The sequence below is a fragment of the Corynebacterium frankenforstense DSM 45800 genome, assembly GCF_001941485.1.
Lineage (GTDB): Bacteria > Actinomycetota > Actinomycetes > Mycobacteriales > Mycobacteriaceae > Corynebacterium > Corynebacterium frankenforstense.
Genome location: NZ_CP009247.1, coordinates 856047 through 969704, shown reverse-complemented (window position 1 = coordinate 969704; position 113658 = coordinate 856047). Strand labels below are relative to the sequence as shown.

Genomic DNA, 113658 nt, shown 5'->3' with positions numbered 1-113658 from the left:
ATGCGGCCGCGGTGCATGACGACGAGGTGCTCGGCGCGTTCGGCGGCCAGGCCCAGGTCGTGGGTGATGAACAGCACGGCGGTGTGGTGCTCGCGGGCCAGCCGGCCCAAGTGGTCGAGGATGCGCTTCTGCACGGTCACGTCGAGCGCGGAGGTCGGCTCGTCGGCGATGAGCAGGCGCGGGTTGGCGGCCAGGCCGATGGCGATCAGCGCGCGCTGGCGCATGCCGCCGGAGAACTCGTGCGGGTACTGGCGTGCCCGCCCTCCCCCGCCCTCGAGGCCGGCCTCCTCGAGCAGCTGGTCGACGCGGTCGCCGATCTCGGAGTGCGGGACGACGTTGTTGGCCTTCAGCGCCTCGGCGACCTGGGTGCCGATGCGCCAGACCGGGTTGAGGTTGCTCATCGGGTCCTGGGGCACCAGGCCGATCTCGGAACCGCGGTAGTGCTGCATTTCCTTGTCGGAGAGCCCGACGAGCTCCTCGCCGTCGAAGCGGATGGAGCCGCCGGTGACCTTGCCGGTGCCGGGCAGCAGGCCCAGCAGCGACATCGCCGCGGTGGACTTGCCGGAGCCGGACTCGCCGACGATGGCCACGGACTGGCCCGGGTAGACGGTCAGGTTGAAGCCGCGCACGGCCTCGACCACGCCGGTCGAGGAGGTGAAGGAGACGTGGAGGTCGTCGACCTCGAGCAGCGGGGTGTCCGGGGCCGGCTCCCGCGTGGCCCCCTCGGGTGCGGTGCGCGTGGTGTTCGCGGAGTTGCCGTTGTCGATCGGGTGGCTCATCGCTGCCTCGCCTTCGGGTCCAGGGCGTCGCGCACGACGTCGCCCATCATGATGAAACTCAGCACGGTCAGGGCCAGCGCGATGGCCGGCCAGAACAGCACCATCGGCTGGGTGCGCAGGGAGGCCTGCGCCGCCGAGATGTCGCCGCCCCAGGAGACCACCGTCGGCGGCAGGCCGATGCCCAGGAAGGACAGCGTGGCCTCGGCGACGATGAAGGTGCCGAGGGCGACCGTGGCGTAGACGATGATCGGCGCGGCGGCGTTGGGCAGGATGTGCGAGCGCAGGATCGACATCCGCGAGGCGCCCAGTGCGCGGGCCGCGGTGACGTACTCCTCGTTCTTGACGCTCATCACCGCGCCGCGGGTGATGCGGGCGATGTTGGTCCAGCCGAAGAGCGCCAGGACGACCACGACGGTGACGATCGTGCGGTGCTCCTTGAACATCTGCATGACCACGATGGCGGCCAGCACCAGCGGCACGGCGAAGAAGATGTCGGTCAGACGCGACAGCAGGGTGTCGAGGAAGCCGCCGAAGAAGCCGGCGGCCGCGCCGATCGCGGTGCCCAGAATGACCACGGCGATGGTGGTCAGCACGCCGACGGACACCGAGGCACGCGCGCCGTGGACGGTGCGCGCGTAGATGTCGCAGCCCTGGCGGTCGAAGCCGAAGGGGTGGCCGGAGGTCGGCCCGCCCAGGGAGTTGGCCAGGTCGCAGGCGCGCGGGTCGGCCCCGGAGAGCAGCCCCGGGAAGGCCGCGGTGACCAGGGCCAGCAGGATGAGCACCGCGGAGATCCAGAACAGGGGCCGGCGGCGCAGGTACTGCCAGGCGACGACCCACTGGGAGGCGGGTGCGGACTCGTCGGCGACGGCGTCGACGGCGCCGAGGCCCGCCTCGTCGCCGTCGGCGATGAAGTGCTCCTGGCCGCGGCGGGCCGCGAAGAACTGCTCGTCGGCGACCGGGGCGCCGGCGTGGACGTCGGTGCGGGCTTCGGTCTCGGGAATGTCGTGACGGTCAGGCATAGCGGATCCTCGGGTCGAGCACGGCGTAGATGAGGTCGACGAGCAGGTTGGCCACGATGTAGACGATGACCAGGACGGTGGTGAAGGAGACGACGGTGGTCGGCTCGCCCTTCAGGATCGCCTGGTAGATCGCGCCGCCCACACCGTTGATGCCGAAGATTCCCTCGGTGACGATCGCGCCGCCCATCAGGGCGCCGAGGTCGGCACCGAGGAAGGTCACCACCGGGATCAGCGAGTTGCGCAGCACGTGGCGGACCATGACCTGCCCCTTACCCAGGCCCTTGGCCCGGGCGGTGCGCACGTAGTCGGCGCGCAGGTTCTCCGAGACGGACTGGCGCGTCAGGCGCAGCACGTAGGCGAAGGAGAGCGCGCCGAGGACGACCGCCGGCATGAGCAGGGAGATGAAGTCTTCGTGGTTGCCCACGGTCACCGGCAGCAGGTCCCACTTGACGCCGACGACGAACTGGAGCACGAAGCCGATGACGAAGGAGGGCACGGCGATGACGAACAGGGAGACGACCAGCACGGTCGAGTCGAAGATCCCGCCGCGGCGCATGCCCGCGAACAGGCCGAAGGCGATGCCGAAGACCGCCTCGAAGATCAGGGCCATCACCGCCAGCTTGATGGTGACGGGGAAGGCGTTGGCCATCGCCTCGGAGACGGGACGACCGGAGAAGGTCGTGCCGAAGTCGAGGGTGACGATGCCCTTCAGGTAGAGCAGGTACTGGACGAGGAACGGCTTGTCGAGGTTGTACTCGGCGGTGATGCGCTCCCGCGCGGCGTCCGACAGCCCGCGATCCCCGCCGAGTGCCTCGACGGGGTCTCCGGGCATCAGGAACACCATCGCGTAGAGCAGCAGGGTCGCCCCGAAGAACACGGGGATCATCTGCAGCAGCCGCCGACCGGTGTAGCGGAGCATGGTCGACCTTTACAGCGGGGGTGTTACTTCTTGGTGATCTGGTAGTAGAGGGGCACCTGCTTCCAGGAGAAGACGACGTTGTCGACGTTCTCCGAGTAGCCGCCGACGATGTTGGAGTACCACAGCGGGATGGCCGGCAGGTCCTGGAGCAGGATCTCCTGGGCCTCGTTGTAGGACTGGTCCGCCGACTCGTCGTCGGTGGCACCGGCGGCCTGGCGCAGCTTGTCGTCGAAGGCCTTGTCGGAGTAGTCGCCGTCGTTGGAGCCGCCGTTGGTGGCGTAGAGCGGCTCGAGGAAGTTACCCAGCGAGGGGTAGTCGGCCTGCCAGCCGGTGCGGAAGCCGCCCTTGACGGTGCGGTTCTCGACCTCGTCGCGCATGGTCTTGAAGTCCGGGGTCGGCGCGCCGTTGGCGTCGATGCCCAGGTTGTTGCGCAGCTGGTTGGTCACCGCGTCGACCCACGCCTGGTGGCCGCCGTCGGAGTTGTAGGCGATGGTGAACTCACCGGAGTACGGGGAGATCTCGTCGGCCTTCTTCCACAGCTCCTTGGCCTTCTCCGGGTTGAACTCGAGGACCTCCTTGCCCTCGAGCGAGTCGGAGTGGCCCGGGATGACCGGGGAGGTGAAGTCGGTCGCCGGGGTGCGGGTGCCCTGGAAGATCGTGTCGGTGATCTCCTCGCGGTCGATGGCCATCGACAGCGCCTCGCGACGCAGCTTGCCCTCCTCGCCGGTGAAGTGCTCCTCGTCGGAGTTGATGGTGAAGGACTGGAAGATCGCGGCCGGCTTGTTCACCGAGCGGTCACCGAGCTCCTGCTCGTAGTTGGAGAAGGCGCTGTCCGGCACGGCGTCGAGGACGTCGAGGTTGCCGGAGAGCAGGTCGGCGTAGGCCGCGTCCGGGTTGGTGTAGAAGACGAACTGGACGCCGTCGTTCTGGGCCTTGCGGTCGCCCTCGTAGTTCTCGTCGGGCACGACGGTGGCGTCCTGGTTGTGGTTCCAGGAATCCAGCTTGTAGGGGCCGTTGCCCACGGGGTTCTCGCCGAAGGCCTGCATGTCGTCGTAGGCGACCTCGGGCAGCGGGTAGAAGGCGGAGTAGCCCAGGCGCGTGGCGAAGTCGGACTCCGGCTGGGTCAGCTCGATGGTGAAGGTGTGGTCGTCCTGGACCTTGAGGCCCTCCATGGACGAGGCACCCTCCTCGAAGCCGAGGATCGGCTCGAAGAAATAGGCGGACTTCTGGGAGTTCTCCACGGCGTAGTTCCACGCCTTGACGAAGCTCTCGGCGGTGACCGGGGTGCCGTCGGAGAAGGTCTCGCCGTCCTTGATCTTGACGGTGTAGTGCTGCGAGTCGTCCGACTCGATGGACTCGGCGACCTCGTTGTGCACCTCGCCCTCCTCGTCGTAGTAGACGAGGCCGGAGAAGACCAGGTCGATGATGTTGCCGCCGCCGACCTCGTTGGTGTCGGCCGGCAGCAGCGGGTTCTGCGGCTCGGTGCTGAAGGTGGTCACGTAGTCGCCGCTGCCGCCGTTGTCCCCGTCACTGGAGCAGGCGGCGATACCGAACACGAGCGCGCCGGCGGAGAGCACCGTCACGATCTTTCTGAGTTTCATGGTGCTTTTCTCTTTCACAGTCATAGGGAGACGGATCGGGATTAGGGGGAATATTACTTTTCGCTGTGACCGGGGGTAAAGGCGTTAGGCCCCGTACGCACGGACATTTCCGGTTGTGCCCGGTTTAGCTGGGAAAATACTAGTAACACCATTTAATGCTTCACACACATCCGGGGGTGATTTAATCTAGCTCACATTCTGCTATGCGGAATACCACATCTCTCCCGCGTGCCGAGAGCCCCACGCCCCGTTCCCCCGGAGCGACATCCCCGGCGTGCACGTCCCCGGAGCGACAGCTCCGCCCCCGCTCCCCCGGCGTGCGCGCTCCCTCGGCGTGCGCGCTCCCCCGGCATGCGTTCCCCGGCCGTGAGCATCCGCCGGCCGCATCCGTCCCCGGGTGGGGCGGCTCCCCGGGTGTGACGGCGCAGCCGTCACACCGACGGCGCAGCCGTCACACCGGCGACGCAGCCGTCACACCGTCACGCGCCCAGGAACCGGAAGGTGCCCGCCGACATGGCCGCACCCAGCGCCAACGCCGGGACGATGACGCAGACGGCGAGCAACGCGGCGTCGGCAAGCGAGACCGTCGAGGTCCGCGCCCACGTGCGCCTGCCCGCACGCCCGAAGCCGCGGGCCTCCATGGCCACGGCGAGCTTCGAACCGCGGCGCAGTCCGATGACCAGCAGGCCGAAGGAGAGGGTCGCCAGGTGGCGCAGGCGGCCGCGGTCGGCGATGCCGCGTGCCCGGCGCGCCCGGGACATCGAGACCCAGTCGTCGCGGAAGAGCGTGATCAGCCGGGCGCCGGCGATCGCGGCGATGACGAAGCGCTCGGGAAGGTGCGCGATCTGGGCGAGGCCGTCGCCGAGGTCGGTCGGGTCGATGTGCGCGACGAGCACGACCACCGGCAGCGCGACGGCGCACACGCGCAGGGTGACCGCCAGGGCGAGCTCGAGGGAGTTGTCGGTGACGTGGGCGACGAGGAAGGAGAAGTACTCGTGGCCCTGGGGCCTGCCGAAGAGCGCCATCGAGACGCCGGCGACGGGCGCGACGGCCAGGATCGGCCAGCCGCGCTTGGCGAGCGTCAGCGGTCCCACGCCGCACAGCGGGGCGAGTGCGACGGTGAGCACGAGCGCGACGGCCGCGGAGAGCCAGTCGACGCTGATCAGCAGCGGGGTCGTCATGAGCGCGAGCCCGGCGACGCGGGTGACGGGGTTGGTCTTCGAGATGAGGTTCACGCCCGCTCCCCCGTCCCGGCGCCGACGGTGACGCGGTGGTCGCCGAGGGCGGCCGCGAAGTCCTCGTCGTGAGTCACGGAGGCGACCGTGACACCCTTGTCGGTCAGGGCGCGCAGCATCTCGACCAGGCGGGCGAAGGTGCGCGGGTCCTGGCCGTAGGTCGGCTCGTCGAGAAGCAGCACCTGCGGGGCCGCGGCCAGCGCGGTGGCCACCGACAGGCGGCGCTTCTCCCCGCCGGAGAGCGTGAAGGGGTTCGCCGCGCGCAGGTGCGTCAGGCCCAGGGCGTCCATGAGCTCCTCGGCGCGGGCGTCGGCGGCCGCCTCGTCGAGGCCGGCCACCCGGGGGCCGACGGCCAGCTCCTCGGCGACGCTGCGCGCGACGAACTGGTGCTCGGGGTCCTGGAACACGGTGCCGATGCGGCGGGCCAGGGCCGCCGAGCGCCAGGTGTGCGGGGCGCCCTCGACACCGCGCAGACGCACCTCGCCGCGGCGGGGCCGGTCGAGGCCGCCCAAGGCGAGCAGCAGCGAGGTCTTGCCGGCGCCGTTGGGGCCGGTGATCACGGTCGAGCAGGCCTCGGGGAGCGCGACGTCCGGGGCCGCGCCCGCGCGGGTGACCAGGCCGCGGCCGGTGAGCACCGGCTCGGCCTGGGCACGTCCGGGGCGGGCGGCGGGCAGTTCGGGGCGGCCGGGCAGCTCGGCGGCGGTGATCTCGCGGATGCCGCCGCCGGCCTTCGGGGCGGCCAGGTGCAGGAAGCGGGTGGCCAGCGGGGCCCACAGCTCGGTGCGGTGCTCGGCGACGATGAGGCCCGCGCCGGTCTCGGCGCACACGCGCCGCACCGCCGCGGCGACGTCGCGGGCGCCCTGCGGGTCGAGATTGGCCGTCGGCTCGTCGAGCAGCAGGGTGCGCGCGCCCATGGCGATCACGCCGGCCAGCGCCAGGCGCTGCTTCTGCCCGCCGGAGAGCCGGGAGGTGGGGTGGTCCAGCGGCAGGTCGAGGCCGACGAGCTCCAGGGCGCGGCGCACGCGCGGCCAGATCTCGTCGGGGGCGACGCCGAGGTTCTCGCAGCCGAAGGCGACGTCGTCGCCCACACGTGAGGCGATGACCTGGCTCTCCGGGTCCTGCAGGACGAGCCCGACGGTGCCGTCGGTGTCGATGGTGCCCGTGCGCTCGCCCTCGTCCGCGCCGCCGAGCACACCTGCGACCGCGGCGAGAAGTGTGGACTTGCCGGCCCCGGAGTCACCGGTGAGCAGCACGCGCTCGCCGTCGGCGACGTCGAGGTCGACGTGCTCGAGGGCCGGGGTGCTGCGGGTGGCGTACCGGTAGCCGAAGTCGCGGGCGACGACGCTCACGCGCGGACCTCGCGGCCGGCCGCGAAGCGGTCCAGCGCACCGGTGCGCGCCAGCGCGCGGACCAGGGCGTGGCCGAGCAGGCCCGCGAGGACGGCGCCGGAGACGATCACGCAGCCGGCGTAGATGAGGTTGTACTCCAGGGTCTTGGCCAGATTGGCCGCGGTGAACAGCTCCAGGACGATCGCGCCGACGCCGGCGCCCGCGCCGGCCAGGGCCGCGGATACCGGCCCGAAGCGGCGGTAGGCGAAGGCGGCGAAGATCAGCTCGGCACCCAGGCCCTGGGCCAGGCCGGAGTAGACGGTGCCGATACCCCACTGGTTGCCCAGGGTCGCCGAGACGACCGCGGCGAGCACCTCGACGAACAGGGCGGCGCCGGGCTTGCGGATGACCAGGCCGCCGACGGTGCCGCCGAGCAGCCAGATGCCGATGGCGATGCCGCCCAGGCCCGGGGTCAGCGCGTCCATGGTGGTCGTCCAGGCGTAGCCGACGGAGTTCCACACCCAGAAGATCAGGCCGCAGGTCACGCCGAGCACGGCGGCGACGATGATGTCGACCACGCGCCAGTTCAGGCGGCCGGGGGTCTTGTCCTGCTTGTCCTTCTTGCCCCACTTGTTCTGCCTGGCCCGCTCGTTCTCGTTCTGGGCAGACTGGACTGGTGCCGCGTTCGCGGCAGGCGTGTTTTCACGCATGACGGACGGAATCCTTTCCTCGCGCCGGTGCTAACCGGATCAGGTTCTACGGTTCGCCGGGCCTTACCGGCATCTCAGCCCCTGCTTCCGGGGCTCCCGCGGATGACGCGTGTCACAGTAGCAGACCCCACCAAACCGCCCGTCCGTTAGGCTGGTCCGTCGTGAGTCTGAATGCACCGACGACGGCCCTCGTCCTGGAGGGCGGCGGCATGCGCGGCGTCTACACCGCCGGTGTACTCGACGTGCTGCTGGAGAACGACGTGCGCGTCGGCTGGGTCGGCGGCATCTCCGCCGGGGCGACCAACACCGTCGCCTACCTGGACGGCGACCGCCGCCAGCTGCACCGCAACTTCGTCGAGGCCGCCCAGGAGCCCGAGTTCGCCGGGCTCAGCTGGTTCCTGCGCGGCAAGGGGTTCTTCCACTCCGAGTACATCTACGCCGCCGACCGCTTCCCCGAGCGGCCCCGCCCCGAGATCCCGTTCCGCATCGGCGCGGTCGACGCGCAGACCGGCGAGCACGTCTACTGGTCGGCCGACGACGTCGACGGGATGGTCGACCTCTTCCACCGGGTGCGCGCCTCCTCGTCGCTGCCGGTGATCATGCCGCCCACCGAGATCGACGGGCGCGAGTACGTCGACGGCGCGCTCGGGCCCTCCGGCGGCATCCCCGTCGACGCCGCGGAGGCCGACGGCTTCGAGCGCTTCCTGGTGATCCTGACCCGTCCCCCGGGATTCGTGCGCCCGCCGCTGGGGCACCCGCGGGCGATCCGCACGCTGCTGCGGCGCCGCCCGGCGGTCGCCGAGCGGCTGCTGACGCGCCACGAGCGCTACAACGCGACGATGGCGCACCTGCGCGAACTCGAGGCCGAGGGACGGGCCTACCTCTTCGCCCCCGAGGGCGAGCTGGTCTCCTCGCGGGAGCTCGACGAGGCGCGCCTGAACGCCGCCTTCGACTCGGCGCGTGCCCAGGCCGAGCGCGAGTGGCCGGCCATCGCCGAGTTCCTCACGCGCGGCGAGGGCCCCGGAGACCGCGGGAACCCCTAAGACGGCGACGGCGCTTAAGACGGCGTGTGCCCTTCAGACGGAGACGGCGCCGGAGGCGGAGACCGCCCCGGCGCCGCAGACGCACACTGAGTGCCCTAGGCCTTCGGCTCCCCGTCCGAGGCACCGTCGGCGGTCTCGGAACCGGCGGCGCCGGCCGAGCCGGCGGCGTCGTCTGAGCCGGCCGAACCCGCGACGCCATCCGCGTCGTCTGAGCCAACCGCACCAGCCGGCCCCACGGCGTCATCCGCGTCCGCCGAGTCCACGGCACCGCTCTCCCCCTCCTCGGGGTCCCAGCTGCCGTCGGTGGCGGCGGAGTCGTTGACCTCCTCGAGGTACTCGCCGGTCTCGTAGTCGTAGCCGACGCGGTTGCCCTCCTCGTCGGTGCGCGCGTACCACTCGGTGTACTCGGCGGCCGTCGAGTCGAAGGCCGCGCCGGCGGCGTAGTCCTCGTCGGCGGTGCCCTCCACGGAGATCATCCAGTTGTCGCCGTAGTCGCGCACGCCGTGCAGCACGGCACCGGCCAGCGCCTCCTCGCCGAAGCGCTGCCGCAATGCCAGCGGGTCGCCGCGCAGCTCACGCAGCAGGGCGAGCATCATCAGGATCAGGATCACCGCGAAGGGCAGCGCGGTGACGGTGACGAAGTTCTGCAGGCCCTGCAGCGCGTTCTCGTTGCCGGCGAGCAGGATCACCGCGGCGATGCCGGCCATGCAGATCGCCCAGAAGGCGGTGACCAGGCGGTTGGGGTTGGGGTTGCCGCGCTGGCTGAGCTGGGAGTTGACCAGCGAGGCCGAGTCGGCGGTGGTGATGAAGAAGACGGCGAGCATGACCAGCACCACCGGCGCGACGATCTGGGCGCCGGGCAGGTGGTCGAGCACGATGAAGAAGATCTCCTCGGCCGGCGGCATGTTCGCCGGGTCGTTGCCGGGCACGATGTCACCGCTCTCGCGCTGCAGCCAGATGGCCGTGCCGCCCAGGATGGTGAACGCCAGGATGATGATGCTGCCGGGGATGAACAGCACACCGAGGACGAACTCGCGGATGGTCCGTCCCTTGGAGATCTTGGCCACGAAGACGCCGACGAACGGCGACCAGGAGACCCACCAGGCCCAGTAGAAGGTGGTCCAGCCGGAGAGGAACTCCTGCATGTCCTCGCCCTGGCCCATGTTCGCCGAGAGCGCCTCGGGCAGGGAGCCGACGTAGTCGACGACGACGGCCGGGATCATGTTGGCCAGGAAGGCCGTGGGCCCGACGACGAAGAAGAAGATCGCCAGCCCCATGGCCAGCACGAGGTTGATGTTGGACAGCCACCGGATGCCCTTGGCCACCCCGGAGGTCGCCGAGGCGATGGTGCCGCAGGTCAGCACGACGATGATGATCAGAGCGACGGTGTTGCCGGTCGTCGACCAGCCGGTGACCAGCTGGAATCCGGTGCCGATCTGCAGGGCACCCAGGCCCAGGGAGGCCGCGGTGCCGAAGAGGGTGGCGATGATGGCCAGCCCGTCGATGATGCGCGCGGGCAGCGAGTCGGTGTCCTTGTTGCGGAACAGCGGCGTGAGGATCGAGCTCATCAGCGGCACGCGCCCGCGGCGGTAGGAGACGTAGGCGACGGCCAGGCCGACCACGGCGTAGATCGCCCAGGCGTTGACGCCCCAGTGCAGGGCGGACTGCGCCAGCGCGCCGATGACGGCCTCCTGCGTCGCCGGCTCGTAGGCGCCGGGGCGGGGGCTCAGGTAGTGCGACATCGGCTCGAAGGGGCCGAAGAAGATGATGGCGATGCCGATGCCGGCGGCGAAGAGCATCGCCGCCCAGGACAGCGTGGAGTACTCGGGTTTCTCGTCGTCGAGTCCGAGCGGGATCTTGCCGAAGCGCGAGAACGCCAGGCACAGCAGCACGATGGCCATGCCGATGGCGACCACGGTGAAGATCCAGCCGAGGTTGACCATCAGCCAGTCGAGCGCGGCGCTGGAGACGTCGAAGACGTTCATCGGGGCGACGATGCCCCACAGGACGAAGGCGATGATCAACCCGCCGACGGTGAGCACGATGGGCCGGTCGACGCGGTAGCGGATCTTCTGGTCGTCGACCGAGACACCCGGCACCAGCGCCGGGTGGATGCTGTGCGGGTAGGTCACCTCGCGGAGGAACCGGCGGGCGCGCTCGACGTTGCGGTGCGTGCGCGGCCGGTCCTTCCCGGAGGCGGGTGAGGCTTTCGATTCCACGGAATCGTCCTTTCACTCGGCGGTCAAAATGACGTGAACCTCAATCAACGTTACGCGCGGCGGGCCGCATATATCGGCGCAGGGGGCCCGCTCCCTCCTATGGTGGAGAGGCATGTCCGACGTTTCACCGAACACATCCCGAAGTCACCACTTCGAGCGCAAGGTCCCGGGCGGCAAGCTCGTCGTCGTCGACGCCGTCGAGGACGGCGAGGCGATCACGGAGGTCTCCGTCTCCGGCGACTTCTTCCTCGAGCCCGAGGAGGCGTTCGAGGCGATTCACGACGCCCTGGTCGGCGCCCCGCTGTCCGAGGACACCGACGCGTTGACGGCGCGCCTGGAGCGCGCCCTGGCGGGCATGGACGTGCAGTTGCACGGCTTCACGCTTCACGACGTCGCGCAGACCACCCGGCGCGCCGTGCTCGGCGCGCGCGACCTCACCGACTTCGACTGGACCGTCATCCGCGGCACGGTCCAGCCCAGCCCCGTCAACGTCGCCCTCGACCAGCTGCTGCTCGAGCAGGTCGCCTCGGGCGAGCGCGGCCCGACGCTGCGCTTCTGGGAGTGGGAGGACCGCGCCGTGGTCTTCGGCAGCTACCAGTCCTACGCCAACGAGCTGGACCAGCGGGGCGTCGACAAGCACGGGGTGACACCGGTGCGACGCATCTCCGGCGGCGGGGCGATGTTCATGGAGGGCGGCAACTGCGTCACCTACTCCCTCTACGTGCCCGAGGAGGCCGTGCGGGGCTTAAGCTACGAGGAGTCCTACCGCTACCTCGACCAGTGGGTGCTCGCCGGGCTGAAGTCGCTGGGCGTGGAGGCCTGGTACGTGCCGATCAACGACATCACCTCCACCGGCGGCAAGATCGGCGGCGCGGCGCAGAAGCGCGTGCGCGGGGCCGTGCTGCACCACACGACGATGAGCTACGACATCGACGCCGACAAGATGACCGAGGTGCTGCGCATCGGCAAGGTCAAGATCTCCGACAAGGGCATCCGCAGCGCAAAGAAGCGCGTCGACCCGCTGCGCCGGCAGACCGGCGTGCCGCGCGAGCAGGTCATCGACGCCCTCATCGAGGCGTTCATGTCGCGCTACCCGTCCACCTCCGGCGAACTCGGCGAGGACGACCTCGCCGCGGCCCGCCGCCTGGTCGACGAGAAGTTCGGCACCGACGCCTGGACCCACCGCGTCCCGTGAGCGGCGCGACAGTGAAGGGAGCCCCGCGCCGCCCCTCCCCGCTCGGCGGGCGTCGGCCCACCCGTGCCGAACTCGACGACTTCTCCGGGATGCCCGACGGCGTCGACGACCTGATGCCGGCCGACCCCGATACGCCGGTCCGGCTGCTCATCGTCGGGATCAACCCGGGTCTGTGGACCGCGGCGGTCAACGCGCCCTTCGCCCGGCCGGGCAACCGCTTCTGGCCCTCGCTGACGGCCGCCGGGCTCGTCGACGGCGAGGTCGACGTGGCCGCGGGCATGTCCGAGGACCAGGTCGAGGCGTTCCTCTCGCACGGCCTGGCGCTGACCAACCTGGTCGCCCGGGCCACGGCACGCGCCGACGAGCTGACCCGCGACGAGCTGCGTACCGGCGCCGAGCGCCTGGTCGAGCGGGTGTCCCGGATGCGGCCGCGGGCGGTGGCGATCGCCGGGATCACCGCCTTCCGCGACGCCTTCGGGCGGCGCAAGGCCAAGATCGGCCGCCAGGACCCCGAGGGCATCGCGGGCTGGCCGGAAGACACCGCACTGTGGGTGGTCCCCCAGCCCAGCGGGCTCAACGCGCACTACCAGATCCCGGACCTCGCGCGGATCTGGAAGGAGGTCTGGGCGGACACCGAGTAGGCGCCGTTCAGTTCAGCGTCGGCGGGTCCCCTCCCCCACGAGCGAAGGCGGGCCGGTTGCCCGTGAGCGGCGGCGGAGCCGCCGCTCAGCCGCCGCTCAGCGCAGCCGGCGGGCGTTGCCCTCGCGGCGGGTCAGCCCGAGGGTGTCCATCTGCTCGAGCAGCGGCACCGCGATGCGCCGGGTGGTCTCCAGCGCCTTGCGCGCCTGCGAGAGCGTGAAGGGTGCGGGCAGCCCGGCCAGCGCCTCGACGGCGCGTGCCGGGGCGTCGGGGAGCAGGACCACGGAGCGGTCCGGCCCGATGCGGATGATGCGGCCGGCCTTCTCGGCGGCCGCCAGCTCGCGGGCGCCGAGGCGCAGGTCGGCCAGCTCGTCGGCCTCGGGGGCGCGGAAGGGCTCCTCGCCGAGCCACTCCTCGATCTGGGCGACCGACTCCTCGGCCGCGCCCAGGTCCACCTTGCGGGCGGGGTCGACCACGCGGCCGTCGCGCACGGTCAGCCCGGCGGCGGCCACCGCGGCGTCGAGAAGCCCGCCGTCGGGCAGGCCGAGCAGGTCGACGGCGGCCTTGCGCGCCACACCCGGGTTCATCCGGTCTGCGCCGGCCACGGCCTCGCCCAGCTCCTCCGCCCAGCGCTTCAGTGAGGCGGAGTCGATGAGCCAGCCGTCGCGGCGCTCGACGCCGGCGGGCGCCTCCTCCGGCACCCGCCAGCCCATGGTCGCAAGCGTCGCGGCGCGCACCGCCCCGCGGCGGGCGACCTCGGCGGCCAGGTTGAGCCCCGGCAGCTCGACGGCACGCCGGCGCGACGCACCGCGGCCTGCGAGCTCCGGCGGGTCGACGTCGAGGACTTCCACACCGGCGAGCACCGCGTGGTCGCCGGGGGCGCGCAGCACGAAGCGGTCGCCGCGGGTCAGCGGGAGCCTTCGCGGCAGGGTGAGCCGGGCGTGGGCGTCGTCGAGGCGACGCAGCCCGGCGTTGAGCTCGGCGGTGCCGATGTGCGCGGCGACCTCGCGCGGGGCGTCGGAGAGCCCCTCTCCGGTCACCACGCCGACGTCCACGGTGTCGGTCAGCCACCAGGCGTTCGGCGTGAGCAGGGCGTCGCCGCGGTGGATGCTGTCGGCGTCCTCGCCGCGCAGGTTGACCGCGACCCGGTTGGTCGGGCCGACGCGGCCCTCCTGGATCTCCTCGGACTGCAGGCCGCGCACGGCGACCTCCCGCGCGCCGTCGCGGGCGGCCAGGGTCAGCCGGTCGCCCTCGCTCAGGGTGCCGGCCGAGAGCGTGCCGGTGACCACGGTGCCCGCGCCCTTGATGGTGAAGGAGCGGTCCAGCCACACGCGCACCCGCGCCTGCGCGTCGGTCGCCGGCAGCCCGGCGAGCACCTCGTCGAGGGTGGCTCGCATCTCGTCGAGGCCCTCGCCGGTGACGGCGGAGACGGTGACCAGCGGGGCGTCGGAAAGCCCGGTGGGCGCCAGGCGCTCGCGCACCTGGGCCGTCGTGGCGGCAATCTGCGCGGCGTCGGCGCGGTCGGCGCGGGTGAGCACGACCAGGCCGTGGCGCACGCCGAGGGCGGCGCAGGCGTCGAGGTGGTCGGTGGACTGCTGCTGCCAGCCCTCGTCGGCGGCGACGACGAAGACGACGACGTCGACCGGGGCCAGGCCGGAGAGCATGTTGGCCAGGAAGCGCTCGTGGCCGGGCACGTCGACGAAGGCGACGTCACGGCCGGAAGGCAGGGTGGCCCACACGAAGCCGAGGTCGATGGTCAGGCCGCGGCGGCGCTCCTCCTCCCAGCGGTCCGGCTGCATGCCGGTCAGCGCCTGGACGAGGGTGGACTTGCCGTGGTCGACGTGTCCGGCGGTGGCGACGACGTACACTCAGGCCTCCTTGTCGGTGTCCGGGTCGGTGTCCGGGCCGGTGCACGGGGATTCCCGGAATTCCGGCGTGAGCGACTCGCGCGCGGCGCGCACGGCGGCCGCCAGTTCCGCGTCGCGCTCGGCGGGCACGCAGCGCGGGTCGACGAGGACCGCGCCCTCGTGCAGGCGGGCGAGCACGGCCGGCTCCCCTGCGCGCAGCGCGGCGGCCAGCTCCTCAGGCGACCCGGTCAGACGCACCGCCCAGCCGGGCAGCGGCACCCCGGGCGCTCCCCCGCCGCCGACGCGGCCGTCGTGGACGACGACCTCGCCGCCGACCGCGGCGGCCAGCGCCTCGGCGCGCCCGCGCAGCTCCTCTGCGTCGGCGTGCAGGTAATCGGCGACCGGGACCCGCGAGCCGGCGACGGTGGCCTCGAGGGCGGCGAAGCGCAGCTTGTCCATGCGCAGGGCACGGTAGAGCGGGTGGCGGCGCAGCCGGACGATCGCCTCGGCCCGGCCGAGCAGGACGCCGGCCTGCGGGCCGCCGAGCAGCTTGTCTCCGGAGGCGATGACCACGTCGGCGCCCTGGCGCAGCGCGGTGTCGACGTCCGGCTCGTCCGGGATCGCGGGATCGGGGGTCAGCAGCCCGGAGCCGACGTCGGCGATCAGCGCCAGATCGTGGTCGTCGGCGATGCGGCGCAGCTCGGGCAGGTCGACGCCGGCGGTGAAGCCCTCGACGCGGTAGTTGGAGGGGTGGACCTTGAGGATGGCGCGCGCCTCCGGGCGGGCGGCCGCGGCGGCGTAGTCGGCGGGGTGGGTGCGGTTGGTCGCGCCGATCTCGTGGAGGGCCACGTGCGCGGACTCGATGAGCTCGGGCAGACGGAAGCCGGCGCCGATCTCGATGAGCTCGCCGCGCGAGATGGCGGCTTCTCCCCCGCCGGCCAGCGCGGCGCACGACAGCAGGAGGCCGGCGGCGCCGTTGTTGACCACCACGGCGTCCTCGGCGGCCGGGCAGGCCGCCAGCAGCGCCGCCACGGTCGCGGCCCCGCGCTTGCCCGAGCGTCGGCCGCTCTCCAGGTCGAGCTCAACGTCAACGTAGCCGGCGGCGCGCTGCAGCGCCGCCACGGCGGCCTCCGAGAGCGGGGCGCGGCCCAGGTTCGTGTGCACGACCACCCCGGTGGCGTTGAGCACCGGGTGCATGGAGGTGGTGTCGAGTTCCGCCAGCCGCCCGGCCAGCGCCTCCTCGGCGCGCTCGGGGGCGAGCTCACCGGCGCGCACCGCCTGCTGGATCCCGCGCACCTCGGCGCGCACCACAGCTTCGCGGTGGGCGGCGAGCGCCGCCTGCGCGGCCGGGCCCGCCAGCAGGGTGTCGGTGCGTGGCACGCGCCGACGCGGGTCGGTACCGCCGGCGGCGGGCGACGCGGCGTCGGAAATCTCTTTCGTGCTCCTCCTGCGCCTGGACATCGCGCAACCCCTTTCAAGCGTGGCGGAGACGGACGGGAATCGAACCCGCCAGGCCGAGATGCTCGGCCTCACCGGTTTTGAAGACCGGGGCGCCCACCAGGACACGTACGCCTCCGCCGCCGGAGTCTACCAACGGCGCCCCCGCGACCACGGCGCGGGAGGCGGCGGTGAAGGTAGCGTCGGGGCCATGAGCACTCAACCGGTTGACCCGCACGACATCGCCCTGACCTCGTTCGCCGCCGGCGGCGGCTGCGCGTGCAAGATCCCGCCCGGACAGCTCGAGGACGCCGTCAAGGACCTCGTCGGCATGCAGGACCCGAACGTCATCGTCGGCCTCGACGACGGCGACGACGCCTCCGCGGTGCGCATCAACGACGACCAGGCCGTCATCTCCACCACGGACTTCTTCACCCCGGTGGTCAACGACCCCTACGACTGGGGCCGCATCGCCGCGACCAACGCGCTCTCCGACATCTACGCCATGGGCGGTACCCCGGTGACCACCATCAACATCGTCGGCTGGCCGCAGGACACCCTGCCGCTGAACATCCTGACCGAGGTGCTGCGCGGCGGCATGGACGTCGCGAGCGCCGCCGGCATCGCCGTGACCGGCGGGCACTCCATCAAGGCGCCCGAGCCGTTCTACGGGCAGGCCGCCACGGGTCTGGCCGACCCGGACAAGATCATGCGCAACGACGCCGCGGAGGCCGGGCTGCCGATCACGCTGACCAAGCCGATCGGCATCGGCATCCTGAACAACCGCCACAAGAAGACCGGCCAGGTCTTCGAGCAGGCCATCGACGTGATGACCACGCTCAACCGCGACGCCTCCCGGGCCGCACTCGACGCGGGCGTCCGCGCGGCGACCGACGTGACCGGCTTCGGCCTGCTGGGCCACCTGTACAAGATGATGCGCGCCTCGGGGGTCTCCGCCGTCATCGACCACACGAAGGTGCCGGTCATCGAGGGCGTGCGCGAGTCGCTCGCCGAGGGCTTCATCCCCGGCGGTTCGCGCTCCAACCTCGACTGGGTGCGCCCGCACCTCGAGGTCCCGGAGGGGCTGGCCGAGAAGGACCTGATCCTGCTGGCCGACGCGCAGACCTCCGGTGGCCTGCTCGTGGTCGGCGAGGTGCCCGGCTACCCGGTCATCGGCGAGACCGTCGCCGGGGAGGGCACCGTCACCATCCGGTGACGGGTGCCTAGGACGCCGTGGTGATCGAGTCGACCACGTCGCCGGCGGCCCGGCGCTCGGCCAGGCGCCGCTTCTGCGGCACCACGGTGTAGCGGGGGTTCTTCACCGACTCGATGCCCGCGCCGAAGATACCGAAGCGGGTCAGCACGGAGGCGGCCACCAGGCTCGCCCCGGCCAGCGCGGCACCGGCGCGGTTGCGGCCGACGACCACGGTGGCGCACGCGCCGGTGATCGCGGCGACCTCGGACCAGCGCAGCAGCGCACCGGGGTCGCCCTCGTGCATCGGCTCGGCGGCGACCGGGTCCATGGACTTCTCCAGCGCCTGCATCGCCGCCAGCTCGCAGGCCGCCCCCGCCACGGCCAGGCCGCGCGCGGGGCCGGTCTCCTTCACCGGGGTGGTCACCATCGCCAGGCCCGAGGCCGCGAGCGTGGCCGAGCTGACGAAGACGTAGGGCAGGCGGTGGCGCATCGCGTTCCACGTCGGGTTCGAGGTGTCCGCGAGCAGCACCGAGGTGTAGACGGCCAGCGGGCCGCCGAGCACACCGGCGCCGACGGTCGCGGGGCCGGCCACGGCGTGGACGGCCTTGCGCACGAGGCGCGGCAGCGGCAGCTTCCTCCCCGTCAGCTCGTCGAGCTCCTTCAGGCAGGCGATGCCGGACATGCCGCCGAAGCCGCCGAGGATCCAGGAGCCGACCGACATCGGCGAGGAGAGCTTGAACACGCGGAACATGTTGAGCAGGCGCTCCGGGCGGCCGAGGTCGGCGACCAGCATCAGCGAGCCCGCGGCACCGGCGGCGATGGCCGCCAGGCGCGTGGAGCGCAGCATCCTGCGCCGGCCGGTGGCCATCGCGCCGCAGGCCAGCAGCGCGGAGCCGCCGGCGATGCCGCCGAGGGCCAGGTAGGTCGGGATCGGCCACTCCCACGGCGGGGCCTTGACCACGGGGCTGCCGTAGTAGGACTCGAACTCGAAGGTCGGCAGGATGCTGTCGCGTCCGCCGCCCATGCGCTTCGGGTTCTTGCGCTTCCGCCTGCGGCGGGGCTCCTCCGGCGGGCGGTAGGAGTCGAAGTCGTTGGCGCTCACTTGCGTCCTCCCATCACGAATGCCAGGGCCATCGCACCGACCATGCCGGCCGCGGCCTTCAGCGCGGTGGCCGCCATCTGCGGCAGGTCCGCGGTGGGCACGCGCGGGTCCGGCGGCAGGCCGTAGACCTCGGGCTCGTCGAGCAGCAGGAAGATCGAGCCGGTGCCGCCGACGCCGTCCTCGGGGTTGGCGCCGTAGAGGCGCGCCTCGGTCAGGCCCTGGGCGTGCAGCTCGGCCACGCGCGCCTTGGCGCGGCGCAGCATCTCGTCGTGGTCGCCGAACTGGATCGAGGTCGTCGGGCAGGCCTTCGCGCAGGCCGGCGTCTCGCCCTCCTTGAGGCGGTCGTAGCACAGCGTGCACTTCTGGGCGACGCCGACGTTCTTGGCCGCGGCCTGCTGGCCGGGCGTGAAGTCGGCCCCGCCGCGCTCGGCGCGCACGTTGACGCCGCCGTCGGTGCGTCGTTCGATGACGCCGAAGGGGCAGCCGGCGACACAGGTGCCGCAGCCGTTGCAGACGTCGTCCTGGACGACGACGGTGCCGAACTCGGTGCGGAAGAGCGCGCCGGTCGGGCAGACGTCGAGGCAACCGGCGTTGGTGCAGTGCTTGCACACGTCCGAGGACATCAGCCAGCGGAAGTCCGGGGTGTCCGGCGGGGTGGTGTCCACCCCGCCGTCGGGGCCGAGGTTGCCGGCCGCGGCGGCCGCCAGCGGCGAGCCGCTGCGCGGGCCGGGGTTGTGCCGGGTGCCGGACATGTCCGCGCCCGGGGTCGCCGCGCCGACCTGCCCGGCCGCGAGCGCGCCGACGGCGTCGGTGGGCGCTCCCCCGGTACCGGTCTGCGTGGGCGCGGCGCCGTCGGCGGCCTCGGCGGCGGCGCGTGCATTGGCCGCCGCCTCGCTTGCCGACGTCGCGGCACCCGCGGCGTTTCCGGTGGCCGCCGACGACGGCATACCGGGCATGCCGAGGTCGATGAGCGCGCGGCCGGAGGCGCGCGCGGCGTCGATGCGCGGCTTGGTCTGCTCGATGAAGGCGACGTGGCGCCAGGTGTCCGCGCCGAGGGCACCGGTGTTGTCGTAGGACTTGCCGGTCAGCCGGTACTCCTCGACGGGGTTGCGGTTCCACTCCTTGCAGGCGACCTCGCAGGCCTTGCAGCCGATGCAGATCGAGGTGTCCGTGAAGAAGCCCTTGCGGGCGCCCTCCTCGTAGCCGACGTGGCGGGGCCACTCGGTCAGCCGGTTGACGAACACGTCACTCCCCTTCCTTGTGCTGCTCGCCGGGCCGGGCGTCTCCCGGGCGGTCGTCTCCCCGGGTGGTGCCGCGCTCCCCGGCGTTGGGGCGCGCCGCCATGCCGTCGGTCTCGCCGTCGGCGCCGGCCAGGGCGTCGTCGGCGACGGCCTCGGCCTCCGCCTCCCGCGAGACCAGCTTGTTGCCGGTCGCCGGGGTCAGGCCGGCGCGCTCCTGGTACTGCAGCACCAGCATGCGCGCGGCGCGGCCACGCGGGCGGCGGCCCGAGCGGATGTCGCAGGCGCCGACCTTGGAGGCCTGGATCGACACGTTCGGGTCCAGGGTGATGCCCAGCAGGTCGTTGGGCGTGTCACCGGAGACCGGGGCGTCGTCCGAGCGGCCGAAGTGGAACGGCAGGCCGACCTGGTGGTACTCGTGGCCGCCGACCTTGAGCGGCTGGATGCGCTCGGAGACCAGCACGCGGGCCTCGATGACCGCACGCGGCGAGACGATCGTCGCCCAGCCGCCGTTGACCAGGCCGCGCTCCTCCGCCAGCTCCGGGGAGACCTCGCAGAAGAGCTCGGGCTGCAGCTCCGCGAGGAACGGCAGGCGGCGGCTCATCGCGCCGGAGGTGTAGTGCTCCGTGAGCCGGTACGTCGAGAACACGAACGGGTAGACGTCGCTGCCCGGCTGCCCCGGCTCCGGGGCGGACAGGTTGCGCTCGCCCGGGAAGACCAGGCGGGTCGGCGACTGCTGCTGCTCGTAGAGGTAGTTCGGCACCGGCGACTCGTGCGGCTCGTAGTGGGTCGGCAGCGGGCCGTCGACCATGCCGGTCGGGGCGAAGAGCCAGCCTTTGCCGTCGGCCTGCATGATGAACGCGTCCGTGCCGGAGAGGGCCTTCGGGCCCACCGCGTCCGGCTCGGGGCGGTACTCCGGGTCGAGGGTGGCCGGGAAGTCCGGCACGTCCGGGCCGACCCAGCGCTTCTTCTCGGCGTCCCACCAGATGTAGCGCTTGCGCTCCGACCACGGCTTCCCGTGCGGGTCGGCCGAGGCGCGGTTGTAGAGCATGCGGCGGTTGGCAGGCCAGACCCAGCCCCACTCGGAGGCGACCTCGTCCTGCTCGGAGCCGGGCTTCTTGTTCTGCGAGCGGTTGACCCCGCCGGCGTAGACGCCGGTGTAGATCCAGCAGCCGCCCGAGGTCGAGCCGTCGGCGCGCATCTCGGTGAACGCGGGCAGCAGCTCGCCGGCCTTCTCGCCGGTCAGGTAGTAGCCGTTGATCTCCTTGAGCACGTCCTCGGCGGAGATGTCGCCCTTCTCGTCCTCCGGGTAGTCCCAGGTCATGTTGAGCAGGGCCCAGTCGCGCGGGTCGGTCGAGTCGGCCAGACGCTGACGGATCCTCTTGCCCAGCTGGTAGAAGAAGTCCAGCTCGCTCTGGGCGTCTCCCGGCGGCTCGATGGCCTGGAAGCGCCACTGCAGCATGCGCTGGGTCTGGGTGAAGGTGCCCGACTTCTCCACGTGGTTGGCCGCCGGCAGGTAGAAGACCTCGGTGGCGATGTCCTCGGTGCGCAGCTGACCGGACTTGATCTCCGGGGAGTCCTTCCAGAAGTTGGCGGTCTCGATGGTCTGGAAGTCACGGACCACGAGCCACTTCAGGTGGGCCAGGCCCATGCGCTGCAGGTGGCCGTGCGACTGGGCGACGGCCGGGTTCTGGCCGAAGACCATGTAGCCGTCGACCTCGTCGCGCAGCATGCGCTGCAGCGTGTGGTAGGTCGAGGCCGGCCCGTTGAGCTTGGGCAGGTGATCGTAGCCGAAGTCGTTCTCCGGGGTCGCGGCGTCGCCGAAGTAGGACTTGAACAGGCTCACGGCGTAGGAGTCGCCGATCTGCCAGAAGCCCTTCTGGTCCGGCGCGTTGACGGAGGCCAGGTAGTCCTGCAGCGTCGGCTCGTCCACGCTCGGCATGGGCAGGTAGCCCGGCAGCAGGTGGAACAGCGTCGGGATGTCCGTCGAGCCCTGGATCGAGGCGTGGCCGCGCAGGGCCATGATGCCCGAGCCGGGGCGGCCGACGTTGCCCAGCAGCAGCTGCAGGATCGCGCAGGTGCGGATGAACTGCGCGCCCAGGGTGTGCTGCGTCCAGCCCAGGGCGTAGGCGAAGCAGGTCGTGCGCTCCGGGTTGGAGTTGTCCGTGATGGAGCGGGCCAGGTACTCGAAGTCGGCCGGCGAGATGCCGCAGACCTTCTCCACCATCTCCGGGGTGTAGCGGGAGTAGTGGCGCCTGAGGATCTGGAAGACCGTGTGCGGGTTCTCCAGGGTCAGGTCACGCTTGACGTTCCACGACGAGGCCTCCTCGCCGAGGTCCTCACGCTGGGCGTAGGACCACGAGGAGTTGTCGTAGGTGCCCTTCTCCGGGTCGTAGCCCGAGAAGAGACCGTCGAGGTCCTCCGTGTCGCGGTAGTCCTCGCTGATCAGCATCGACGCGTTCGTGTACGCCAGGACGTAGTCCCGGAAGTACAGGTCGTTGTCGATGACGTACTTGATCAGCGCGCCGAGCAGCACGACGTCGGTGCCGCCGCGGATGGCGATGTGCTTGTCCGCCACCGCGGAGGTACGCGTGAACCGCGGATCGACGTGGATGATGCGCGCGCCGCGCTTCTTGGCCTCAATGACCCACTGGAAGCCGACGGGGTGCGCCTCGGCCATGTTCGACCCCTGGAGCACGATGCAGTCCGCATTGGCCATGTCCTGCAGCGGCTGAGTCGCGCCGCCGCGTCCGAAGGAGGATCCCAGACTGGGAACCGTGGCGGAGTGTCATATGCGGGCCTGGTTCTCGAGCTGGATGGCGCCGGCGGCGGTGAACAACTTCTTGATGAGGTAGTTCTCCTCGTTGTCCAGCGTCGCGCCGCCCAGCCCGGCCAGGCCCAGGGTGCGGTTGACCTTCCGGCCCTTCTCGTCGAGGTCCTGCCAGCCGTTGCGGCGGGCCTCGAGGAAGCGGTCGGCGATCATGTCCAGCGCCTTCTCGCGGTCGATCTTGACCCACTCGGTGGAGTGCGGGGCGCGGTAGAGGACGTCGGTGACACGCGTCGAGGAGTTGACCAGCTGCTCGGAGGCGGAGCCCTTGGGGCACAGTCGCCCGCGCGAGATCGGCGAGTCCGGGTCACCCTCGATCTGGATGACCTTCTCGTCCTTGACGTAGACACGCTGACTGCAGCCGACGGCGCAGTACGGGCACACGCTCTTGACCATGCGGTCGGCCTCGGCGATACGAGGGGTCAGCGTCGCGGACTTCTTCGACTGCGTGGAGCGGTCGCGTCCGAACATGTCCCCCGCCCGCAACTGGCGCAGTACCGGCCAGTTCAGCAGAGTCTTTTTCACCATGGCTCCCAGGATAATGGCCTCGGACGCATACCGCCATTTCCGCAGGACGGAAAAGCCCAGGTAAGGGCAGCCTTTGTAGGGGTCGCGACTCACACCGGCACACGCCGGCTGACGGTGACGCACCTTTTCTCCGGCAGCGTCCGGGTCCACTGCGGCGGCGGGGCCAGCCGGGTCAGCAGCACGTAGAGCCGTTTGCGCCAGCGGGCCATGCCGGGCGAGTCGGTGACGGTGACCTCGGCGCGCGAGAGCACCCACATGACGGGACCGTCGGGGCCGCCCCGCCCGTCGCGGCCGGCCTCCCCGTCGCCGGCGTCCCGCGCGGAGGGGCCGGCGACGGCGGACGCGGTGACGCCAGGCCCGGTGACGGCGGGCCCGGTGACGGCGGTGACCCGCCCGGCGCAGCCGGCGGCATCGAGCACGCCGACCACGTCGGCGTCGTCGGCGAAGCCGAGGTCGACCGTCCAGTGCTCCAGGCCCGGGGTGGCGGTGGGTTGCACGGTCAGCCGCTCCCCCGGCGCCACGTGCGGGACGGCACGGGTGCGCACGGAGAGCACGATGACGCGCTGGTGGAGCGTGCGGCCCATCGCGGTGGTGGCCAGCAGGGAGAACGGGGCGGTCTCGACCAGGGAGTGCGGGTAGACCACGGTGCCGGGCACGCGGGCGGGCTGGCGCAGGGCGAGCTTCTCCTCGAGCTGGTCGAGGGTGCCCTCCCGGGCGAGGCGGGCCGCGCGGACGCGGGCCTCGCCGCGACGGAAGGTGTCCATGACGATCACGAGCACGGCCGCGATGAGCAGCGGCAGCCAGCCGCCGGTGGCGATCTTGGCGGCGTTGGCGGCGGCCAGCGGCAGCTCGACGGCCGCCAGGCAGACGGCGAGCAGCGCGCTCGCCCAGGCCGGCCAACGCCAGCCGAAGCGGGTCAACAGGCACAGCAGCGTGGAGGTGACCAGGAAGTCGGTGCACACGGCCAGTCCGTAGGCCGAGGAGAGCCGCCCGGAGTCACGGAAGATGAGGATCACCGCGACGACCGCACAGTAGAGCAGCAGGGTGACCGCCGGGATGTAGACCTGCCCGGAGGCCCGCTCCGAGGTGTGCACCACGCGCATGCGCGGCAGGTGGCCGAGGCGGATCGCCTGGCGGACCACGGAGAAGGCGCCCGAGATGACCGCCTGGGAGGCGATGACGGTCGCCGCGGTGGCCAGCAGCACCAGCAGGAAGCCGAAGCGCTGCGGGACCAGGGTGAAGAAGGGGTCGGCCACGCGTGCCGGGTCGCGCAGCAACCCGGCGCCCTGGCCGAGGTAGTTGAGCACCAGGGCGGGCAGGACGACCGCGAACCAGGTCTCCTGGATCGGGCGGCGGCCGAAGTGGGCGATGTCGGCGTAGAGGGCCTCGGCCCCCGTGGTGGCCAGCACGAGCGCGCCGGCCGCGAAGAAGCCGGCCAGCGGGTGGCCGACGAGGAACTCCACGGCGGGCAGCGGCGAGAGCGCGGCGAGGATGCCCGGGCGGGCGAGGATCTGGGGCACGCCGACGGCGGCCAGTGTGAGGAACCAGACGAGCATGACCGGGCCGAAGACGCGGCCGACCTTCTCGGTGCCGCGGCGCTGCGCGGCGAAGAGCGCGGTGAGCACGCCGAGGGCCAGCGGGAGGATGAGCGAGTTCGACAGCCTGGGCACGGCCACGCGCACGCCCTCGACGGCGGAGAGCACCGAGATCGCCGGGGTGATCACGGCGTCGCCGAAGAAGAGCGCGGCGCCGAAGACGCCGACGCCGCCGAGCACGGTCAGGAGACGGCGCCGGGCCGAGGTGTCCCCGCCCGCGGCCGCGACACGGGCGCGCACCAGGGCGGCCAGGGCGATCACGCCGCCCTCGCCGTCGTTGTCGGCGCGCAGGACGAGCAGGACGTACTTGACCGCCACGATGAGGAAGACGGTCCAGATCAGGGCGGAGACCGCCCCGATGACGGTGGCGTCGGTCAGCGGGACCGCGCCGTGGTGGACGGTGAACACCGCCCGGAGGACATAGAGCGGGGAGGTGCCGATGTCACCGAACACCACCCCCAGCGCGGCGGTGCCGGCGGCGAGCCGGGCACCGTGGCGCGGGGCCGTGCGGGCCCCGGACCGGGTTGTCATGGCCCGGTAGATTACGCCGCCCGCACCGCAACGCCACACCAACAGGATATGGTCTGCATCACAGCACACATCTATGCCCTGACCTGGGCTTTCCCACCGCGACCCCGCGGCGGGAGCGGGTCTAGAGCGGGATCGAGCGGAAGGTGATCGCGTTGTCGACCCCGGCGCGCTCGCCGCCGGCAGCGGCCACCCCGGTCACGAGGTCCTCCGGGGTGGCGTGGTCCGGCAGGGCCTCGAGGTAGACGCGGTGGCAGGCCAGGGAGGCCACGCCCGCGTCGACGTCCTGCTTCTCGACCTCCACGGCAACGTCGGCACGCGCGTCGCCGCACACCAGGAACGCAGAGGTCTGCCACTTCTCCAGGCCGTCGCGCTCGGCGAGCTCGCGGAAGACCCAGGTGTTGCCCGCGTCCCGGCAGGCGTCGAGGGCGGCCAGGCCCGCGACCCGGTGGTCGGCCATGTTCACTCCCCAGGGCACCTCACGGTCGAAGGGGATGGTGGCCACCGCGTCCGGGCGGAAGCGGCGGATCTCGCGGGCGATGTCGCGGCGCAGGTCGAGCCCCTCGGTGAGCATGCCGTCGGGGTGACGCAGCACGGTCAGCCCGGCGGCGCCGACGGCGTCGCAGGCGGCCTGCTGTTCAGCGGCGCGCAGCGGCCCGGTCTCCTCGGGCGCGCGGCCCTCGATGCCGGCCTCGCCGTGGGTGAGCAGCAGGTAACGGACCTCCACCCCGGCGCGGGCGAAGCGGTTGACCGCGCAGGACAGGCCGTATTCGGGATCGTCGGGGTGGGCGACGACGACGAGCACGCGCCGCCAGGAGGACCAGTCGAGAGGCTTCAGTTCCGGTGAGTTGACTGCTTCATCCGTGGTCATGTCCACATGCTATCCGCACGCGGAGTCCAGCTGCACCCGCACGGAGTCGTTGAAGGCGACCAGGCGCGCCTCGGTGACGCCCGTGTGCGCGCCCGCTGCGCGCAGGGTCTCGACGGCGATGCGCGCGGCGTCGTCAAGCGGCCAGCCGTAGGCGCCGGCGGAGATGAGCGGGAAGGCGACGGTGCGCGCGCCGAGCTCGTCGGCGACGGCGAGGCAGCTGCGGTAGCAGGACGCGAGGGTCGCCGAGCGGTCCTCGGTGCGCGAGTGGACCGGGCCGACGGTATGGATGACCCAGCGTGCGGGCATCTGCCCGCCCGTCGTGGCCACGGCCCGGCCCGCGGGCAGGCCGTCCGGCAGCTCGGTGGCGCGCAGCTCACGGCAGGCGGCGAGGATCTCGGGCCCGCCGGCGCGGTGGATGGCGCCGTCGACCCCGCCGCCGCCGAGCAGCGAGGAGTTCGCGGCGTTGACCACCGCGTCGACGTCCTGGACGGTGATGTCTCCGGTGACCACGCGCAGTTCCATGGCCCCGATCCTACGGACGTGCGCGGCGCGCGGTGGGCGTCATCCGGCCGCGAGCAGGACGGCGAAGACGCCGAACAGCGCCAGATGGGCGACGCCGTGCCAGGCGCGCAGGCGACCCGAGGCGACGGCGGCGCAGCTCACGGCCGCGGTGGCGGCCAGCAGCGCCAGGTTGGCCGGCGACTCCGCGAGCACGGGCGCCCGCCCGGTCACGGCGCCGAGCACGAGCACGCAGGGCACGGTGAGCCCCACGGTGGAGACGAGGGCACCGTGGGCGAGGTTTCCCACCCGCTGGACCTGGCCCGCGGCGGCGGCACGCAGCGCGGTGATCGACTCGGGCAGGAAGACGATCGCGGCGACGAGCAGGCCCGCCAGCGCGGGCGGGGCGGCCGCGGCGGCGAGCACCGTGTCGGTGAGCCCGGCCATGTCGTGGGCGAGCAGGCTGACCGGGGCCACGGTGGCCACGAGCAGTGCGGCGCGCAGCGGAATCTCCGGGTCGCGGGGACGTCGCCGCTCCCGGCGCGCCCCTTCCTCTTTATCTTCCGCCTCCGGCACCCGCTCCCCCGGCACCGTCACGTCCGGCGCCCGCTCCTCCGCGCGGCGCAGGCCGGGCTCGGCGAAGAGGTGGGCGAGCCTGCCGGTCTGGGCGCGGAGGAACACCGCGTAGGCCCCGGCGACCGCCACGGCCAGCGCCACGCCGGGCACGAGCGGGTACGCGCCGCAGGGAAAGGCGTGCGGGACGGCGAAGGTCAGCACGCCCAGCGGGACGATCATGGCCAGGTAGAGGCCCATCCCCCGGCGGTTGGGCACCGCCGCGCCGCGACGCACGGCGACGAGCACGCAGGCGCCGACGACGAGGTTGAGGATGATCATCGTCACCGCCGTCACCGAGTCGCGCGCGGCCGTCTCCCCCTGCGCGCCGCCGAGTGTCATCGCGGCGATGAGCAGCACCTCGATGCAGACCACCGAGAGGGTGAGCACGAGGGTGCCGAAGGGCTCGCCGAGGCGCACCGCCAGGGCCTCGGCCTGGCCGACCACCCCGAAGGCGCAGTAGACGATGACGGCGACGACCCCGGCGAGCGCCACCGCGGCGGGCGCGGCGTCGAGGATCCCGGTCCACGCGGTGAGCAGGACCGCCGCCCAGCCGACGGTCAGCCGCGCGAGCGTCGAGGGCGCCAGGACCCGGCGCAGGACCCCGCCTCTGCCCACGCTCGCGCCGGCACGCGGGCGCTCACCGCCGGCCCCGGGTGGTGTGCGGGTGTGGGATGCGTGCATCTCAGGGGACTGATCCACTGCTGAACCTCTCCGATCTCCGGGGCCGTCCCCTCGGTGCGGCGGCGCGCCACCGCCCCGGCGGCGCGCAGTGCCCGGGTCGTCCCGGGCGCCGCGGTGTGCGGTCCCGAGGCTACCGGGAGCACGGCCCGGACACCCCTGCGCACGGCCCCGCCCGAGCCGGCGGCACGACGACCCCACCGCCGCGCCCGGGTGCCCCCGCGAGACGCCCGGGCGGACCCCGCCGTGCCCGACCGAAGATCCGGGTTCCTGCGATACAGCACACACTCACCCCCGAAAAACGGCCGATGAGCACCCCCGAATTGTAGGGGAATGCAGCGGGCCCACAGCCCGGCGTTACCTTTGAATGGACCTTACGATCCCCTATCTCCGCCCTGTGCGGCGCATCAGGAGTGCTTCGATGGCAAAAACCCGACCACATTACTCACCGGTCAACCCGCCGGTCTTCTGGACGACGGCGGTGATCATCCTCGCCTTCGTCCTGTGGGCGTGGCTGTGGCCCGACGCCGCGGAGACCTTCATCTTCGGCTCGATGGACTGGATCGCGACCAACCTCGGCTGGTACTACATCCTGACCGCCGGCGTGATCGTCCTCTTCGTGCTCGTGGTGGCCTTCTCCCGCGTCGGCCAGACCAAGATCGGCCCCGACCACTCGACCCCGGTGTTCAACATGTTCACCTGGTCGGCGATGCTCTTCGCCGCCGGCATCGGCGTGGACCTGATGTTCTTCGGCGTCTCCGGCCCGGCGACGAACTACCTCACCCCGCCGGACGTCGCCGCGATGTCGGACGAGGCCGCGCGCATGGCCCCGATCTGGATGATCTTCCACTACGGCATCCCCGGCTGGGCGATGTACGCGCTGATGGGCATGGCCTTCGGCCTGTTCGCCTACCGCTACCACCTGCCGCTGTCGATCCGCTCCGCGCTCGCCCCGATCGTCGGCAAGCGCGTGCGCGGCCCCATCGGCGACGGCGTGGAGATCGCCGCGACGCTGGGCACCATCTTCGGCATCGCGACCTCGCTGGGCATCGGCGTGGTCTTCCTCAACTACGGCCTGCACTACCTCTTCGGCTGGGAGACCGGCACCACCGTCCAGGTCGCCCTCGTCGTCCTGGCCGTGGGCATCACGATCATCTCGACGGTCTCCGGCGTGGACAAGGGCATCCGCCGGCTCTCCGAGCTCAACGTCTTCCTCGCCATCTTCCTGATGCTGTGGGTGCTCTTCTCCGGCAACACCGCGCACCTGCTGTCCGCCCTGGTGCAGAACACCGGTGACTTCGTCTCCCGCTTCCCGGGCATGATGCTGGACAACTTCGCCTTCACCGACGGCGGCGACCCGTCCTACCCCTCGCAGGACTGGCTGAAGGACTGGACCCTGTTCTTCTGGGCCTGGTGGATCGCCTGGGCGCCGTTCGTCGGCCTGTTCCTGGCGCGCATCTCGCGCGGGCGCACCCTGCGCCAGTTCGTCATCGGCGTGCTGGTCATCCCGTTCCTGTTCATCCTGCTGTGGGTGTCCATCTTCGGCAACGCCGCGCTCGACATCTTCCGCACCGGTGAGATCGACTTCCTCAACGAGGCCGTCGAGGTGCCCGAATCCGCCTACTTCACGCTGCTGGACCACTTCCCCGGCGCGCTGTTCACCATCGGGCTCTCGGTGTTCACCGGCCTGTTCTTCTACGTCACCTCGGCCGACTCCGGCTCGCTGATCCTGGCGACGATGACCTCGAAGTCCTCGGCCAAGCGTGACTCGGACGGCGCGCCGTGGCTGCGCATCGTCTGGGCCGTGATCACGGGCCTGCTGACCCTGGTGATGCTGTTCATCAACGGCGTCTACACCCTGCAGGCGGCCACGGTCCTGATGGGCCTGCCGTTCTCGGTGGTGATGTACCTGGTCATGTACAGCCTGTTCCGTGTGCTGCGCTCCGAGCGCAACTCCCTGGACTCCCGCCGTGCGGCGCTGCCGAGCCTGCTCAGCGGCCGCATCCGTGCCACCGGCCCGGGCGAGAAGACCTCCTGGCGCCGGCGCCTGGCCCGCCGCATGTCCTACCCGGGGCTGAAGGACACCCGCGAGTTCCTGGACAAGACCGCCGAGCCGGCCATCCGCGAGATCGCCGCCGAGATGAAGCGCCTGGGCGCCGACGTCACCTGCACCTGCGGCGAGCACCCGGACTACCCGCTGCCCTACGTCGACCTGGTGGTCAAGTTCGAGGACCAGGACGAGTTCAAGTACGAGGCCTACCCGGTCGCCTACCCGGTGCCGGACTTCGCGCACAACCTGCGCACGGCCTCGGACGTCTACTTCCAGGTCGAGGTCTTCACGGGCACCGGCTCGCAGGGCCACGACATCCTCGGCTACACCCACGAGCAGGTCATCTCGGACGTGCTCGACCTCTACGACGCCCACCTGACGTTCATGACCATGACCGGCGACCGCGGCACGCCGACCAAGGCGGTCTACTCCGCCCCGCCGAGCGAGTGGGACGACGCCGACAACCTGCCCGACGACACCGACCCCGAGGAGGTCGTCGCCGGCGACAACGAGGACGCCGGCAGGTAGGACGCCGCCGGGACGCGGGCGGGTAGGACGCCGTCAGGGCGCAGCCGGGACGCTTGACGACGCCCCGGTGCCCGACGTCACAGCGTCCCCCGCCCACGGCGCGCACGTCCCCTTTTCCGGGTGCTGACGTCGGGGTCCCGCGCCCCGGGGGTGGCGCGCGGGCCGCGGAAGGCGGACACTGGGAACGAGGCGCGGGGCGCACGACGCCGCCCACGCACCCACGCCGCGCGCGTCGGCAAGCACCCGACGCACGCGGCGGCCGGATCTCAACGAACCAAGAGAAAGGGAATGATCTTCTTGACCGGATCGGACAACTCCCCCGCCACGCTCTACATCGACGGCGCCTGGCGCGCCGCCTCCGACGGCGGCACGCGCACCGTCACGTGCCCGGCCGACGGGTCCGAGGTGGGGGTCGTCTCCGAGGCGACCGCGAAGGACGTCGAGGACGCCATCGCCGCCGCCCGCCGCGCCTTCGACGAGGGCGTGTGGTCCTCGAAGACCGCCGCCGAGCGCGGTGACCTCCTGCTCGCCGTCTCCGAGCAGCTCAAGGAGCGCAAGGACGAGTTCGCCCGCGCCGAGGCCCTCGACACCGGCAAGCGCCTGGTCGAGGCCGAGGGCGACATGGACGACATCGCCTCCTGCTTCGCCTTCTTCGGCAAGATCGCCGACCAGCACCCCGGCCGCCTGGTCGACGCGGGTGACGACACGGTCATCTCGCGCATCGTCTACGAGCCGGTCGGCGTGGTCGGCATGATCACCCCCTGGAACTTCCCGCTGCTGCAGGTCGCCTGGAAGGTCGCCCCGGCGATCGCCGCCGGCTGCTCCTTCGTGCTCAAGCCCGCGGAGCTGACCCCGCACACCGCCATCCTGCTGATGGACATCCTGGACAAGCTGGGCCTGCCGGCCGGCGTGGCCAACCTGGTCCTCGGCGACGGCGGCACCGTCGGCGCCCCGCTGTCCGAGCACGACGACATCGACATGGTCTCCTTCACTGGCGGCCTGGAGACCGGCAAGGCCATCGCCACCGCCGCAGCCCCGACCGTCAAGAAGGTCGCCCTGGAGCTCGGCGGCAAGAACCCGAACGTCGTCTTCGCCGGCGCCGACCTGGACGCCGCCCTGGACAACGCCCTCAACGCCGGCTTCATGGACTCTGGCCTGGTCTGCTCGGCGGGCACCCGCCTGGTCGTGCAGGACACCATCGCCGAGGAGTTCGTGGACAAGCTCGTCGAGCGCGCCGGCAAGATCGTCATGGGCGGCCCCTTCGACGAGAAGGCCGAGACCGGCCCGCTGATCTCCGAGGCGCACCGCGACAAGGTCACCGACTACGTCAAGCGCGGCGTCGAGGCCGGCGCCCGCCTGCGCGTGGGTGGCAACTGGGGCGGTCCGGAGCACGAGAAGGGCTGCTTCTACGCGCCGACCGTGCTCGACCAGTGCACCCACGACAACCCGGCCGTCCAGGAGGAGGGCTTCGGCCCCGTGATCACCGTGGAGACCTTCCACGACGAGGCCGAGGCCATCAAGATCGCCAACGACACCCGCTACGGCCTGGCCAGCGGCGTGTGGACCTCGAACTCCGGCACGGCCAACCGCGTCTCGCGCGCGCTGCGCCACGGCACGGTGTGGATCAACGACTACCACCCGTACCTGCCGCAGGCCGAGTGGGGCGGCTTCGGCCGCTCCGGCAACGGCCGCGAGCTGGGCCCGACCGGCCTGGAGGAGTACCGCGAGGCCAAGCACATCTACGAGAACACCGAGCCGGCCGTCACCGGCTGGTTCCCGGAGAAGTAGCCCCGCTTTCCCGGCGTCGATTTCCGACGCCGCGCCCGCACCCGTCGCCCCGCATCCCGCGGGTCGGCGGGTGTCGCCGTTTTGTGGTCTCCACCGGCGCCGGGCGGGTACCGCCGTCCCAGACGCGAGGCGCCCGGCCGCGCGGGTGTCGCCGTCTCAGGCGCGCAGGCGCTTGGCCGCACGGCGCTGCCCGGCGCGGGCGACCCACTCGACGAGCTTCGCCCCGCGCACGGCCACCGACGGCGCGGCGGCGTAGAGGCGGCACTGCAGCCCGCGCCAGCGCGGCACGACGCGCACCAGCTTCGGCCGCCGGGCGACCTCGGCGACGACGTCGGCGACCTCCTCGGATTGGAGCAGCACCCCGGAAAAGGACATGGCCGCTTCGGGGTCGTCGAGCTTCTCGTAGAGCATCGGCGTCCACATCCCGTCCGGGCAGACGGTGGAGATCCGCACTTTCTTGTGACCGGCCCGGCGCAGGTCGATGGCCGTCGAGAGGCTGAAGCCGAGTACGGCGTGCTTGCTCGCGGCGTAGATGCCCTCGCCCGAGACCGGGGCGAGCCCGGCCAGCGAGGCGACGTTGAGCACGTGGCCGCGCGCGGGGCCGGGGCCGCGGGTGGGGCGCGCGTCGGTGCCCTCGGGCCCGGTTCCTTCGGCCGCTCCGACGCCGAAGGCCTCGAGGGCGGCCAGCGTGCCGTTGATCGTGCCCGCGGCGTTGACCTCGAGCTGGAGGGCGCGGGTCCGGTCATCCTGCGCCCAGACCGGCGCGGTGGTCAGTACCCCGGCGTTGTTGACCCACAGGCTCAGGTCCCGCCGGGCACAGGCGATCTCGCGGCAGGCGTCCGCGTCGCGCACGTCGAGGGCCGCGGAGGTGGCCTCGTTCTCCGGGGCCGAGGCGTTGATCTCGGCGGCCACACCCTCGGCGGCCCCGGCGTCGAGGTCGGTGACGCACACGGCGAAGCCCTGCTCCGCCAGTCGCTTCGCGATCAACCGGCCCAGTCCCCCGCCGGCGCCGGTGACCACGGCCGTGCCGCCGGCCGCGCGGTCCGCCGCGGCCTTGTCTGCGGTGCGGCCCCGGGCCTTGCGCGGCGCGCGTCCCGGGATCATCGGGTCCTGCCCGCCGCGGCGACGAGGCGCCGGCCCACGGTACCGGGGCGCAGGCCGGAGGCCCCGCTGCGTCCGCTCCCGCGCCCGCTCCCCCGTCCGCCAGCGCCGGGTCGCCCGCCGCCGGCGGTCAAGACACCGGCCTGCTCGCGCCTGCGCCGCCGGCGTCCGCGGCGGCGCTCGCGGGCCAGGTCGAAGAGGAAGGAGTCGAAGTCGACCTCCATGGTGTGGCGCGCCGAGTCGTAGAACCGGGACTTGTTGCGCTCGTGGTCGCGGCGCATCGAGGCCTCGATCTCGCCGCGGTCGGGGAAGGCGTAGGCGCCGGTGAGGATCTCGGTGATCCACTCGGCCTGGGCCTCGGCCAGCGGCATCACCGCGCCGATGGGCTGGAGCAGCCCGACGAAGTAGAGACCCGGCAGGTCGGGGCGCACGGCACGCTTCCACAGCGGCAGGTCGTTGTCGCGGGCGCTGACCAGCGACTCGTCCAGGAACGGGAAGGTGGTCCGGTAACCCGTCGCCCAGACGACGAGGTCCGCGCGCACGCTGGTGCCGTCCTTGAAGTGGACGTGCCCGGCGTCGAAGCGCTCGATCGCGCCCTTGGGGTTCAGCCGCCCGGAGTCGAGGGCGTCGCGGATCTCCTCGGACTGCACCGGGTGCGACTGCGAGGGCGCGTGCGCCGGGCGCGGCAGGCCCCACTTGTCCAGGCCGCGCACGGTCCACGAGGAGACCCGCAGGCGGATGCGGTTGAGCAGCCAGGGTGCCCAGCCGGGCACGGCGATGAGGTCGGAGGCGATGCCCGCGGTGTACTTCGGGATCACCCACTGGCCGCGGCGCTGCGAGATCGTCGCGCTGTCCGCGGTGCGCGCGGCCGCCGAGGCGATGTCGAGCGCGGAGTTGCCGGCGCCGACGACAACCACGTCGCGGCCGGCCAGCTGCGAGGCGTCACGGTAGGAGTGGGCGTGGATCTGCTCGCCGGCGAACTCGTCCTGGCCGGGGTAGGCCGGGTCCGGCAGCCGGGGATCCCAGTGGTGGCCGTTGCAGACGATCACCGCGTCGTAGTCGCGGGTGACCTCGCCCTCGGGACCGCGGGTGGTCACCCGCCAGCGACCGGTGCCGCGCACCTCGCCGGCGCCGTCCGCGTTACCCGCGCTGCCCGCAGTGCCCGCAGCGCCCGCAGCGCCCGGCTCCCCCGCCGCGTCGCCGTCCCGCTCGACCGGCTCGACCGGTTCGACGGCGGTGACCTCGGTGTCGAAGGTGATCAGCGGCAGCAGGCCGAAGTGCTCGGCGTAGTCGTCGAAGTAGGCGGCGACCTGATCGTGACGGGCGTACGGCGGGTAGTCGGCGGGCATCGGGAAGTCGGAGAAGGCCATGCGGCGCACCGAGGTGTTGATCTCGAGGTGGTCGTAGCAGGCCGACACCCCGTTGGGGTTGTCGATCAGCCAGTTGCCCCCGATGCGGCTGCCCTTCTCGAAGCAGTCGAAGGGCACGCCGGCCAGGTACAGGTTCTTCGCGCAGGCCAGCCCCGCGGAGCCGGCGCCGATCACGCAGGTGCGCGGCAGGTCCGGGTCGGCGGGGACGGGTGCGGTGACCGGGGCGGCCTTGTCTCGCTGGGTCACGTAGTACGGCAGCAGAGTTGATTTCATGCGCCGCAGCTTAGTGTTTTGTTTCCCTACCCGAGCACTTTTTCGTGTCACGGGTCACTATTCCCAGGTTCCCGCAAGGGTGCGCCCGCGCACCCGGCGCGCCACGCACGCGGCGTCGGAAAGCACCCGGCTCGCCACGCACGCGGCGTCGGCAAGCGACTCAGTGCCGCAGTCACTCCCCCTCGGAGTCGGGGTCCTCGTGCGGCTCGGGCACGATGCCGTCGAGGTAGAGCCCCTCGTCGGTGTCGCCGCGCATGTCCACCAGCCAGTCGGCGGCCTCGCGGTCGATCTCGGCGGCCGGCCAGGAGGCGGGGACGTCGACACCGAAGGCCTTGGTCACCCAGTCGCGGAACTCGGCGTGGCCGGCGACGTCGTCCGCGCCCGCCTCGGCCGGGGTGCGCCCCAGGGTGTCCTCCCCGATCCAGGCGTAGCCCACGGCGAGCAGGCGCAGCAGGTCGACGGTGTTCTCGGCGACGAGGAAGGGACCCTCGCCCTCCGCACCCAGGAAGAGGTAACGGTAGGGCGCGGTCCCGTCCGTGCCGGCCCAGGCCATGATGCGGGAGCCGCCGCCGTCCGGGTCGACGACGGGCACCAGGCGCTCGGCGCCCGGCTTGTCGGTGTCGAGGTAGCCGGTCAGGTCGAAGTCGATGTAGAAGACGGCGCCCGAGACCGGGTCGGCGCTCACCGAGAGGAAGCCCTCGGGCCCGTCCCCACCGTCGAAGGCCTCGCCGTGGCCGGCGGACTCCAGGAAGTCGAGGGCCCGGTGCAGCTCCTCGGGCAGGGCGAAGCCGCGCGGGGCGGCGGATGCGAAGTACTCGGCGAAACTCACCTGTCCCAGGTTATCCTCCGCGCTACGCCGGCGGCACCTCGCCGGTCATGACCGTCTCGGAGCCGTTCCAGGTGAACGTCGCGTAGGTGCGACCCGAGGCGTCCGCGCTCGCCTCGCCGTCCCGGATGTACACGTATTCGACCGTGATCTGCGAGTCCGAGTCGCGGTAGACGCCGCCGGTGCGGTAGTTGTCCGAGGTCGTCGTGCCGAGGAACTCGCCGCGGTGGTAGAGCATGATCCGCGTCGGCATCGTGCCGCTGGCGCCCCAGGGCCGGACCGCGATCCAGGACAGGTCCGCGCACGGGTCGTAGGTGCTCGCCGGGTCCGCGTGCCCTGTGTCCCAGGGAAGCCCCTCGGGCGAGTTCGGGCCGGCGTAGGACAGGCCCTCGTACATCGCCTCCTCGGCCGACATACCGCCGCAGCCGGAGCCGCCGTCGGCCTCGTCCGGGCCTGCCTGGGCCTGACCGTCGCCCGCGGCGTCGGAGGCCGGCTGTCCCGCGGAGTCTTCCTGCGGGGCGGCCGCGGTGGTGTCCGGGACGGTCGTCAGCACGGGTGCGTCGTTCTTCTCCCCGGCGCCGTCCGAGCAGGCGGAGAGGGCCAGCGCCGCGGCCAGCGCGGCGGTGCACAGCGCGGTGCGGCCGGTGCGGGAGGAGACAGCGGGATCAGCCGGGCGCCCCGCCCGGGAGGTGGTTCTCACACACGAGACATTAGCGGGGTGGCATCCGATGCGGTACGCCCTCCGGGGCGGGCGCCACCCCCGTCTCCCCCGGTCGGAGTTCCTAGTGCTCGGGCACCTCGCCGGTCATGACCACCTTCTCGCCGTTCCAGGTGAAGGTCGCGTCGGTGCGCCCGGAGGCGTTGGCGGTGCCCTCACCTTCCTTGGGGAACCTGTGCTCGACGGTGATCTGCGAGTCCGAGTCGCGGCGGATGTCGCCGATCCAGTGGGCCTCCGAGGTCGTCGTGCCGAGGTATTCACCCTTGTGGTAGAGCATGACCAGCGTCGGCGAGGAGCCGGTGGCCCCCTCGATCGGCACGGCGATCCAGGACAGGTCCGCGCACGGGTCGAAGCCCACGGTGGGGTCCGCGTAGCCGGTGGCCCACCCGGCGTTGTCGTAGGGCGGCGCCGGGGCCTGCGCGACGCCGGTGTTCATGGCCTCCTCGGCCGAGATGTCCCCGCAGCCGGAGCCCCGGTCGGCGGCGGAGTCGTCCGCCCCGGCGCTCTCGGCGCCGGTGGTCGGCTGAGCCTGCTCCGACTGCTGCGTCCCGGAGGTCTCCGGCTGCGCGGCCGCGGAGGTCTCCTCGGCGGTGGTGAGCACGGGCGCGTCGCCGTCGCCGCCCTCGGAGTCGTCGGCGCAGGCGGCCAGCGGCAGCACCACGGCCAGCGCGGCGGCGCACAGGGCGGTGCGGGTCGGGCGGGTGCGGGTCGGACGGGTAGGGGTCGGGCGCTTGTGACGGCGCGACACCATGTTTCTCGAGATCATCACGGCAGCTCCCCCTCCATGACGACCTTGTCACCGTTCCAGGTGAAGGTCGCGTAGGTGCGCCCGGAAGCCAGGCCCAACGGTTCGCCGTCCTTGGCGTAGATGTACTCCACGGTGATCTGCGAGTCCGAGTCGCGCTCGATTCGGCCGGTCCACCGGGGCTCCGCCGTCGTCGTACCGACGTACTCACCCTTGTGGTAGAGCATGACCACCGCCGGCGTGGACCCGGTGGGCATGTCGGGCAGCAGCGAGATCCAGGACAGGTCCGCGCACGGGTCGTAGCCCGCGGTGGGATCCGCGTACTCCGTGGACCAGTTGTCGCGGCCGTCGAACGGCGGCGGACCGACCTCCTCGAGGCCGGCGTACATGGCTTCCTCGGCGGTCATGTCGCCGCACCGGGCGTCCCCGTCGTCCCCGGGGTTCGAAGCCGCTCCCGTGGTCGCTTCGGTCTGGGCGGTCTCCGACTCGTTCTCGGCGCAGGTCGGCTTCGCGCTTTCCTTGGTGTCGGCGGTGGTCGTCGTCGCGATCGAGGAGGTCTCCTCGACGGCGGAGAGCGACGGCGCCGCGGCGTCGGCGGTGTCATCGCCTCCCGCGCAGGCGGTCAGGGGCAGCACCGAGGCACAGGCCACGGCGCACAGGATGGTTCGGGCTCGGCGGTTCAGGTGCGGTGCTGTTCTCATGGCAAAAAGGTTACTGCGCCGCGCAGGCGCCCGTGACGATCGCGGGGAACGCTCCCCGACCCGCCCGCTCCATCCTGCGCGAACCGTGCCGGCGCAACCGTCCCGAAACCCGGCGCGCACGGCCCGCTTGCCTTTAGGGTTGTTTCATGACTGAACACACACCCCACTCCCCGCCCGCCGGCGGCCCGGGCCCGGCGACGAACCGTGAGCTCGGCCCCGTCAACGCCGCCATCGCCGCGATCGGCGCCCGGGTCACCGGCCGCAGACGCCTCGGCGTCTTCGCCACCCTGGGCCGGGCCCGCCGGCTCTTCCGCGCCTGGCTCGTCTACGGCGCGATGATGATGCCCTTCGGCTATCTCTCGCGCAAGGAGACCGAGCTGATCATCCTGCGCGTGGCCCACAAGCGCGGCAGCGCCTACGAGGAGGACCAGCACCGGGGGCTGGCCCGGCGCGCGGGGCTGACCGACGCCGAGATCGAGGCGGTCACCTCCCCCGAGCACGGCTTCACCGGCCGCCGCCTGGTGCTTCTCGACGCCGCCGACGAGCTCGTCGACACCCGCGGCCTCTCCCCCGCGACCTGGAAGAGACTGCGCAGCGAGCTCTCGGAGCGCGACCAGGTCGCCTTCGTGATGCTGGTGACCAACTACGACGGGCTGGCCACCGCGCTCGACGTGCTGGGCGTGCCGGTCGACCCGCCGCGGGAGGCCCAGCGGAAGCCGTAGTTGAGCGCGCGCATCACCGCCTTATAGCCCCACGGCAGGTTCACCTGCGCCCAGCGCCCGAAGGCGATGTCGCCGCTGGTGGTGACCAGGAACCTCCCGCGCGCGACCCCGCGGCGGATCTTCGCGGCGGCCTTCGCGGGGCTGACCGCGTGGCCCTGGAAGAGCGCGGTGGCACGCGCCACGCGCGGATTGGCCCGGTCCACGCCGTGGATGTCGATGGTGCGCACCAGCGGGGTGTCCACGGCCCCGGGCGCGACGACGTGCACGTCCACCCCGAAAGGTCGCAGGTCGAAGCGCAGCACCTCGGCCATCGCGAGCACCCCGCCCTTCGAGGCGGAGTAGGCCGCATGCCAGGGCAGGCCGATGAAGCCGGCGGCACTGGACATGAGCACCAGTTTCCGACGCCCGCGCCTGCCGCGACGTGCGTGCGCACGCCGCGGCGCGGCGGTGATGCGCGGCACGAGGGCCTGGACGACGTGGACGGTGCCCATGAGGTTGACCTCGATGACCCTGCGCCACTTCTCCGGCGGCATGGTGCGCGCGTCGCCCCAGATCGCGATGCCTGCGACGTGGTGGACCTCGTCGGGCACGCCGTGTTCGGCGGTGACCTTCTCCACCCACTCCTCGACCGCCGCCTGGTCGGTGACGTCGAGGGCGGTGGCGTCGAGGATCTCGGCGCCGGCCAGGCGCGCGTCGGCGACGGTGCGCTCCAGGCCGTCGGGCGCGACGTCGGCAAGCATCAGCGCCACGCCGTCGCGGGCGAGGCTGAGTGCGAGTTCGCGGCCGATGCCAGAGGCCGCGCCGGTGACGAGTGCGGAGTGGGTCGCCGTGGGGCGCACGGCCGTGGCCTGGGTCATGGGAGTGCTCCTGTCGGTTCGCGGCGAAGTCGATTTGTTCCCCTCACCTTATGTGTCCGGAGGTGGGGCGCGCGGGGGTTTCGCGGGGCCGATCGCGGCCTAGGATCTGTGCCATGGATCAGGCACACACCCCCGACGAGCGCCGCTACGAGGTCGACTACGACTGGCTGTGGACCAATCCGCCGCACAACGACGGCACGCCGGCGACGGTGCGCATGACCGTCACCGACGGCCGCCGCGACGCCGCCGCGCCCGCGGTCGAGGCCTGGTTGGGAACGCTCACGCCCTCCGGGGACGCCTTCGTCTGCGGCGGCTGGGTCGCCCGTGTCATTGAGCGACACGGGTCCCGCGGGGATGCGCCCGGCCGCGTGGTGGTGGACCTGACCTCGGGCGGCGAGGACGTCGCCGACGGCATCCAGGACGCCACCGAGCAGGCCTACGCGCACCTCGGCGAGGCCACCGACCTCGGATTGACCTGGGAGCAGCTGCCCCGGCAGGTCTCGGAGTAGCGCCGTGCCCGCCCCGCTGCCGGAGTCCCTGGCCCACCGCTTCCCCGGCCTCGTGCGCCCCGCGCTCGCGCTGCGGCTGACCGCGGCGCCGCCTGCGGCCGGGCTCAGTCAGCTGGGCGGGCACCCGTACGTCGACGCCGCCCACCCCTGGCCTCTCGACGCGCGCGGGCGGGCCATGGCGTTCCTCGCCCAGGTCAACCTCGGCGAGCTGCCCGCGCTGCCGGGCTTCCCACGACGCGGGCTGATGCAGTTCTTCCTCGCCGACGACCCCCACCACGGCCTCTTCGCCGAGGGCGGACACCTGGTCCGCTTCCTGCCGGACGTTCCGGCCGGCGGTGCCAGCCGCGGAGGCCTCAGGGGGATCTTCGGCCGTTCCCGGACCCCCGCTCCCGGCGCGGCGTTCCCGCCGCCGGAGTTCAACCCGCTGGTCGACCCGCGCGTGCCCCACGGACTGCAGGGCGTGCCGGTGCTCGCGCTGCCGAGGCTGGGTTCGGTGGAGTTCGGCGGCGAGGGAAACGAGCTGCTGCCCGACGAGCTCGTCGCCGCGCTGACCGGACTCGCCCGCGAGCGCGGGCTGGACCGGGTAGCGCACGCCGCCGACGAGTGGGAGGCCTACGACATGGCCGCCGCGGCGCTGGTGCCGCCCGGTCAGCTGACGCTGGGCGGCTTCCCCGACTTCGTGCAGGCCGACCCGCGTCAGAGCCCGGACCAGGCCGCGCTGCTCACGGTCCGCTCGGGCGGTAGCGCCCGCGTCGTCGACTGGGGTGGCGACCTCGGCGTGGGCTGCTTCTTCGCAGCTTCGGAGACGATCGAAGCCGGTGACCTTACGGCCACCGGCTTCAGCTGGGACGTCTAGGTCCCGGACGCGTGGGTCCTAGACGTTGAACTTGAACTCGACCACGTCGCCGTCCTGCATGACGTAGTCCTTGCCCTCCTGGCGGACCTTGCCGTGGGCGCGGGCCTCGGCCATGGAGCCGAGCTCGTCGAGGTCGTCGAAGCTGACGATCTCGGCCTTGATGAAGCCCTTCTCGAAGTCGGAGTGGATCACGCCGGCGGCCTGCGGGGCGGTGTCGCCCTGGTGGATCGTCCAGGCGCGGGCCTCCTTGGGCCCGGCGGTCAGGTAGGTCTGCAGGCCCAGGGTGGCGAAGCCGGCCTTGGCCAGCGTCTGCAGGCCCGGCTCCTCCTGGCCGACGGCGGAGAGCAGCTCGGCGGCCTCGTCCTCGTCGAGCTCGAGCAGCTCGGCCTCGCTCTTGGCGTCGAGGAAGACGCAGTCGGCCGGGGCGACCAGCTCGCGCAGCTCCTGCTTGCGGTCCTCGTCGGTGAGGACCTCCTCGTCGGAGTTGAACACGAAGAGGAACGGCTTGGCCGTCATCAGGTGCAGCTCCTTGAGGGCGGTCAGGTCGATCTCGCCGTTCTTGGCGGCGGCGAAGAGCGTGCGGTCGTCCTCGAGGACGGCCTGGGCCTTCTGGGCGGCCTCGAGCTCGGCGGCACGCTCCTTGTCCTTGCGCGCCTCCTTCTCCAGGCGCGGGACGGCCTTCTCGATGGTCTGCAGGTCCGCCAGGATCAGCTCCGTCTGGATGACCGAGATGTCGCTGGCCGGGTTGACCTCGCCGTCGACGTGGACGACGTTGTCGTCGGCGAAGGCGCGGACGACCTGGCAGATCGCGTCGGCCTCGCGGATGTTGGCGAGGAAGGCGTTGCCCATGCCCTCGCCCTCCGAGGCGCCCTTGACGATGCCGGCGATGTCCACGAAGGACACGGTGGCCGGCAGGATGCGCTCGGACTCGAACATCTCGGCCAGGCGCTTGAGCCGCTTGTCCGGCAGCTCGACGAGGCCGACGTTCGGCTCGATGGTTGCGAAGGGGTAGTTCGCCGCGAGGACGTCATTGCGCGTCAGGGCGTTGAACAGGGTGGACTTCCCCACGTTGGGCAGACCGACGATTCCAAGAGTAAGGCTCACGGCCGCCCATCCTAGCCGCTGGCTCGCGGCGGCCGGCGCCGGGGCCGTGGCCCGCGTTCGGCTGCGCGCGGCACGAGTGCTTGACGACGTCGCGCATGCGACGCCGGGCGCTCACCCGCCCGTCTGCGTGGCGGCGCTGACCAGGTGGCCGTCCCAGGCGTCGGTGACCGCGGCCTCCACGATCACCCAGGCGGCGTCCTCGTAGGAGACGTACATCCCGGCGGACCGGTCGACCTTGACCTCGATGTCGCGGCTGCGTGCACCACGTGCGGTCATGCGCCCGGGCGCCCAGATGACGTGGTTGACCCCGACCTGGCGGATGGCGTCGATGCAGCCCTGGTGCGCCAGGTAGATGTCACGGGCACCGGGGAACCGGCCCTCGTGGAGCTTGTAGGCGGGGGTCACGCCGTCGTCGGCGAAGGCGTTGGTCCCGCCGGCGGGCCAGATCAGCTTCTGCACCCCGTTGCGCTTGACCGCCCGGGCGATCTCACGAGCCATCCGCTTGTGTGCGCCGTTGCCGGAGACGACGACGTCGACGCCGGCGACGGCACGGTCGAGCGTTGCAGGGTCCGTGCCGTCCCCGACGGTCACGGCCGCCAGCCGACGCACGTCCACGGAGCGCGCCAACTTGTCGGGGTCGCGGACCAGCACGGAGACCTCCGCGCCGCGGTCGAGGGCTTCCTCGACCACCGCCCTGCCCAGTCCCCCGACACCCACGACGAGGATCTTCCTTCCGTCTGCGCGGGTCGTCATGCCTGCAGCACCCCTTCCAGGTCCAGGGAGGAGAGCCACGTGTCCAGGTCCATCACACCCGGCGCGAGGCGTCGGGTCTCCGCGAAGTCCGCCCGGTAGGCGGGCAGACGGGTGAACCACTCGAACATGTCACGGGCGTCGCGCATCGGCACCGAGTCGACGGGGATCTCCTCCCAACGGGCCGGCATCCCCGTCGCCTCGCTGAACGCGCGGGCGATGTCCGCCCCGGTCTTCTCGTCACCGGCGATCTCGACGGCCCCTCCGGGCACGTCGGTTCCGAGCAGCACCTCCGCCACGACCTCGCCGATGTCCCGGACGGAGATCATCTGCAGCGGGACGTCCGCTGCCAGCGGTTGGCGGATGACGATCTCCCCGTCCTCGACCGTGACGGCGTGCAGCAGATTCTCCATGAAGTAGACGGGACGCACCACGGTCGCGGGCGCCTTCCGCTCGGCGATGTACTCCTCGACCCTCCGCTTGGTCTCGAAGTGCCCGATGCCGGTGTGCCTCTCGGCACCGCCGACCGAGTCGAAGACCAGGCGGGGCACACCGGCACGCTTCGCTGCATCGACGACCGTCCGTCCGTCGGCGACCTCGTCGCCCTGCGGCACGGTCATGAAGAACGCCGCGTCGACCCCCTCGAAGAGGGCGCGCAGCACCTGCGGGTCGGTGAAGTCACCCTTGATGAGTTGGGCGCCGCGCCCGGCGAGGCCCTCCGCCTTCTGCGGGTCGCGCACGAGGGCGCGCACCTGCGCTCCGCGGCGCAGCAGGGCGTCGGCGACAGCTCCGCCCTGGTTTCCGGTCGCTCCGATCACTGCGATTGTCGTGTTCATTGCCTTTTCCTTTCGGCTTTTCCGTCTTCTCCGGTCTGTCCGCCTCTGGGCCGGACTTCCGGCCGGCCTTGCCCGGGAGGGCTAGCGGCGCTTTGAGGTCGGCGCGGTGACCAGGTACCAGGCCAGCGCCCCGACGACGTGCATGGCGGCGAGCGCCCAGGACGTTCCGCCGGAGGCGGCGAGGAAGGGGCTCACGCACGAGACGAGCGCGAGCGTCACGCCGGCCCAGCGGGCGATCCCGCGCACGCGCGGCCAGCGGGCCGCGAGCAGCCAGGTGACCGCTCCCGCGACGACCAGGGGCACGAAGCTCGCCCCGACCGTCAGGCCGGCCCCCACCTCCGAGTAGTTGCCCGCGTCCACGAGCATCGAGGCGCCCGCGGCACGCGCGACGAGCCAGATGAGCAGGTTGCCGGTCGCGGCCCCCACGGCGGCCAGCGCGGTGCGGACGAGGCCTCTGGTGGTCGCTGCACCACCGGGCACTTTGTTCTTGGTGTTCATCTCGTGGCGTCTCCTCCAGGTTCGAGAACTATTTACTTGAGTAGTGAACCATTGACTACTCATCTACCTGTAACACCCCAGCTCCGGAGTTATTCCTTGATTAGTCAATTATTTTTCGCGGTGGGTACCCTGCAGGCATGGACATCACCGTCGCGGAATCGCGCACCCTGGCCCGGACACTGGTCAAGACCGCGGAGGCCGCCAAGCACGCCTTCAACCGAGCGGCACAGTCGTGCGGGCTGCCCCTGCACCTTGCGCGTGCGGTGCTGCTCCTCGAGAAGCCGATGTCCATGCGTCACATCGCCGCCGAGCTCGCATGTGACCCCTCCCACGTCACCGGCATCGCCGATCAGCTGGCCCGTCGGGGACTCGCCGAGCGGGTGCCCGGAGCCGACAGGCGCACGCGCCTCGTCCAACTCACCGACAGCGGCGAAGAGACACGCGACCGACTCGCCGCACAGGTCGCCGCGGGCCCGATGTTCGGCGCGACGCTGACCGCCGCGCAGCGTCGACAGCTCCTTGAGCTCCTCGAGGAGGTGCTCGCCGCCACCCCCGCGGCCGAAGACCTCCACCCACGCACCGCTGACTAACCCGACCCCGACCGCCCCGCGGCAACTTCGCCGCACCGACACCGGGCACCCCGCGGGCCGCCGTCGCGCCGGTACGGCAAGATGGTGGGCGTGAGTGACAACGAGGAGACAACGCACCGTCGCAACGGAACCGACGACGGCGAGGCGCGCGCGGCGTCGTCAATCGGCCCCGACGAGGCGGAACAGCTCCCCGACGCCGAGCACACCGCCCCGGACGAGGAGCCGTACACGCCGGTCAGCGACGCGCGCCGCACCGACGCGATGAGCACCGTCGACGCCGGCAGCGACGAGGTCGACCGCTCCGTGGTCATGCTGCGCGCCCTGCGCGACGCGGCGAAGGTCTGCGTGCAGGTCCTCGTCATCTGCGTGACCGCCTACGGCGCCTGGTTCGTGCTGGGCAAGTTCTGGGCCGGCATCTTCCCGGTGATCATCGCCCTGATCCTGTGCACCGTGCTCGCCTCGCCGACCGGCTGGCTGCGCCGCCACCACGTGCCCGGCGGGCTGGCCGCGCTGATCACGCTGCTCGGCTTCTTCGGCGTCGTCGGCGCGGTCTTCGCCGTGGTCGCCCCGGACGTCGCCCGACAGTCGCAGGCGATGATCCTGCAGGCCGTCGAGGGCATCCAGCGCCTGCGCCTGTGGCTGCAGGGCCCGCCGGTCAACCTCGACAGCGAGGACTTCGACCAGGCCATCAACGAGGCCGTCTCCTGGATCCAGAACCAGGCCGGCACCATCGCCGGCGGTGTGTTCGCGGGCATCTCGACGGTGACCTCGATGGCCTTCACCCTCGTCGTCGTCTTCGTGCTGACCTTCTTCTTCCTCAAGGACGGCCACAAGTTCCTGCCCTGGGTGCGCCGCGTGGTCGGCCGCCGCCAGGGCTGGCACCTGACCGAGCTGCTCACCCGCGCCTGGCGCTCGCTGGGCGGCTACATCCGCGCCCAGGCGGTCGTCTCCGCCGTCGACGCGGTCTGCATCGGTGTCGGCCTGTACTTCATCGGCGTGCCCATGGCGCTCGCGCTGGCGATCATCACCTTCGTCGCCGGATTCATCCCGATCGTCGGTGCCGTCAGCGCCGGCGCCCTGGCCGTGCTCATCGCGCTGGTCTCCCTCGGCGTGCCGCAGGCGCTGATCACGCTCGTGCTCATCGTCGCCGTCCAGCAGCTCGAGGGCAACGTGCTCTCCCCGCTGCTGCAGTCGAAGGCGATGAACCTGCACCCGGTCATCGTGCTGGTCTCCGTCACCGTCGGCGGCGGCCTGTTCAACATCGCCGGCGCCTTCCTGGCCGTGCCGATGGCCGCGATGATCGCCGTGGCCTTCCGCTACACGCAGGACATCATGATGCTGCGCTCCGGCGAGCGCGGCCTCGACGAGATCAACTTCGTCACCCGTGCGGGCGTCGCCGTGGGCACCGTCGCCGAGGAGGAGGGCCAGCGCATGCGCGCCGAGCTTCACGACGCCGTGCGCGTCGCCGCCGCGGGCGACCCCGACGCCCCGGTCGAGGCGGCGCCCGAGGGCGCCGCGGCCGCGGGCCGCGGCCACCTGCCCGGCTTCGGCGCGGGCGGCTGGTTCGGCGGTGCGGACCGCGAGGACTCCGACGGCGCTGAGAGGCGCTCCGGACTGGCCCGGGGCACCGCCGCGGTCGGCACCGCGACCGCCGCCGGCGCCCGCAAGGTCGCAGCCGTGTTCGACAAGTTGCGCCGCCGCTAGGCCGCCCGTCACGCGCCTGTGCCAGTCTGGGAGGCATGCCGATTCACATTGTCTCCCTGCTCGTCGGCCTCGTCCTCGGCGTCGTCGGCGGCTGGCTCGCCTGGGGGCGCGGCCGCGTCGCGACCGTGCCTGGAGGAAGCGGCGCACCCGGTCGCGAGGTCGCCCGCGGCGACGGAACCGGCGACGGCGACGGGTGGGGCGTCGGCACTCCCGACGCAGCCACGGCGAACCCGCCCGCCCGCGTTTCCGACGTGGCCGCCTCCATCGCGCCGTTGAACGAGGCCGTCGGCCGCCTCGGCGCCGAGCTGCGCGGCATGGACCGCGACCGCGCGGCCACCATGGCCGCGCTGACCAGTCAGGTCCAGGCGATGACGCGCACCTCCACCCGGCTCTCCGACCGCACCGACCGGCTCGTCGCCTCGCTGCGCTCCCCGCAGGTGCGCGGCCGCTGGGGCGAGATGCAGCTCTCCCGCGTCGTCGAACTCGGCGGGATGGTCGAGCACTGCGACTTCGACACCCAGGTCACCGCCCGGATGGAGGGCAAGCTGGTCAAGCCGGACATGGTCGTCCACCTCGCCGGCGGGCGCAGCATCGTCGTCGACGCGAAGGTACCCTACGCCGCCTACCTCGACGCGCTGGAGACCGACGACCCGGAGGAGCACGCCGCCTTCCTGCGCCGCCACGCCCACCAGCTGCGCTCGCACGTCGCCGAGCTGGCCCGCCGCGAGTACGTCGCCGCCTTCTCCCCCACCCCGGAGTTCGTCGTACTCTTCGTGCCGGCCGACCCGTTCCTGGACTCCGCGCTGCAGGTCGACCCCGAGATCCTCGAGTACGGCATGGCCAACTCCGTGGTCATCGCCACACCGACCACCCTGTTCGCCCTGCTGCGCACCGTCGCGCTCGGCTGGCGCCAGGAGGACTTCTCCGACAAGGCCCGCGAGATCCACCGCCTCGGCCGGCAGCTCTACACCCGCCTGGGCACCCTCAACGAGCACTACGCCCAGGTCGGCCGGGCGCTCGACCGCACCGTCGAGGCCTACAACTCCACGCTCGGCTCGCTGGACTCGCGCGTCGGCGTGACCGCCCGCCGGCTCGCCGAGATGGGCGTGCCCGCCCGCACCGACCGCGAGGTGCGCGACCCGCAGCCCGCCACGCGGCCCCGACCCGCCTCGGTCGAGGGCGGACGTCACGGTAAGATTGCGGACCGTGTCCCACACGACCCGTAGATTCCGCACCGCCTCCGACCTCGGCGCCGTCGGGCTGCCGGTGTGGTCCGGCGTGGCCATCGTGATCGCCGCGCTGGCCACGGGGATGCTCATCAGCCTGTTCAACCAGGAGATGGGCGCCCTCTACCTGACGTGCTTCGCCGTCGCCGCCGTGGTCGTCGCCCTCTTCACGCAGCCGCGCGGGCTCTTCCTGACCGTGGCCACGATGCCGCTGAGCTTCGTCGTCTTCACGCTGGCCACAGCCTGGTTGATCGGCCGCCAGCTCAGCCCGAACGTCTCGGGCACCTCGACGACGGCGATCATCACGATGATCTACCCGGTCTTCCAGTTCTTCCCCGTGCTCGCGCTCGTGGTCGCCGGCGCCGCGCTCATCGCCTGGCTGCGCCTGCGCCTGCTGCACCGCAACCTGGCCCGCAGCCACCGCCAACGGCAGGCGACCCGCCGCCGCGACGCCGAGGAGGACCGCCGCAACCGCTACACCGCCACGCGTGCCCGCCGCCGTGCGGGTGCCGGCGAGGAGCGGGGCACCTCAGCGCGGGCCGAGGGCGACATCCCCGAGGACGAGGCGGCCGTGGCCGGCACCGCCGCCTCCACGCGTGTCGCCCGTCCCCCGCGGCAGGAGCGCGCCGAGCGCCCGAAGCGCGCGGACCGCCCCGAGCGGACCGAGCGGACCGAGCGGACCACACGCGGAGAGAAGGCCGGCCGTGGTGAGCGCCCGGAGCGGACCGGCCGCACCGGTCGGCCCGCCCGCCGGCGCACCGCCGACGACGGGGCGAAGGAGCCGCGCGGCGAGCGGCGCTCGCGCAAGGGCCGTCGCGACCGCCGCGAGCGCACCTCGGAGCGCGCCACGCGCCGCAGCCAGCAGGTCACCGTGCAGGAGCTGATCCGGCGCAACGAGGCGCGGCGTCAGCGCCGCGAGTCGCTCAACCGCGACCTCTACGAGGACTGAGCCGCAGCGGCCTCAGGACGACTGTGCTGCCCGGGCCGCGCCCTTGCGGGTGCGCGCCGGACGCAGGTCCCGCGGCAGCGCGAAGGTGATCGTCTCGGAGGCCGTGGTGACCTCCTCGACGTCGCCGAAGCCGTACTCCCCCAGGCGCTCGACGACGGTGCGCACCAGGATCTCCGGCACGCTGGCCCCCGAGGTCACCCCGACGGTCCCGACACCCTCGAGCCAGGCCGGGTCGATCTGCTCGGCGTAGTCGATCAGGTGCGCGTGCTCGGCGCCGGCCTGCAGGGCGACCTCCACGAGCCGCTTCGAGTTCGAGGAGTTCTGGGAGCCGACGACGATCATCAGCTCGCAGCGCTCCGCGATCGCCTTGACGGCGACCTGGCGGTTCTGGGTGGCGTAGCAGATGTCGTCGCTCGGCGGGTCCTCCAGCTGCGGGAAGCGGCGGTGCAGCTCCTGGCGGATCTGCAGGGTCTCGTCGACCGACAGCGTGGTCTGGGACAGCCAGATCAGCTTCTCGTCGTCGAGGAAGTCCGGGAGCTTCGCCACGCCCTCGACGCCGTCGACGAGGTGGGTGACCTCCGGGGCCTCTCCCGCGGTGCCTTCGACCTCCTCGTGGCCCTCGTGGCCGATGAGCAGGATGTGGTAGCCGTCGCGGGCGAAGCGCTTGACCTCGTTGTGGACCTTGGTCACCAGCGGACAGGTCGCGTCGAGGGTGCGCAGCTGCAGGCCGTCGGCCGAGTCGCGCACCGCGGGGCTGACGCCGTGGGCGGAGAAGACCAGGTGGGCGCCCTCGGGCACCTCGTCGGTCTCGTCGACGAAGATGACCCCGCGTTCGGCCAGCGTGTCCACCACGTAGCGGTTGTGCACGATCTCCTTGCGCACGTACACGGGGGCGCCGTACTTCTCCAGCGCCTTCTCCACGGTCTCCACCGCACGGTCGACACCCGCGCAGTAGCCGCGGGGCGCGGCGAGCAGCACCTGCTTGTCTCCTTCACTCATGCGCCCCACCGTACCCAGCCCGGTCCACGGGGCACAACGCGCGGCGCGCCGTACGGATCTTCCACAGGCACGGGGGCGGAGACGGTGTCATCCACAGGCCCGCGCGGTGCGCCCGGCGGGCCGCGGGGACGCGGCGATAGACTCTGCGCCATGGGCAAAATGGTCACCAGCGCCGAACGGCCGGTCCCCGTCAGCCGGCTCAACGACATGGTCAAGGGCTGGGTCGAGCGAATGGGCACGATCTGGGTCGAAGGTCAGCTCACCCAGGTCGCCGCGAAGCCGAACTGGAAGCTGGCCTACCTGACGCTGCGCGACACCGAGCGCCAGGCCAGCGTGAAACTGACGTGCCCGGCCAAGCTCGTGCGCGACTCGCCCGTGCCGCTTGACGACGGCGCGCGGGTCGTCGTGCGCGGTAAACCCGCCTTCTATGCGGGGCGCGGCGAGTTTTCGCTGTGGACCACCGAGATCCGCCCCGTCGGCGTGGGCGAGCTGCTCGCCCGCATCGAGGCGCTGCGCAACCAGCTGGCCGGCGAGGGCCTCTTCGACCCGTCCCGCAAGCGCCGGCTGCCGTACCTGCCGCAGCTGATCGGGCTGATCACCTCGCGCGACTCCGCGGCCGAGCGCGACGTGCGCTCGGTGGCCGAGGACCGCTGGCCCGAGGTCGCCTTCCGCACCGTGCACACGCCCGTGCAGGGCGCCGACGCCGCGCCGAAGGTCATCGAGGCGCTGCGCACCCTCGACGCCGACCCGGAGGTCGACGTCATCATCATCGCCCGCGGCGGCGGCTCGGTCGAGGACCTGCTGCCCTTCTCCGAGGAGGCCCTGCAGCGGGCCGTGGCGGCCGCGGGCACGCCGGTCGTCTCCGCGATCGGCCACGAGCCGGACCACCCGGTGCTCGACAACGTCGCGGACCTGCGCGCGGCCACGCCGACGGACGCGGCCAAGCGCGTGGTCCCGGACGTCGCCGCCGAGCGCGACCTGCTCGCCGAGGCCCGCGCCCGCGCCGCGGCCGCCCTGCGCAACTGGGTCCGCCGCGAGGAGCGCGGCCTCAGCCAGCTGCGCTCGCGGCCGGTGCTGGCCAACCCGATGACCCCGATCGAGACGCGGCGTGAGGAGATCGGGCGCGCGCTCGACCTGGCCCGCCGCGACATCAGTCAGCTGCTCGCCCGCGAGCGCGAGCGGGTCACCGGGCTGCGCGCCCGGGTCGCCACGCTCGGCCCCGCGGCCACGCTGGCCCGTGGCTACTCGGTGGTCCAGGTCGTCCCGCGCGACGGCACCCCGCCGGAGGTGGTCACGGAGATCGGCCAAACCCCGCCCGGAAGCCAGCTGCGCATCCGGGTGACCGACGGCTCGATCACCGCCGCCGGCATGTCCACCCGTCCCGCCGACTGACCCGCCCCGTCAACTTCCAGAGGAGATCCACGATGACCCAGCCGAACGCCAACCAGCCGAATCAGCCCAACCAGTCCAACCAGCAGCACGCCAACCGCGACGCCTTCGGCACCGGCGAGCCCGGTGAGGACGCCTTCCCGCCGGTCGACCAGCTCAACTACGAGACCGCGCGCGACCAGCTCGTCGAGATCGTCAAGATCCTCGAGCTCGGCCAGATGAGCCTGGACGAGTCGCTGCGCTACTGGGAGCGCGCCGAGGAGCTGGCCGGCCACTGCGAGCGCCAGCTCGCGCGGGCCTCGAAGAAGGTCGAGGACGCCCTCGCCCGCCGCGACGGCGGTCAGCAGGGTCCCGGGGCGGACGCGCAGAACCCGGGCACGGGCGCGCAGGACGCGGGCGCGAACGCGCGGCAGTAGCAGAAACGACGCCGCACGCGCGGCGTCGTCAATCGTGGGTGCGGGCCGACCCGCTCAGCCGCGCAGGTAGACGCTGCGCGCGGCGGTCCAGTCGGAGTTGGCGAACTCGAAGTAGCCGGGCTCGCCCTTCAGCCGCAGGCCGATGCCGTCGCCCTGGGACATGTCGTAGACGGTCGCGCCCGACCACTCGACGGAGACGGAGTCGATGTCCTCGGTGAACTCGCGCAGCACGGTCTTGCCGGACTTCGGTGAGGTCAGGTCGACCCAGTCGGCGACCATGTCGAGCAGCAGGTGCTTCTGGGCGTCGTTGAGCTCGCTGCCCTTGAGCCCGTCGACGTCGGGGCGGTCACAGGAGACGTCCTCGAGGCACTCGGAGGCCTCGGGGGTGGAGTCGCGGTAGACGGCGGTGCGCTGCTCGTGGGTCAGCGAGTTGAAGAAGGCGAAGGCCGAGCCGTACATGCCCAGCACCGGGGTGCGCGGCTCCGCACCGCGGCCGTTGTCGGCGGCGGCGAAGCTGGCGCGAGCCGGGGCGACGGTGACGGTCCGGCCCTTCGGGTCGACGGCCGCGCCGACGTCGAGGTCCTCCCCCTCGGCGCGCACCGACCAGGTCTCGCCGCCGAGCGGGTCGCCGCTCATCCTCAGGTGCAGGTCGTCGGTCGCGTTCCCGTCGCCGCTCTCCGCGAGGGCGGAGTAGGCCGTGTCGCTGACCAGGACGCGCGCCAGGCGCTTGACCGCGGCCAGTTGGCGGCCGTCGAGTTCGCGGCTGTCCAGGCCGCGGCCGGTCAGCTGGGCGCGCTGGACGTCACCGAGGGACTCCATGAAGTCGACCGCGCTGAGCGTCACCCTCGCCACCGTGTCACCGGCCGCGGTCGGGTCCGCGGCGGGCACGGAACCGGTGCGCAGGGACCCGGTGCCGCGGGCCGCTTCGTCGGGCTCCTCCTGGTCCTCAGCGGCGTCGCGCTCGGCGGGGGCGACCAGGGAGCCGACGGCCAGGGACTCGGGCTCCTCGCCGCGGGCCGAGGTCAGGCCGTCATTGCGGACGAGCGCCACGACGCCGCCGACGCTGATCACGCCGAGCACGACCAGCGGCACGAGGGCGGCCACGCGGCGCCGGCGGCGGAAGCCGACGGGGGTCGCGGACCTGGACGTCAAACGCATGCTCTCCATTGTGCTCCCGGACCTGTGTGCGGCCTGAATGTGCCCCTGTGAACTCCCGCAGCGTTGCGGGGAATATCCGACGCGGGGAGTATCTGGCGCAGGGCCGCCACCGTCAGGCCCGGCCCTCCCCCTCCCCGGGGTTCTGGTCGATGACCGGGGCCTCGACCACCGCCTCGGTGAGGGTCTCCCAGTCGGACTCGGGGGCCGCACCGCTGACCAGGGCGCGGGTCTCGCCGAGGTCGACGGCCCAGATGTCGCGGACCTCGTCGCTGTCGGCCGCGTAGACCGAGACGGTGGCACCCGCGATCTGGCGCTCGCCGGTCTTCTCACGGCCCTCGGTCGCGGCGGCGGCCTGCTCGTCCGCCCCCGTCTGGGTCAGCTGGAGATAGCCCTCGTCGGCGGTGATGTAGCCGGTCACGGCGGCCTCCTCGCCGCCGGCGGTGCCGCGGCGCGCGGAGTTCGGCGTCCAGCCCTCGGGCACGCCCGGGTCGCGCACGGGCACGCCCAGGCTCGCGGCCTCCATGCGCAGGAAGGTCCCCGCGTCGACCTCGCGGACGGGCCCGTTCTCCGGCCGTCCCGGTTCGAAGGAGCACATCCCGGTCGGCGCGACCGCGAGAACGACGATCACGCCCATCACCAGAAGGGTGAGGACCATGTCCCGCGTTCCGTTGAAGATCCTGGGTTTCTCCGACACGCGCCCCAGTATCGCATGCCCGCGGGACACGGCCGCAGCCGCCCACCTCAGGCGCCCACCTCAGGCGTGCCCGCAGACTCCGGATGACCGCACCCGTGGGAGGGCACGCACACCGGCCCGACGGTGGTGTTCGCGGCACTGCCCTATTCCAGGGGTGCACGTCACTCCGGTTCCATCCCGGAAAGTGCAAGAATATAAGTGGTACCCAAGAACCGGTCTCCCAGGAGGAATTGCCAGTATGACCACCGAAAAGCACGGCACTCAGGGCCACGAGGCTCCCGACCGCAACCTCGCCATGGAGCTCGTCCGCGTCACCGAGGCCGCCGCGCTGGCCTCGGGCCGCTGGGTGGGCCGCGGAATGAAGAACGAGGGCGACGGCGCCGCCGTCGACGCGATGCGCGCGCTGATCAACTCCGTGAACATGAAGGGCGTCGTCGTCATCGGCGAGGGCGAGAAGGACGAGGCCCCGATGCTGTTCAACGGCGAGGAGGTCGGCACCGGTTTCGGCGCCGAGGTCGACATCGCCGTGGACCCGGTCGACGGCACGACCCTGATGGCCGAGGGTCGCCAGAACGCCATCTCCGTGATCGCGGCCGCCGAGCGCGGCACCATGTACGACCCGTCGGCGGTGTTCTACATGAAGAAGATCGCCGTGGGCCCGGAGGCCGCCGGCTCCATCGACATCGAGGCCCCGGTCGCGCACAACATCAACGCCGTGGCCAAGGCCAAGGGCATCCGCCCCTCCGAGGTCAACGTCGTCGTGCTGGACCGTCCGCGCCACAAGGACCTCATCGCCGAGATCCGCCGCGCCGGCGCGAAGGTGCGCCTGATCTCCGACGGCGACGTCGCCGGTTCCGTCGCCGCCGCCCAGGACACGACCTTCAACTCGGTCGACATCTGCATGGGCACCGGCGGTACCCCGGAGGGCATCATCACCGCCTGCGCCATGAAGTCGATGGGCGGCGAGATCCAGGGCATCCTGGCCCCGCGCAACGACGAGGAGGCCGCCAAGGCCCGCAACGCCGGCCACGACCTGGGCCGCGTGCTGACCACCAACGACCTGGTCACCTCCGACAACTGCTACTTCGCCGCCACCGGCGTGACCAACGGCGACATGCTGCGCGGCGTGACCTACCGCAACGCCGGCGCCACCACCCGTTCGGTGGTCATGCGCTCCAAGTCGGGCACGGTGCGCTACGTCGAGTCGCGCCACCTGCTCAAGAAGCTGCAGGAGTACGCCGTGGTCGACTACTCCGACCCGAACGCCTGAGTTTTCGGGCACACTGGATCCCGGGTCCGACACCGGGGCTTCGCGCCCCGCGTCGGACCCGGTGCCACGCCCGGCGCTCCCCCGTCGGTGAGCGCACCGGAGAACACTTAACTAACACCAGCAGATGAAAGTGGTTGAGACAGTCATGGCAGATCAGGAATACCGCATCGAGCACGACACGATGGGTGAGGTCAAGGTGCCCGTCGACGCTCTGTGGCGTGCGCAGACCCAGCGCGCGGTGCAGAACTTCCCGGTCTCGGGCCGCGGCCTCGAGGCGACCCAGATCCGTGCGCTCGGCCTCCTGAAGGCCGCCTGCGCCCAGGTCAACAAGGACTCCGGCGCGCTGGACGCCGAGAAGGCCGACGCGATCATCGCGGCCGCCCGCGAGATCGCCGACAACCAGCACGACGACCAGTTCCCGATCGACGTCTTCCAGACCGGTTCGGGCACCTCGTCGAACATGAACACCAACGAGGTCATCGCGTCGATCGCGCACGCCAACGGCGTCGAGATCCACCCGAACGACCACGTCAACATGGGCCAGTCCTCCAACGACACCTTCCCGACGGCCACCCACGTCGCCGCGACCGAGTCGGCCGTCAACCACCTGATCCCGGCCCTGAAGGTCCTGCACGACTCCCTGGACAAGAAGGCCCACGAGTGGGAGGAGATCGTCAAGTCCGGTCGCACCCACCTCATGGACGCCACCCCGGTCACCCTGGGCCAGGAGTTCAGCGGCTACGCCCACCAGATCGCCGCCGGCATCGAGCGCGTCGAGGCCACCCTGCCGCGCCTGGGCGAGCTGGCCATCGGCGGCACCGCCACCGGCACCGGCCTGAACACCTCCGCCGACTTCGGCGCGAAGGTCACCGAGGAGCTCAAGAAGCTCACCGGCCTGGAGCAGCTGCGCGAGGCCCGCAACCACTTCGAGGCGCAGGCCGCCCGCGACGCCCTGGTCGAGTACTCGGGCGCGATGCGCACCATCGCGGTCTCGCTGTACAAGATCGCCAACGACATCCGCCTGATGGGCTCCGGCCCGCTGACCGGCCTGGCCGAGATCCACCTCAAGGACCTGCAGCCGGGTTCCTCGATCATGCCGGGCAAGGTCAACCCGGTGCTGTGCGAGTCGGCCACCCAGGTCGCCGCCCAGGTCATCGGCAACGACGCCGCCGTCGCCTTCGGCGGTACCCAGGGCCAGTTCGAGCTCAACGTCTTCATCCCGATGATGGCGCGCAACGTGCTCGAGTCCGCCCGCCTGCTGTCCAACGTCGCCCGCGTCTTCGCGGAGAACTGCGTCGACGGCATCGAGCCGAACACGGACCGCATGCGTCACTTCGCCGAGTCCTCGACCTCGATCGTCACCCCGCTGAACTCGGCGATCGGCTACGAGAACGCCGCCAAGGCCGCCAAACACGCCCTGCACGAGAAGATCACCGTGCGCCAGGCCGTCATCGACCTCGGCTTCGTCGACGGCGAGAACCTCACCGAGGAGGAGCTCGACCGTCGCCTCGACGTGCTGAGCATGTGCAACACCGACCGCGACGAGTGATCCCCCGCCGCTGACCGGCACACCGCACAACCGACCCGCCCCGACCGCACCCGCGGCCGGGGCGGGTTTCTCTCTGCGCGCCGCGACCACGCCGGGCCCGGCGACCGTGCCGGCGCGCCCCGCCGATCTCCCTGACCTGCACCGGAAACCTGCACGGCGTGCATACTTGCACCCAGTGCACTGATAGCACTAAGTTGGTCCGCCGTGACCGAAGAGAACCTGAGCCTGCGCGAGACCAAGCGGCGGGCGACCTTTGACGCGATCGAGGACGCGGCGACCGCGCTCGTCCTCGAGCGCGGCTTCGACTGCGTCACCGTCGAGGAGATCTGCGAGGTCGCCGGCATCGCCCGTCGCACCTTCTTCAACTACGTCGACTCCAAGGAGACGGCCGTCTACGGGCTGCCGCTCGAGCCGCCCTCCGAGGACTCCGGCGCCGCCTTCATCGAGGCGGAGCACGCCGAGCCGCTGGTCGACCTGTTGTACTTCTACTTCGACTGCTCGGTGCTGGCCGCCGCCCCCGGCGGGCGCACCCCGAGCCTGAAGGTGATCAAGCGCCGCAAGGTCCTCAACCGGCAGGCCCCGGGTTCGGTGATCCAGAGGTACTACCGGGACCCTGAGCTGTACTCCGCCTACTCCGGGATCATGACGGCGTTCCTCGAGCGTCACCCCGGGGCCCGCTCGGCCCCGGACATGCCGGTCGAGCAGGAGGCGCTGTACGCGGTGGCGCTGTGCGGCACCGCGCTCCGCGTCGGCATGCACGCCTGGATCCGGCAGCCGGACAGCGTGCTCGAGGACCTCAAGCCCACGTGCCGCGAGGCGCTGCGCAACCTGCTGCGCCTCTCCCTGCACCCGGACCCCGACGCCACGGCCGCCCCGGCGCCCCCGGGTGCCCCGGAAGCACCGGAAACACCGAAAACACCGGAAACCCCGGTCACACAGAACACACAGAACACTTCCCCCGAGACCCGAAAGGAGGCCACCGGTGAGCACCACTGACCCGACCGCGACCGCGGCCGTCGCCAAGCACGACGCCGGCGACCACACGCCCGACACCGCCGCCCCGTCCCCCACGCCCGAGGCCACGCACCCCTCCGGCATCCCGGCCGAGACCCGCCGCCTGCTGCCCTGGATCATCGCCTCGCTGATGCTCTCCATGCTGATGAGCTCGCTGGGCCAGATGATCTTCTCCACCGCGCTGCCGACCATCGTCGGCGAGCTCGGCGGCGTGGAGCACATGAGCTGGGTGATCACCGGCTTCCTGCTCGGCCAGACCATCTCGCTGCCGATCTTCGGCAAGCTCGGCGACCAGCTCGGGCGCAAGGGCCTGTTCATCTTCGCCAACGGCCTCTTCGTCGTCGGCTCCCTGCTCGGCGGGCTGGCCAACTCCATGGCCGTGCTCATCGTCGCCCGCGTGCTGCAGGGCATCTCCGGCGGCGGCATGATGATCCTCTCCCAGGCCATCACCGCCGAGGTGACCACCCCGCGCGAGCGCGGCAAGTACATGGGCGTCATGGGCTCGGCCTTCGCCGTCTCCTCGGTGCTCGGCCCGGTGCTCGGCGGCTGGTTCACCGACGGTCCCGGCTGGCGCTGGGGCCTGTGGCTCAACGTCCCGCTCGGCCTGATCGCGATCGTGGCCGTCTCCTTCCTGCTGCGCCTGCCCGAGCGGGAGCGCCGCCTCAACCTCGACTGGGCGGGCACCGCGACGATGGCGATCGCCACCGCGGCCCTGGTCCTCGTGACCACCTGGGGCGGCAATGAGTACGAGTGGTCGGACCCGGTGATCATCGGGCTGATCGTCACCTTCTTCGTCGTGGGCGCGCTCTTCGTCTTCGTCGAGCTGCGTGCGGACGACCCGCTGGTGCCGATGCGTCTGTTCGCCAACCGCAACTTCGTGCTGACCACCGTCGCCGGCTTCGGCATCGGCATCTTCATGTTCGGCTCGCTGGCCTACTTCCCGACCTACCTGCAGATGGTCCACGGCCTGTCCCCGACCTCGGCCGGTCTGATGCTGATCTGGATGATGGTCGGCGTGATGGGCACCTCGATCGCCGTCGGCGGCCTGGTTTCGCGCACCGGCAACTACAAGGTCTTCCCGATCGCGGGCATGTTCATCGTCACCGCCGGGCTGATCCTGATGTCGCGCCTGGACCGTGAGACCAGCCTGACCGGCGTGGGCCTGCGCATCTTCGTCTTCGGCTTCGGCATCGGCTGCGCCATGCAGGTGCTCGTGCTCATCGTGCAGAACTCCTTCGCCGTCCGCGAGGTCGGCACCGTCACCGCCGCGAACAACTTCTTCCGCCAGATCGGCGGTTCGGTCGGCGCGGCCCTGGTCGGCGGCCTGTTCGTGGACAAGCTGAAGGACCTGCTCGCCGAGCGCATCCCCGAGGCCATGGCATCCATGGGCCAGGCGGGCGCCCAGGCCGGCGGCCAGCTGCAGCAGATCGACAGCGCGCGGCTGACCCCGGACATGGTCAACTCGCTTCCCGAGCCGATCATGGTCGCCATCGAGTCCAGCTACAACGACGCGCTGACCCCGATCTTCCTGCTGCTCGCCCCGGTCGCCCTGATCTGCGGGCTGATCCTGATCGGCATCCGCGCCGACACCCTCAAGGAGACCATCTCCTGATCCGGCACTGAGATTGCCGACGCCGCGCAGCGTGCGCGAGCGTGCGGAAGCGCCCGTCCCCTGTGCAGGGGGCGGGCGCTTCTTCTTTGTGCTTCGTCTCGGCCCGGGGCCGGGCGGGCCGCGGGGAAGGTCAGCTGTCGGGCAGGTCGTCGACGTGGATCTCGGGCTTGGGCAACAGCTTCTCCCAGACGTCGGTGTCGCGCCACTGGCCGGCGAGCTCGCCGTAGGGCATCTTGGCCAGGTGGTGGTAGGTGCCCACCTTCTCGAAGCCGCGGGAGGCGTGCAGACGCGCCGAGCCCTCGTTCTCCGGGAAGATCCAGGAGTGGATGGCCCACTTGCCCATCTCGGAGACGCGCTCGATCAGCGCGTCGAGCAGGGCGCTGGCCACGCCGCGGCCCTGGGCGTCCGGGGAGATGTAGATCGAGTCCTCGACCACGCCGCTGAAGACGCGGCGCGAGGAGACCGGGGCGGCTGCGACCCAGCCGAGCAGCTTCGCGTCGTCCTCCTTGTCGACGGCGACCTGGACGCTCTCCATCAGCTTCGAGGTGCTGAATTTCTCCCAGTCCCAGGCACGACGCTCGTAGGAGGCGTGCCCGGTGTTCAGGCCGTGCTCGTAGATCTCCTGGACCTGCGGGAAGTCTCCCTGGCGGAAGTCCCGGACGATGAAGGTCTTTTCTGCCATACCCACCATTTTCCTGTCTCTGCGCGGGGCGCGCAACCAGTTGGTCGGACGCCTCCGATTCAGTCCCCGAGCAGCTCGGTGACCAGTTCGGCGATCTCGGAGCGCTCGGAGCGGCGCAGCGTCACGTGGGCGAACAGGTGGTGGTCCTTGAGCTTCTCGATGACGGCCTGCACGCCGTCGTGGCGGCCGACGCGCAGGTTGTCGCGCTGGGCGACGTCGTGGGTGAGCACGACCCGGGAACGCGCGCCCAGGCGGGACAGCACGGTCAGCAGCACGTTGCGCTCCAGCGACTGCGCCTCGTCGACGATGACGAAGGCGTCGTGCAGGCTGCGGCCGCGGATGTGGGTCAGGGGCAGCACCTCGAGCAGCCCGCGGTCCTCGATCTCGTCGAGGACGTTCTGGGAGACCAGGCTGGACAGCGTGTCGTGCACGGCCTGCGCCCAGGGGTTCATCTTCTCGTCCTCGTTGCCGGGCAGGTAGCCCAGGGTCTGCCCGCCCACGGCGTAGAGGGGGCGGAAGACGATGATGCGGCGGTGCTCGCCGCGCTCGAGGACGGACTCGAGGCCGGCGCACAGGGCCAGCGCCGACTTGCCGGTGCCGGCGCGCCCGCCGATGGAGACGATGCCGATCTCCGGGTCGTTGAGCAGGTCGAGGGCGATGCGCTGCTCGGCGGAGCGGCCGGTCAGCCCGAAGGCCTGGGCGTCGCCGCGCACCAGGCGCACGCCGGTGGCGGTCACCCGCCCCAGGGCGGACTGGGAGAGCGCGGCGAACTTCACGCCGCAGTGCACGGGCAGGTCCTCGAGATTCTCGCCGTCGTCGGTGACCACGTCGGCCAGGCCGGGGTGGTCGAAGTCGAGCTCGCCGTCGGCGAAGAGGGCGTCGACGACCTCGCCGGGCACGTGCACGCGCGCCATGCCCGAGTAGCCGGTGAGCACGACGTCCTGGGCGTGGTACTCGTCCGCCGGCAGGCCGACGGCGCCGGCCTTGACGCGCAGCGGGACGTCCTTGGTCACCAGGGTGACGTCGCGGCCCTCCTCGCGCAGGTTGAGCGCGCAGGCCAGGATGCGCTGGTCACCGCCGGGACCGCGGAAGGCGGCGGGCAGGATCGACTGGTCCTGGTGGTTGAGCTCGACGACGAGGGTGCCGCCCTCGACGTTGACGGGCACCGGGCGGTCGAGGCGCTCGTAGGTCGCGCGCAGCTCCTCGAGGTGGCGCAGCGCCTCGCGGGCGAACCAGCCGAGGTCCGGGTGGTGGCGCTTGTCCTCGAGCTCGCTGATGACCACGAGCGGGAGCACGACGTCGTGCTCGGCGAACTTGGTCAGGCAGTGCGGGTCGGAGAGGATCACGGAGGTGTCGATGACGTAGGTCCGAGTGGCCACCCGACCCTCCTCCTCTCGCTCGGCGTGCTCTGCGGTGCGCGTGATCGGGCTGGTCATGTCGGGACGTCTCCTCGGTAGGCCGGGTTTTCCTCTGTCCACCGCCGAGGCTAAGGGCCGTATGCGGGAATTACATTGCTGGTATATGAACGGTCGGTGACTGTGCCTGGTACTTCCGGTGGCCCTTTTCCCCTCGAGTCACACCGGCCCCAGTAGACGAAAACGGCCCCGCACCACGAAGGTGCGGGACCGCCAGGTCCGCTGGACGTTAGTTCTGCTGGATGTCGGCGCCGAAGCCGGAGCCCTCGTCGATCCAGGAGATGGTGCCGTTCTGGAACTCCTGGGTCCAGCCGGTGGCCTCGGAGGCGTCCTTCTCCGGCTCGGTCGGCAGGCCGATCTCGGCGTCCAGGCCGCCCTGCTCGTCCCAGGTCTCGCCGATCTTGCCCACCAGCTCGACCGGGCCGGTCTCCTCGGAGTAGACGATACGGTCGCCGTTCTCGAAGGTGGCGACGGTGCCGTTCTCGCCCTCCTCGACGTCGGTGACCTGGCCGAAGTCGGACTCGTGCTCCTCGATGGCCTTCGCCAGCGCGCCCGGCACGGCGACCTTCTCGCCGCCGGCGGTCTCGATCTCCTGGGTCTCGCCCTCGGCGCCCTCGGACTCGGAGGCGGACTCCGCGGCGGACTCGGAGGCGGTCTCCGAGGAGTCGGAGGCGTCCGCCTCGCTGGTCACGGCGCTGGAGGTCACGGTCTCGTCGATCGAGCCGTCGTTGCCGTCATCCGAGCAGGCGACCAGGCCGAGGGCCAAGGCACCGGCAGCGGCGCCGGCGAGCACGCGACGGGTGAGGGAACGGTTCATGATGAAGACCTTTCTTGCAGAGTCTGTGTACCTTTCCATGGTGCGCCATGTGGCCGTCCCCGTGCCACCTCGCGTGACAACTGTGACATTCCCGTGACCCGGCGTAGCGACGGCGCAACGGCTCCGCAACACCGGCCCGGCCCCGCTCAGCGCCGCCGGCACCGCACACGTGGCCCGCTCACCGCCGCCCGCGGCCGCCGCGTCCGCCTCGCCCGCGACCCGGGCGTCCCCCGCCCCGGCCGGACCTGCCGGACTTCCTGGGTCCCTTGCCCTTCCTGTCATTTCCGGTGCCCGCCCCCTTACCGGCCTTGGCTCCCTTCCCGGCCATGGCACCCTTGCAGGCCTTGCCGTTCTTGCCCGTCTTGTCATTCCGGGCCCCACCCCGGCCGCCGCTCCCCCGCGCGCCGCGGGGGTTGGCGCGCCTGGTCGAGTTCGCCGTGCGCCCCTTGGCCACGCCGACGAAGTCCTGCACCGCGTCCGAGTCCGCCTCGCGTCGCCACACCAGCGCCACGCGGGTGGGCACCACGCCGACCTGCGCGGCGTCGGCAAGCGTCAACGGCACCACCTGGCGCTTGGCCAGGACCTTGAGCACCGGGCGCGGGGCGAGCACGACGCCCACGTTCGCCCCGACGACAGGCAGCATGGTGCGCACCTGGGCGATGTCGACGGTGCCGTCGGCGGCGGGCCGGTAGTGCACGGTCTCGTCCTCGAGGTCGGCGAAGCGCACCGCCTCGCCGAGCTCGGCGAAGACGCTGTCCTTGGGCACCGCGACGCCCGGGGCCTCGTCGTAGAGCTCGACCTTGTGCAGCTCCCCCAGCGCGGCCTCGACGCGCGGGTCGGGAAGCCGCACGAGCGCCAGGGTGACCCGGCCGTCGAGCACCTCGGCGACGGGGTCGTCGGAGGCGGCGGCCTCCACTCCCCCGTGCGCGGTGGTCTGCCGGTAGCGGCGCAGCCACTTGCCGGGCTCGCAACCGGTGGCGAAACTCAAGGTCAACATGGCGGTAATGCTACCGTGAGGCCCATGAGCGAAGAACTGGCCGGACGCCGCCCCTCAGGCCGGGCGATGAAGCCGCAGACCGCCGCGCGCAAGCTCGGCGTCTATCTGCCCGCAACCCCCCAGGAGTTCCAGGACAACGCCGTCACCCACGCGGAGCTGCGCGAACTGCAGCACAATCCGCCGCAGTGGCTGACCGAGCTGCGTGAGAAGGGCCCGCACCCGCGGCCCGTGGTCGCCGCCAAGCTGGGCGTGACCATCGCCGCGCTGAAGCGGCACGACTCCGCCGGACCCCTGACCACCGCCGAGATCGAGGCGCTGCTCGCCGACCAGCCCGAGTGGCTGCGCGCCGAGCGTGAGGCCGCCCGCGGCGAGGAAGGCAAGAAGGAAGAGACCGGGGCCGAGGCTCCGGCAGACGACGCCGGGGCCCCGGCCGAGGAAGACTGACCCGGAAACCGGCCGCGCCTAGCGCCGCGGCCAGGAGAACTCCACCTCACCGTCGACGGTGACGCGCGCCGTGCCCTCCGGGTACGGCGCCTCTTTGTTCTCGGGCACCGGTCCGGAGACCTCGAGCTCCACGTCCGCGCGGTGCCCGGCGCCGTCGGCGGTGCCGGTGACCCGGTAGACCAGGCGCGTGTTCTCCGTGTCGACGACCTCGACGTCGCCGTGGGTCAGCCACGGGTGGCGCCGGCGCAGCGCGATGAGCGCCTCGTAGACCGGGTAGAGCCAGCGGCCGAGCCCCGAGAGCTCCTCCGGGGTGGCGGGAAGCGGCGGGCGCAGCGCGTCGTCGGCGCCCCAGCCCTCCCCCTTCGCGCCGCGGAAGGCCTGCTCGTCGCCGTAGTAGACGCTCGGCAGCCCGGGCACGGTGAACAGCACGGTGGCGGCGAGCACCGCGCCGGCGTCGCCGACGGTGCCGGCGATGCGGTCGACGTCGTGGTTGCCCACGAAGGTCTGCATGAGCAGCTTCGCGGAGAAGTCGTGGTGGCGGCCCAGCGCGTGGGCCAGCTCGAAGAAGTTCGCGTCCTTCAGCGAGCTCCACACGGCCTTCCACAGCTCGTACTGGGTGACCGTGTCCAGGTGCGAGGCCAGGCCGAACTCCGCGTAGTCGCCGTGGATCATCTCGCCGAGGAACTTCGCGTCCGGGTGCGTCTCGTGCACCCGGTCGACGACCTCCGCCCAGAACTCCGTGGGCACCGCGTAGGCGACGTCCAGCCGCCACCCGGAGATCCCCCGGTCCAGCCAGTGGCGCATGACGTCGACGACGAAGTCCGCGGTGCGCGGGTCCGCGTGGTCGAGCTCGGCGAGCGTGCCGTCGCCCTCCCAGCCGGCGACGTTCCCCTCGGCGTCGCGGCGCACCGGACCGCCCTCGTCCACGAAGGGGTGGGTGGCGGCGACGTGGTTGAACACGCCGTCGAGAATCACGTCCAGCCCGCGGGCGTGCGCGGCCTCGATGAGGCGGCGGAAGTCCTCCTCGTCGCCTAGGCGCCGGTCGATGCGGTAGTGGTCGAGCGTGTCGTAGCCGTGCGCGACGGACTCGAAGATCGGGCCGAGCAGCAGCCCGTTGCAGCCCAGCCGCACGACGTAGTCGAGCCAGGGCTCCAGGCGGCGCAGTCGCGGCGCGGCGTCGTCGCCGGCGCGGTCGCGCACGGGTGCCCCGCACGCGCCGAGGGGGTAGACGTGCCACCAGATGGCGTAGTCGAGGTTCACGGTCTGCTCTCCGTTTCCGCTTGGCGACGCCGCGCGGTGCACCCTCGGCGGGTGCCGCCCCGTCGGCGGGTGCCGCCCCGTCGGCGGGTGCCGCCCCGTCTCCGGGGCGGCTCAGGCGGCCTTAGTCGCTGAACTTCCAGTTCTCCCACCCATCGTAGAGCGGGTAGTCCTCGGCGATCTTGGCCACGCGGGCGCGCAGGGCCTCGACGTCGGCGTTCTCACCGGCGGCCAGGGCGGTGCCGATGATGTCGGCGACCTCCTCGAAGGCCTTGGTGTCCAGGCCGCGGGTGGCCAGCGCCGGGGTGCCGATGCGCAGGCCGGAGGAGACTGCCGGCGGACGCGGGTCGAAGGGCACGGCGTTGCGGTTGACGGTGATGCCGACCTGGTGCAGGAGGTCCTCGGCCTGCTGGCCGTCGAGCTTGGACTCGCGCAGGTCCGCGAGCACCAGGTGGACGTCGGTGCCGCCGGTCAGCACGTCGACGCCGGCGGCGCGGCAGTCCTCGCCGGTCAGGCGCTCGGCGAGGATGCGTGCGCCCTCGAGGGTGCGCTCCTGGCGGGCCTTGAACTCTTCGGTGGCGGCGATCTTGAGCGCGATGGCCTTCGCGGCGACGACGTGCATCAGCGGGCCGCCCTGCTGGCCGGGGAAGACCGCGGAGTTGATCTTCTTGGCCCAGTCCTGCTTGGCCAGGATCATGCCGGAGCGCGGGCCGCCCAGGGTCTTGTGCACGGTGGTCGAGACGATGTCCGAGTGCGGCACCGGCGAGGGGTGCAGCCCGGCGGCGACCAGGCCGGCGAAGTGGGCCATGTCGGTCCACAGCACGGCGCCGACCTCGTCGGCGATGGCGCGGAAGGCCGCGAAGTCGAGGGTGCGCGGGTAGGCGGACCAGCCGGCGATGATGACCTTCGGGCGGTGCTCGAGGGCCAGCTCGCGGACCTTGTCCATGTCGATGCGCATGGTCTCCGGGTCGACCTCGTAGGCGACGACGTTGTAGAGGCGGCCGGAGAAGTTGATCTTCATGCCGTGCGTCAGGTGGCCGCCGTGGGCCAGCGAGAGGCCCATGATCGTGTCGCCGGCGCGGGCCGCGGCGTGCAGCACCGCGGCGTTGGCCTGGGCGCCGGAGTGCGGCTGGACGTTGGCGAAGTCGGCGTCGAAGAGGGACTTCGCGCGGTCGCGCGCCAGGTCCTCGATGACGTCGACGTGCTCGCAGCCGCCGTAGTAGCGGCGTCCGGGGTAGCCCTCGGCGTACTTGTTGGTCAGCACCGAGCCCTGCGCCTGCAGGACGGCGCGGGGCACGAAGTTCTCGGAGGCGATCATCTCCAGGGTGCTGCGCTGGCGGTCGAGCTCGGCGCGGATCGCGGCGTCGACGTCGGGGTCCAGCGACGAGAGCGGCTGGAGGCGGGTGTCTTCGGTCATGAGGGCTGACGGGCCTTTCGTTCCTGTCTACGGTCAAGTGCGACGGTTCACAGTCTAGACCCGCCCCGCGACAACCCACCCGCGCCCTCCCTGGCAAGATGTATGCCATGTCGCGCAGCAACGTCATCAGTCCCTACCTGGACTTCGACCGGGAACAGTGGCGGAAGCTGCGTCGCGCGATGCCGCAGGTGCTCACCGAGGAGGAGGTCGCCTCCCTGCGCGGCATCGGCGAGAACATCGACCTGCGCGAGGTCGCCGAGGTCTACCTGCCGCTGAGCCGTCTGATCCACCTGCAGGTCGCCGCCCGCCAGCGGCTGACCGCCGCCACCGACGAGTTCCTCGGCGCCGAGGCCCAGCACGTGCCCTTCATCATCGGGGTCGCCGGCTCCGTGGCCGTGGGCAAGTCGACCACCGCCCGCCTGCTGCAGGTCCTGCTGCAGCGCTGGGACTCCCACCCGCGGGTGGACCTGGTGACCACCGACGGCTTCCTGTGGCCCGCCGCGGAGCTGCGCCGGCGCCGGATGATGAACCGCAAGGGCTTCCCCGAGTCCTACGACCGACGCGCGCTCCTGCGCTTCGTCACCGACGTCAAGTCCGGCATGCCCGCCGTCGAGGCGCCCGTCTACTCCCACCGCCTCTACGACCGGGTGCCCGACCAGGTGCAGACGGTGCGCCGCCCGGACATCCTCATCCTCGAGGGCCTCAACGTGCTGCAGACGGGCCCGACGCTGATGGTCTCCGACCTCTTCGACTTCTCCGTCTACGTCGACGCGCCCACGGCCACCATCGAGGAGTGGTACATCAGACGCTTCCTCGCGCTGCGCTCCACCGAGTTCACCAAGCCCGGCGCGCACTTCCGCCACTTCGCCGGCCTGCCCGACGCCGAGGCCGTCTCCGAGGCCCGCGAGATCTGGCAGTCGATCAACCTGCCCAACCTGGTCGAGAACATCCTGCCGACCCGGGTGCGCGCCTCCCTGGTGCTGCGCAAGGGCGACGACCACCAGGTCACCCGGGTGCGCCTGCGCAAGCTCTGAGAGCCTCTGGGGCCTCAAGAGCTTCAAGAGCTTCAAGACCTTTACGCACCGGAAAGTCGTTGTTCCGCCTACGCCGCGGGGAACCGCCGGGCGTCGGGGCGCGGCGTCGTCAATCGCTCTGTCAGTGCGCGGCGTGCGCGCGCACCCACGCCTCGACGGCGTCGAGCTCGGCGAGGTCGACCTGGTCGACGTCGCGGTCGTAGGCGGCGATCATCGCGCGGTCGTTGTCGGACTTGCGCGGCTTGGCCTTCAGCGCGCGGATCACGCCCCACATCACGGCGCGGTGGGCGCGGCTGATCTCGGAGTAGAACAGCCTGCCCGGCAGGTAGAAGCGGGCGACGTCCGGGCGGGCGCGCAGCTTGCCGGCCATCTGGTCGCGCTCGCGCGCGGAGTCCGGCAGCGACATGCCCACGGCGACCGCGGCGGCCGGGCGGGCGCCGGTCTCGGCCTCGGCGAGGAAGTCGGCGGCCTCGATCTGCGGGCCGAAGGTCGGCGAGGCGACCACGAGCGGGGCGTCCGAGGCGCTCAGGTCGATCGCGCGGGCCTCGTCGAGCGGGCGGGCCACGGTGCCCAGTCGGGCGGCGAGCTCCTCGGCGTAGCGGCGGGTGGAGCCGTAGGTGGTGGCGAAGAAGACGTCGGCGACGGCTGGGGCGCCGGAGGCGGCGTCGGCTGCGGGATCGGCTGCGGGGTCGGTTGCGGGCACGGGTGAATCAGCGCTCCTGGAGTGCGACGGTGACGGAGAGATCGAACGGGAGGCCGGCCCCGCGTGCGGGGCGGCGGTCAAAGCCCAGGCTACCGGTGGGTCCGTGGGCGGTGACGCGCGCCGGTGCGGCCGGTGCGCCAGGCGCCAGCGGCCGAAGCCGGCCGGGGTCAGTGGTCGAGGCCGGCCGGGGTCAGCGGCCGAAGCGGCGCGAGCGCTTGGAGTACTCGCGCAGGGCGCGCAGGAAGTCGATGCGGCGGAAGGCCGGCCAGTAGGTGTCGGTGAACCAGATCTCCGAGTAGGCGGCCTGCCAGAGCAGGAAGCCGGAGAGGCGCTGCTCGCCGGAGGTGCGGATGACCAGGTCCGGGTCCGGCTGGCCGCGGGTGTAGAGGTGGTGCGAGATCGACTCGACGGAGACCTTCTCCGCGAGCTCCCCGGCCGGGGTGCCCGCGGCGACCTCCTCGTCGATGAGCGCGTGCACGGCGTCGACGATCTCCTGGCGCCCGCCGTAGCCGACGGCGACGTTGACGGTCACCCCGTCGTTGCCCTCGGTCTCCGCGGCGGCGTCGCTGAGCCGGCGCGAGATCGCCTCGGGCAGCAGGTCCAGGTGGCCGACGAGGCGCAGCCGGCAGTTGTTCTCCTTCTGGGCGAGCTCGGCGACGACCTCGGCGATGATGTCGTAGAGCATCGTGAGCTCTTCGGGCTCGCGGCGCAGGTTCTCGGTGCTCAGCAGGTAGACCGTGATGATCTCGACCTGCGTGTCGACGCACCAGCGCACCATCTCGCCGATCTTCTTCGCCCCGACGCGGTGGCCGTGGCTGACGTCGTCGAAACCGGCCTCCCGGGCCCAGCGGCGGTTGCCGTCGCACATGACGGCCACGTGCCGGGGCTGCGGCAGCCCCTTGAGCTCGCGCTCGAGACGGCGCTCGTAGAGGGGGTAGAGCAGCCTGCGCGGGGAGAAGTTCACGTCATCCGAGTCTAGTCGCGCACCGTCCGGCGGGCGCGCACCGCCGCGGCCAGTTCGCCGAGCAGGTCGACGGTGACGTCCATGCCCATGCAGGCGTCGGTGACCGACTGGCCGTAGACCAGGCCCTCTCCCCCGTTGGCCTTCAGCCGCGCCGGGTCGATCTTCTGGGCGCCGGGGACCAGGAAGGACTCCATCATGACCCCGGCGATCGCCGAGCCGTGGCCGCCGCCCGCGGCGACCTGGGCGGCGATGTCGCGCACCACGTCGGCCTGGCGGACGTGGTCCTTGCCGGAGTTGGCGTGCGAGGCGTCGATCATCAGCCGCTTCGGCCGCTTTTCGGGGAGGCGCTGCAGGGCGCGGTCCACGGCGCCGGCCTCGTAGTTCGGCCCGCCGGTGCCGCCGCGCAGGATGATGTGGCAGTGGTCGTTGCCGGCGGTCTCGACGACGGCGAGCTCACCGTCGTCGGAGGTGCCGAAGAAGGTGTGCGGCTGCGCGGCCGCGGCCACCGCGTCGACGGCGACCTGGACGTTGCCGTCGGTGCCGTTCTTGAAGCCGATGGGCATCGACATGCCGCTGGCCAGCTGGCGGTGCACCTGGCTCTCGGTGGTGCGCGCGCCGATCGCGCCCCAGGCGACCGCGTCCGAGTAGTACTGCGGGCTGTTGGGCTCGAGGAACTCGCAGGCGGCCGGCAGGCCCAGGGTGACGACCTCGGTGAGGACCTGGCGGGCCAGGCGCACCCCGCGCGGGATGTCGAAGGTGCCGTTGAGGTCCGGGTCGTTGATCAGGCCCTTCCAGCCGACGGTGGTGCGCGGCTTCTCGAAGTAGACGCGCATGACGACCTTCAGCTCGTCGGCCAGCCGCGCGGCCAGCGGGCTGAGCCGGTTGGCGTAGTCGAGCGCGGCGACCGGGTCGTGGATCGAACACGGCCCGACGATCACCGTGAGGCGGTCGTCCTCCCCGGCGAAGGCGTCCGCGATCTCCTGGCGGTCGCGCTCGACCTGCGCCTGGGCGCGGGCGCCGAGCGGGTGCTCGGACTGGATCTTGGCGGGGCTGGGCAGGGAGTGGAAGGCCAGCACGCGGCGGTTGGTCGTCGATGCCGGGTGGTCGAGGGAGACCGGGCTGCTCATGGGGTGGCTCCTGGTTCGTGTGGTCCGCGCGGTGCGGGGCGGTGGCGGTCGGGGTGGAAAAGGGGGTCAGGACACAAAAAAGCAGCCCTCCCGCCGGGTGGCGGAAGTGCTGCTGCTCCAGGTGTGGCTGCGCCGTCTCAGGGTGTGGGCGCCGACGATCCGGCGCGGCCCACTCCTGGAGCCTCGCCAAAATAAAATCGCCTGGTCTGTGTCATGGCCCCGACGCTAGCACACCGGCCGGGCGGCCGGGGGCGCTTTCGGGCGGGGATTACAGCCAGCGCTTCTTCGACCGGTCGAGCACACCGGCCTCGGCCATCGCCTCGTCGATCGCCTTCTCGTCGAAGGGGTCGATGCCGTGGCGCTCGGCGAACATCATGCGGCGGTTCATCCGCGAGTAGCGGCGGTAGAAACGCCAGCCGATGAAGAGCACCGCGGCCAGCAGGGCCACGATGACCAGCAGGCCGATCGGGGACGCCTTGCCGAACTCCGGGCCGAGCGGTCCCCCCTTCTCCTGCTGGGCGAGCACGATCAGGTCGCCGAAGTCCGCGCGGGCGCCGGCCAGCGCGGCGTCGAACGCCGGGGCAGCGGCAGCAAATCCGGTCACGGGCGTCATCCGCCTTTCCTCTAGTCAGTCTCCTGGCGGGCGCACATGCGCCCGGTTTCATCCCAGGTTAGTCGCCGCGGGCCGCGGGCTCAGAGCCGGGCGCGGGCCGCGGCCTCCTGGGCGTCGGCCTCCGCGACGTCGTCGGAGATGCCCGCGAAGAGGTCGTCCTCGGGGATGTCGGTGCTCACGCGGGTCTGGGCCAGCTCGAACTCCTCCGTGGGCCACAGGCGGGCCTGCACCTCGGGCGGGGTGGCCAGGAACGCGCCGGCCGGGTCGATCTGGGTGGCGTGGGCGCGCAGGGCGGCGTCGCGGTTGGTGAAGTAGTCGTCGCAGCGCACCTGGGTGGTCACGCGCGCCATGATGTCGGCGTCGTGCGCCTTCCAGCGGGCCAGCATCGGCTCGTACGGGCTGGGCAGGCCCTGCTCGATGAGCAGGTTGTGGAAGAGCTCGAGGCGCTGGCGGACGAAGCCGTGCGTGTAGTACAGCTTCAGCGGCGCCCACGGCGCGCCGAGCTCCGGGGCGTAGTCGGAGCGGCCGGCCTTGTCCCAGGCGGTCATGGAGACCTCGTGGACCTTCAGGTGGTCCGGGTGCGGGTAGCCGCCGTTCTCGTCGTAGGTGATGATCACGTGCGGACGCAGCGTGCGGATGACCTTGACCACCTCGCGGGTGACCTCCTCGCTGTCGTCGAGGGCGAAGCAGCCCTCCGGCAGCGGCGGCAGCGGGTCGCCCTGCGGCAGACCCGAGTCGACGTGGCCGAGCCAGACGTGGTCCACGCCGAGCGCGGCGACGGCCTGGGCCATCTCCTCGCGGCGCACCGAGACCATGTTCTCCTTGATCCCCGGGCGGTCCATGGCCGGGTTGAGGATGTCGCCGCGTTCCCCGCCGGTGCACGTGAGCACCGTCGTCGGGTGGCCCTCGTCGGCGTAGCGGGCGAGGGTGGCCGCACCCTTGGACGACTCGTCGTCCGGATGGGCGTGGATGGCCAGAAGCCGGGTGGCACTCACCGGTGCATCCCTTCCTTTCGCGGGTGGGTCTCGGGGGAACCTTACAAGACCACTCACTGTACGCGGGAGGCTACGATGAGGGCACCGCAGCGGGTGACCGCGGGTGCGCGAGCCCGCCGTCACCGTCCCCCGAAACCGATCCCGCGCCGAGGAGGCCCGAGCGACCACCGTGTCCGATTCGACCCAGATCAACCGCCCCGCCGAGCGCTACGGGGCCGCGCGCCGACCCGTCGACAAGTCCAACCGGAGGACCGGCCGGGCGGTCATCCTCGCCGTCCTCTTCGTCGCGATCGTCACCGTCGTCCTCTTCGCCCAGTTCATCTCGCAGCGCCAGGACGCCGACGTCACCGCCTCGATGACGAACTTCGAGCGCGTCGAGGACGACACGTTGGCCATGAGCATCGACGTCACCCGCGACGACGTCGACAAGCCCTCCTACTGCATCGTCACCGCGCTCAACTACGACAAGGCCGAGGTCGGCCGCCGCGACGTCGTCATCCCCGCCGGCGGCCCGGAGACGCAGCGCATCGACGTCGAGATCACCACCCGCGACCTGCCGGTGTCCGGCAGCGTCTACGGTTGTTCGACGAACATGCCCGCCTTCCTGGGGCACTAGTACCCGTGTGCTAGGATCGGGCACCATCTAGTGCGCATTTGACCTGCGGTTTCACCGCTCCAACCCCACGGGGCCACGGGCGGCGGGGGCCGCGGGTGGTGTGTGACGGCCCGCCCGCGCCGCGGGAGCAGCCCCGCGCGGCGGGCCGACGAGGATTCGCAAAGCGGAAAGGACGCCACGCATGGCAGACGGTCAGCAGCAGTACATCACCCCCGAGACCAAGGCGAAGCTCGAGGAGGAGCTGCAGAACCTCATCGACCACCGCCCCGTGGTCGCCGCCGAGATCAACGAGCGCCGCGAGGAGGGCGACCTCAAGGAGAACGCCGGTTACGACGCCGCGCGTGAGATGCAGGACCAGGAGGAGGCCCGCATCAAGAAGATCTCCGAGATCCTCGCCAACTCCACCACCGAGCGCTCCGCCGTCGTCGAGGGCGTGGCCAACGTCGGCTGCGTCGTGCACGTCTACTACAACGGCGACGAGAGCGACAAGGAGACCTTCCTGATCGGCACCCGCGCCGCCGCCTCGGACAACAAGGACCTGGAGACCTACTCCGAGCAGTCCCCGCTCGGCGCCGCCATCCTGGGCGCCAGCGAGGGCGAGACCCGCGAGTACACCGCCCCGAACGGCCGGACCATCTCCGTGACCATCGAGTCGGCCGCCCCCTACGACTCCATCAAGGCCGCCACCCCGCGCCAGAGCTAAGGCCCGCGACGGTTTCCCGTACCCCCCTCCCCCACGAACCCAAGGAGCCTTCCATGAACCGTTCCCTCCGCCGCTTCGGCGCGCTGAGCGCCGCGGCCCTCGCCGCCGGCCTGGCGCTGTCCGCCTGCTCGCCGCCCAACCAGCAGGACTCCGAGAAGAAGATCGACACCGCCACCGAGGCGCCCGCCGGCCAGGCCACCGCGACCAGCTCCACGAAGAGCACGGCCACGGCCACCACCGCCGCGGCCGCCGCCGAGCTGCCCGGTTACGCCGACTGCCAGGCCGCGCCCGTCGCCGAGCCGGCCACCCTCACCCTGGACTGCATGCGTCTCGACGACCGCGTGACCGGCGTCCGGTGGGACGAGTGGACCGCCGAGGGCGCCACCGGCACCGGCACCCGGGGCGCCGAGGAGGTCGACGTCGAGCTGTCCGAGCCGGCAGCCAACGAGGCCGGCGACACCGTCTTCACGACGGTCACCGTCGACGGCGAGACCGTCACCCCGTAGCGTGCAGCGCGCCCACCGGCGCCACGAGAAACCGCCCGCAGGAGATCAACTCCTGCGGGCGGTTCGCTGTCCCGGGACCGGATCAGGCCCCGGGGGCCGTCTGCGTCAGTTGCGGTTGAAGTAGCTGAGCAGACGCAGGATCTCGGTGTAGAGCCAGACCAGGGTCACGGCCAGGCCGAGGGCCACACCCCAGGCCATCTGCTGCGGCGCCTGCGCGCGCACCAGCTCGTCGGCCAGGTCGAAGTCCTGCAGGAAGCTCAGGGCCGCCAGGACGATGCAGACCAGGGAGAAGATGATGGCCAGCGTGCCGCCGTCGCGCAGCGGGTTCATGCCGGTGAACACGGCCAGCAGCAGGTTGCCCAGGGCCAGCACCGCCACGCCGACGATCGCGCCGGTGACGATGCGCTGGAACTTCGGGGTGACCTTGATGGCGCCGGTCTTGTAGACGAAGAGCATGCCGAGGAAGACGCCGATGGTGCCCAGGACCGCCTGGCCGATCAGCGCGCCGGCGTTGGCCTCACCGACGATCATGCCCGAGAACAGCAGCGAGATGCCGCCGACGAACAGGCCCTCGAAGGCGGCGTAGATCAGCGTGACCACCGCGGAGCCGAACTTCCTGCCGAAGGAGTGGACGAGCACGGTGATGAAGCCGCCGATGCCGCCCACGCCCGTCAGGATCAGGGCCAGGCCGGGGTTGACCAGGGACAGGCCGAAGTTGATCAGGGCGAACAGCACGATGACGCCGAGGGTGATGCCGGTCTTGGTCACCACGTCGTCGACGGTCATCGGGCGCTCGGAGCCCTGGCGGCCACCGAAGGCCGGCTGACCGTAACCGCGGTCCTGGCCGGCCTGGGCGCCGTAGCTGTCGAACTGATTCTGGAAGCCCTGCTGGTAGGCCCCGGCGGACTGATTGCGGTTGAAGTCGCTGCCGAGGTTCCGCATGACGGGGTTGGAACTGCGCACTCCGCGGTCCTCTCTTTCGTCGGTGTCGCCTGTGTGCGACGTCGTCTTCTTCGTGTGATTCACGTGTCTTCGCGCGCGCCCCTCGGGCGCGTCCACCTTGTTCAACGCATCGGCCCCCGCGGAAGTTCCCCGCCGGCGGGCCCGGACGGGAGTCTCTCACGTTTCCGCCGCTCACGCAGTCGACAGCGGCCGAAATTCGAACACCTTTCCTAGCGGGCGGACAGTTCTGTCCCGGCCCTCTTTTAGGTTGTGTGCGTGACGGTCACAGGGACCGTCCCCATTTTCCGGAAAGGAAAACCATGACCCAGCCCTCCGAGACTCCGGTCCACCCCGGCGCGAACGACCCCTCCGGCGCCCCGGCGGCCCCCGCACAGCAGCCCGAGAAGCAGGCGAAGCCCTGGTACAAGCGCTGGTGGGTCTGGCTGATCGTCCTCGTCGTCCTGGCCGCACTCGGTGCGGGCCTCGGCGACGACTCGACCGGGACGTCCTCGTCCCCGGCCGGCTCCGAGACCACCGCGGCGGCCTCCGACGGCTCCGACACCGCCGACGGCGACACCGACCCCGCGGCGCTCGGCGCGCAGGACCAGGACGCCGCGGCCCCGGAGGCCGACGGGCAGCAGGCGGACGGGCAGCCCGCCGATGAGGCGGTGCCGGAGCAGGGCAAGAACGCCCTGCGTCAGGCGAAGACGTACGCCGGCGCGATGCACATGAGCAAGGCCGACACCTACGACCAGCTCGTCAGCGAGTACGGCGGCCAGTTCCCCGCCGAGGCCGCCCAGTACGCCGTGGACCACGTCGACGCCGACTGGAACGCCAACGCCCTGGCCAAGGCGCGCGACTACCAGGACTCCATGGCCATGTCGACCGACGCGATCTACGACCAGCTGGTCAGCGACTACGGCGAGAAGTTCACCCCCGAGGAGGCGCAGTACGCCGTCGACAATCTCTGACGGTGACGGCGCACGCGCAGACGGTGCCCCCACTGGGAGTCGAACCCAGAACTCACGGATTTTAAGTCCGTTGCCTCTGCCAATTGGGCCATGGGGGCGTCACGGCGCCCCTCGCGGGCGCCGGTCAATCCTAGCAACGCCCCGCCGCTCCCCCGGGCGGCGGGCGTCGCCCTTCCCGGGCCTCCCTAGCCCTCGGCCAGCCCGGCGATGATGCCGTCGAGGATGTCCTTCTCCGAGATCACGAAGCTGTCTGCCCGGGTCGACGCCGTGGCCAGGTCCATGATCTGCTCGACGATCACCGAGCCCGAGCCGATGACGTCCGCGCGCCCCGGGTGGATGACCGGGTTGGCCGCGCGCGCCGAGGCGGACTCGGAGATGAGCATCTGGGTGATCAGGCGCAGCGCCGAGAAGTTCAGCTCGGAGCCGTGGATCGCGGCCGGGTCGTACTCCTCGAGGCCCTGCGCGAGCGCGGAGAGGGTGGTGAAGGTGCCGGCGCAGCCGACCACGGTGCGCACCTCGGACAGCGGCAGCAGGGTGCGCACGCGGTCCAGGCGCTCCTCGACGTAGTCGCGGGCGATCTCGATCTCGGTGGCCGTCGGCGGATCGGCGCGCATGATGCGCTCGGTCAGGCGCACGCAGCCCATCTGGGTCGAGTGCGCCGCCGCCACACCGTTCTCGGCGTCGCCGACGACGAACTCCGTGGATCCGCCGCCCAGGTCGATGACCAGGAAGGGGCCGCGGTCGGCGGCGAGGTCACCGATCGCGCCGCGGAAGGAGAGCTCGGCCTCCTCCTCGCCGGTGATCACCTCGGCGCGCGCGCCCTCCTGGACCTCGCCGAGCAGCTCGGCGGTCATGTCGAAGAAGTCGTGGCGGTTCGTCGCATCGCGGGTCGCGCTGGTGGCCACCATGCGGACCTTCGCCACGTTCTCGTGGCGCATGATCTCGACGAAGTGCGCCAGCGCCTCACGGGTGCGCTCGATGGCCTCCGGGTCCAGCTCGCCGGTGGCGTCGACGCCCTGGCCCAGACGCACGATCTTCATCTCGCGGTGCAGGTCGCGGATCCGGCCCACCGGGCCGACCTCGCTGACCAGCAGGCGGATCGAGTTGGTGCCGCAGTCGACGGCGGCCAGCCGGGTCATGACTCCACCTCGACGTCCGCGCCCTGCTCCGGTCCACGGACCGGCTCCAGGTCGAAGTCGGCCAGGTCGATGCCCAGGTCCTCGCAGCTCGGCCAGTCGGCGGGCACGGCGGTGCCGCGCAGCCCGGCGTGGTCGGCGGCCATGGCGACCGCCTCGGTGCCCAGGCGCACCCGGCCTGGCCCCTCGGCCAGCGCGTAGGCGGCGAGCACGTGCAGGCACTTGACGCGGTCGGGCATCCCGCCGCCGGAGAAGTCGGTGCCCAGGTCCGCCATCGCGTTGCGCGCCTCGAGGTAGTGCTCGTGGGCGGCGCGGTAGTCAGCGGCCAGCTCGGTGTCCTCGCCGAGCCTGCGCGTCATCCAGACCATCACCTGCGCGACCTCGAGGCGCGAGCACTCCGCGGTCAGCCGCGGGTCGGTCAGGTAGTAGAGCGTGGGGAACGGGGTTCCGTCGGGCAGGCGCGGTGCGGTGGTGACCACGCCGGGGGAACCGTCCGGGGTGCGGTAAGGGACGTCGACGACGCCGCGCGGGGTACGCCCCAGCTGCTCGGCGACCGTCTCCAGGTCCGTCTGGCTGACTGTCATGGCAGTCATTGTGTCACGGCGCGGCGCGATCCTCGCCTTCGGCCGGGCGCTACCCCGCCGCCGGGGCCTCGCCCTCGGCGGGCTGCTCCCCCTCGGCCGGGGCCTCGCCGTCGAGCGGCATGTGGGTGTCCACCTCGCCGCCGCCGATCGCGCCCTTCTCGTCGGAGGCCGCGGAACCGGCCTCCTCGGCGGGCACGGACACCGAGTCCCACAGCTTGTCCAGCCAGCTGCGGTCCTGGGAGGCCGGCACCTCGCCGGCCACGGTCGGGGTCTGGTCCATCTCGGGGTCGAGGATGCGGTAGGCCGTCTCGCCCTCCCCGATCACCCCGAGGCGGCGGCGGGCCTGCTCGCGGGCGTAGGCCTCGGAGTTCCAGCGGCCGAGCTCTGCGTCGAGCTCGTCGACGCGGTCCTGCTTGGCGGCGATGGACTCGTTGAGGCGGGCGATCTCGGTGCGCCCGCTGAAGTAGTTGCGCGCGGGCGCGGCGACCGCGCCGAGCACGATCAGCGCGGCCAGCGCGAGCACGGCCAGGTCCGCGGCCCCCATGCGCACCCGCGGCAGGCGCCGCTTCGGGCGCGCGGGCGCGTTGTCGCGGCTGGTGACCGGCACGCGGCCGCGCCGGGGCGCCCGCTCGGTCGTGCGGGTCTCCTCGGCGGCCTCGTCGGTGCTGGTCTCGGCGGTGCTCATACCCGGTGGATTCTACTCCGCCGTCTCGCGTCGGACCTGGATATGGCCCAGCGCGTCGGCGGCGACGGTGACGGCCTCCTCGCGGCCGTCGACGGCGATGCGCGCCATGCCGTCGTAGGGCGCCGGCAGCAGCCGCACGCCCACGCCGGGGGCCACGCCGCAGTCGGTCAGGTAGCGCAGCAGCTTCGCGTCGCGGTCGCGCAGGCGCACGACTGTCGCCGGCTCACCCTCCCCGAGCGCGGAGAGCGGTTCACTGTCGACGGTCTCGACGGTGCCGTCGGCCGCGGGGATCGGGTCGCCGTGCGGGTCGCGGGTGGGGTGCCCCAGCGCCTCGTCGATGCGCTCGATGAACAGGTCGGAGACGGCGTGCTCGAGCACCTCGGCCTCGGCGTGGATCTCCTCGACGCCGTAGCCGACGACGCGCTCGAGGAAGGTCTCCACGAGCCGGTGGCGGCGCACCAGCTGCACGGCGAGCGCGCGGCCCTGCTCGGTGAGCATGATCGGCTTGTAGGGGGTGTGGTCGATGAGCCCCATGCCGGCGAGGCGCTTGACCGCCTCGGAGGCGGTGGAGCGCTGCTGGCCGAGGGCCTCGGCCAGGTCGGAGAGCGCGACGCCGGAGGCGGTCGAGACGTCTCCGCGGTCCCAGTCGACCAGGTCGAAGATCTTCTTCAGGTAGTCCTGCGACCGGTCGGGCAGGTCCGTGACCTTCATCGAGTCCATGGAGGACAGACTATCAGTCCCCCGGTACGGCAAAACCCCGCCGGACCGCGCGGGTTCAACTCAGTGAACTCGCGCGGGCGACGGGGTGGTGTCCGGGGCTTCCCGGTTCCGGCTCTTAGGCCTGGAAGCGCGGGAAGGCGGAGCGGCCGGCGTAGACGGCGGCGTCGCCGAGCTCCTGCTCGATGCGCAGCAGCTGGTTGTACTTGGCCACGCGCTCGGAGCGGGCCGGGGCACCGGTCTTGATCTGGCCGCAGCCCAGGGCGACGGCGAGATCGGCGATGGTGGTGTCCTCGGTCTCACCGGAGCGGTGCGACATCATGGTGCGGTAGCCGTTGCGGTGGGCCAGGTCGACCGCGTCGAAGGTCTCGGTCAGGGTGCCGATCTGGTTGACCTTGACCAGCAGGGCGTTGGCGGCCTTCTCCTCGATGCCCTTCTTCAGGCGCTCGGGGTTGGTCACGAAGAAGTCGTCGCCGACGATCTGGACCTTGTCGCCGATCTTCTCGGTCAGGGTGGTGTAGCCGGCCCAGTCGTCCTCCTGCAGCGGGTCCTCGATGGAGACGATCGGGTAGTTGGCGATGAGCTCCTCGTAGACCTTGGCCATCTCCTCGGCGGAGTGCTCGCCGCCCTCGAAGTGGTAGGTGCCGTCCTTGTAGAACTCGGAGGAGGCGACGTCCAGGGCCAGGGCCACGTCGGCGCCCGGCTTGAAGCCGGCCTTCTCGATGGCCTCGACGATCAGGTCGAGGGCGGCGCGGGTGGAGTCGACGGACGGGGCGAAGCCGCCCTCGTCGCCCAGGCCGGTGGACAGGCCCTTCTCCTTGATGACGGACTTCAGGGTGTGGTACACCTCGGCGCCCATGCGCAGGGCCTCGGAGAAGGTCTCCGCGCCGATCGGGGCGATCATGAACTCCTGGACGTCGACGCCCGAGTCGGCGTGGGCGCCACCGTTGAGGATGTTCATCATCGGCACGGGCAGCACGTGGGCGTTCGGGCCGCCGATGTAGCGGTACAGCGGCAGCTCGGCGGACTCGGCGGCGGCCTTGGCCACGGCGATGGACACACCGAGGATGGCGTTGGCGCCGAGGCGGGACTTGTTGTCGGTGCCGTCGAGCTTGATCATGGCCTCGTCGATGAGGCGCTGGTCGTCGGCCTCCATGCCGGCGACCTCGTCGACGATCTCCTCGTTGACGTTCGCGACGGCCTTGGTCACGCCCTTGCCCTGGTAGCGGTCGCCGCCGTCGCGCAGCTCGTGCGCCTCGTGGACGCCGGTCGAGGCGCCGGAGGGCACACCGGCGACACCGTGGGCGCCGTTGTCCAGGAACACCTCAGCCTCAACGGTCGGGTTACCGCGGGAATCGAGAATCTCGCGGGCGAAAACGTGCATGATGTCAGCCACCGTGGCCTCCTATTGCCATCTCGTGAGCAGGAACAGCTTCTCTATGAGACGCCTTGGGTTCCGAGGGTGCGTGGGCACCGCGTCGGCCGCTGCACCGTTCGGTCGCAGTCGCCGGCCGAGCCCCGCGGCATCTTCAGGGGCCATTATTCCAAAGATTCGCCCGGAATGCCCGTTGGAACATGTCCGGTCATGCCCGATTCCCCCCGATTTTTGAATACATGCAGGTCCCGGGCTTGCATGTGCGGGAAATTGTGCGCGGATTCCCACCCCGCGGCCGCCGATCGACGGCACACACGGTCGTCCGAACGTGCAACCGGACGCCCGGTTGGGCACTCACGGACACGATTGACGACGTCCCGTCGGTCACCCATTTGCACCCCTCCCGTGGCGCGGCTCCGCCACGCCACCCGGCGTCATCCCACTCCTGTGGCGTGGCGAAGCCACGCCACCTAGTGCGCCGCGGGCTGACGCAGGGCGTAGGAGTTGGCGGCGTCGCGGACGTCCGTGAGGTACTCGCCGGACATGTTGTAGGACTTCACCGCGCTGACCCAGTCCTCGGGGTCGGAGAGGTCGCGCCCGTTGCACAGCAGCTTCGCCGCCGAGGCCGCGGCGTCGTCGATCTGGTTGGGGTCGGGGTGGCCGTCGCCGTCGGCGTCGATGCCGAAGCGCTCCCAGGACTCGGGGATGAACTGCATGGGGCCGACGGCGCGGTCCCACTCGGTGTCGCCGTCGAGCTCGCCGCCGTCGGTGTCGTGCACGGCGGCGAAGCCGCCGGTGCCGTCGAGGGCGGGGCCGATGATCGGCGGGGTGGCGTAGCCGTTCTCGTCGAGCGAGCCGCCCGAGAGCAGCTTGCCGGAGTAGGTGCCGTGGCGGGTCTCCACCTGCCCGATGCCGGCCAGCGTGGTCCAGTTGAGGTGGCACTCGGGCCAGGCGTCGCGGGCGATGAGCTCGGCGTTGCCGTAGGCGCGCAGCGCGGCGGCCGGGATGCCGGTGTCCTCGGAGAGGTCGCCGGCCCAGTAGGTCAGCTTGTCGGCGGTGCGCCCCGGGCCGTGCACGTCGATCTCGGCGACGGGCTCACCGGCGGCCGGGGGCACGTCGTCGGGGATCGGCTGCAGCTGGCGGAAGGGCTGGGTGCCGCCGACGACCATGGAGAGCGCCCAGCCGACCACGGCGATGACGAGGACGACCGCGAGCGCCGTCATGCACCCGCAGCCTCTGCCCCGCCGTCCCGTTTCGTCCATGGCGAGCGATCCTACCGCCCACTGCCGCACAGGCGCGCAACCCGCAGGCACGCGTCGCGGGACCACCCGTCGAACCGGCCCACGCGACCTCCCGCTCCCCCGATATTCAGCCCCGGTTGCACAACACCAGCCACACGAAGATACTTATGCCACATCAATAACAGAAGAGGTCCCCGAAAGGACACCGCCGTGAAGAAGACCCTCGCCGCCGCCCTCGCCACCGCCGCCCTGGCCACCGGCGTCCTCGCCCCCGCCGCGCACGCCGCCGACGCCCGCACCGGGCTGCTCGACCAGCTCAACGGCGACATCGCCACCGCCGACTGCCGCGTCGTGGACTTCGCGCTGCGCAGCACCGGGATGGTCGGCGAGAAGACCACCCGCTCGGAGCTCGTGGAGAACCTGCGCGGGGTCTCCGACGACACCACCCTGAAGCTGATCGCCGCGCAGTCGGTCACCGCCGTGGCCGACCGCGCCCTCGAGTGCGGCGTGGTCACCCCCGACCCGCAGGTCGCGCTGAGCTCCCAGATCCCGGGCTTCGACAAGGCCTACGACACGCTGACCCTGCTGTCCTCCCTGTAATTCCGGGACGTGGGCCCGGGCCCCCTGGCGCCACCCCGGAACCGTCGGCGCGCTAGACCGCGCCGTTCCTCTCGCGCGCCTTGCCCGCCGCCCACGCGGCGTCCTGCGCGGCCTGGTCGACCACCCCGGTCGAGCCGTCGAAGAGGTAGGGCGCGCGCGAGCGGATCTTCGCGGTGAACCGCGCCGCGACGTCGCCGAAGTCCCACGCCCCGCGCCCGCGGGCGATCTCGGCGTGGAAGAGCACCTGCAGCAGGACGTCGGAGAGCTCGGCGAGCAGCTCGGCCTCCTCGTCCTCCCCCGCCCCGCCGGCGTCCTCGGCGGCCTGCCAGGCCCGTGCGGCCTCGGCGTACTCGCCGGCCTCCTCGGCCAGGTACGGCAGCAGCGAGACGTGCGTCTGCCCGCGCTCCCACTCGCCGCGCCCACGGGCCGCGGCGATGACCCGGCGCGCCTCGGCGACCGGGTCCGCCAGGCTCGCCGCCCGGATGACCGGCTCCCCCGCCGCTTTCCGACGCCGCGCCTCCGCGTCCGTCTCGTCCACGGTCACCCAGGTGCCCTCGGCACCCGCGCCGGCGTCAGCCGGCGCCTGCGCCGCAGACGCGTCAGCCAACGCGGCGACGTCGCGGGGCACGGCGTCGGAAATTGAGACGGGTGCGCGCACCGCACCCGAAACGAACGCGGTGGCCGGAACCAGGTCCGGCCACCGCGCGTCAAGGACGAGGACGGTCAACTACTTCTCGCCCTCCGGCTGGTCGCCGCCGAGGCGCTCGCCGATCTTGTCGCGGGCGGTGTCGATCTTGTCGGCGTTGTCCTCGCCGAAGCGGTCCTTGGCCTTGTCGGCCGCGGTGTCCAGCGCGTCGTTCGCCTTCTGCTTGCCCTCGTCGGAGTTGAGGAACTCCTCGGCCTTGCCCTTGGCCTTGTCGAAGATGCCCATTGCGGTGTCCTTTCAGTCGGTCGGTTTTAATGCGTCCCCGAGGTTACGGCACTGAGACGCTCTGCGTAAGATCTGACCGATGATTATCGCAGGCGAAGACTCCCGGCGCCGGTCAGTGCCCATGTGGACCCTCGTGGGGCTGATCATCGGCTCCACCGTCGGCGCGGGCATCTTCTCGCTGCCGCAGAATCTGGCGTCCGTGGCCGCCCCCGGCGCCACCCTGATCGGGTGGGCCATCGCGGGTGTGGGCATGCTCTCGGTCGCGTTCGTCTTCCACGTGCTCGCCCGCCGCAAGCCGCACCTGGACTCCGGCGTCTACGCCTACGCGCGCGCCGGCCTGGGCGACTTCATCGGCTTCACCGCCGGCTGGGGCTACTGGCTGGGCAGCGTGATCGCGCAGGTCGGCTACGCCACGCTGTTCTTCTCCACCATCGGCCACTACGTGCCGCTGTTCTCGGCGGACAACCGCTGGGTCTCCGCCGGCGCGGTGACGGTGCTGACCTGGGTGATCTTCGCCGTCCTCGCCCGCGGCGTGCACCAGGCCGCCGTGCTCAACGCGGTGACGACGGTGGCCAAGCTGCTGCCCATCTTCGCCTTCATCATCCTGGCGGCCTTCATCGGATTCTCCTGGGACCGCTTCACCCTCGACTTCTGGGGCTCCGGCGACGGCGGCGTCGGCGACGTCTTCGAGCAGGTCCAGGGCGTGATGCTGTTCACCGTGTGGGTGTTCATCGGTGTCGAGGGCGCCAGCGTCTACTCCCGGCAGTCGCGGTCGCGTTCCGACGTCGCGCGGGCCACCGTGGTCGGGTTCCTCTCCGTGCTCGCGCTCCTGGTGAGTGTGTCCGTGCTCTCCTTCGGCGTGCTCTCGCGCGCCGAGCTGGCCGCGCTGCCGGACAACTCGATGGCCAGCGTGCTCGAGGCCGTCGTCGGCCCCTGGGGCGGCGCGCTGGTCTCGCTGGGCCTGTGCCTGTCCGTGCTGGGCGCCTACGTCTCCTGGCAGATGCTGTGCGCCGAGCCGGTGATGATGATGGCCGTCGACGGGCTACTGCCGCGGCGCATCGGGGCGGTCAACGACTCGGGCGCGCCCTGGGTCGCCCAGCTGATCTCCACGACCGTCATCCAGATGTGGGTCATCGTCTTCTTCCTCAACGAGACGACCTACGTGCAGATGGTGCAGCTGGCCACGGTGCTCTACCTGCTGCCCTACCTCTTCTCCGCGTTCTACCTGGTGCTGCTCGCGGTGCGCGGCAAGGGCATCTCGCACCCGCAGGCCGGCGTCAGCTTCGACGACTCCGGCCCCGAGATCCCGCGCCGCGACAACCGCCGCCACCTGCTCATCGGGCTGGTCGCGCTGGTCTACTCGCTGTGGCTCTTCTACGCCGCCGAGCCGCGCTACGTGCTCTTCGGCGCCCTGTCCGTGCTGCCGGGGCTGATCCCCTACGCGTGGACGCGCCGGCTGCGCGGCGAGCGGCTCTTCAACGCCTTCGAGTGGTGCGTGGTCGCGCTGATCTGCGTGGCCTCCGCGGTGGCCGTGTGGGGGCTGGCCACCGGCGAGATGGCGCTCTAGCGGAGGCGGCACCGGCGGGCCCGGCGCCCGTTCAACGGGCTACCTGCTCAAGGACCGGGTCTCGGACGTGCGCGAGTTCCTCGACGCGCTGTCGGTGGTCGCCGGCGGCGGCATGGTCATCGACCCGGAGGTGGCGGCCACGCTGCTGCACCGCTCGCGCGGGGCGGGCGTGGAGCGGCTCAGCCCGCGGGAGACCGAGGTGCTCGACCTGATGGCCCGCGGGCGCTCGAACGCGGACATCGCCGCCGAGCTCGTGCTCTCACCGGCGGCGGTGTCCAAGCACGTGGCGAACATCTTCCTGCGCCTGGGGCTCTCCCCGGAGCAGGACAACCGGCGGGTGCGCGCGATCCTGCACTACCTGCGCGAGACCGGCGGCCTCCGCGACCCGGAGGCCTGAGCCTCAGGACCGCGGGGCCGCAGGGCCCGCTTGCCGCGGTTCATTCGCTGACGGAGACGACCCGCTTCCTCCCGGACTTGCCACCCTCACCGGCACCCTTGCCGTCCTCACCGGCACCGCCGCCGCGGACGTCGGCGTGCTCGAGGTCGAACATCTCGCTGAGGAAGTCGGCCAACCACTGCAGCAGGTCCTCGTCGCGCAGCTTCGGGTCGGTCAGCTTGCGCCCGGCCTTCGGGAAGGGCAGCTGGATCGCCTTGGCGGCGGCCCGGTAGTTCGAGCCCGGGTAGAGCCGCTTGAGGCGCACCTGGCGCGAGTCGCTGAGCTCGACGGGGTGGACCTTGATGCGCGTGCCCTGCACCGCGATGTCGGTCACCCCGGCCCTGCGGGCCTGGTGGCGCAGCCGGGCCACGGAGAGCAGGCGGGCGACCTCCTCGGGCACGGGCCCGTAGCGGTCCTCCATCTCCTCGACGGCCAGCTGCAGGTCCTGATCGGACTCGGAGGCGGCCAGCTGGCGGTAGACCTCGAGGCGCAACCGCTCGGAGTTGATGTAGCTCTCCGGGATGTGGGCGTCGACGGGCAGGTCGACGCGGATCTCCTTCGGGCCCTTGTCGGTGGCGTCGAGGGTCTTGCCCTCGGCCAGGGCGCGGTAGGTCTCCACGGCCTCGCCGACCAGGCGCATGTACAGGTCGAAGCCGACGCCCTCGATGTGGCCGGACTGCGCGGAGCCGAGCACGTTGCCGGCGCCGCGCATCTCGAGGTCCTTCATGGCCACGGCCATGCCCGCGCCGAGGTCGTTGTTCTGCGCGATCGTGGAGAGCCGGTCGTACGAGGTCTCGGTGAGCGTGGTGCCCTTCGGGTAGAGGAAGTAGGCGTAGCCGCGCTCGCGGGAGCGCCCGACGCGCCCGCGCAGCTGGTGCAGCTGGCTGAGCCCCATGTGGTGGGAGTTCTCCACGATCAGGGTGTTGGCGTTCTGGATGTCCAGGCCGGTCTCCACGATGGTGGTGCACACCAGGACGTCGTACTCGCGGTCCCAGAAGCCCTGCACGGTGCGCTCGAGGATCTCCTCGCTCATCTGCCCGTGGGCGACGACGATGCGCGCCTCGGGCACCAGCTCGCGCAGCTGGCGGGCCTTCTTCTCGATGTCGGAGACCCGGTTGTGGATGTAGAAGACCTGCCCGTCGCGCAGCAGCTCGCGCCGGATGGCGGCGGCGACCTGCTGTTCCTCCTCGGGGCCGACGTAGGTCAGCACCGGGTGGCGGTCCTCGGGCGGGGTGAGAATGGTGGACATCTCGCGGATGCCGGACATCGACATCTCCAGGGTGCGCGGGATCGGGGTGGCCGACAGGGTCAGCACGTCGACGTGGGTGCGCAGCGCCTTGATGTGCTCCTTGTGCTCGACGCCGAAGCGCTGCTCCTCGTCGACGATGACCAGCCCCAGGTTCTTCCAGTTCACGCCGGTCTGCAGCAACCGGTGGGTACCCACCACGATGTCCACCGTGCCGTCGGCAAGCCCCTTGAGGATCTCCTTGGCCTCCCTGCCGGAGGTGAAGCGCGACAGCCCCTTGATGGTCACCGGGAAGCCGTCCATGCGCTCGGCGAAGGTGGCCAGGTGCTGCTGTGCCAGCAGCGTGGTCGGCACGAGCACGGCGACCTGGCGGCCGTCCTGGACGGCCTTGAAGGCCGCGCGCACGGCGACCTCGGTCTTGCCGTAGCCGACGTCGCCGACGATGACGCGGTCCATCGGCACCGGCTTCTCCATGTCCTCCTTGACCGCGTCGATGGCCGCCATCTGGTCCTCGGTCTCGACGAACGGGAAGTTGTCCTCCAGCTCGCGCTGCCAGGGGCTGTCGGCGGCGAAGGCGTGGCCCGGCGCGCTCTGCCGCTTGGCGTAGAGCTCGATGAGCTCGCCGGCGATCTCGCGCACGGCGGCGCGCGCCTTCTTCTTGGTGTTCTTCCAGTCCGAGCCGCCCATCTTCGACAGGGTGGGCGCCTCGCCGCCGGAGTACTTGCTCAGCAGGTCGAGCGAGTCCATGGGCACCCACAGCTGGTCGGCGGGCTGCCCGCGCTTGGACGGCGCGTACTCGAGGACGATGTACTCGCGCCGCGAGGTCTCGTCGCCGGCCTTGATGGTGCGCTCGGCCATCTTGAGGAAGCGCCCGATGCCGTGCGTCTCGTGCACCACGTAGTCGCCGGCCTTCAGCGCGAGCGGGTCGACGCGGTTGCGCCGGCGCGCCGGGCGGCGCTTGGCGCCGGCGATGTCGCCGACGCGGTTGCCGGTCAGGTCCGTCTCCGTGACCACGACGAGCGGGTGCGTGTGCTTGCCGACGCTCGCGTCGGCCACCGCCGGGAAGACCAGTCCGGCGTGCGAGAGTGCCTGGTAGATGACGATCTCGCCGGGCTCGGGTACCGCGCCGGGCTCGGCGACGCGGTTGGGGATGCCCTTCTCCGAGAACCGCTCGGCCATGCGCTTGACCAGCCCGCGGGTGGGCGTGACGAAGGCGGCGCGCCCGCCGTGGCGGGTGTGCTCGTGGAGGCGGCCCATCATCTGGTCGATCTCGCCGAGGTCGCCGCGCGGGGCGGGGCCGGCCTCGAATTCGAGGGGCAGGGTGACCTCCTCGCCGGCGACGAACATGCCGGGCGGGGCGAAGGTCCACCACGGCAGGCCGCGGTCGCGGGCGGCGTCCTCGAGGGTCTCGATGTCCAGGTAGGACGCCGCGGAGGTGTCCACGCCCTCGGCGGCCACGGGGCCGGCCGCGCCCATGGCGGCGGCCTCCCAGCCGGCGGCGAGGAACTCGTTGTCGGTGGTCTCCAGGTCGTGGATGCGGGTGCGGATCTTCTCCGGGTTGACCAGCATCACGTGGGTGCCATCGGGCAGCAGGTCGGTCAGCGGCACCAGCGGGGTGTCCGTCAGCGCCGGCAGGATCGCCTCCATGCCGTCGGCGTAGGTGCGCTCGGAGACGCGGGTGAGCAGCTCGGTCAGCGTGGGGTTGCCGGGGTGCTCGACGGCGAGCTTCTCGGCGCGGGCGGCGACCCCGTCGGTGATCAGCAGCTCGCGGGCCGGGTAGATCTCGACGCGACCGACCTCGATCTCGGGGATGGTGCGCTGGTCGGCCACCGAGAACTGGCGGATCTCGCTGACCTCGTCGCCCCAGAACTCGACGCGCACGGGGTAGTTCGCGGTCGTCGGGAAGACGTCGAGGATGCCGCCGCGCACGGCGAACTGGCCGCGGCGGGCGACCATGTCGACGTGCTCGTAGGCGCGGAAGACCAGCTGCTCGGTCAGGGCGGAGAAGTCGTGCTCCTCCCCCTCGGCGAGCACCAGGCCCTCGCGGCCGGCGGCGGTCTTGAGCACCGGCTGGCAGAAGCCGCGCGCCGGGGTGACCACCACCTGCGCGTCCTCGAGGTGGTCGAGGACGGCGGCGCGGCGGCCGACGATGTCCGCGCCCGGGGAGAGCCGCTCGTGCGGCAGGGTCTCCCAGCTGGGGAAGAGCGCAACCGTCTCGCCGAGCATGGCGCGCAGCTCGGCGGTCAGGTCCTCGGCCTCGCGGCCGGTGGCGGTGACCACCAGCAGCGGGGTCTTGCGGGCCAGTGCCCCCAGTGCCCAGCTGCGGGCCTGGTCGATGCCCGTGACGTGCAGGGTGGGGTCGCCGACGTTGGCGACGAGCCCGCGCATCTTCGGGTCCGTGGCGGCGACCTCGAGCAGCCCCGAGAGCATCGCCCCGGCCTCCTTCTCGGTGTTCTTCCCGTGTCCAGCGGCGGTGCGGGCCACCTAGATTCCTTCTTTCTCGAGTTCGGTGCGCAGTTTGGCGGCGGGTTCGGAGAGCGCGGGCTCCGGCTCCAGACCGGCCAGCCCGTTCCAGCACAGGTTGACGATGTGCGCGGCGATCTCGTCCTTGGGCACCTCACGGTGCTCGAGCCACCACTGCGCGGACATGGAGACCATACCGACCATCGCCTGGCCGTAGAGAACCGCGTGGTCGCGGTTGAGTCCCTGGCGCTCGAACTTGTCGCCGAGGATGTGGGAGACCTGGCTGACGGCCTGGTTGAGCAGGGTCGAGTAGGAGCGATCGCCGGTGGCCTGCCCGGCGCCGGCGTCGCGCACGAGGATGACGAAGCCGTCGGTGTCCTGCTCGACGTAGGTCAAGAGGGCCACGACGGCCTTCTCGATGCGCTCGCGGGAGCGGCCGCGCACGAGGGACTCGGTGATGACCTTCTCCAGGTGGTTCATCTCCCGGTCGACGACGACGGCGTAGAGACCCTCCTTGCCACCGAAGTGCTCGTAGACCACCGGCTTGCTCACCCCGGCGCGGGCGGCGATGTCCTCGACGCTGGTGCCGTCGAAGCCGCGTTCGGCGAAGGCCCGCCTGCCGATCTCGATGAGTTGCTCTCGGCGCTGCCTGCCCGTCATCCTCTGCCTGGCCATGAGTTACAGCCTATCGCGACTGACGCACACACTCCCCTGCGGCGACCGGACGGCCGCGACGGTGCGGTATCGTATGCACGAAGCGCACGGTCCCACCGCGCGCGGTTCCCCATGGTGTAATGGCAACACTACGGTTTTTGGTACCGTCATTCCAGGTTCGAGTCCTGGTGGGGAAGCTTTTCCGGGCCGCCGTGGACGCCACCGCGGCCCACACCCACACCGCCGCCTCCCCGCGACGACCCCCGTAGCGCGCAGATGACGAGGCCGGCGTAGGCGGCCACCGCCGCCACCGCCCCGCCGATGACGAGGGCGTGCGACGCCGTCTCCGCGAACCCGCACCCCGCGGGGTAGAACATCCGCGGGTAGACGGCCCCGCTCTCGCAGCGGGGGTCGGGCATGTCCCCGAAGTCCGGCACGAACCCCAGCGCCACGAGCTGGGCGAGGAAGAACACGCCGGCCAGACAGGCCTCCCTGCGTCCCGGGCTCCGGACGTCTCCCGTGCGCCACGGCCGGTTGGCCAGCACGAGCAGGCCCACCAGGACCAGGTTGAGCACCGGCAGGCCGACGAGGCCGAACATGAGCAGCATCAGCAGCATCCAGCCGCCCAGCCCCATGACGGCCCGCAGGACGAGCACCAGCGGGCACAGCGTGATCGCGGAGACGACCCAGCCGATCCAGAAGGCGGGTGAACCCGACGTCCGCCTGCGCCCGTGTCCCGGGCCCGTCCATCCGGTCATGGGGCGGATGGTATATCAGCGCCTACGCATCTGTTTCCGGTTCGACGGCCCCGGCTTACTCAACGGCGTCCGACCCAGCCGACCCAGCCGGCCGCCCCCGCCGCTCGCGCCGGCGCCGCAGCACCCGGCGGGTGCCCAGGACCCGGAGGCCGACGTAGGCGGCGAGCATCAGCAGCAGCCCGCCGACGACCAGCACACCGGTCGCCACCTCGGCGAAGCGGCAGCCCCCGGCCATGAGCAGCACCGGGTAGTCTCCGGTGCCTTCTCCGGCGCCTGCTCCGGCCGGCTCCCCTCGCCGGTCTCCGGCGCCTGCTCCGGCCCCGTCGCCTCATCCACGGCCAATGCCCTTCAGTGATCCATCAGTGGGCGTGCGCCGCGTGGTCCTCGTGGAGGCCCTCGGAGTAGGCCACCGGGTTCAGCCGCGGCTCCTGGTCCGGCTCGGTCATGACGAACTGGCCCATCATCCCGGAGTCCTCGTGCAGCAGCATGTGGCAGTGGTACATGTAGGCCCACTCCGGGTCCGGGTAGTGGCCGAACTCGACCGCCAGACGCGCGGTGGCCCCCGGCGGCAGCTGCACGGTGTCGCGCCAGCCGGTCGTGGGCACGGGCACGTCGGTGTCCTTGACCTCGAGGATGCGGAAGCGGGAGTTGTGGATGTGGAAGTTGTGGATCCAGTCGGTGTTCTCGTTGGTCACCGTCCACACCTCGGGCCCGTCGTGGTCGATGGCCAGGTCCACCCGGGACATGTCCATCGTGCGCCCGTTGATCTCGAAGGTGTTCAGCGCGAAGTCGCGCTCCGGCGCGCCGTTCACGTCCGGCTCCTTCGCCGCCGCCGGGTCGAGCACCTCGGGCACCGGGCCGGCGGGCTCGGCCAGCGAGTCGGCCGCGGTGATCTCGAGCAGCTCGAAGGTGTCCTTGAGCCCGAAGTCCAGCGAGTACTCGTCCTCGGGGACGTCCATGTTCTCCTCGAACGGCACCGCCTTGAGCATCGTCGTCTCCCCTTCCTCGAGCTCCACGACGACCTCGGCGCGCTCGCCGGGGCTCATGCGCAGCTCGGTGAGGGTCTCCGGGGCGTCGAGGAGCCCGGAGTCCGTGGCCACCAGCTGGAACTCGCGGCCGTCGTCGAAGGCGAGGTTGAAGAAGCGCATCGTCGCCGCGTCGAGCAGGCGCAGGCGCAGCCGCTTCGTGGTCGCCTCGAAGGTCGGGGCGGTGATGCCGTTGACCGTGGGCGTGTCGCCCTTGAGGCCGAGGTCCGGGTCGATCTCCTCGTTGAGCGAACCGTCCTCGTTGAACTTCTGGTCCATCAGGACCACCGGGATGTCGTCGACGCCGTACTCGTGCGGCAGGTCGAGCCCGTCGGCGACGTCGTCGGCGATGACAATGCCGCCGGCCAGCCCGCGGTAGGCGTGCAGCTCGGTCTCCATGTGCGGGTGCGGGTGGTACCACAGCGTCGCCGCCGGCTGCTCGACCGTCCAACCCGGCTCCCAGGTCTCGCCGGGCTCGATGCGCGAGTGCGGCCCGCCGTCGGAGACCGCCGGCAGCTTCATGCCGTGCCAGTGGATGGTGGTCATCGTGTCCAGCCCGTTGTGCACGTGCATGCGCACTCGGTCGCCGCGGCGCATGTAGAGCGTGGGGCCCAGGTGCCCGCCGTTGAAGCCCCACACGCGGGTCTTCCTGTCCGGCAGCACGTTGACCTCGTGGGCGCCGGCGTCGAGGTGGAAGACGCGCTCGCCGTCGACCATCTCGCCCTCGTCCAGCGGCGGCACCGGGAGCCTGCGCCGCTCCCCTTCGTATCCCTGCGGCTGCGGCTGATCGTCGCCGCAGGCGGTCAGGGCGGCCCCGGCGCCCGCGAGCACGACGGCCGCGGCGGCACCCTTGAAGAGCGTGCGACGTCCGATGGGATTCACGGCGGATACTCCTTTCGACGGATACTGCAGGCCACTGTAGCCGCCCGCCTGTCCCCCTCACCCCCGGTGGCGGGAGCGCCGGGCGGGGCACCGCGCGGTAGCGTTGTCCCCAAATGGAAGAACGGGAACTCGAAGAACACAACGCCCGCCGCTTCGTGTGGGCCAACGGGCTGCAGAACGTCGGCGACCAGATCATCTCCCCGAAGTCGGTGCTGCCCTGGCTGTTCACAGCCACCGGGGTGCCGGCGGCCCTCTCCGCCCTCCTGGTGCCGATCCGCGAGTCCGGCTCCATGCTCCCCCAGGCCGCCGTCACCCCGTGGGTGACCGCGCAGCGCTCGCGGGTGCACGCCTGGATCCTCGGCGCGCTCGGCCAGGCCGCCGGCGCCGCCGGCATCGCCGCGGCCGCCGCGACCCTGCGCGGGGCCACCCTCGGCGTGGTCGTCCTCGGCTGCCTGGCGGTGCTCTCCCTGTCGCGCTCGGTGTGCTCGATCTCCTCGAAGGACGTCCAGGGCCGCACCATCTCCAAGGGCCGCCGCGGGCGCGTGACCGGACGCGCCACCGAGCTCGGCGGCCTGGTCGCCCTCGTCGGCGGCCTCGCGCTCGGCCTGGCCGGCTCCGACCTGCCCGTCTGGGCGATCGCCGCGCTCGCCGGCCTCGCCGCCCTGGCCTGGGTGGTCGCCGCGCGCGTCTTCGCCGGCGTCGCCGACCCCGCCACAGAGATTGACGACGCCCCCGCCGGGAGGACGTCGGCGAAAAAGGGCGGCGTGGACTGGCACTTCTTCGGATCCTGTGCGCGGCTCTTCGCGGCCGACCGGCAGTTCCGCACCTTCGTCGTCGTGCGCACCCTCATGCTGGTCACCGCGCTGTCGACGACCTTCCTGGTGCTGCTGGCCGGCGAGGCGGGCACCGACCTGACCGGCCTGGGCGCCTTCGTGACCGCCTCCGGGTTGGCCTCGCTGATCGGCGGCCGGGTCTCCGGATGGCTCTCCGACATCTCCTCGCGCACCGTGATGTCCTGGGGTTCGGCGATCGCCTCGGTGATCCTGCTGGCCGTCGTCGCCGTGGACCGCTGGGCGCCGGCCGACCTGCTCGCCTGGGTCGCCCCGATCGCCTTCTTCGCCGTCACGCTCGTGCACACCGGCATCCGGGTGGCCCGCAAGACCTACGTCGTCGACATGGCCGAGGGCGACAAGCGCACCGAGTACGTCGCCGGCGCGAACACCCTGATGGGCGTGGCCCTGCTCGCCGTGGGCGCGGTCTCGGCCGGCGTCGCCGCGCTCGGCGCCGACGCCGCCCTGGTCTTCCTCGCCGCCCTCGGGCTGGTGGGCACCGTCGGCGCCCACCGCCTACGGGAGGTCTCGGCGCACTGAGCGACGCGGCGCGGCGTCGTCAAGCGAAACCGGACGCACCGCACCGTTATGCTTGCCCGTAGCCGGGCGACGCGACGCAGCCCACACGGGCGCCCCGCGCCGCCGACCCGCACAATTCCCGCATACATCGACCCGCGGCGCGAAAAGCGCCGCACGGAGGTTTCCGCCCGTGAGCGACACCACCCAGGATCTGGCCGTCATCGTCCTCGCCGCCGGCCAGGGCACGCGCATGAAGTCGAAGAAGCAGAAGACGCTGCACGCCATCGGCGGGCGCAGCCTGCTCTCGCACAGCCTGCACGCCGCGGCCGGGGCGGGGGCCGCCGAGGTCGTCGCCGTGGTCGGCCACGGCCGCGAGCAGGTCTCCCCCGCGGTCGAGGAGGTCGCCGCCGAGCTGGGCCGCGGGATCCGCCAGGCCGTCCAGGCCGAGCAGAACGGCACCGGGGACGCCGTGCGCTGCGGCCTCGACGAGCTGCCCGACTTCGCCGGCACCGTGCTGGTCACCAACGCCGACGTGCCGCTGCTCGAGCCGGACACCCTGGCCGGACTGGCCGCCGCCCACCGCGACTCGGGCGCCGCGGTGACCGTGCTGACCATGGAGCTCACCGACCCGACCGGCTACGGGCGCATCGTGCGCAACGAGTCCGACGAGGTCACCGCCATCGTCGAGCAGAAGGACGCCTCCGACGCCGAGCGCGCCATCCACGAGGTCAACTCCGGCATCTTCGCCTTCGACGCGGCGGTGCTGCGCTCGGCGCTGGGCCGCCTCGACACCGACAACGCGCAGGGCGAGCTCTACCTGACCGACGTGCTGGCCATCGCCCGCGGCGACGGCGAGAAGGTCGCCGCCCACCGCACCGACGACCCGGCCCAGCTGGCCGGCGTCAACGACCGCGTGCAGCTGGCCGCCGCCGGCCGCGAGCTCAACCGGCGTGTCGTCGAGCGCGCCATGCGCGGCGGTGCCACCGTGATCGACCCGGCCACGACCTGGATCGACGTCACCGTCGAGATCGGCTCGGACGTCGTCATCGAGCCCGGCTGCCAGCTGCGCGGGGCCACCCGCATCGCCGACGACGCCGTCGTCGGCCCGGACTCCACGCTGACCGACATGGTCGTCGGCGAGGGCGCCCACGTGGTGCGCACCCACGGCTTCGAGTCCGAGATCGGCGCGCGCGCCAACGTCGGCCCGTTCACCTACATCCGCCCGGGCACCAAGCTGGGCGAGGAGGGCAAGCTCGGCGGCTTCGTCGAGGCGAAGAAGGCCACCATCGGCCGCGGCTCGAAGGTGCCGCACCTGACCTACGTCGGCGACGCGGAGATCGGCGAGGAGTCCAACATCGGCGCCTCGAGCGTCTTCGTCAACTACGACGGCGTCAACAAGCACCGCACCAAGGTCGGCTCGCACGTGCGCACCGGCTCGGACACCATGTTCATCGCTCCGGTGACGGTGGGTGACGGGGCGTACTCGGGGGCGGGTACAGTGATCAAGGAGGATGTCCCCGCAGGTGCGCTCGCGGTTTCCGCCGGACGGCAGCGCATCATCGAGGGCTGGGTGGAGCGCAAGCGGCCCGGTACGCCGGCCGCCGACGCCGCCCGCGCGGCGCGCGAGGCCGCATCCGGCACGAACAACCCCACAGACGGCGGCGACCAGCAGGAAGGCGAGCGTTAACTCCCCCATGACTGCCCACTGGAAGCAGACCCACAAGAACATGATGCTGTTCTCCGGGCGTGCACACCCGGAGCTCGGCACCCAGGTGGCCAAGGAGCTCGGCATCGAGCTGACCCCGACCACCGCACGCGACTTCGCCAACGGCGAGATCTTCGTGCGGTTCGAGGAGTCGGTCCGCGGTTCCGACTGCTACGTGATCCAGTCGCACACCCAGCCGCTGAACAAGTGGCTGATGGAGCAGCTGATCATGATCGACGCGCTCAAGCGCGGCTCGGCACGCACCATCACCGCGGTCCTGCCCTTCTACCCCTACGCCCGCCAGGACAAGAAGCACCGCGGCCGCGAGCCCATCTCCGCCCGCCTGGTCGCCGACCTGCTGCGCACCGCCGGTGCGGACCGCATCGTCTCCGTGGACCTGCACACGGACCAGATCCAGGGCTTCTTCGACGGCCCGGTCGACCACATGCACGCGCAGCCGATCCTGACCGACTACATCAAGTCCAAGTACGACATGGACAACCTGTGCGTCGTCTCCCCGGACGCCGGCCGCGTCAAGACCGCCGAGAAGTGGGCCAACACCCTCGACGGCGCGCCGATGGCCTTCGTGCACAAGACCCGCAGCGTCGACGTGGCCAACCAGGTCGTCTCCAACCGCGTGGTCGGTGACGTCGAGGGCAAGAACTGCATCCTCATCGACGACATGATCGACACCGGCGGCACCATCGCCGGCGGCGTGCGCATCCTCAAGGAGGCCGGCGCCAAGTCCGTCGTCATCGCCTGCACCCACGGCGTGTTCTCCGACCCGGCCCGCGAGCGTCTCTCGCAGTGCGGCGCCGAGGAGGTCATCACCACCGACACGCTGCCGCAGTCGACCGAGGGCTGGTCGAACCTGACCGTGCTCTCCATCGCCCCGCTGCTGGCGCAGACGATCCACGAGATCTTCGAGAACGGCTCCGTGACCCACCTCTTCGAGGGTTCCGCCTAGTTCCTCACCAGTTTCCCCGGAGACCGCCCCGCCCCGCCGCCACGTGCGGTGGTGCGGGGCGGTTTTCTCGTGGGGCCTTGGTAAGGCCGGTTTCGCCCCGCGGCAACCAGGTGGTAAGGTGCTTCGGGTCTCGGCGAGGGCACGGGGAGGACGACTCCCACGGCCGTTATCGACGCGATTGAACTTCCCAAACTTCGGCGCACCCGCTTCCGGGTCGCGCCCGAGGCCTGCGGAGACTCGGCGAGAACGATCACCGGGTCGGCCGCGGGCCTCCTGTCATTTTCAGGGACACCGCCGAGCCGACAACAACGCTTCAACCAGGAGGACCCAGAAATGGCCGACTACAAGACTCTCCAGGCCGAGCCGCGCACCGAGTTCGGCAAGGGCGCCGCCCGCCGTCTGCGCCGCGAGTGGCGCGTGCCGGGCGTCATCTACTCGGGCGACACGGAGACCATCCACTTCTCGCTGCCGCTGCTCGACATCCAGTCGCTGGTGCGCAACCACGGCGTCAACGCCATCGTCGAGATCGAGCTCGAGGGTGAGAAGCACCTGACCATGGTCAAGCACGTCGACCAGAACGTGCTGACCTTCGACATCGACCACGTCGACCTGCTCGCCATCAAGCGCGGCGAGAAGGTCGAGGTCGAGGTCCCGATCGTCGTCGAGGGCGAGCCGCAGGCCGGCACCATCGCCGTCCAGGACGCCTACGAGCTGCTCGTCGAGGCCGACGTGCTCAACATCCCGGAGGAGATCGTCGTCTCCGTCGAGGGCCTGGAGATCGACACCAAGATCACCGCCGGCGACCTGCAGATGCCGGGCAACACGACCCTGATCGCCGATCCGGAGACCCTCATCGCCTCCATCTCCTGGCCGGAGCCGGAGGAGGACGAGGACGCCGAGGAGGAGGCCGCCGAGGAGATCGACGAGACCGACGCCTCCGAGGTCGAGGCCACCGAGGAGGACGCCGACTAGTCGGCTCCCCCTCCCCCTCGAGGACCCGCCCCGCGACCTTCCCGGCCGCCGGGCGGGTTTTCCCGTCTCCGGCTCAGTCGAAGACGACCGTGCGGTTGCCGTAGACGAGCACGCGGTCCTCGAGGTGGAAGCGCAGGCCGCGGGCGAGGACCTGCATCTCCGCGTCGCGGCCCAGCCGCGCCAGGTCCTCCGGGGTGTCCTTGTGACTGACCCGGATGACGTCCTGCTCGATGATGGGGCCGTCGTCGAGGTCGCTGGTGACGTAGTGGCAGGTCGCCCCGATCAGCTTCACTCCACGCCGGTAGGCCTGGTGGTAGGGCCGCGCCCCCATGAACGAGGGCAGGAAGCTGTGGTGGATGTTGATGGCGCGCCCGGCCCACATCTCGCACAGGTCCGGCGGCAGGATCTGCATGAAGCGCGCGAGCACGATCGCGTCCGGCGCGTAGCCGTCGACGATGTCGGCGACCTCGTTGAAGGCGGCGCGCTTGCCCACCTGGTCCGCGGGGAAGGGCACGTGGTGGAAGGGGATGCCGTGGGACTCGGCGACCTCGCGCAGATTCTCGTGGTTGCCCACCACGGCCACCACGTCCATCGGGTAGTCGCCCTGGGCCACCCGGCCGAGCAGGTCGCGCAGGCAGTGGCCCTGCCGGGAGACCAGCAGGACGGCGCGCTTGACCTCGGCGGTGTCCCACAGCTTCCACTGCACGGACTCGCCAAACTCGGCGGCCACCGGCGCGAACTCCTCGCGCAGCTGCCCGACGGTTTCCGTGACACTGTCGGCGCGCACGGCCTGGCGGGTGAAGAACCAGTCGGTGTGCGGGTCGAGGAAGTAGGAGGCCTCGGTGATCGTGCAGCCCCGCTCGGCGAGGAATTCCGCGAGGCGGGCGACGATGCCGACCCGGTCGGGGCAGCCGAAGGTCAGGACGTACTGGTGCTCGTTCATTCCCACGATCCTAGCGGGGCACCCGGCCTGCAATACTGGGAGCCATGAACGCCTCCGATCCCGCCCGCAACCCGGACTCCACCCTGCTCGTGGTCGGTCTGGGCAACCCCGGTCCGCGCTACGAGGGCACCCGTCACAACCTCGGCTTCGCCGTCGTCGACGAGCTCGCCTCGCGGCTGCCGCAGGCGCACTTCGCCGCCCACAAGCGCTCCGGGGCGCTGGTCGCCGAGGCCCGCGCGCTGGGCCCCGGCGGCCGACCCGGGCGCAAGGTGGTGCTGGCCAAGCCGGGCAGCTACATGAACCTCTCGGGCCGGCCGGTGCGCCAACTCGCGGACTTCTTCCACGTCGCCCCCGCCGACGTCGTCGTCGCCCACGACGAACTCGAGCTCGACCTGGGCGAGGTGCGCATGCGCCGCGGCGGCGGCGACCACGGCCACAACGGCCTGCGCTCCGTGACCAAGGCGCTGGGCACCAAGGACTACACGCGGCTGTCCTGCGGCATCGGCCGCCCGCCGGGCCGGATGGACCCGGCCGACTACGTGCTGCGCCCCTTCGCCCGGAAGGAGCGCGACGAGGTGCCGATCATCGCCGCCGACGCCGCCGACCTCGTCGAGAAGCTCCTCTGAGACCCCCGCCGCTGCGGTAACGTGGCCCCCGTCACCCCGCCGCCGACCGAGGAGCCCCGATGACCTGCGAGACGCCCGACGGCTGGACCGCCGACGTCCTGCTCGCGGACGGCCGCCTGGCCACCCTGCGCACCACCCTCCCGACCGACCGCGCCCGCCTGGTCGACTTCTACGCCGGGGTCTCCGACCGCTCCCGCTACCTGCGTTTCTTCGCCTCGCACCCCGAGCTGACCGAGGCGGACCTGGACGCCTGGACCGCGCCGGCGAGCGCCGACCGGGTCACGCTGGTGGCCACCGTGCGCGGGGCGGTCGTCGCCGTGGCCGGCTACGCCGTCGTCGAGGCCCTGCCCGGCCGCACCGCCGACGTCTCCTTCCTCGTGCGCGACGACCAGCAGGGCCGCGGGCTGGCGGCGATCCTGCTCGAGCACCTCGCCGACCTGGGCCGCGCGGGCGGGGTGGACCGCTTCTTCGCGGAGATGCTCACCGAGAACCGCTCGATGACCCAGGTCTTCGTCCGCGCCGGCTACGACGTCCACCCGCGTCTCGAGTCCGGCGAGGTCGTCGTCGACTTCCCGCTGACGCCCACCGGCGACTCCCGCGAGGTCATGGCCCGGCGCGCCCACCGCGCGGAGGCCGCCGCCGTGCGCCGCCTGCTGCACCCCTCCGCGATCGCCGTCGTCGGCACCGAGGCCGCGCTCGGCCCCATCGCCCGCGCGATCGCCGAGGGCGGCTTCGCCGGTTCCCTGCAGTGCGCGCTGACCGGCGAAGAGACGATTGACGACGCCCCGGTGCCCGCCGCCGGGCGCACCGCGCACGCGGTGCGCGGGTTGGACTCCCCGGTGGACCTGGTGGTCGCCGAGTTCCTGCCCGACGAGCTCGAGGCGATCTTCGACGCCGCCGCCGAGCTCGGGGCGACCGGGGTGCTCATGCTCGCCCGCGGCCGCAGCCCGCGGCTGGCGGGCGACGAGGCGCAGCGCTTCGTCGCCGCCGCCCGGCGCCGGGGCCTGCGTGCGCTCGGTCCCGCCTCCCTGGGGCTCATCGCCGCCGACGGGGACATCCGGCTCAACGCCTCACCGGCGCCGGCGCCGCGGGTCGGGCGGGTCGGCCTCTTCGCCCAGTCGGCCGGGGTGGCCGCGCTCGTGCTCTCCCGGATACTCGAGCGCGGCGTCGGCCTGGCCAGCGCGGTGGCCACCGGCGCCTTCGCCGACGTGACGGCCAACGACGTCATGCAGTACTGGCTCGACGACCCGGCCACCGAGGTCTGCCTGCTCTCCCTGGACACCGCCGGCAACCCGCGCACCTTCTTCCGGGTGCTGCGGCGCCTGGCCGCGGCCAAGCCCACTGCCGTCTTCCTGCCCTCCCGGGCGCTGTCCTCGGCGCGCCACCACGAGGTCGACGGGCTGCCCGCCGCCCCGCCCGCGGCCGTCGACGCGGTGATCCGGCACGCGGGCGCGATGGTCGTCCCCCACCGCGAGACGCTGGTGGACATCGCCCAGATCCTCGCCCGCCAGCCCGCCCCGGCGGGCCCGAACGTGGCCGTGATCGCCAACTCCGCCGGGCTGACCGGGCAGATGGCCCAGGCCGCGCGCCGCTACGGGCTCACCCCCACCGCGCACACCGCCGAGGGCGACCCGGTGCCCGCTCTCCTTCAGGCCACCCGAGACGCGCTCGACTCGGGTGCCGACGCCGTGGTGGTCGCCGTGGTCGAGCTCGGCGAGCCCGTGCTGCAGGACGCGCACGAGGGACTCACGGAACTCGCGGCGGAGGCGCAGGTGCCGCTGGTGGCAACCTACTCCGGCTTCGGCGAGCTGCCCGGCGCCGTGCCGGCGGGCTCCGGCCCGGAGGCCCGCGGCGAGCTGCCCGTGACGCCCACCTACGCCGGGGCGCTCGAGGCGCTCGCCCACATCGCGCTGCGCGGCAGCGCACCGGCGCCGGGGACGGTGGACGCCGCCGCGGAGGCGGACGTGGACGTCGCACGCGGCGTCGTCAATTCCGTGCTGGTGGACGCGCCCGCAGGCCGCGAGCTCACCGACGACGAGTGCCGGGAGATGCTCGCCGCCTACGGCGTGGAGGTGCTCGACTTCCGGCGGGTCGACGACCTGGACGAGGCCGTCGCGGCCGCGGCGGAGTTCGACTGGGACGTGGTGCTCAAGTCCACGCACCCGGCGCTGCGCTCGCGGGCGGACCTGGGCTCGGCGATCCGGCACATCGGCGACGCCGAGCAGATGCGCTCGGCGTGGGTGACGCTGTCGCGCCTGGCGCAGGCCGCGGGGGCGGAGCCGGCCGGGCTGACGGTGCAGCCGACGGTGGGGCCCGGCACGTCGCTGCGGGTGCGCGGCATCGAGGACCCGGCGCTGGGCCCGATGGTCTCGGTGGCGGTCTCGGGGCCGACCGCGGAGCTGGCCGGCGACGTCTCCTGGCGCGTCGCGCCCGTCTCGCCGGCCGAGGCGCGGGTCATGCTGGGCGAACTCGCCGCGGCGGACCTGTTGCGCGGCTGGTCGGGCACTCCGGCGGCCGACCTGGAGCCGGTGGCCGAGGCGCTCGCCGCGGTCAGCCGGCTCACCGACGACCACCCCGCACTCATCGACGTCGAGCTGGTGCCCCTCATCGCCGGCTCGAGGCGCTGCTGGGTCGCCGGGGCCCGCGCCCGCGTCGCACCGCTCGCCCCGGAGCGCGATCCGCTGGCCCGGGCGCTGTGAGCACCTCACGCCGGCCGTTTTAGTTACCCTGGCCACATGAGCGACTCCGCCACCGAGTTCCACCGGTCCTTCCGAAACAACGCGGACGACTACCTCGCCGAGGCGCTCGGCGGGCTGGTCGCCGCCCACCCCGACGCCGAGTGGCACGAGGAGGGGTTCATCGCCCGCGCCACCGGGCGCGACGCCAACCGCGTCGCGGTGCTCTCCGGCGGCGGGTCCGGCCACGAGCCGCTGCACGCCGGCTTCGTCGGGGCGGGCATGCTCGACGCCGCCGTGCCCGGGCGCCTGTTCACCTCCCCGAACGCGGTGCAGATCGCGGCGGCGACCCGCTGGGCCGACCGTGGCGCCGGGGTGCTGCACGTGGTCAAGAACTACACCGGCGACATCATGAACTTCGCCGCCGCCCGCCGCGCCTGCGCCGACACCGCGACCCGGGAGGTCGTCGTCGCCGACGACGTGGCCACGGACTCCCCCGACTCCGACGCCACCCCGGAGCAGAACGACGGGCCCGGGCGGCGCGGCACGGGTGCCACGGTGCTCGTCGAGAAGATCGCTGGGGCGGCCGCCGCCCGCGGCGACGACATCGACACCGTCGCCGAGCTCGCCCAGCGCGCCGCCGACTCCTCCCGCTCCATGGCCGCCGCCCTGGCCCCGGGCCACCTGCCCACCACGGGCCGGGCGACCTTCGACCTGGGCCCCGGCGAGATGGAGCTCGGCGTCGGCATCCACGGCGAGCCCGGCAGGTCGCGTGAACGCGCCGAGGACGCGGCGAGCATCACGGCCAGGCTGCTCTCCCCCGTGGCCAAGGCCCTCTCCCTCGACTCCGGGGACGAGGTCTACCTGCTGGTCAACGGCCTGGGCGGCACCTCCCGCCTCGAGCTGGACCTGATGTACGGCCAGGCCGTCTCCTGGCTCGACGACCACGGCGTCACCGTCTCGCGCGGCATCGTCGGCTCCCTGGTGACCTCGGTGTCGATGGCCGGGGTCTCGGTGACGCTGATGAAGGCCTCCGCCGAGTTCACCGAGCTGCTCGACGCCCCGACCGGCGCGCCCGCCTGGCCGCACCGCATCGCCGGTGCCCCGGACGCCGGCACCGCCCGCGCCGCCGGGGAGTACCGCCCGGCCCGCCTCGACTCGGGGATCGGACAGCCCGGCGAGGCGGACGCCCCGGCCAACGAGTGGCTGAGCGACTTCATCGAGCGCGTCCAGGGCGCGGTCGAACCGCTCGGCGAGCTCGACCGGAAGGCCGGCGACGGCGACTTCGGCGCCAACATGTCGGCCGCCTTCGGCGATCTCGAGCTGCCCCTGCGCGGCGACGACGCCACCGTGCTCGAGAACCTCTCCCGGCGGATGTTCGTGCGCGCCGGCGGCACCTCCGGCGCCGTGCTCGGCACGCTGTTCAGCCAGCTCGCCGGCGCCGACGGGCTCGCCGAGGGCCTGCGCCGCGGCCTGACCGAGGTCCAGGCCCTGGGGGGTGCCCGGGTCGGCGACCGCACCCTCGTCGACGCCCTCGCCCCCGCGGCCGATGCCGCGGAGACCGCGGAGACGCTGCCCGAGATCTTCGCGGCCGCCCGCGACGGGGCCGCCGGCACCGCGGGCCTGGCCGCCCGCAAGGGCCGCGCCAGCTACATCGGCGCCGGCACCGACGGTGTGCTCGACCCCGGAGCCGTCGTCGTGGCCTGGCTGTTCGGCGGCACCGGACAGCTCAGCGACTTCGACGCCGACTGACAAGGCCCCTCACCCCCTCCCTCCCCGAAAGGAAAGACCATGCGTCTCGCCACCCTCCGAACCCCCACCGGCACCCGCGCCGTGCGCGTCGAGTCCGACACCACCGCGGTGCCGGTCCCCGGCCACGCGGACGTCGGCTCCCTGCTGCGGGAGGAGGACTGGGCCCAGATCGCGGCGGACGCCCCGGGCGCCCCGGTCGAGTTCGAGCCGAAGGACCTGGCCCCGGTGGTCCCCGCACCGCGGAAGATCATCTGCGTCGGGCTGAACTACGCCAACCACATCAGGGAGATGGGGCGCACGCCCGCCGAGCACCCCACGCTCTTCATCAAGTTCGCCGACGCGCTGACCGGCCCGGCCGACGACGTCGTCGTGCCCGAGTGGGCCAACAAGGCGCTGGACTGGGAGGGCGAGCTGGCCGTCGTCATCGGCAAACGCGCCCGCCGCGTCACCGCGGCCGAGGCCGGCGCGCACATCGCCGGCTACGCGGTGATGAACGACTACTCGCTGCGCGACTTCCAGAACCGCACGCTGCAGTGGCACCAGGGCAAGTCCCTCGAGGGCTCGGCCGGCTTCGGCCCTTGGCTGACCACGGCCGACTCCTGGCAGCGCGGCGGGGAGCTGGCGACCTGGCTCAACGGCGAGAAGGTCCAGTCCACCCCCACCGACGACCTGGTCTTCACCCCGGAGGACCTGATCGCCTACATCACGCAGCTCTACCCGCTGGACCCGGGCGACGTCATCGTCACCGGCACCCCGGGCGGGGTGGGCCACGCCCGCGACCCGCGCCGTTACCTCACCGACGGCGACGTCGTGGCCGTGGAGATCGCCGGGCTCGGCCGCATCGAGAACCGGACCGTCTTCGAGCGCTGAGCCCGCCCCCGCGCCGGCTCCAGGCCGCGTCTACCAGCGCCGGGCGCGCTGCACCGCCGCCGCCGAGTAGTCCCCCTCGGCGCGCAGGCGGCGGTGCACCACCGGGCACGCGATGCACCGCGGGTGCGAGCGGCAGCACTTCGACTTCACGTGGACCCCCAGCGGGTTGTCCGGGCTCGGCGGCGCAAACGGGTTGCGCGCCTGGTGCCAGTCGTCCGGGGCGGCCTCGGCGAGGTCGGTCACCGACAGCCCGCGCCGGTAGAGCGCCCGCAGGCCGACGCGCTTCCTACGCCCCATCGTCGCTCCTCCCGTCGTCGACCGTCCCACGGTCCGCCCCGTCGGCCCCCGAGAGGTACTTCACGATCTCGCCGGCCGGGGCGGCCTTCGCGTCCCGGTAGTTCTCCCCGGCCAGGCAGTAGGCGAACTCCGGCTCGCCGCGCAACGGCTTCTGCATCATATTCAGCTGCGGGTAGCTCGGCGGCAGCTCGCGGTGGGCGCGCGTGAACGCGGTCTCCAGCCCGCGCGCGTGGCGCCCCGAGAACGCCCGCGTCGTCTCCGTCTCCGCCTTCCCGGCGGCCAGCAGCTGACGGTTCGCCGCCGAGGTGCCGGCCTCCTCGGCCAGCAGGAACGCCGAGCCGCAGGCCACGGCGGCGACGCCGGGCCAGGTCAGCGCACGGGCGACGCGGCGCGGCGTCGTCAATCCGCCGGCGGCGACCAACGGCAGGTCGGTGACCTCGGCGACGGCGGCGACCAGCGCCGACAGCGGCCGCAGGTCCGGCAGCGTCTCCACCGTCCAGGTGCCGCGGTGCCCGCCAGCCTCGGGGCCCTGGACCACCAGCGCGTCCGCCCCGGCGCGCGCGGCGGCCACCGCGTCGCGCTCGTGGGTCACGGTCACCCAGGCCTCGAGCCCGGCCTCGTGCAGCGCCGCGGTCTCCTCGAGGGTGAAGCGCCCGAAGGTGCAGCTGACCACCGCGGGCCCGCGCCCGGCGCGCGCGGCGTCGAGGACCGCGGCGAACTTGCCGTCCCAGCCGTAGTCGTAGTCGACCTCGGACACCCGGGGGCGCTCCAGGCCGCGCTCGGCGAAGTAGGGCTCGAGCATGCGGGCGACGTCGCGGATCTGGCCCAGCGAGTGGTACGGGTTCTGGCGGGCGAAGAGGTTCACGCCCCAGGTCCCCGCGGCCGGGTCGACCTCCCCGAGCTGCGGGGTGAACTTCTCCGCCGGCAGTACGCCGCCGGCGAGAAAGCCCAGGCCACCGACCCGCGCCACGGCCTCGACCAGGCGCGGGGTCGAGGGCCCGCCGGCCATGGGCGCGGCGATGACGGGGACGGCCAGCTGGGAGAGGATGCTCATGCCCCCAGCGTATGTGAAACGATGCTCTACCGTGAACGTCCTGCAGAATCTCCTCGCCCGCCTCCGCCCCGCAAAGCCGGCCCCGGAGCGCGCACCGCAGCCCGCCGCCCCGGAGCACGCCGACTGGCTCGTCGTCGGCCTGGGCAACCCCGGCGCGCAGTACGAGGCCACCCGGCACAACGCCGGGCACATGGTCCTCGACGAGCTCGCGGACACCGACCTCTCCGAGTGCGCCGGCGCGACCGTGGTGACCGTGCGCCCGCGCACCTACATGAACCTCTCCGGCGAGGGCGTCGCTCCCCTGGCCCGCCGCCTGGGTGTGCCGGCCGAGCGGGTCATCGTCGTCCACGACGAGCTCGACCTCGCCCCGGGCGTGGTGCGCGTGCGCGCCGGCGGCTCCGAGAACGGCCACCGGGGGCTGAAGTCCCTGACCGAGCACCTGGGCACCCGCGACTACCTGCGCGTGCGCGTCGGCGTGGGGCGCCCGCCGCAGGGCATGTCCGTGCCGGACTGGGTGCTGGCCCCGATTGACGACGCCGCGTCGGCCGACCTGGGCGCCGGAGTCGCCCTCGCCGCGCGCGCCGTGGAGCTCATCCTCGCCGAGGGGCTCACCGCCGCGCAGAACGAGATCCACCGGCGACTAGGGTAGAGCCCCATGACCGACACCGCCGCGCAAGCCAGCCGCCGCCGCACCTTCGCCGTGATCGCCCACCCGGACGCGGGCAAGTCCACGCTGACGGAGGCGCTGGCCCTGCACGCGCACATGATCGCCGAGGCGGGCGCCGTGCACGGCAAGGCCGGCCGCAAGTCCACCGTCTCCGACTGGATGGACATGGAGAAGGACCGCGGCATCTCCATCGCCTCCTCGGCGCTGCAGTTCGAGTACGCCCCGGAGGGCGACGCGGCCGCAGCCGAGAACCCCTACGTGATCAACCTCGTGGACACCCCCGGTCACGCGGACTTCTCCGAGGACACCTACCGCGTGCTCATGGCCGTCGACGCCGCCGTGATGCTCATCGACGCCGCCAAGGGCCTCGAGCCGCAGACCCTGCAGCTGTTCCGCGTGTGCAAGGCGCGCGGCCTGCCGATCGTCACCGTGATCAACAAGTGGGACCGCCCGGGCCGCGAGCCGCTCGAGCTCGTCGACGAGATCGTCACCGAGATCGGCCTGCAGCCCACCCCGCTGTACTGGCCGGTCGGCGAGGCCGGCGACTTCCGCGGCCTGGCCCGGGTCAGCGCCGACGGCGAGGTCGACGAGTACGTCCACTTCCTGCGCACCGCCGGCGGCGCCCACATCAGCCCCGAGGAGCACTACTCCCCCGACGCCGCCCTCGAGCGCGAGGACGGCGCCTGGGAGCGCGCGGTCGAGGAGGCCGAGCTGCTCGCCGCCGACGGCGCGGTGCACGACCAGGACCTCTTCGAGGCCTGCGAGACCTCCCCGCTCATCTTCGCCTCCGCGATGCTCAACTTCGGCGTGCACCAGATCCTGGACACGCTGTGCGCGCTGGCCCCGGCGCCCTCAGCCCGCGAGTCCGACCCCGCGGCCGTCGAGGCGGCGACCAGCGCGATGGACTCCGAGCGCGAGGTCGACGACGAGTTCTCCGGCGTGGTCTTCAAGGTGCAGGCCGGCATGGACCGCCGCCACCGCGACACCCTGGCCTTCATGCGCGTCGTCTCCGGCGAGTTCGACCGCGGCATGCAGGTCACCCACGCCCAGTCGGGCCGCTCCTTCTCCACCAAGTACGCGCTGACCGTCTTCGGCCGCACCCGCGAGACCGTCGAGACGGCCTACCCGGGCGACATCGTCGGCCTGGTCAACGCCGGCGCGCTGGCCCCGGGCGACACGATCTACTCCGGCCGCGCGGTGCAGTACCCGCCGATGCCGCAGTTCGCCCCCGAGCACTTCCGCACCCTGCGCGCGAAGTCGCTGGGCAAGTACAAGCAGTTCCGCAAGGCGCTCGAGCAGCTCGACGCCGAGGGCGTGGTCCAGATCCTGCGCAACGACGCCCGCGGCGAGGCCGCCCCGGTCATGGCCGCGGTCGGCCCGATGCAGTTCGAGGTCATGCAGGCGCGCATGGAGAACGAGTACAACGTCGAGACGGTCACCGACCCGATCCCCTACTCGGTGGCCCGCCGCACCGACGCCGGGAGCGTCGAGGGCCTCAACCGCCAGCGCGGCGTCGAGTGCTTCACCCGCACCGACGGCGAGCTGATCGCCCTGTTCGGCGACAAGTGGAAGCTGGCCTTCATCGAGCGCGAGCACCCCGAGTTCACCCTCGAGCCCCTGGTGGCCGACTGATGGGGCTGCGCGAGTGGTGGCGCAGGAGGCGCCCGGCCCCGCTTGTCGACGCCCCGTCGGCCCCCGTCGAGCTGACCGCGCGCGCCGTCGCCGTGCACACCGCCGAGGACATGGTGGTGGTCACCGTCGACGCGGACGCCGCCGCCGGGCTGCTGCCCGCGCTCGCCGACGCGCGCACGCCCGTGCGCGTGAGCGCGCCCGGGGCGCGGCCGGTGAGCTTCCTGCCCGCCGTGGATCCGCGCCAGGCACCCGCGCTCGACCCCGACGAGGGCTGGCTGATCCCGCTGACCGACGAGGTCCGCGCCGCGCTGCTCGACCGGGTGCGCCCGGAGCCGGGCGCCTGGGAGATCCCGGGGATCAACCTCGGCGTCGTCGTCGAGTCCTAGACCAGGGCGAGCGCGCCCATGCCCGTGAGCAGCACGGCGACGAGGTAGCCGGCGCAGCGGGCCATCAGGGTCGGCCGCGCGCGCATCCAGGCGAAGGCCCGCCCGGCGGCCGAGTCCGGCCGGGCGCGCACCAGGCCGACGAAGACGGCCGAGAGCGCCGGCAGGCTCAGCGCCAGCGAGGCGTAGCCGACAAGCCCCAGGTAGCGCTCCACCACCCCGAAGCCGCCGGCGCTGATGGCCGCGAGGCCTGCGTAGAAGGGCGCCGAGGTCGCCGACTGGATCGCTCCGAGCACCACGCCGACGAGCACGGTCGCCCGCGAGGGGCTGAGCAGGGGTCCCAGCACCCGGTCGACCATCGCGGAGTTGCCGCCGGGCCTCGCCCGCCAGGTGGCCACCAGGGAGGCCAGGCCGACGGCGATGAGCACGACGCCGAAGGCCGGGGAATCCAGGAAGCGGGCGACCACGTCGCCGAGGCCGTCGAAGACGAGCAGGACGACCAGGGAGAGCCCGAAGACGCCCAGCCAGTCGCCGGCGATGAGCAGGCCGGCGGTGCCCCGGTAGCGCCCCTCGCGCGGCAGCATCACGCCGAGCGCGACGACGACGCCGATCAACAGCACGTTGACGGAGTCGAGGAGGGCGAAGGAGACGGCGTGGAACAAGGCGATCCTCTCGGCGCGGGACGGACCCGCCCAGCCTAGCCACCGGCGTCGTCAATCCGCACCTGCGGGCACCACGCAAACGCTCGCCATTTTCCCGGAAGTTAACCCGAATTCAACTTCGAATTCTTTTTCCGGGGCCCCCGAAGTGACCCTCTCCCCTCCCCCGACCTGCGGGAAGACCCCCGGAACGCTTAGGATGTGCGAATAGCCTAAAGGGTTGCGCAGAGGCCCGACACAGGACCTCCGCGCGTCATTTTGTCCGATTAACTGTAGGGAGAAGCATCGTGAAGATTGTCGTACTCGGCGGCGACGGATTCTGCGGGTGGCCGACGGCCCTCCACCTGTCGGACGCGGGACACGACGTGACGATCGTGGACAACTTCTCCCGGCGCGCCATCGACGCGGAACTCGGCGCGAGCTCGCTGACCCCCATCCGCCCGCTCGCCGAGCGCCTCGACGCCTGGGAGGAGGTCTCCGGCAGGCGCATCGGCTTCGCCGAGATCGACGTCGCCCGGGACTACGACGCCCTGCTCGCGCTCATCGGCGACGAGGAGAACGGCCCCGACGCCGTGGTGCACTTCGCCGAGCAGCGCGCCGCGCCGTACTCGATGAAGAACTCGCGCACCAAGCGCTACACGGTGGACAACAACACCAACGCCACCCACAACCTGCTGTGCGCCGTCGTCGAGTCCGGCCGCGACGTCCACGTCGTCCACCTGGGCACCATGGGCGTCTACGGCTACGGCACCGCGGGCATGAAGATCCCGGAGGGCTACCTGACCGTCCAGGTCACCGCCGACGAGGACGCCGCGGGCAACCCCGCCGAGGAGCACCAGGTCAGCCAGGAGATCCTCTACCCGTCCAACCCGGGCAGCGTCTACCACATGACGAAGGTGCTCGACCAGCACCTCTTCGCCTACTACGCCAAGAACGACCGGCTGCGCATCACCGACCTGCACCAGGGCATCATCTGGGGCACGCACACCCCGCAGACCGCGCGCGACGAGCGGCTGATCAACCGCTTCGACTACGACGGCGACTACGGCACCGTGCTCAACCGCTTCCTCGTGCAGGCCGCGCTGGGCTACCCGCTCACGGTGCACGGCACCGGCGGGCAGACCCGGGCGTTCATCCACATCCGCGACATGGTCCGCTGCATCGAGCTGGCGCTGGCCAACCCGCCGGAGCGCGGCGACCGGGTCAAGATCTTCAACCAGATGACCGAGACGCACCGCGTGCGCGACCTCGCCGAGCTGCTCGGGCGCATCTCCGGCGCGCAGGTGGCGCACGTGCCCAACCCGCGCAACGAGTCCGCCGAGAACGAGCTGCACGTGGTCAACGACGCCTTCCTCGAGCTGGGTCTGAAGCCGACGACGCTGTCCGACGGCCTGCTCCACGAGGTCGAGGACACCGCCCGCCGCTACGCCGACCGGGTGGACCTGGACAAGATCCCCGCGCGCTCCCTGTGGACGCGCGGCAACCGGGCCGGCGTCCCCGAGGGCGCCCCGACCCAGCGGCCCTGATGCGCATCACCCTGTTCACGGAGGTCTTCCTCCCCAAGGTCGACGGCGTGGTCACCCGCGTGACCCGCACCGTCGAGCAGCTCACCGCCCTGGGCCACGAGGTGCAGGTCGTCGCGCCCGGCACCCCGCCGCGCGAGTACGCCGGCGCACGGGTGGTGCGCGTGCCCTCGCTGCCGCTGTGGCCGATCTACCCCGAGCTGAGCTTCGGGCTGCCCACCCCCGCCCCGCTGGTCGCCGTGCACCGCTTCGACCCCGACGTGGTGCACGCCGTCAACCCGGTGTGGACCGCGGCCGCGGGCGTGCTCTACGCCCGCGCCACCGGCCGTCCGCTGCTGGCCAGCTACCACACGAACGTGCCCGAGTACACCGCAGCGCTCGGCATCGGGTTCGCCCGCCGCCCGGCCGAGTGGGTCATCCGCGCCCTGCACAACCGCGCGCAGGTCAACCTGTGCACCTCCGCCCCGATGGTCGAGCAGGCCCGGAGGTCCGGCATCGAGCGCGTCGACCTGTGGCCCAAGGCCGTCGACACCGTCGCCTTCACCCCCGAGGCCGCCGACCCGCAGATGCGCGCCCGGCTCACCGACGGCCACCCCGAGGCCCCGCTGGTCGCCTACGTCGGCCGGATGAGCCGGGAGAAGAGCCTCGACCGCCTGCCGGGCGTGCTGGCCGAGCTGCGCCGGCGGGTGCCCGGCGCGCGGCTGGCCATGGTCGGCGACGGGCCGCACCTGGAGCGCCTGCGCGGCGGCTTCGACCCGGACTCCACGGTCTTCACCGGCTACCTGGCCGGCGCCGAGCTGGCGGCCGCCTACGCCGCCGCGGACGTCTTCGTCTTCCCGTCCACCACCGAGACGCTCGGCCTGGTCGCCCTCGAGGCCATGGCCTCCGGCGTGCCCGTGGTCGGCGCGCGCGCCGGCGGCATCCCCTTCGTCGTCGACGACCCCGCCACCGGCCGCCTGGTGGACCCGGAGGCCGACGACGCCCGCTGGGCCGAGGTCGTCGCCGGCCTGCTTGACGACGCCGCGTCGCGCGCGCGCATGGCGCGCGCCGCCCGCGCCGAGGCCGAGCGCCACTCCTGGCGTGCCGCCACCGAACGCCTCGTCGACTGCTACCGGCTCGCGGCGCGGCGGCGCGGCTGAACCCGGGGTGCCCGGGGTGCCCCCGTCACCCCCGGGGTTGGCCTTCAGCGTGGTGTCCGACGGCATAATGGCAGCGCCGATGAAACTTTTCGTACGGCACTACTATCGTTGTCGGGCCGATGAGCGGAACGGAGTCGAAGATGGGTCTGCGGGAGACGAAGAAGGCCGCCACACGCGCGGCGATGTCCGAGGCCGCGGCGCAGATCGCGCTGCGCCAGGGCGCCGAGAAGCTCACCGTGGCCGCCGTCGCCGAGGCCGCGGGGGTGTCGACCCGCACGTTCCACAACTACTTCACCTCGCGTGAGGAGCCGCTGGTCGAGGCCCTGGCCACCCGCGTGCGGACGCTCGTCGAGCGCCTCAGCGAGATCCCCACCGAGGTCTGTATGGCGGACGCCGCCGAGCAGCTGCTCATCGAGGCCGTGCGGATGGACCAGACCGACGGCCCGGAGGGCATCGCCGCGATCTTCCGCCTCTCCGACTTCCTCGAGACCACCTCGGGCGCCGACCTGAAGGCCACCGTCCACGCCGAGCTCATGCCGATCATCGACGAGTTCCGCACCCGCCACCCGCAGCTGAGCCGCTTCGAGGCCGGGGTGGGCCTGGACCTGCTGGCGACCACCGCCGCCAACGCGCTGGAGGCCTACTACGAGTCCGCGGCTCCGCGGGACCCGGAGCGCGGGGTGGAGCTGCTCCACCAGGCCTTCCACGTGCTGCGCGCCATCAAGTGAGCGCCGGGGCGAAGTCCACCGCGTCCACCTCCGCCACCTCCGCGGGCGCGAAGGCCGGCTCCCGGTCCTTGTCCACGAGCACCGCGCGCACGCCCTCGACGAAGTCCGGCCGGGCGCGCAGCACCGCGGCCAGGCGCCGCTCCCGTTCGAGCGCGTCCGCGAGCGAGGCCTCCGCGTTCGCCGTGAACAGCAGCGTGGTGGCCACCAGCGACGAGGGGCTCGCCTGCGCCGTCAGTTCCGCCACGAGCTCGCGCAGCTGGGCGTTGCCGGGCCGCTCGAGACGCTCGAGCACCGCCGGCCACGTTCCCGCGGAAAAGGCGTCGGAGATCTGCAGGGCCAGGCCCGCCAGGCGGTTCTCCCCCGCCGGCTGCGCGGCCAGCCGCGCCACGGCGGCGTCCACGCCCTCGGCGATCACGGCGGCGCGCACCTCGTCGGCGTCCGCGGCACCGAGCGAGGCGGTCGACAGCCCCGTCCAGGCCATCTCCGCAGCGTTGAGCCGGAAGCCGGTCAACGCGAGGAAGGCGCCCATGGCACGCCCGCGGTGCAGCTCCTGGAAGCGCCGGCTCATCCCGACGTCGGTGCAGAAGCCGATGGCCATCTCCGGCATCGAGGCGCTCGCCCGGTCGGTGGCCAGCACGTGCGAGCCGTGCGCGGACACGCCCAGCCCGCCGCCCATGGTCACCCCGTCGAGCAGCGCGACGTAGGGCTTGGGGTACTCCGAGATCGCGAGGTTCATGGCGTACTCCTCGGCGAAGAAGGCCTCGACCTCGTCGTCGCGGCCCGCGAGCACGCCCTCGCGGGCGGCGCGCACGTCCCCGCCGGCGCAGAAGGCCTTCGGGCCGGTGGAGACCACGAGCACCTGCTCGACGGCGGCGTCGTCGCGCCAGGCGTCGAGCGCGGCGGTGATCCCGCGGACCATCTCGAGGTTCAGGCTGTTGAGCGCGCGCGGGCGGTTCAGCTCGATCAGGCCGGTAGACTCGACCAGGCTGCACCGCACCGGGGCATCGGAGGCGTTCGTCGTGTCCGTCATGCGACCAGTGTCGCACATCACTGCCCATGACACGGGCGGCCCAGCGAAATTTTTCCCCGATCCCTCAGGAGGACACCCGGTGGCACCCCGCCTCGTCGCAGTCGACATGGACGGAACCTTCCTCGACCCGGACGGGCGTGTGCCCGCCGGCTTCGCCGAGCTGTATCCCCGCCTCACGGCCGCGGGTGCGGTCTTCACGCCCGCCTCGGGCCGCCAGCTGCGCACGCTGGCCGACATGTTCAGCGAGCTCGGCGAGCAGATGAGCTACATCGCGGAGAACGGCGCGGTGGTCGTCCACCACGGCGAGGTCACCTCCACCACCCCGATGCCGGCCGGGCCCGTGCACGCCGTCATCGACGCCGTGGCGGACTTCAACGCCGCCACCGCCGGGACCGGCCACGCCCCGCTGTGGCTGCTCGTCTGCCGCCCCGAGGTCGCCTACCTCACGGACCCGGAGGCCGCCGGGGACCCGGAGGTGGTCAAGTACTACCACTCCGTCGAGGTCACCGCCGACCTGCACGCGGCGGCCGACGCCGGGGACGTCGTCAAGCTCGCGGTGTTCACCCCCGAGGACGCCGAGACGGTCGTCGCTCCCGCGCTGCGTCCGGCGGCCGGCGGCATGAACGTCGTGGTCTCCGGCGCGCACTGGATCGACGTGATGAGCCCGGAGGCCGACAAGGGCCGCGCCCTGCGCGAGCTCGCCGGCTACCTCGGCTGCCCGCGGGAGGAGACGGTCGCCTTCGGCGACTACCTCAACGACTACGAGCTGCTGCGCGCCGCCGGCACCGCCTACGCGATGGCCAACGCGCACCCGCGGCTCAAGGAGATCGCGGACCACATCGCGCCCTCCAACGCCGAGCACGGCGTGCTCACCGTGCTCGAGTCGCTGCTCTAGCCCGCGAACACGGCGAGCAGCGTGACCAGCGCCGCGGGCGCCAGCAGCGCGGCGAGGATCCCCCACGCCCCGGGCCGGGCGAAGTTGAGCGTCACCCCGGTGCCGCCGCGGTGCTCGACGAGCACGCGTTCGTCCCCGCGGTCGAAGTAGACCACCCCGGTGCCCCGGAAACCGAGAGCCAGCCACGCGAGCAGTACCACGAGGCCGGCCGCGAAGAACCAGCCGGAGGACAGCACCCGCCACAGCGCGGCGTCGTCCCCGGCGGCGGTGCGCGACAGCCCGTGGACGAAGAGCGCGCACACGAGGCTCACGCCCGTCATGAAGGAGCCGAGCGCGCGCTGGTACAGGCGGTGGGCCCGCTCGTCGAGGCTCCCGGCCGCCCGCGCCTGCACACGAATCAGCGCCGCGCCGCCGGCCTGGACCACCAGCAGGATCCCCGGGGCCAGCGCGTGCAGCCCGAGGAAACCGGCCGGGGTCTTGCGCTGGAAGCCGTCGGGGCCGCCCGCACCCCAGTGCACGGGCATCGGGTCCGGCACGGCGGCGTAGTAGGAGGCGGCGAAGGCGACGGTGGCCACGAGGACCAGGGCCGTCGCCGCCAGCCAGCCGGCGGCCGCGCGCGTCATGTCAGTCCTTCCTGTTCTTCTTCGACTTCTTGGCCTTGCCGGACTTCCCGGACTTCCCTGCCTTGACCTTGCCCTTCTCCAGCTTCGCGGCCACGTCGGGCACGTAGCGGAACTCCTTGCGCGGCGGGCGCTCGTAGTCGTTGTCGGAGACGGGCCGCGAGGGGATCTCCGGCAGCGGCCGGTCGATCTTCTCGTAGGGCACGGTCGACAGCAGGTGC

Annotated in this window: 105 protein-coding genes, 2 tRNA genes, 1 pseudogene and 1 riboswitch (2 of these 109 running past the window's edge); of the genes and pseudogenes, 43 read left to right on the top strand and 65 right to left on the bottom strand. The window is 72.0% G+C overall.

Going from position 1 to position 113658, the window contains the following annotated elements:
- The 7 genes from CFRA_RS04255 to CFRA_RS04225 form a co-directional block, all read right to left on the bottom strand.
- On the bottom strand, positions 1-779 hold the start of the coding sequence (locus CFRA_RS04255; protein WP_083666824.1) for a dipeptide ABC transporter ATP-binding protein. 982 nt of this gene lie to the left of the window's left edge; only the first 779 of its 1761 coding nucleotides appear in the window; the start codon lies at positions 777-779; its stop codon lies beyond the left edge, outside the window.
- Positions 776-1798: an ABC transporter permease gene (locus CFRA_RS04250; protein ID WP_083666823.1), complete on the bottom strand. Its 1023-nt coding sequence runs from the start codon at positions 1796-1798 to the stop codon at positions 776-778. Before CFRA_RS04250 ends, CFRA_RS04255 begins: the two co-directional genes overlap by 4 nt.
- Positions 1791-2717 carry an ABC transporter permease gene (locus CFRA_RS04245; protein WP_075663603.1) on the bottom strand — a complete coding sequence of 309 codons (927 nt, stop codon included), beginning with the start codon at positions 2715-2717 and terminating at the stop codon, positions 1791-1793. Before CFRA_RS04245 ends, CFRA_RS04250 begins: the two co-directional genes overlap by 8 nt.
- 23 nt (positions 2718-2740) lie before the next feature.
- Complete coding sequence (locus CFRA_RS04240) at positions 2741-4318, bottom strand: peptide ABC transporter substrate-binding protein (protein ID WP_075663602.1); 1578 nt, start codon at positions 4316-4318, stop codon at positions 2741-2743.
- 479 nt (positions 4319-4797) lie between these two features.
- The gene (locus tag CFRA_RS04235) at positions 4798-5553 is read right to left on the bottom strand and encodes an energy-coupling factor transporter transmembrane component T family protein (RefSeq protein ID WP_075663601.1); all 756 of its coding nucleotides are present in this window, start codon (positions 5551-5553) and stop codon (positions 4798-4800) included.
- Positions 5550-6902, bottom strand: a complete 1353-nt coding sequence (locus CFRA_RS04230) for an ABC transporter ATP-binding protein (RefSeq protein WP_075663600.1) — start codon at positions 6900-6902, stop codon at positions 5550-5552. The genes CFRA_RS04235 and CFRA_RS04230 overlap by 4 nt, the downstream gene beginning before the upstream one ends.
- Positions 6899-7591, bottom strand: a complete 693-nt coding sequence (locus CFRA_RS04225; protein WP_083666822.1) for an ECF transporter S component — start codon at positions 7589-7591, stop codon at positions 6899-6901. Before CFRA_RS04225 ends, CFRA_RS04230 begins: the two co-directional genes overlap by 4 nt.
- A riboswitch (TPP riboswitch) is annotated at positions 7590-7700 on the bottom strand. It overlaps the preceding gene by 2 nt.
- Positions 7701-7752: 52 nt before the next feature.
- On the opposite strand from CFRA_RS04225, the gene CFRA_RS04220 reads away from it, so the two are divergent.
- A complete protein-coding gene (locus tag CFRA_RS04220; protein WP_245797679.1) occupies positions 7753-8634 on the top strand; it encodes a patatin-like phospholipase family protein in 882 nt (293 codons plus the stop codon).
- A gap of 95 nt (positions 8635-8729) precedes the next feature.
- On the opposite strand, the gene CFRA_RS04215 is transcribed toward CFRA_RS04220, so the two are convergent.
- The gene (locus CFRA_RS04215) at positions 8730-10766 is read right to left on the bottom strand and encodes a BCCT family transporter (protein ID WP_075664857.1); all 2037 of its coding nucleotides are present in this window, start codon (positions 10764-10766) and stop codon (positions 8730-8732) included.
- Positions 10767-10965: 199 nt separating this feature from the next.
- On the opposite strand from CFRA_RS04215, the gene lplB reads away from it, so the two are divergent.
- Both lplB and CFRA_RS04205 read left to right on the top strand, forming a co-directional pair.
- A complete protein-coding gene (lplB, locus tag CFRA_RS04210) occupies positions 10966-12048 on the top strand; it encodes a lipoate-protein ligase small subunit (protein WP_075663599.1) in 1083 nt (360 codons plus the stop codon).
- Between the two features lie 11 nt (positions 12049-12059).
- Positions 12060-12689 carry a mismatch-specific DNA-glycosylase gene (locus CFRA_RS04205; RefSeq protein ID WP_075663598.1) on the top strand — a complete coding sequence of 210 codons (630 nt, stop codon included), beginning with the start codon at positions 12060-12062 and terminating at the stop codon, positions 12687-12689.
- Between the two features lie 96 nt (positions 12690-12785).
- Here the strand turns inward: CFRA_RS04205 and selB are convergent, their stop codons facing one another.
- From selB to CFRA_RS04190, 3 genes are all read right to left on the bottom strand, one after another.
- Positions 12786-14555, bottom strand: coding sequence for a selenocysteine-specific translation elongation factor (gene selB / locus CFRA_RS04200; protein WP_075663597.1), 1770 nt, complete (start codon positions 14553-14555; stop codon positions 12786-12788).
- Entirely contained in the window at positions 14556-15995 is a 1440-nt protein-coding gene (selA, locus tag CFRA_RS04195; RefSeq protein ID WP_075663596.1) for an L-seryl-tRNA(Sec) selenium transferase, read from the bottom strand.
- Between the two features lie 20 nt (positions 15996-16015).
- A tRNA-Sec gene (locus tag CFRA_RS04190) sits at positions 16016-16110 on the bottom strand.
- A 72-nt stretch (positions 16111-16182) separates the two neighbouring features.
- Between CFRA_RS04190 and selD the strand changes: the two genes are divergently transcribed.
- Positions 16183-17187, top strand: a complete 1005-nt coding sequence (selD, locus tag CFRA_RS04185) for a selenide, water dikinase SelD (protein ID WP_075663595.1) — start codon at positions 16183-16185, stop codon at positions 17185-17187.
- Between the two features lie 7 nt (positions 17188-17194).
- On the opposite strand, the gene nrfD is transcribed toward selD, so the two are convergent.
- The 7 genes and pseudogenes from nrfD to CFRA_RS04145 all read right to left on the bottom strand — a co-directional run bounded on the left by nrfD (position 17195) and on the right by CFRA_RS04145 (position 27583).
- Positions 17195-18268, bottom strand: a complete 1074-nt coding sequence (gene nrfD / locus CFRA_RS04180) for an NrfD/PsrC family molybdoenzyme membrane anchor subunit (protein WP_075663594.1) — start codon at positions 18266-18268, stop codon at positions 17195-17197.
- Complete coding sequence (locus CFRA_RS04175) at positions 18265-19428, bottom strand: 4Fe-4S dicluster domain-containing protein (RefSeq protein ID WP_415684086.1); 1164 nt, start codon at positions 19426-19428, stop codon at positions 18265-18267. The genes nrfD and CFRA_RS04175 overlap by 4 nt, the downstream gene beginning before the upstream one ends.
- 244 nt (positions 19429-19672) lie before the next feature.
- Positions 19673-22861: pseudogene (gene fdh / locus CFRA_RS04170) on the bottom strand (formate dehydrogenase); the annotation flags it as partial.
- Positions 22862-22950: 89 nt separating this feature from the next.
- The gene (locus CFRA_RS04160) at positions 22951-24987 is read right to left on the bottom strand and encodes a KUP/HAK/KT family potassium transporter (RefSeq protein WP_075663590.1); all 2037 of its coding nucleotides are present in this window, start codon (positions 24985-24987) and stop codon (positions 22951-22953) included.
- Between the two features lie 121 nt (positions 24988-25108).
- Positions 25109-25855 carry a PIG-L deacetylase family protein gene (locus CFRA_RS04155; protein WP_075664856.1) on the bottom strand — a complete coding sequence of 249 codons (747 nt, stop codon included), beginning with the start codon at positions 25853-25855 and terminating at the stop codon, positions 25109-25111.
- 9 nt (positions 25856-25864) lie between these two features.
- Positions 25865-26377, bottom strand: coding sequence for an O-acetyl-ADP-ribose deacetylase (locus tag CFRA_RS04150; RefSeq protein WP_075663589.1), 513 nt, complete (start codon positions 26375-26377; stop codon positions 25865-25867).
- Between the two features lie 39 nt (positions 26378-26416).
- Positions 26417-27583, bottom strand: coding sequence for a calcium:cation antiporter (locus tag CFRA_RS04145; RefSeq protein ID WP_245797677.1), 1167 nt, complete (start codon positions 27581-27583; stop codon positions 26417-26419).
- Between the two features lie 484 nt (positions 27584-28067).
- On the opposite strand from CFRA_RS04145, the gene betT reads away from it, so the two are divergent.
- Both betT and CFRA_RS04135 read left to right on the top strand, forming a co-directional pair.
- On the top strand, positions 28068-30224 hold the full coding sequence (betT, locus tag CFRA_RS04140) for a choline BCCT transporter BetT (RefSeq protein WP_075663588.1): 2157 nt from the start codon (positions 28068-28070) through the stop codon (positions 30222-30224).
- Between the two features lie 288 nt (positions 30225-30512).
- Positions 30513-32012, top strand: a complete 1500-nt coding sequence (locus tag CFRA_RS04135) for an aldehyde dehydrogenase family protein (protein ID WP_075663587.1) — start codon at positions 30513-30515, stop codon at positions 32010-32012.
- Between the two features lie 156 nt (positions 32013-32168).
- Here CFRA_RS04135 and CFRA_RS04130 read toward each other — a convergent pair whose 3' ends face one another.
- From CFRA_RS04130 to CFRA_RS11840, 6 genes are all read right to left on the bottom strand, one after another.
- Positions 32169-33116: an SDR family NAD(P)-dependent oxidoreductase gene (locus CFRA_RS04130; protein WP_083666817.1), complete on the bottom strand. Its 948-nt coding sequence runs from the start codon at positions 33114-33116 to the stop codon at positions 32169-32171.
- The gene (locus CFRA_RS04125) at positions 33113-34756 is read right to left on the bottom strand and encodes a flavin-containing monooxygenase (RefSeq protein WP_211272338.1); all 1644 of its coding nucleotides are present in this window, start codon (positions 34754-34756) and stop codon (positions 33113-33115) included. The genes CFRA_RS04130 and CFRA_RS04125 overlap by 4 nt, the downstream gene beginning before the upstream one ends.
- A gap of 172 nt (positions 34757-34928) precedes the next feature.
- Positions 34929-35585 carry a hypothetical protein gene (locus CFRA_RS04120; RefSeq protein WP_075663585.1) on the bottom strand — a complete coding sequence of 219 codons (657 nt, stop codon included), beginning with the start codon at positions 35583-35585 and terminating at the stop codon, positions 34929-34931.
- Positions 35586-35607: 22 nt separating this feature from the next.
- A complete protein-coding gene (locus CFRA_RS04115) occupies positions 35608-36282 on the bottom strand; it encodes an LppP/LprE family lipoprotein (RefSeq protein WP_075663584.1) in 675 nt (224 codons plus the stop codon).
- Positions 36283-36364: 82 nt separating this feature from the next.
- The gene (locus tag CFRA_RS04110; protein WP_156887961.1) at positions 36365-37066 is read right to left on the bottom strand and encodes an LppP/LprE family lipoprotein; all 702 of its coding nucleotides are present in this window, start codon (positions 37064-37066) and stop codon (positions 36365-36367) included.
- The gene (locus CFRA_RS11840; RefSeq protein ID WP_245797675.1) at positions 37066-37746 is read right to left on the bottom strand and encodes an LppP/LprE family lipoprotein; all 681 of its coding nucleotides are present in this window, start codon (positions 37744-37746) and stop codon (positions 37066-37068) included. Before CFRA_RS11840 ends, CFRA_RS04110 begins: the two co-directional genes overlap by 1 nt.
- Before the next feature lie 146 nt (positions 37747-37892).
- Between CFRA_RS11840 and CFRA_RS04100 the strand changes: the two genes are divergently transcribed.
- Positions 37893-38468 (top strand): carboxymuconolactone decarboxylase family protein, encoded by a 576-nt coding sequence (locus tag CFRA_RS04100; protein ID WP_075663583.1) that lies wholly within the window; start codon positions 37893-37895, stop codon positions 38466-38468.
- On the opposite strand, the gene CFRA_RS04095 is transcribed toward CFRA_RS04100, so the two are convergent.
- Positions 38390-39325 (bottom strand): SDR family oxidoreductase, encoded by a 936-nt coding sequence (locus CFRA_RS04095; RefSeq protein WP_075663582.1) that lies wholly within the window; start codon positions 39323-39325, stop codon positions 38390-38392. The genes CFRA_RS04100 and CFRA_RS04095 overlap by 79 nt on opposite strands.
- 113 nt (positions 39326-39438) lie before the next feature.
- Here CFRA_RS04095 and CFRA_RS04090 point away from each other — a divergent pair, with 113 nt between their 5' ends.
- Positions 39439-39834: a hypothetical protein gene (locus tag CFRA_RS04090; RefSeq protein ID WP_075663581.1), complete on the top strand. Its 396-nt coding sequence runs from the start codon at positions 39439-39441 to the stop codon at positions 39832-39834.
- Between the two features lie 4 nt (positions 39835-39838).
- A complete protein-coding gene (locus CFRA_RS04085) occupies positions 39839-40690 on the top strand; it encodes a DUF1963 domain-containing protein (RefSeq protein ID WP_075663580.1) in 852 nt (283 codons plus the stop codon).
- Between the two features lie 18 nt (positions 40691-40708).
- On the opposite strand, the gene ychF is transcribed toward CFRA_RS04085, so the two are convergent.
- The 4 genes from ychF to CFRA_RS04065 form a co-directional block, all read right to left on the bottom strand.
- Positions 40709-41794 carry a redox-regulated ATPase YchF gene (gene ychF / locus CFRA_RS04080; protein WP_075663579.1) on the bottom strand — a complete coding sequence of 362 codons (1086 nt, stop codon included), beginning with the start codon at positions 41792-41794 and terminating at the stop codon, positions 40709-40711.
- 111 nt (positions 41795-41905) lie between these two features.
- A complete protein-coding gene (locus tag CFRA_RS04075) occupies positions 41906-42547 on the bottom strand; it encodes an NAD(P)-dependent oxidoreductase (protein WP_083666814.1) in 642 nt (213 codons plus the stop codon).
- Complete coding sequence (locus CFRA_RS04070) at positions 42544-43380, bottom strand: NmrA/HSCARG family protein (protein ID WP_075663577.1); 837 nt, start codon at positions 43378-43380, stop codon at positions 42544-42546. Before CFRA_RS04070 ends, CFRA_RS04075 begins: the two co-directional genes overlap by 4 nt.
- Before the next feature lie 81 nt (positions 43381-43461).
- Complete coding sequence (locus tag CFRA_RS04065; RefSeq protein WP_075663576.1) at positions 43462-43878, bottom strand: DUF6069 family protein; 417 nt, start codon at positions 43876-43878, stop codon at positions 43462-43464.
- 137 nt (positions 43879-44015) lie between these two features.
- Here CFRA_RS04065 and CFRA_RS04060 point away from each other — a divergent pair, with 137 nt between their 5' ends.
- The 4 genes from CFRA_RS04060 to CFRA_RS04045 all read left to right on the top strand — a co-directional run bounded on the left by CFRA_RS04060 (position 44016) and on the right by CFRA_RS04045 (position 48347).
- Complete coding sequence (locus CFRA_RS04060; protein WP_075663575.1) at positions 44016-44468, top strand: MarR family winged helix-turn-helix transcriptional regulator; 453 nt, start codon at positions 44016-44018, stop codon at positions 44466-44468.
- Positions 44469-44729: 261 nt separating this feature from the next.
- Positions 44730-46172 carry an AI-2E family transporter gene (locus tag CFRA_RS04055; RefSeq protein ID WP_245797747.1) on the top strand — a complete coding sequence of 481 codons (1443 nt, stop codon included), beginning with the start codon at positions 44730-44732 and terminating at the stop codon, positions 46170-46172.
- Positions 46173-46207: 35 nt separating this feature from the next.
- Positions 46208-47398 carry a DNA recombination protein RmuC gene (locus tag CFRA_RS04050; RefSeq protein ID WP_075663573.1) on the top strand — a complete coding sequence of 397 codons (1191 nt, stop codon included), beginning with the start codon at positions 46208-46210 and terminating at the stop codon, positions 47396-47398.
- Positions 47379-48347: a DUF6542 domain-containing protein gene (locus CFRA_RS04045; protein ID WP_075663572.1), complete on the top strand. Its 969-nt coding sequence runs from the start codon at positions 47379-47381 to the stop codon at positions 48345-48347. Before CFRA_RS04050 ends, CFRA_RS04045 begins: the two co-directional genes overlap by 20 nt.
- A 12-nt stretch (positions 48348-48359) precedes the next feature.
- On the opposite strand, the gene CFRA_RS04040 is transcribed toward CFRA_RS04045, so the two are convergent.
- On the bottom strand, positions 48360-49346 hold the full coding sequence (locus CFRA_RS04040; RefSeq protein WP_075663571.1) for a 4-hydroxy-3-methylbut-2-enyl diphosphate reductase: 987 nt from the start codon (positions 49344-49346) through the stop codon (positions 48360-48362).
- Positions 49347-49496: 150 nt separating this feature from the next.
- Here CFRA_RS04040 and xseA point away from each other — a divergent pair, with 150 nt between their 5' ends.
- Both xseA and CFRA_RS11420 read left to right on the top strand, forming a co-directional pair.
- Positions 49497-50738 (top strand): exodeoxyribonuclease VII large subunit, encoded by a 1242-nt coding sequence (xseA, locus tag CFRA_RS04035; protein ID WP_075663570.1) that lies wholly within the window; start codon positions 49497-49499, stop codon positions 50736-50738.
- Positions 50739-50770: 32 nt separating this feature from the next.
- Positions 50771-51151, top strand: a complete 381-nt coding sequence (locus tag CFRA_RS11420) for an exodeoxyribonuclease VII small subunit (RefSeq protein WP_083666812.1) — start codon at positions 50771-50773, stop codon at positions 51149-51151.
- A gap of 54 nt (positions 51152-51205) precedes the next feature.
- Here the strand turns inward: CFRA_RS11420 and CFRA_RS04025 are convergent, their stop codons facing one another.
- Together CFRA_RS04025 and CFRA_RS04020 are read right to left on the bottom strand one after the other, a co-directional pair.
- Positions 51206-52309, bottom strand: a complete 1104-nt coding sequence (locus CFRA_RS04025; RefSeq protein WP_156887960.1) for a DUF3500 domain-containing protein — start codon at positions 52307-52309, stop codon at positions 51206-51208.
- Positions 52310-52421: 112 nt separating this feature from the next.
- Complete coding sequence (locus CFRA_RS04020) at positions 52422-53003, bottom strand: DUF4245 domain-containing protein (RefSeq protein ID WP_156887959.1); 582 nt, start codon at positions 53001-53003, stop codon at positions 52422-52424.
- A 238-nt stretch (positions 53004-53241) separates the two neighbouring features.
- Between CFRA_RS04020 and glpX the strand changes: the two genes are divergently transcribed.
- From glpX to CFRA_RS04000, 4 genes are all read left to right on the top strand, one after another.
- The gene (gene glpX / locus CFRA_RS04015; protein ID WP_075663567.1) at positions 53242-54273 is read left to right on the top strand and encodes a class II fructose-bisphosphatase; all 1032 of its coding nucleotides are present in this window, start codon (positions 53242-53244) and stop codon (positions 54271-54273) included.
- Between the two features lie 145 nt (positions 54274-54418).
- Positions 54419-55822: a class II fumarate hydratase gene (locus CFRA_RS04010; protein ID WP_075663566.1), complete on the top strand. Its 1404-nt coding sequence runs from the start codon at positions 54419-54421 to the stop codon at positions 55820-55822.
- Between the two features lie 204 nt (positions 55823-56026).
- Positions 56027-56818: a TetR family transcriptional regulator gene (locus CFRA_RS11720; RefSeq protein ID WP_211272337.1), complete on the top strand. Its 792-nt coding sequence runs from the start codon at positions 56027-56029 to the stop codon at positions 56816-56818.
- A 148-nt stretch (positions 56819-56966) separates the two neighbouring features.
- Positions 56967-58448: an MDR family MFS transporter gene (locus CFRA_RS04000; RefSeq protein WP_083667024.1), complete on the top strand. Its 1482-nt coding sequence runs from the start codon at positions 56967-56969 to the stop codon at positions 58446-58448.
- A gap of 130 nt (positions 58449-58578) precedes the next feature.
- On the opposite strand, the gene CFRA_RS03995 is transcribed toward CFRA_RS04000, so the two are convergent.
- The 4 genes from CFRA_RS03995 to CFRA_RS03980 all read right to left on the bottom strand — a co-directional run bounded on the left by CFRA_RS03995 (position 58579) and on the right by CFRA_RS03980 (position 62359).
- On the bottom strand, positions 58579-59130 hold the full coding sequence (locus tag CFRA_RS03995) for a GNAT family N-acetyltransferase (RefSeq protein ID WP_075663565.1): 552 nt from the start codon (positions 59128-59130) through the stop codon (positions 58579-58581).
- Between the two features lie 59 nt (positions 59131-59189).
- The gene (gene phoH2 / locus CFRA_RS03990) at positions 59190-60566 is read right to left on the bottom strand and encodes an RNA 5'-3' helicase PhoH2 (protein ID WP_075663564.1); all 1377 of its coding nucleotides are present in this window, start codon (positions 60564-60566) and stop codon (positions 59190-59192) included.
- A gap of 208 nt (positions 60567-60774) precedes the next feature.
- Entirely contained in the window at positions 60775-61362 is a 588-nt protein-coding gene (locus CFRA_RS03985; protein ID WP_075663563.1) for an LGFP repeat-containing protein, read from the bottom strand.
- Between the two features lie 178 nt (positions 61363-61540).
- Positions 61541-62359 carry a LysR substrate-binding domain-containing protein gene (locus CFRA_RS03980; RefSeq protein WP_075663562.1) on the bottom strand — a complete coding sequence of 273 codons (819 nt, stop codon included), beginning with the start codon at positions 62357-62359 and terminating at the stop codon, positions 61541-61543.
- Between the two features lie 24 nt (positions 62360-62383).
- Between CFRA_RS03980 and CFRA_RS03975 the strand changes: the two genes are divergently transcribed.
- A complete protein-coding gene (locus tag CFRA_RS03975) occupies positions 62384-62803 on the top strand; it encodes a DUF5997 family protein (protein ID WP_075663561.1) in 420 nt (139 codons plus the stop codon).
- A gap of 18 nt (positions 62804-62821) precedes the next feature.
- Here CFRA_RS03975 and CFRA_RS03970 read toward each other — a convergent pair whose 3' ends face one another.
- Positions 62822-64063, bottom strand: coding sequence for an alpha-amylase family protein (locus tag CFRA_RS03970; RefSeq protein ID WP_075663560.1), 1242 nt, complete (start codon positions 64061-64063; stop codon positions 62822-62824).
- 121 nt (positions 64064-64184) lie between these two features.
- On the bottom strand, positions 64185-65477 hold the full coding sequence (glyA, locus tag CFRA_RS03965; RefSeq protein WP_075663559.1) for a serine hydroxymethyltransferase: 1293 nt from the start codon (positions 65475-65477) through the stop codon (positions 64185-64187).
- Positions 65478-65584: 107 nt separating this feature from the next.
- On the opposite strand from glyA, the gene coaA reads away from it, so the two are divergent.
- Complete coding sequence (gene coaA, locus CFRA_RS03960; RefSeq protein WP_075663558.1) at positions 65585-66511, top strand: type I pantothenate kinase; 927 nt, start codon at positions 65585-65587, stop codon at positions 66509-66511.
- 121 nt (positions 66512-66632) lie between these two features.
- On the opposite strand, the gene CFRA_RS03955 is transcribed toward coaA, so the two are convergent.
- From CFRA_RS03955 to mca, 5 genes are all read right to left on the bottom strand, one after another.
- Positions 66633-67214 (bottom strand): flavodoxin domain-containing protein, encoded by a 582-nt coding sequence (locus CFRA_RS03955; RefSeq protein WP_075663557.1) that lies wholly within the window; start codon positions 67212-67214, stop codon positions 66633-66635.
- A gap of 190 nt (positions 67215-67404) precedes the next feature.
- Positions 67405-68178 carry an isoprenyl transferase gene (locus tag CFRA_RS03950; RefSeq protein ID WP_075663556.1) on the bottom strand — a complete coding sequence of 258 codons (774 nt, stop codon included), beginning with the start codon at positions 68176-68178 and terminating at the stop codon, positions 67405-67407.
- Between the two features lie 11 nt (positions 68179-68189).
- Positions 68190-69305, bottom strand: a complete 1116-nt coding sequence (locus CFRA_RS03945) for a 3-deoxy-7-phosphoheptulonate synthase (protein ID WP_075663555.1) — start codon at positions 69303-69305, stop codon at positions 68190-68192.
- Between the two features lie 268 nt (positions 69306-69573).
- Entirely contained in the window at positions 69574-69918 is a 345-nt protein-coding gene (locus CFRA_RS03940; RefSeq protein ID WP_245797673.1) for a hypothetical protein, read from the bottom strand.
- An 80-nt stretch (positions 69919-69998) separates the two neighbouring features.
- A complete protein-coding gene (gene mca / locus CFRA_RS03935; RefSeq protein ID WP_075663554.1) occupies positions 69999-70913 on the bottom strand; it encodes a mycothiol conjugate amidase Mca in 915 nt (304 codons plus the stop codon).
- A gap of 169 nt (positions 70914-71082) precedes the next feature.
- Here mca and CFRA_RS03930 point away from each other — a divergent pair, with 169 nt between their 5' ends.
- The 3 genes from CFRA_RS03930 to CFRA_RS03920 all read left to right on the top strand — a co-directional run bounded on the left by CFRA_RS03930 (position 71083) and on the right by CFRA_RS03920 (position 72738).
- Positions 71083-71529, top strand: a complete 447-nt coding sequence (locus CFRA_RS03930) for a DUF4307 domain-containing protein (protein WP_075663553.1) — start codon at positions 71083-71085, stop codon at positions 71527-71529.
- 181 nt (positions 71530-71710) lie between these two features.
- Positions 71711-72232, top strand: a complete 522-nt coding sequence (greA, locus tag CFRA_RS03925; protein ID WP_075663552.1) for a transcription elongation factor GreA — start codon at positions 71711-71713, stop codon at positions 72230-72232.
- 53 nt (positions 72233-72285) lie between these two features.
- Positions 72286-72738 (top strand): hypothetical protein, encoded by a 453-nt coding sequence (locus CFRA_RS03920; RefSeq protein WP_075663551.1) that lies wholly within the window; start codon positions 72286-72288, stop codon positions 72736-72738.
- A 105-nt stretch (positions 72739-72843) separates the two neighbouring features.
- On the opposite strand, the gene CFRA_RS03915 is transcribed toward CFRA_RS03920, so the two are convergent.
- The gene (locus tag CFRA_RS03915) at positions 72844-73701 is read right to left on the bottom strand and encodes a Bax inhibitor-1/YccA family protein (protein WP_075663550.1); all 858 of its coding nucleotides are present in this window, start codon (positions 73699-73701) and stop codon (positions 72844-72846) included.
- A 299-nt stretch (positions 73702-74000) separates the two neighbouring features.
- Here CFRA_RS03915 and CFRA_RS03910 point away from each other — a divergent pair, with 299 nt between their 5' ends.
- Positions 74001-74651 (top strand): Ltp family lipoprotein, encoded by a 651-nt coding sequence (locus tag CFRA_RS03910; RefSeq protein WP_083666810.1) that lies wholly within the window; start codon positions 74001-74003, stop codon positions 74649-74651.
- Positions 74652-74675: 24 nt separating this feature from the next.
- On the opposite strand, the gene CFRA_RS03905 is transcribed toward CFRA_RS03910, so the two are convergent.
- The 7 genes from CFRA_RS03905 to CFRA_RS03875 form a co-directional block, all read right to left on the bottom strand.
- Positions 74676-74749, bottom strand: a tRNA-Leu gene (locus CFRA_RS03905).
- Positions 74750-74836: 87 nt separating this feature from the next.
- The gene (locus CFRA_RS03900; RefSeq protein WP_075663549.1) at positions 74837-75790 is read right to left on the bottom strand and encodes a Ppx/GppA phosphatase family protein; all 954 of its coding nucleotides are present in this window, start codon (positions 75788-75790) and stop codon (positions 74837-74839) included.
- Positions 75787-76371: a DUF501 domain-containing protein gene (locus CFRA_RS03895; RefSeq protein ID WP_075663548.1), complete on the bottom strand. Its 585-nt coding sequence runs from the start codon at positions 76369-76371 to the stop codon at positions 75787-75789. Before CFRA_RS03895 ends, CFRA_RS03900 begins: the two co-directional genes overlap by 4 nt.
- Positions 76372-76420: 49 nt before the next feature.
- On the bottom strand, positions 76421-77056 hold the full coding sequence (locus CFRA_RS03890) for a septum formation initiator family protein (RefSeq protein ID WP_075663547.1): 636 nt from the start codon (positions 77054-77056) through the stop codon (positions 76421-76423).
- 12 nt (positions 77057-77068) lie between these two features.
- Positions 77069-77776: a metal-dependent transcriptional regulator gene (locus CFRA_RS03885; protein WP_342743171.1), complete on the bottom strand. Its 708-nt coding sequence runs from the start codon at positions 77774-77776 to the stop codon at positions 77069-77071.
- 115 nt (positions 77777-77891) lie between these two features.
- Positions 77892-79169 carry a phosphopyruvate hydratase gene (gene eno / locus CFRA_RS03880; protein WP_075663546.1) on the bottom strand — a complete coding sequence of 426 codons (1278 nt, stop codon included), beginning with the start codon at positions 79167-79169 and terminating at the stop codon, positions 77892-77894.
- 449 nt (positions 79170-79618) lie between these two features.
- Positions 79619-80410 carry a lytic transglycosylase domain-containing protein gene (locus CFRA_RS03875; RefSeq protein ID WP_075663545.1) on the bottom strand — a complete coding sequence of 264 codons (792 nt, stop codon included), beginning with the start codon at positions 80408-80410 and terminating at the stop codon, positions 79619-79621.
- A 189-nt stretch (positions 80411-80599) separates the two neighbouring features.
- On the opposite strand from CFRA_RS03875, the gene CFRA_RS03870 reads away from it, so the two are divergent.
- Complete coding sequence (locus CFRA_RS03870) at positions 80600-80989, top strand: hypothetical protein (protein WP_075663544.1); 390 nt, start codon at positions 80600-80602, stop codon at positions 80987-80989.
- A 52-nt stretch (positions 80990-81041) separates the two neighbouring features.
- On the opposite strand, the gene CFRA_RS03865 is transcribed toward CFRA_RS03870, so the two are convergent.
- Positions 81042-81716 carry a MazG nucleotide pyrophosphohydrolase domain-containing protein gene (locus CFRA_RS03865; protein WP_075663543.1) on the bottom strand — a complete coding sequence of 225 codons (675 nt, stop codon included), beginning with the start codon at positions 81714-81716 and terminating at the stop codon, positions 81042-81044.
- Positions 81717-81920: an antitoxin gene (locus CFRA_RS03860; RefSeq protein ID WP_075663542.1), complete on the bottom strand. Its 204-nt coding sequence runs from the start codon at positions 81918-81920 to the stop codon at positions 81717-81719.
- A gap of 79 nt (positions 81921-81999) precedes the next feature.
- Between CFRA_RS03860 and CFRA_RS03855 the strand changes: the two genes are divergently transcribed.
- Both CFRA_RS03855 and CFRA_RS03850 read left to right on the top strand, forming a co-directional pair.
- Complete coding sequence (locus CFRA_RS03855) at positions 82000-83487, top strand: amino acid permease (RefSeq protein WP_075663541.1); 1488 nt, start codon at positions 82000-82002, stop codon at positions 83485-83487.
- Between the two features lie 67 nt (positions 83488-83554).
- Positions 83555-83884, top strand: a complete 330-nt coding sequence (locus CFRA_RS03850) for a response regulator transcription factor (protein ID WP_075663540.1) — start codon at positions 83555-83557, stop codon at positions 83882-83884.
- A gap of 40 nt (positions 83885-83924) precedes the next feature.
- Here the strand turns inward: CFRA_RS03850 and mfd are convergent, their stop codons facing one another.
- The 5 genes from mfd to CFRA_RS03820 form a co-directional block, all read right to left on the bottom strand.
- Positions 83925-87599 carry a transcription-repair coupling factor gene (gene mfd / locus CFRA_RS03845; RefSeq protein ID WP_075664847.1) on the bottom strand — a complete coding sequence of 1225 codons (3675 nt, stop codon included), beginning with the start codon at positions 87597-87599 and terminating at the stop codon, positions 83925-83927.
- 54 nt (positions 87600-87653) lie between these two features.
- Positions 87654-88307, bottom strand: coding sequence for a TetR/AcrR family transcriptional regulator (locus tag CFRA_RS03840; protein WP_075663539.1), 654 nt, complete (start codon positions 88305-88307; stop codon positions 87654-87656).
- A gap of 146 nt (positions 88308-88453) precedes the next feature.
- Positions 88454-89044 carry a hypothetical protein gene (locus CFRA_RS03830; protein ID WP_075663538.1) on the bottom strand — a complete coding sequence of 197 codons (591 nt, stop codon included), beginning with the start codon at positions 89042-89044 and terminating at the stop codon, positions 88454-88456.
- Between the two features lie 55 nt (positions 89045-89099).
- Entirely contained in the window at positions 89100-89279 is a 180-nt protein-coding gene (locus CFRA_RS03825) for a hypothetical protein (RefSeq protein WP_156887958.1), read from the bottom strand.
- A 124-nt stretch (positions 89280-89403) separates the two neighbouring features.
- A complete protein-coding gene (locus tag CFRA_RS03820) occupies positions 89404-90951 on the bottom strand; it encodes a multicopper oxidase family protein (protein ID WP_415684057.1) in 1548 nt (515 codons plus the stop codon).
- A 113-nt stretch (positions 90952-91064) separates the two neighbouring features.
- Between CFRA_RS03820 and CFRA_RS03815 the strand changes: the two genes are divergently transcribed.
- From CFRA_RS03815 to CFRA_RS03800, 4 genes are all read left to right on the top strand, one after another.
- Positions 91065-92321, top strand: coding sequence for an MFS transporter (locus CFRA_RS03815; RefSeq protein WP_075663535.1), 1257 nt, complete (start codon positions 91065-91067; stop codon positions 92319-92321).
- A 169-nt stretch (positions 92322-92490) separates the two neighbouring features.
- Positions 92491-93987: a bifunctional UDP-N-acetylglucosamine diphosphorylase/glucosamine-1-phosphate N-acetyltransferase GlmU gene (gene glmU, locus CFRA_RS03810; RefSeq protein WP_075663534.1), complete on the top strand. Its 1497-nt coding sequence runs from the start codon at positions 92491-92493 to the stop codon at positions 93985-93987.
- 7 nt (positions 93988-93994) lie between these two features.
- Positions 93995-94972 (top strand): ribose-phosphate diphosphokinase, encoded by a 978-nt coding sequence (locus CFRA_RS03805; RefSeq protein WP_075663533.1) that lies wholly within the window; start codon positions 93995-93997, stop codon positions 94970-94972.
- Positions 94973-95305: 333 nt separating this feature from the next.
- Positions 95306-95944, top strand: coding sequence for a 50S ribosomal protein L25/general stress protein Ctc (locus CFRA_RS03800; protein WP_075663532.1), 639 nt, complete (start codon positions 95306-95308; stop codon positions 95942-95944).
- A 73-nt stretch (positions 95945-96017) separates the two neighbouring features.
- Here the strand turns inward: CFRA_RS03800 and purU are convergent, their stop codons facing one another.
- On the bottom strand, positions 96018-96887 hold the full coding sequence (gene purU, locus CFRA_RS03795) for a formyltetrahydrofolate deformylase (protein ID WP_075663531.1): 870 nt from the start codon (positions 96885-96887) through the stop codon (positions 96018-96020).
- Positions 96888-96931: 44 nt separating this feature from the next.
- Here purU and pth (CFRA_RS03790) point away from each other — a divergent pair, with 44 nt between their 5' ends.
- The 4 genes from pth (CFRA_RS03790) to CFRA_RS03775 are packed head-to-tail and all read left to right on the top strand — an operon-like array spanning position 96932 to position 102810.
- Positions 96932-97513: an aminoacyl-tRNA hydrolase gene (gene pth / locus CFRA_RS03790; protein WP_075663530.1), complete on the top strand. Its 582-nt coding sequence runs from the start codon at positions 96932-96934 to the stop codon at positions 97511-97513.
- Positions 97514-97572: 59 nt separating this feature from the next.
- Entirely contained in the window at positions 97573-100212 is a 2640-nt protein-coding gene (locus CFRA_RS03785) for a GNAT family N-acetyltransferase (protein WP_075663529.1), read from the top strand.
- A 36-nt stretch (positions 100213-100248) separates the two neighbouring features.
- Positions 100249-101940, top strand: a complete 1692-nt coding sequence (locus CFRA_RS03780; RefSeq protein WP_075663528.1) for a dihydroxyacetone kinase family protein — start codon at positions 100249-100251, stop codon at positions 101938-101940.
- 39 nt (positions 101941-101979) lie between these two features.
- Positions 101980-102810, top strand: coding sequence for a fumarylacetoacetate hydrolase family protein (locus tag CFRA_RS03775; RefSeq protein ID WP_075663527.1), 831 nt, complete (start codon positions 101980-101982; stop codon positions 102808-102810).
- Positions 102811-102840: 30 nt separating this feature from the next.
- Here the strand turns inward: CFRA_RS03775 and CFRA_RS03770 are convergent, their stop codons facing one another.
- Both CFRA_RS03770 and CFRA_RS03765 read right to left on the bottom strand, forming a co-directional pair.
- Positions 102841-103107, bottom strand: a complete 267-nt coding sequence (locus CFRA_RS03770; RefSeq protein ID WP_075663526.1) for a hypothetical protein — start codon at positions 103105-103107, stop codon at positions 102841-102843.
- Positions 103097-104161, bottom strand: coding sequence for an NAD(P)H-dependent flavin oxidoreductase (locus CFRA_RS03765; RefSeq protein ID WP_075663525.1), 1065 nt, complete (start codon positions 104159-104161; stop codon positions 103097-103099). The genes CFRA_RS03770 and CFRA_RS03765 overlap by 11 nt, the downstream gene beginning before the upstream one ends.
- Before the next feature lie 31 nt (positions 104162-104192).
- On the opposite strand from CFRA_RS03765, the gene pth (CFRA_RS11575) reads away from it, so the two are divergent.
- Genes pth (CFRA_RS11575) through CFRA_RS03750 form a run of 3 tightly spaced genes read left to right on the top strand, consistent with a single transcriptional unit; the run spans position 104193 to position 106846 of the window.
- Complete coding sequence (pth, locus tag CFRA_RS11575; protein WP_245797672.1) at positions 104193-104810, top strand: aminoacyl-tRNA hydrolase; 618 nt, start codon at positions 104193-104195, stop codon at positions 104808-104810.
- 6 nt (positions 104811-104816) lie between these two features.
- Positions 104817-106460, top strand: a complete 1644-nt coding sequence (locus tag CFRA_RS03755; RefSeq protein WP_075663524.1) for a peptide chain release factor 3 — start codon at positions 104817-104819, stop codon at positions 106458-106460.
- Complete coding sequence (locus tag CFRA_RS03750) at positions 106460-106846, top strand: hypothetical protein (protein ID WP_075663523.1); 387 nt, start codon at positions 106460-106462, stop codon at positions 106844-106846. The genes CFRA_RS03755 and CFRA_RS03750 overlap by 1 nt, the downstream gene beginning before the upstream one ends.
- Here the strand turns inward: CFRA_RS03750 and CFRA_RS03745 are convergent.
- A complete protein-coding gene (locus CFRA_RS03745) occupies positions 106843-107505 on the bottom strand; it encodes a hypothetical protein (protein WP_075663522.1) in 663 nt (220 codons plus the stop codon). The two genes, CFRA_RS03750 and CFRA_RS03745, sit on opposite strands and share 4 nt — an antisense overlap.
- A gap of 284 nt (positions 107506-107789) precedes the next feature.
- Here CFRA_RS03745 and CFRA_RS03740 point away from each other — a divergent pair, with 284 nt between their 5' ends.
- The 3 genes from CFRA_RS03740 to CFRA_RS03730 all read left to right on the top strand — a co-directional run bounded on the left by CFRA_RS03740 (position 107790) and on the right by CFRA_RS03730 (position 110892).
- Positions 107790-109028: an NAD-dependent epimerase/dehydratase family protein gene (locus CFRA_RS03740; protein ID WP_075663521.1), complete on the top strand. Its 1239-nt coding sequence runs from the start codon at positions 107790-107792 to the stop codon at positions 109026-109028.
- A complete protein-coding gene (locus CFRA_RS03735) occupies positions 109028-110164 on the top strand; it encodes a glycosyltransferase family 4 protein (protein ID WP_075663520.1) in 1137 nt (378 codons plus the stop codon). The genes CFRA_RS03740 and CFRA_RS03735 overlap by 1 nt, the downstream gene beginning before the upstream one ends.
- Positions 110165-110283: 119 nt before the next feature.
- On the top strand, positions 110284-110892 hold the full coding sequence (locus CFRA_RS03730) for a TetR family transcriptional regulator (RefSeq protein ID WP_083666809.1): 609 nt from the start codon (positions 110284-110286) through the stop codon (positions 110890-110892).
- On the opposite strand, the gene CFRA_RS03725 is transcribed toward CFRA_RS03730, so the two are convergent.
- Positions 110885-111922, bottom strand: coding sequence for a 3-hydroxyisobutyryl-CoA hydrolase (locus CFRA_RS03725; RefSeq protein WP_075663518.1), 1038 nt, complete (start codon positions 111920-111922; stop codon positions 110885-110887). The two genes, CFRA_RS03730 and CFRA_RS03725, sit on opposite strands and share 8 nt — an antisense overlap.
- A gap of 79 nt (positions 111923-112001) precedes the next feature.
- Here CFRA_RS03725 and CFRA_RS03720 point away from each other — a divergent pair, with 79 nt between their 5' ends.
- The gene (locus tag CFRA_RS03720; RefSeq protein WP_075663517.1) at positions 112002-112817 is read left to right on the top strand and encodes a Cof-type HAD-IIB family hydrolase; all 816 of its coding nucleotides are present in this window, start codon (positions 112002-112004) and stop codon (positions 112815-112817) included.
- Here the strand turns inward: CFRA_RS03720 and CFRA_RS03715 are convergent.
- Positions 112814-113440 (bottom strand): DUF1648 domain-containing protein, encoded by a 627-nt coding sequence (locus CFRA_RS03715; RefSeq protein ID WP_075663516.1) that lies wholly within the window; start codon positions 113438-113440, stop codon positions 112814-112816. The genes CFRA_RS03720 and CFRA_RS03715 overlap by 4 nt on opposite strands.
- A gap of 1 nt (position 113441) precedes the next feature.
- A protein-coding gene (gene ppk2, locus CFRA_RS03710; protein WP_075663515.1) for a polyphosphate kinase 2 crosses the window boundary here: on the bottom strand, positions 113442-113658 show its end. It continues 704 nt past the right edge of the window; only the last 217 of its 921 coding nucleotides appear in the window; its start codon lies off the right edge, out of view — the gene reads right to left on this strand; the stop codon is at positions 113442-113444.

Bases quoted from the DNA above. Each gene is read 5' to 3' on its own strand.
- pth (WP_075663530.1), top strand. From the start codon at position 96,932: ATGAACGCCTCCGATCCCGCCCGCAACCCGGACTCCACCCTGCTCGTG.
- CFRA_RS04060 (WP_075663575.1), top strand. From the start codon at position 44,016: ATGGACATCACCGTCGCGGAATCGCGCACCCTGGCCCGGACACTGGTC.
- CFRA_RS04130 (WP_083666817.1), bottom strand. From the start codon at position 33,116: ATGATCCCGGGACGCGCGCCGCGCAAGGCCCGGGGCCGCACCGCAGAC.
- CFRA_RS04245 (WP_075663603.1), bottom strand. From the start codon at position 2,717: ATGCTCCGCTACACCGGTCGGCGGCTGCTGCAGATGATCCCCGTGTTC.
- xseA (WP_075663570.1), top strand. From the start codon at position 49,497: ATGGGCAAAATGGTCACCAGCGCCGAACGGCCGGTCCCCGTCAGCCGG.
- CFRA_RS04055 (WP_245797747.1), top strand. From the start codon at position 44,730: ATGAGCACCGTCGACGCCGGCAGCGACGAGGTCGACCGCTCCGTGGTC.
- CFRA_RS04155 (WP_075664856.1), bottom strand. From the start codon at position 25,855: ATGACCACGGATGAAGCAGTCAACTCACCGGAACTGAAGCCTCTCGAC.
- CFRA_RS03875 (WP_075663545.1), bottom strand. From the start codon at position 80,410: ATGGACGAAACGGGACGGCGGGGCAGAGGCTGCGGGTGCATGACGGCG.
- CFRA_RS03855 (WP_075663541.1), top strand. From the start codon at position 82,000: ATGATTATCGCAGGCGAAGACTCCCGGCGCCGGTCAGTGCCCATGTGG.
- CFRA_RS03940 (WP_245797673.1), bottom strand. From the start codon at position 69,918: ATGACGCCCGTGACCGGATTTGCTGCCGCTGCCCCGGCGTTCGACGCC.
- CFRA_RS04240 (WP_075663602.1), bottom strand. From the start codon at position 4,318: ATGAAACTCAGAAAGATCGTGACGGTGCTCTCCGCCGGCGCGCTCGTG.
- CFRA_RS03800 (WP_075663532.1), top strand. From the start codon at position 95,306: ATGGCCGACTACAAGACTCTCCAGGCCGAGCCGCGCACCGAGTTCGGC.
- CFRA_RS03995 (WP_075663565.1), bottom strand. From the start codon at position 59,130: ATGGCAGAAAAGACCTTCATCGTCCGGGACTTCCGCCAGGGAGACTTC.
- CFRA_RS11840 (WP_245797675.1), bottom strand. From the start codon at position 37,746: ATGAGAACAGCACCGCACCTGAACCGCCGAGCCCGAACCATCCTGTGC.
- glpX (WP_075663567.1), top strand. From the start codon at position 53,242: ATGACCACCGAAAAGCACGGCACTCAGGGCCACGAGGCTCCCGACCGC.
- CFRA_RS03985 (WP_075663563.1), bottom strand. From the start codon at position 61,362: ATGAACCGTTCCCTCACCCGTCGCGTGCTCGCCGGCGCCGCTGCCGGT.
- CFRA_RS03980 (WP_075663562.1), bottom strand. From the start codon at position 62,359: ATGTTGACCTTGAGTTTCGCCACCGGTTGCGAGCCCGGCAAGTGGCTG.
- CFRA_RS04095 (WP_075663582.1), bottom strand. From the start codon at position 39,325: ATGACCCAGGCCACGGCCGTGCGCCCCACGGCGACCCACTCCGCACTC.
- CFRA_RS03715 (WP_075663516.1), bottom strand. From the start codon at position 113,440: ATGACGCGCGCGGCCGCCGGCTGGCTGGCGGCGACGGCCCTGGTCCTC.
- selA (WP_075663596.1), bottom strand. From the start codon at position 15,995: ATGTCCAGGCGCAGGAGGAGCACGAAAGAGATTTCCGACGCCGCGTCG.
- CFRA_RS03890 (WP_075663547.1), bottom strand. From the start codon at position 77,056: ATGAGCACCGCCGAGACCAGCACCGACGAGGCCGCCGAGGAGACCCGC.
- glyA (WP_075663559.1), bottom strand. From the start codon at position 65,477: ATGACCGAAGACACCCGCCTCCAGCCGCTCTCGTCGCTGGACCCCGAC.
- CFRA_RS04125 (WP_211272338.1), bottom strand. From the start codon at position 34,756: ATGAAATCAACTCTGCTGCCGTACTACGTGACCCAGCGAGACAAGGCC.
- CFRA_RS04025 (WP_156887960.1), bottom strand. From the start codon at position 52,309: ATGCGTTTGACGTCCAGGTCCGCGACCCCCGTCGGCTTCCGCCGCCGG.
- CFRA_RS04050 (WP_075663573.1), top strand. From the start codon at position 46,208: ATGCCGATTCACATTGTCTCCCTGCTCGTCGGCCTCGTCCTCGGCGTC.
- CFRA_RS03900 (WP_075663549.1), bottom strand. From the start codon at position 75,790: ATGACCCGGCTGGCCGCCGTCGACTGCGGCACCAACTCGATCCGCCTG.
- mfd (WP_075664847.1), bottom strand. From the start codon at position 87,599: ATGCTCTCGGGGCTGCTCGAGGTCGCCGCCACGGACCCGAAGATGCGC.
- CFRA_RS03755 (WP_075663524.1), top strand. From the start codon at position 104,817: ATGACCGACACCGCCGCGCAAGCCAGCCGCCGCCGCACCTTCGCCGTG.
- purU (WP_075663531.1), bottom strand. From the start codon at position 96,887: ATGAACGAGCACCAGTACGTCCTGACCTTCGGCTGCCCCGACCGGGTC.
- betT (WP_075663588.1), top strand. From the start codon at position 28,068: ATGGCAAAAACCCGACCACATTACTCACCGGTCAACCCGCCGGTCTTC.
- CFRA_RS04160 (WP_075663590.1), bottom strand. From the start codon at position 24,987: ATGACAACCCGGTCCGGGGCCCGCACGGCCCCGCGCCACGGTGCCCGG.
- greA (WP_075663552.1), top strand. From the start codon at position 71,711: ATGGCAGACGGTCAGCAGCAGTACATCACCCCCGAGACCAAGGCGAAG.
- CFRA_RS04100 (WP_075663583.1), top strand. From the start codon at position 37,893: ATGACTGAACACACACCCCACTCCCCGCCCGCCGGCGGCCCGGGCCCG.
- CFRA_RS04000 (WP_083667024.1), top strand. From the start codon at position 56,967: ATGCTCTCCATGCTGATGAGCTCGCTGGGCCAGATGATCTTCTCCACC.
- CFRA_RS03775 (WP_075663527.1), top strand. From the start codon at position 101,980: ATGCGTCTCGCCACCCTCCGAACCCCCACCGGCACCCGCGCCGTGCGC.
- CFRA_RS03765 (WP_075663525.1), bottom strand. From the start codon at position 104,161: ATGAGCATCCTCTCCCAGCTGGCCGTCCCCGTCATCGCCGCGCCCATG.
- CFRA_RS03735 (WP_075663520.1), top strand. From the start codon at position 109,028: ATGCGCATCACCCTGTTCACGGAGGTCTTCCTCCCCAAGGTCGACGGC.
- CFRA_RS03945 (WP_075663555.1), bottom strand. From the start codon at position 69,305: ATGAGCAGCCCGGTCTCCCTCGACCACCCGGCATCGACGACCAACCGC.
- CFRA_RS03975 (WP_075663561.1), top strand. From the start codon at position 62,384: ATGAGCGAAGAACTGGCCGGACGCCGCCCCTCAGGCCGGGCGATGAAG.
- CFRA_RS03780 (WP_075663528.1), top strand. From the start codon at position 100,249: ATGAGCGACTCCGCCACCGAGTTCCACCGGTCCTTCCGAAACAACGCG.
- CFRA_RS03895 (WP_075663548.1), bottom strand. From the start codon at position 76,371: ATGACAGTCAGCCAGACGGACCTGGAGACGGTCGCCGAGCAGCTGGGG.
- CFRA_RS04110 (WP_156887961.1), bottom strand. From the start codon at position 37,066: ATGATCTCGAGAAACATGGTGTCGCGCCGTCACAAGCGCCCGACCCCT.
- CFRA_RS03815 (WP_075663535.1), top strand. From the start codon at position 91,065: ATGGAAGAACGGGAACTCGAAGAACACAACGCCCGCCGCTTCGTGTGG.
- coaA (WP_075663558.1), top strand. From the start codon at position 65,585: ATGTCGCGCAGCAACGTCATCAGTCCCTACCTGGACTTCGACCGGGAA.
- CFRA_RS03770 (WP_075663526.1), bottom strand. From the start codon at position 103,107: ATGGGGCGTAGGAAGCGCGTCGGCCTGCGGGCGCTCTACCGGCGCGGG.
- CFRA_RS03805 (WP_075663533.1), top strand. From the start codon at position 93,995: ATGACTGCCCACTGGAAGCAGACCCACAAGAACATGATGCTGTTCTCC.
- selD (WP_075663595.1), top strand. From the start codon at position 16,183: ATGAGCACTCAACCGGTTGACCCGCACGACATCGCCCTGACCTCGTTC.
- CFRA_RS04090 (WP_075663581.1), top strand. From the start codon at position 39,439: ATGGATCAGGCACACACCCCCGACGAGCGCCGCTACGAGGTCGACTAC.
- CFRA_RS04070 (WP_075663577.1), bottom strand. From the start codon at position 43,380: ATGAACACGACAATCGCAGTGATCGGAGCGACCGGAAACCAGGGCGGA.
- CFRA_RS03885 (WP_342743171.1), bottom strand. From the start codon at position 77,776: ATGGACTCGATGAAGGTCACGGACCTGCCCGACCGGTCGCAGGACTAC.
- CFRA_RS03785 (WP_075663529.1), top strand. From the start codon at position 97,573: ATGACCTGCGAGACGCCCGACGGCTGGACCGCCGACGTCCTGCTCGCG.
- lplB (WP_075663599.1), top strand. From the start codon at position 10,966: ATGTCCGACGTTTCACCGAACACATCCCGAAGTCACCACTTCGAGCGC.
- CFRA_RS04065 (WP_075663576.1), bottom strand. From the start codon at position 43,878: ATGAACACCAAGAACAAAGTGCCCGGTGGTGCAGCGACCACCAGAGGC.
- CFRA_RS04135 (WP_075663587.1), top strand. From the start codon at position 30,513: ATGATCTTCTTGACCGGATCGGACAACTCCCCCGCCACGCTCTACATC.
- CFRA_RS03910 (WP_083666810.1), top strand. From the start codon at position 74,001: ATGACCCAGCCCTCCGAGACTCCGGTCCACCCCGGCGCGAACGACCCC.
- CFRA_RS04225 (WP_083666822.1), bottom strand. From the start codon at position 7,591: ATGCGTGAAAACACGCCTGCCGCGAACGCGGCACCAGTCCAGTCTGCC.
- CFRA_RS03730 (WP_083666809.1), top strand. From the start codon at position 110,284: ATGAGCGGAACGGAGTCGAAGATGGGTCTGCGGGAGACGAAGAAGGCC.
- CFRA_RS03840 (WP_075663539.1), bottom strand. From the start codon at position 88,307: ATGGCCAGGCAGAGGATGACGGGCAGGCAGCGCCGAGAGCAACTCATC.
- CFRA_RS03920 (WP_075663551.1), top strand. From the start codon at position 72,286: ATGAACCGTTCCCTCCGCCGCTTCGGCGCGCTGAGCGCCGCGGCCCTC.
- CFRA_RS03750 (WP_075663523.1), top strand. From the start codon at position 106,460: ATGGGGCTGCGCGAGTGGTGGCGCAGGAGGCGCCCGGCCCCGCTTGTC.
- CFRA_RS03825 (WP_156887958.1), bottom strand. From the start codon at position 89,279: ATGGCCGGGGGCTGCCGCTTCGCCGAGGTGGCGACCGGTGTGCTGGTC.
- CFRA_RS04010 (WP_075663566.1), top strand. From the start codon at position 54,419: ATGGCAGATCAGGAATACCGCATCGAGCACGACACGATGGGTGAGGTC.
- CFRA_RS04040 (WP_075663571.1), bottom strand. From the start codon at position 49,346: ATGAGTGAAGGAGACAAGCAGGTGCTGCTCGCCGCGCCCCGCGGCTAC.
- CFRA_RS03725 (WP_075663518.1), bottom strand. From the start codon at position 111,922: ATGACGGACACGACGAACGCCTCCGATGCCCCGGTGCGGTGCAGCCTG.
- phoH2 (WP_075663564.1), bottom strand. From the start codon at position 60,566: ATGACCAGCCCGATCACGCGCACCGCAGAGCACGCCGAGCGAGAGGAG.
- CFRA_RS11420 (WP_083666812.1), top strand. From the start codon at position 50,771: ATGACCCAGCCGAACGCCAACCAGCCGAATCAGCCCAACCAGTCCAAC.
- CFRA_RS03860 (WP_075663542.1), bottom strand. From the start codon at position 81,920: ATGGGCATCTTCGACAAGGCCAAGGGCAAGGCCGAGGAGTTCCTCAAC.
- CFRA_RS03830 (WP_075663538.1), bottom strand. From the start codon at position 89,044: ATGACCGGATGGACGGGCCCGGGACACGGGCGCAGGCGGACGTCGGGT.
- CFRA_RS04150 (WP_075663589.1), bottom strand. From the start codon at position 26,377: ATGGAACTGCGCGTGGTCACCGGAGACATCACCGTCCAGGACGTCGAC.
- CFRA_RS04250 (WP_083666823.1), bottom strand. From the start codon at position 1,798: ATGCCTGACCGTCACGACATTCCCGAGACCGAAGCCCGCACCGACGTC.
- CFRA_RS04075 (WP_083666814.1), bottom strand. From the start codon at position 42,547: ATGACGACCCGCGCAGACGGAAGGAAGATCCTCGTCGTGGGTGTCGGG.